The 115,343-nt window shown below is 43.5% G+C and carries 100 protein-coding genes and 3 tRNA genes (2 of these 103 running past the window's edge); 57 read left to right on the top strand and 46 right to left on the bottom strand.

Annotated elements, in window-relative coordinates; genetic code table 11:
• The 6 genes from Q0890_RS05480 to Q0890_RS05455 form a co-directional block, all read right to left on the bottom strand.
• Positions 1-423: the 5' end (the start) of an APC family permease gene (locus tag Q0890_RS05480; protein ID WP_299218422.1), read on the bottom strand. It extends 942 nt beyond the left edge of the window; the window shows 423 of its 1,365 coding nt (coding positions 1-423); it begins with the start codon at positions 421-423; its stop codon lies beyond the left edge, outside the window.
• 218 nt (positions 424-641) lie between these two features.
• Positions 642-1,397 carry an MOSC domain-containing protein gene (locus tag Q0890_RS05475; RefSeq protein WP_299218420.1) on the bottom strand — a complete coding sequence of 252 codons (756 nt, stop codon included), beginning with the start codon at positions 1,395-1,397 and terminating at the stop codon, positions 642-644.
• A gap of 214 nt (positions 1,398-1,611) precedes the next feature.
• On the bottom strand, positions 1,612-2,013 hold the full coding sequence (gene rsfS, locus Q0890_RS05470; protein ID WP_299218418.1) for a ribosome silencing factor: 402 nt from the start codon (positions 2,011-2,013) through the stop codon (positions 1,612-1,614).
• 131 nt (positions 2,014-2,144) lie between these two features.
• On the bottom strand, positions 2,145-2,990 hold the full coding sequence (locus Q0890_RS05465; protein WP_299218416.1) for a nicotinate-nicotinamide nucleotide adenylyltransferase: 846 nt from the start codon (positions 2,988-2,990) through the stop codon (positions 2,145-2,147).
• Between the two features lie 132 nt (positions 2,991-3,122).
• The gene (pta, locus tag Q0890_RS05460) at positions 3,123-5,267 is read right to left on the bottom strand and encodes a phosphate acetyltransferase (protein ID WP_299218414.1); all 2,145 of its coding nucleotides are present in this window, start codon (positions 5,265-5,267) and stop codon (positions 3,123-3,125) included.
• Between the two features lie 94 nt (positions 5,268-5,361).
• Positions 5,362-6,594: an acetate/propionate family kinase gene (locus tag Q0890_RS05455; protein WP_299218412.1), complete on the bottom strand. Its 1,233-nt coding sequence runs from the start codon at positions 6,592-6,594 to the stop codon at positions 5,362-5,364.
• 459 nt (positions 6,595-7,053) lie between these two features.
• Between Q0890_RS05455 and Q0890_RS05450 the strand changes: the two genes are divergently transcribed.
• The 4 genes from Q0890_RS05450 (at position 7,054) to Q0890_RS05435 (ending at position 10,936) form a co-directional block, all read left to right on the top strand.
• On the top strand, positions 7,054-7,368 hold the full coding sequence (locus tag Q0890_RS05450; protein WP_299218410.1) for a lipoprotein: 315 nt from the start codon (positions 7,054-7,056) through the stop codon (positions 7,366-7,368).
• 40 nt (positions 7,369-7,408) lie between these two features.
• Entirely contained in the window at positions 7,409-8,764 is a 1,356-nt protein-coding gene (gene lysA / locus Q0890_RS05445) for a diaminopimelate decarboxylase (RefSeq protein ID WP_299218408.1), read from the top strand.
• A gap of 251 nt (positions 8,765-9,015) precedes the next feature.
• Positions 9,016-9,912, top strand: a complete 897-nt coding sequence (gene dapF / locus Q0890_RS05440) for a diaminopimelate epimerase (RefSeq protein ID WP_299186185.1) — start codon at positions 9,016-9,018, stop codon at positions 9,910-9,912.
• Between the two features lie 37 nt (positions 9,913-9,949).
• Complete coding sequence (locus Q0890_RS05435) at positions 9,950-10,936, top strand: tyrosine recombinase XerC (protein WP_299218406.1); 987 nt, start codon at positions 9,950-9,952, stop codon at positions 10,934-10,936.
• Positions 10,937-10,997: 61 nt separating this feature from the next.
• Here Q0890_RS05435 and Q0890_RS05430 read toward each other — a convergent pair whose 3' ends face one another.
• Positions 10,998-11,888, bottom strand: a complete 891-nt coding sequence (locus Q0890_RS05430; RefSeq protein WP_299218405.1) for a carbon-nitrogen hydrolase family protein — start codon at positions 11,886-11,888, stop codon at positions 10,998-11,000.
• A 302-nt stretch (positions 11,889-12,190) separates the two neighbouring features.
• On the opposite strand from Q0890_RS05430, the gene rpoN reads away from it, so the two are divergent.
• Positions 12,191-13,891 carry an RNA polymerase factor sigma-54 gene (gene rpoN, locus Q0890_RS05425; protein ID WP_299218403.1) on the top strand — a complete coding sequence of 567 codons (1,701 nt, stop codon included), beginning with the start codon at positions 12,191-12,193 and terminating at the stop codon, positions 13,889-13,891.
• A 408-nt stretch (positions 13,892-14,299) separates the two neighbouring features.
• Complete coding sequence (gene raiA, locus Q0890_RS05420; RefSeq protein WP_299218401.1) at positions 14,300-14,680, top strand: ribosome-associated translation inhibitor RaiA; 381 nt, start codon at positions 14,300-14,302, stop codon at positions 14,678-14,680.
• A 170-nt stretch (positions 14,681-14,850) separates the two neighbouring features.
• On the opposite strand, the gene thiS is transcribed toward raiA, so the two are convergent.
• The 4 genes from thiS to Q0890_RS05400 all read right to left on the bottom strand — a co-directional run bounded on the left by thiS (position 14,851) and on the right by Q0890_RS05400 (position 17,193).
• Positions 14,851-15,051 carry a sulfur carrier protein ThiS gene (thiS, locus tag Q0890_RS05415; protein ID WP_058367968.1) on the bottom strand — a complete coding sequence of 67 codons (201 nt, stop codon included), beginning with the start codon at positions 15,049-15,051 and terminating at the stop codon, positions 14,851-14,853.
• 77 nt (positions 15,052-15,128) lie between these two features.
• The gene (locus Q0890_RS05410) at positions 15,129-15,494 is read right to left on the bottom strand and encodes a DUF423 domain-containing protein (protein ID WP_299218399.1); all 366 of its coding nucleotides are present in this window, start codon (positions 15,492-15,494) and stop codon (positions 15,129-15,131) included.
• 104 nt (positions 15,495-15,598) lie between these two features.
• Positions 15,599-16,462: an RNA polymerase sigma factor RpoH gene (rpoH, locus tag Q0890_RS05405; protein ID WP_197409062.1), complete on the bottom strand. Its 864-nt coding sequence runs from the start codon at positions 16,460-16,462 to the stop codon at positions 15,599-15,601.
• A 260-nt stretch (positions 16,463-16,722) separates the two neighbouring features.
• On the bottom strand, positions 16,723-17,193 hold the full coding sequence (locus Q0890_RS05400; protein ID WP_299218397.1) for a sulfurtransferase TusA family protein: 471 nt from the start codon (positions 17,191-17,193) through the stop codon (positions 16,723-16,725).
• 283 nt (positions 17,194-17,476) lie between these two features.
• Here Q0890_RS05400 and Q0890_RS05395 point away from each other — a divergent pair, with 283 nt between their 5' ends.
• Positions 17,477-19,168, top strand: a complete 1,692-nt coding sequence (locus Q0890_RS05395; protein ID WP_299218395.1) for a M48 family metalloprotease — start codon at positions 17,477-17,479, stop codon at positions 19,166-19,168.
• Between the two features lie 42 nt (positions 19,169-19,210).
• Here Q0890_RS05395 and Q0890_RS05390 read toward each other — a convergent pair whose 3' ends face one another.
• The gene (locus tag Q0890_RS05390; RefSeq protein ID WP_299218393.1) at positions 19,211-19,660 is read right to left on the bottom strand and encodes a GatB/YqeY domain-containing protein; all 450 of its coding nucleotides are present in this window, start codon (positions 19,658-19,660) and stop codon (positions 19,211-19,213) included.
• Between the two features lie 188 nt (positions 19,661-19,848).
• Entirely contained in the window at positions 19,849-20,064 is a 216-nt protein-coding gene (gene rpsU, locus Q0890_RS05385; protein ID WP_010195908.1) for a 30S ribosomal protein S21, read from the bottom strand.
• Positions 20,065-20,459: 395 nt separating this feature from the next.
• On the opposite strand from rpsU, the gene Q0890_RS05380 reads away from it, so the two are divergent.
• From Q0890_RS05380 to crcB, 4 genes are all read left to right on the top strand, one after another.
• On the top strand, positions 20,460-20,861 hold the full coding sequence (locus Q0890_RS05380) for a hypothetical protein (protein WP_299218391.1): 402 nt from the start codon (positions 20,460-20,462) through the stop codon (positions 20,859-20,861).
• Between the two features lie 27 nt (positions 20,862-20,888).
• On the top strand, positions 20,889-21,413 hold the full coding sequence (locus Q0890_RS05375; protein WP_299218389.1) for a c-type cytochrome: 525 nt from the start codon (positions 20,889-20,891) through the stop codon (positions 21,411-21,413).
• 153 nt (positions 21,414-21,566) lie between these two features.
• Positions 21,567-22,604 (top strand): tRNA (adenosine(37)-N6)-threonylcarbamoyltransferase complex transferase subunit TsaD, encoded by a 1,038-nt coding sequence (gene tsaD, locus Q0890_RS05370; protein WP_299218388.1) that lies wholly within the window; start codon positions 21,567-21,569, stop codon positions 22,602-22,604.
• Between the two features lie 32 nt (positions 22,605-22,636).
• Positions 22,637-23,008 carry a fluoride efflux transporter CrcB gene (gene crcB / locus Q0890_RS05365; RefSeq protein ID WP_299218386.1) on the top strand — a complete coding sequence of 124 codons (372 nt, stop codon included), beginning with the start codon at positions 22,637-22,639 and terminating at the stop codon, positions 23,006-23,008.
• 106 nt (positions 23,009-23,114) lie between these two features.
• Here crcB and Q0890_RS05360 read toward each other — a convergent pair whose 3' ends face one another.
• The 6 genes from Q0890_RS05360 to potA all read right to left on the bottom strand — a co-directional run bounded on the left by Q0890_RS05360 (position 23,115) and on the right by potA (position 28,104).
• Positions 23,115-23,612: a GNAT family N-acetyltransferase gene (locus Q0890_RS05360; protein ID WP_299218384.1), complete on the bottom strand. Its 498-nt coding sequence runs from the start codon at positions 23,610-23,612 to the stop codon at positions 23,115-23,117.
• A gap of 21 nt (positions 23,613-23,633) precedes the next feature.
• Positions 23,634-23,873 (bottom strand): hypothetical protein, encoded by a 240-nt coding sequence (locus Q0890_RS05355; protein WP_299218382.1) that lies wholly within the window; start codon positions 23,871-23,873, stop codon positions 23,634-23,636.
• Positions 23,874-24,123: 250 nt separating this feature from the next.
• Positions 24,124-25,014: a LysR family transcriptional regulator gene (locus tag Q0890_RS05350; RefSeq protein WP_299218380.1), complete on the bottom strand. Its 891-nt coding sequence runs from the start codon at positions 25,012-25,014 to the stop codon at positions 24,124-24,126.
• 107 nt (positions 25,015-25,121) lie between these two features.
• Complete coding sequence (gene potC, locus Q0890_RS05345) at positions 25,122-25,952, bottom strand: spermidine/putrescine ABC transporter permease PotC (protein ID WP_299218378.1); 831 nt, start codon at positions 25,950-25,952, stop codon at positions 25,122-25,124.
• Positions 25,952-26,839 carry a spermidine/putrescine ABC transporter permease PotB gene (potB, locus tag Q0890_RS05340; protein WP_299218376.1) on the bottom strand — a complete coding sequence of 296 codons (888 nt, stop codon included), beginning with the start codon at positions 26,837-26,839 and terminating at the stop codon, positions 25,952-25,954. Before potB ends, potC begins: the two co-directional genes overlap by 1 nt.
• Complete coding sequence (potA, locus tag Q0890_RS05335; protein WP_299218374.1) at positions 26,839-28,104, bottom strand: spermidine/putrescine ABC transporter ATP-binding protein PotA; 1,266 nt, start codon at positions 28,102-28,104, stop codon at positions 26,839-26,841. Before potA ends, potB begins: the two co-directional genes overlap by 1 nt.
• Before the next feature lie 488 nt (positions 28,105-28,592).
• Between potA and Q0890_RS05330 the strand changes: the two genes are divergently transcribed.
• The 4 genes from Q0890_RS05330 (at position 28,593) to Q0890_RS05315 (ending at position 32,243) form a co-directional block, all read left to right on the top strand.
• On the top strand, positions 28,593-29,231 hold the full coding sequence (locus tag Q0890_RS05330; RefSeq protein ID WP_299218373.1) for a carbonic anhydrase: 639 nt from the start codon (positions 28,593-28,595) through the stop codon (positions 29,229-29,231).
• A 159-nt stretch (positions 29,232-29,390) separates the two neighbouring features.
• Entirely contained in the window at positions 29,391-29,969 is a 579-nt protein-coding gene (gloA, locus tag Q0890_RS05325) for a lactoylglutathione lyase (RefSeq protein WP_299218371.1), read from the top strand.
• A gap of 78 nt (positions 29,970-30,047) precedes the next feature.
• Entirely contained in the window at positions 30,048-31,007 is a 960-nt protein-coding gene (locus Q0890_RS05320; RefSeq protein WP_299218369.1) for a mechanosensitive ion channel domain-containing protein, read from the top strand.
• A gap of 63 nt (positions 31,008-31,070) precedes the next feature.
• Positions 31,071-32,243, top strand: a complete 1,173-nt coding sequence (locus Q0890_RS05315; RefSeq protein WP_299218367.1) for a hypothetical protein — start codon at positions 31,071-31,073, stop codon at positions 32,241-32,243.
• Between the two features lie 88 nt (positions 32,244-32,331).
• Here the strand turns inward: Q0890_RS05315 and Q0890_RS05310 are convergent, their stop codons facing one another.
• The 3 genes from Q0890_RS05310 to ribA all read right to left on the bottom strand — a co-directional run bounded on the left by Q0890_RS05310 (position 32,332) and on the right by ribA (position 34,948).
• Complete coding sequence (locus Q0890_RS05310) at positions 32,332-32,805, bottom strand: cytochrome c (RefSeq protein WP_299218365.1); 474 nt, start codon at positions 32,803-32,805, stop codon at positions 32,332-32,334.
• A 406-nt stretch (positions 32,806-33,211) separates the two neighbouring features.
• Positions 33,212-34,216, bottom strand: a complete 1,005-nt coding sequence (gene hemF / locus Q0890_RS05305; protein ID WP_299218363.1) for an oxygen-dependent coproporphyrinogen oxidase — start codon at positions 34,214-34,216, stop codon at positions 33,212-33,214.
• Between the two features lie 48 nt (positions 34,217-34,264).
• Entirely contained in the window at positions 34,265-34,948 is a 684-nt protein-coding gene (gene ribA, locus Q0890_RS05300; RefSeq protein ID WP_299218361.1) for a GTP cyclohydrolase II, read from the bottom strand.
• A gap of 618 nt (positions 34,949-35,566) precedes the next feature.
• Here ribA and dxs point away from each other — a divergent pair.
• Positions 35,567-37,678: a 1-deoxy-D-xylulose-5-phosphate synthase gene (dxs, locus tag Q0890_RS05295; protein WP_299218978.1), complete on the top strand. Its 2,112-nt coding sequence runs from the start codon at positions 35,567-35,569 to the stop codon at positions 37,676-37,678.
• Between the two features lie 251 nt (positions 37,679-37,929).
• The gene (locus Q0890_RS05290; protein WP_299218359.1) at positions 37,930-38,757 is read left to right on the top strand and encodes an inositol monophosphatase family protein; all 828 of its coding nucleotides are present in this window, start codon (positions 37,930-37,932) and stop codon (positions 38,755-38,757) included.
• Positions 38,758-38,883: 126 nt separating this feature from the next.
• Here the strand turns inward: Q0890_RS05290 and Q0890_RS05285 are convergent, their stop codons facing one another.
• Together Q0890_RS05285 and Q0890_RS05280 are read right to left on the bottom strand one after the other, a co-directional pair.
• On the bottom strand, positions 38,884-40,278 hold the full coding sequence (locus Q0890_RS05285; protein WP_299218358.1) for a wax ester/triacylglycerol synthase family O-acyltransferase: 1,395 nt from the start codon (positions 40,276-40,278) through the stop codon (positions 38,884-38,886).
• 121 nt (positions 40,279-40,399) lie between these two features.
• Entirely contained in the window at positions 40,400-41,227 is an 828-nt protein-coding gene (locus tag Q0890_RS05280) for a thiazole synthase (RefSeq protein ID WP_299218356.1), read from the bottom strand.
• A 348-nt stretch (positions 41,228-41,575) separates the two neighbouring features.
• Here Q0890_RS05280 and gspE point away from each other — a divergent pair, with 348 nt between their 5' ends.
• A complete protein-coding gene (gspE, locus tag Q0890_RS05275) occupies positions 41,576-43,117 on the top strand; it encodes a type II secretion system ATPase GspE (RefSeq protein ID WP_299218354.1) in 1,542 nt (513 codons plus the stop codon).
• Between the two features lie 9 nt (positions 43,118-43,126).
• Here the strand turns inward: gspE and Q0890_RS05270 are convergent, their stop codons facing one another.
• Both Q0890_RS05270 and Q0890_RS05265 read right to left on the bottom strand, forming a co-directional pair.
• Positions 43,127-43,621 carry a RidA family protein gene (locus Q0890_RS05270; RefSeq protein WP_299218352.1) on the bottom strand — a complete coding sequence of 165 codons (495 nt, stop codon included), beginning with the start codon at positions 43,619-43,621 and terminating at the stop codon, positions 43,127-43,129.
• Between the two features lie 43 nt (positions 43,622-43,664).
• On the bottom strand, positions 43,665-44,426 hold the full coding sequence (locus Q0890_RS05265) for a DUF4442 domain-containing protein (protein WP_299218350.1): 762 nt from the start codon (positions 44,424-44,426) through the stop codon (positions 43,665-43,667).
• Between the two features lie 195 nt (positions 44,427-44,621).
• On the opposite strand from Q0890_RS05265, the gene Q0890_RS05260 reads away from it, so the two are divergent.
• From Q0890_RS05260 to Q0890_RS05150, 23 genes are all read left to right on the top strand, one after another.
• Positions 44,622-46,091 (top strand): AAA family ATPase, encoded by a 1,470-nt coding sequence (locus Q0890_RS05260; RefSeq protein WP_299218348.1) that lies wholly within the window; start codon positions 44,622-44,624, stop codon positions 46,089-46,091.
• 98 nt (positions 46,092-46,189) lie between these two features.
• On the top strand, positions 46,190-47,605 hold the full coding sequence (locus tag Q0890_RS05255; protein WP_299218346.1) for a hypothetical protein: 1,416 nt from the start codon (positions 46,190-46,192) through the stop codon (positions 47,603-47,605).
• A 234-nt stretch (positions 47,606-47,839) separates the two neighbouring features.
• Positions 47,840-47,916 (top strand) — tRNA-Pro (locus tag Q0890_RS05250).
• 92 nt (positions 47,917-48,008) lie between these two features.
• A tRNA-Arg gene (locus tag Q0890_RS05245) sits at positions 48,009-48,085 on the top strand.
• A gap of 39 nt (positions 48,086-48,124) precedes the next feature.
• Positions 48,125-48,200: transfer RNA gene (locus Q0890_RS05240), tRNA-His, on the top strand.
• Positions 48,201-48,755: 555 nt separating this feature from the next.
• Entirely contained in the window at positions 48,756-49,691 is a 936-nt protein-coding gene (locus Q0890_RS05235) for a helix-turn-helix transcriptional regulator (RefSeq protein WP_299218344.1), read from the top strand.
• Positions 49,692-49,910: 219 nt separating this feature from the next.
• Positions 49,911-50,900, top strand: coding sequence for a hypothetical protein (locus tag Q0890_RS05230; protein WP_299218342.1), 990 nt, complete (start codon positions 49,911-49,913; stop codon positions 50,898-50,900).
• A 53-nt stretch (positions 50,901-50,953) separates the two neighbouring features.
• Positions 50,954-52,156, top strand: a complete 1,203-nt coding sequence (gene gspF, locus Q0890_RS05225) for a type II secretion system inner membrane protein GspF (RefSeq protein ID WP_299218341.1) — start codon at positions 50,954-50,956, stop codon at positions 52,154-52,156.
• A gap of 318 nt (positions 52,157-52,474) precedes the next feature.
• Complete coding sequence (gene gspG, locus Q0890_RS05220; protein WP_299218339.1) at positions 52,475-52,999, top strand: type II secretion system major pseudopilin GspG; 525 nt, start codon at positions 52,475-52,477, stop codon at positions 52,997-52,999.
• Between the two features lie 245 nt (positions 53,000-53,244).
• The gene (locus tag Q0890_RS05215; RefSeq protein WP_299218337.1) at positions 53,245-53,814 is read left to right on the top strand and encodes a protein-disulfide reductase DsbD domain-containing protein; all 570 of its coding nucleotides are present in this window, start codon (positions 53,245-53,247) and stop codon (positions 53,812-53,814) included.
• Positions 53,815-53,862: 48 nt separating this feature from the next.
• Positions 53,863-56,034, top strand: a complete 2,172-nt coding sequence (dsbD, locus tag Q0890_RS05210; protein ID WP_299218335.1) for a protein-disulfide reductase DsbD — start codon at positions 53,863-53,865, stop codon at positions 56,032-56,034.
• Positions 56,035-56,332: 298 nt separating this feature from the next.
• A complete protein-coding gene (locus Q0890_RS05205; RefSeq protein WP_299218333.1) occupies positions 56,333-57,751 on the top strand; it encodes a phospholipase A in 1,419 nt (472 codons plus the stop codon).
• Between the two features lie 36 nt (positions 57,752-57,787).
• Positions 57,788-58,588 (top strand): ComF family protein, encoded by an 801-nt coding sequence (locus tag Q0890_RS05200; protein WP_299218330.1) that lies wholly within the window; start codon positions 57,788-57,790, stop codon positions 58,586-58,588.
• Positions 58,589-58,894: 306 nt separating this feature from the next.
• The gene (locus tag Q0890_RS05195) at positions 58,895-59,401 is read left to right on the top strand and encodes a Tfp pilus assembly protein FimT/FimU (RefSeq protein ID WP_299218328.1); all 507 of its coding nucleotides are present in this window, start codon (positions 58,895-58,897) and stop codon (positions 59,399-59,401) included.
• A complete protein-coding gene (gene pilV / locus Q0890_RS05190) occupies positions 59,401-59,973 on the top strand; it encodes a type IV pilus modification protein PilV (RefSeq protein WP_299218326.1) in 573 nt (190 codons plus the stop codon). The genes Q0890_RS05195 and pilV overlap by 1 nt, the downstream gene beginning before the upstream one ends.
• Positions 59,973-61,025, top strand: a complete 1,053-nt coding sequence (locus Q0890_RS05185; RefSeq protein ID WP_299218324.1) for a prepilin-type N-terminal cleavage/methylation domain-containing protein — start codon at positions 59,973-59,975, stop codon at positions 61,023-61,025. The genes pilV and Q0890_RS05185 overlap by 1 nt, the downstream gene beginning before the upstream one ends.
• A gap of 11 nt (positions 61,026-61,036) precedes the next feature.
• Positions 61,037-62,002: a PilX N-terminal domain-containing pilus assembly protein gene (locus Q0890_RS05180; protein ID WP_299218322.1), complete on the top strand. Its 966-nt coding sequence runs from the start codon at positions 61,037-61,039 to the stop codon at positions 62,000-62,002.
• A gap of 55 nt (positions 62,003-62,057) precedes the next feature.
• Positions 62,058-66,179: a PilC/PilY family type IV pilus protein gene (locus Q0890_RS05175; protein WP_299218320.1), complete on the top strand. Its 4,122-nt coding sequence runs from the start codon at positions 62,058-62,060 to the stop codon at positions 66,177-66,179.
• 9 nt (positions 66,180-66,188) lie between these two features.
• On the top strand, positions 66,189-66,782 hold the full coding sequence (locus Q0890_RS05170; RefSeq protein ID WP_299218318.1) for a type IV pilin protein: 594 nt from the start codon (positions 66,189-66,191) through the stop codon (positions 66,780-66,782).
• On the top strand, positions 66,782-67,207 hold the full coding sequence (locus Q0890_RS05165) for a type IV pilin protein (protein WP_299218316.1): 426 nt from the start codon (positions 66,782-66,784) through the stop codon (positions 67,205-67,207). Before Q0890_RS05170 ends, Q0890_RS05165 begins: the two co-directional genes overlap by 1 nt.
• 531 nt (positions 67,208-67,738) lie before the next feature.
• Positions 67,739-68,173 (top strand): pilin, encoded by a 435-nt coding sequence (locus Q0890_RS05160; RefSeq protein ID WP_299218315.1) that lies wholly within the window; start codon positions 67,739-67,741, stop codon positions 68,171-68,173.
• Positions 68,174-68,350: 177 nt separating this feature from the next.
• Entirely contained in the window at positions 68,351-68,713 is a 363-nt protein-coding gene (locus Q0890_RS05155; protein WP_299218313.1) for a prepilin-type N-terminal cleavage/methylation domain-containing protein, read from the top strand.
• A gap of 199 nt (positions 68,714-68,912) precedes the next feature.
• A complete protein-coding gene (locus Q0890_RS05150) occupies positions 68,913-70,400 on the top strand; it encodes a fused MFS/spermidine synthase (RefSeq protein ID WP_299218311.1) in 1,488 nt (495 codons plus the stop codon).
• A gap of 65 nt (positions 70,401-70,465) precedes the next feature.
• Here Q0890_RS05150 and fdxA read toward each other — a convergent pair whose 3' ends face one another.
• Positions 70,466-70,789, bottom strand: coding sequence for a ferredoxin FdxA (fdxA, locus tag Q0890_RS05145; protein ID WP_058368024.1), 324 nt, complete (start codon positions 70,787-70,789; stop codon positions 70,466-70,468).
• Between the two features lie 96 nt (positions 70,790-70,885).
• Positions 70,886-74,098 (bottom strand): DNA mismatch repair protein MutS, encoded by a 3,213-nt coding sequence (mutS, locus tag Q0890_RS05140; RefSeq protein WP_299218308.1) that lies wholly within the window; start codon positions 74,096-74,098, stop codon positions 70,886-70,888.
• A 466-nt stretch (positions 74,099-74,564) separates the two neighbouring features.
• Here mutS and secA point away from each other — a divergent pair, with 466 nt between their 5' ends.
• Complete coding sequence (gene secA, locus Q0890_RS05135; protein WP_299218306.1) at positions 74,565-77,393, top strand: preprotein translocase subunit SecA; 2,829 nt, start codon at positions 74,565-74,567, stop codon at positions 77,391-77,393.
• Positions 77,394-77,613: 220 nt separating this feature from the next.
• Positions 77,614-78,147 carry a hypothetical protein gene (locus Q0890_RS05130; protein ID WP_299218304.1) on the top strand — a complete coding sequence of 178 codons (534 nt, stop codon included), beginning with the start codon at positions 77,614-77,616 and terminating at the stop codon, positions 78,145-78,147.
• 123 nt (positions 78,148-78,270) lie between these two features.
• Here the strand turns inward: Q0890_RS05130 and Q0890_RS05125 are convergent, their stop codons facing one another.
• The 5 genes from Q0890_RS05125 to Q0890_RS05105 all read right to left on the bottom strand — a co-directional run bounded on the left by Q0890_RS05125 (position 78,271) and on the right by Q0890_RS05105 (position 84,231).
• Positions 78,271-78,915 (bottom strand): YsnF/AvaK domain-containing protein, encoded by a 645-nt coding sequence (locus Q0890_RS05125; RefSeq protein ID WP_299218302.1) that lies wholly within the window; start codon positions 78,913-78,915, stop codon positions 78,271-78,273.
• A gap of 194 nt (positions 78,916-79,109) precedes the next feature.
• Entirely contained in the window at positions 79,110-79,958 is an 849-nt protein-coding gene (locus Q0890_RS05120) for a PRC and DUF2382 domain-containing protein (RefSeq protein ID WP_299218301.1), read from the bottom strand.
• 535 nt (positions 79,959-80,493) lie between these two features.
• Positions 80,494-81,675: a thiolase family protein gene (locus Q0890_RS05115; RefSeq protein WP_299218299.1), complete on the bottom strand. Its 1,182-nt coding sequence runs from the start codon at positions 81,673-81,675 to the stop codon at positions 80,494-80,496.
• 163 nt (positions 81,676-81,838) lie between these two features.
• Positions 81,839-83,185 carry a homoserine dehydrogenase gene (locus tag Q0890_RS05110; protein WP_299218297.1) on the bottom strand — a complete coding sequence of 449 codons (1,347 nt, stop codon included), beginning with the start codon at positions 83,183-83,185 and terminating at the stop codon, positions 81,839-81,841.
• Positions 83,186-83,364: 179 nt separating this feature from the next.
• The gene (locus tag Q0890_RS05105; protein ID WP_299218295.1) at positions 83,365-84,231 is read right to left on the bottom strand and encodes a DsbC family protein; all 867 of its coding nucleotides are present in this window, start codon (positions 84,229-84,231) and stop codon (positions 83,365-83,367) included.
• Between the two features lie 406 nt (positions 84,232-84,637).
• Between Q0890_RS05105 and Q0890_RS05100 the strand changes: the two genes are divergently transcribed.
• Positions 84,638-85,558, top strand: a complete 921-nt coding sequence (locus Q0890_RS05100; protein ID WP_299218293.1) for a DUF808 domain-containing protein — start codon at positions 84,638-84,640, stop codon at positions 85,556-85,558.
• Positions 85,559-85,700: 142 nt separating this feature from the next.
• Here Q0890_RS05100 and Q0890_RS05095 read toward each other — a convergent pair whose 3' ends face one another.
• Positions 85,701-89,681, bottom strand: a complete 3,981-nt coding sequence (locus Q0890_RS05095) for an Rne/Rng family ribonuclease (protein ID WP_299218291.1) — start codon at positions 89,679-89,681, stop codon at positions 85,701-85,703.
• An 836-nt stretch (positions 89,682-90,517) separates the two neighbouring features.
• Here Q0890_RS05095 and Q0890_RS05090 point away from each other — a divergent pair.
• From Q0890_RS05090 to Q0890_RS05080, 3 genes are all read left to right on the top strand, one after another.
• Positions 90,518-90,754 (top strand): hypothetical protein, encoded by a 237-nt coding sequence (locus Q0890_RS05090; RefSeq protein ID WP_299218289.1) that lies wholly within the window; start codon positions 90,518-90,520, stop codon positions 90,752-90,754.
• Positions 90,755-90,824: 70 nt separating this feature from the next.
• Positions 90,825-91,850 carry an RluA family pseudouridine synthase gene (locus tag Q0890_RS05085; RefSeq protein ID WP_299218287.1) on the top strand — a complete coding sequence of 342 codons (1,026 nt, stop codon included), beginning with the start codon at positions 90,825-90,827 and terminating at the stop codon, positions 91,848-91,850.
• Between the two features lie 84 nt (positions 91,851-91,934).
• On the top strand, positions 91,935-92,603 hold the full coding sequence (locus Q0890_RS05080) for an HAD-IA family hydrolase (RefSeq protein WP_299218285.1): 669 nt from the start codon (positions 91,935-91,937) through the stop codon (positions 92,601-92,603).
• Positions 92,604-92,691: 88 nt separating this feature from the next.
• On the opposite strand, the gene yihA is transcribed toward Q0890_RS05080, so the two are convergent.
• Positions 92,692-93,444, bottom strand: a complete 753-nt coding sequence (gene yihA, locus Q0890_RS05075; RefSeq protein WP_299218283.1) for a ribosome biogenesis GTP-binding protein YihA/YsxC — start codon at positions 93,442-93,444, stop codon at positions 92,692-92,694.
• A 388-nt stretch (positions 93,445-93,832) separates the two neighbouring features.
• On the opposite strand from yihA, the gene Q0890_RS05070 reads away from it, so the two are divergent.
• From Q0890_RS05070 to Q0890_RS05055, 4 genes are all read left to right on the top strand, one after another.
• The gene (locus tag Q0890_RS05070) at positions 93,833-94,168 is read left to right on the top strand and encodes a c-type cytochrome (protein ID WP_299218281.1); all 336 of its coding nucleotides are present in this window, start codon (positions 93,833-93,835) and stop codon (positions 94,166-94,168) included.
• 347 nt (positions 94,169-94,515) lie between these two features.
• Positions 94,516-95,184 carry a c-type cytochrome gene (locus Q0890_RS05065; RefSeq protein ID WP_299218279.1) on the top strand — a complete coding sequence of 223 codons (669 nt, stop codon included), beginning with the start codon at positions 94,516-94,518 and terminating at the stop codon, positions 95,182-95,184.
• Positions 95,185-95,328: 144 nt separating this feature from the next.
• On the top strand, positions 95,329-96,486 hold the full coding sequence (locus Q0890_RS05060; RefSeq protein WP_299218277.1) for a hypothetical protein: 1,158 nt from the start codon (positions 95,329-95,331) through the stop codon (positions 96,484-96,486).
• Complete coding sequence (locus tag Q0890_RS05055) at positions 96,474-96,842, top strand: RnfH family protein (RefSeq protein WP_299218275.1); 369 nt, start codon at positions 96,474-96,476, stop codon at positions 96,840-96,842. Before Q0890_RS05060 ends, Q0890_RS05055 begins: the two co-directional genes overlap by 13 nt.
• A gap of 26 nt (positions 96,843-96,868) precedes the next feature.
• Here the strand turns inward: Q0890_RS05055 and Q0890_RS05050 are convergent, their stop codons facing one another.
• A complete protein-coding gene (locus Q0890_RS05050) occupies positions 96,869-97,303 on the bottom strand; it encodes an outer membrane protein assembly factor BamE (RefSeq protein WP_299218273.1) in 435 nt (144 codons plus the stop codon).
• 283 nt (positions 97,304-97,586) lie between these two features.
• Between Q0890_RS05050 and fur the strand changes: the two genes are divergently transcribed.
• On the top strand, positions 97,587-98,021 hold the full coding sequence (fur, locus tag Q0890_RS05045) for a ferric iron uptake transcriptional regulator (RefSeq protein WP_068034202.1): 435 nt from the start codon (positions 97,587-97,589) through the stop codon (positions 98,019-98,021).
• A 92-nt stretch (positions 98,022-98,113) separates the two neighbouring features.
• On the opposite strand, the gene Q0890_RS05040 is transcribed toward fur, so the two are convergent.
• Positions 98,114-99,235 (bottom strand): PilT/PilU family type 4a pilus ATPase, encoded by a 1,122-nt coding sequence (locus tag Q0890_RS05040; RefSeq protein ID WP_299218269.1) that lies wholly within the window; start codon positions 99,233-99,235, stop codon positions 98,114-98,116.
• A gap of 84 nt (positions 99,236-99,319) precedes the next feature.
• Complete coding sequence (locus Q0890_RS05035; protein WP_299218267.1) at positions 99,320-100,375, bottom strand: type IV pilus twitching motility protein PilT; 1,056 nt, start codon at positions 100,373-100,375, stop codon at positions 99,320-99,322.
• Positions 100,376-100,706: 331 nt separating this feature from the next.
• On the opposite strand from Q0890_RS05035, the gene Q0890_RS05030 reads away from it, so the two are divergent.
• Complete coding sequence (locus Q0890_RS05030; RefSeq protein ID WP_299218265.1) at positions 100,707-101,432, top strand: YggS family pyridoxal phosphate-dependent enzyme; 726 nt, start codon at positions 100,707-100,709, stop codon at positions 101,430-101,432.
• 81 nt (positions 101,433-101,513) lie between these two features.
• On the opposite strand, the gene Q0890_RS05025 is transcribed toward Q0890_RS05030, so the two are convergent.
• Together Q0890_RS05025 and Q0890_RS05020 are read right to left on the bottom strand one after the other, a co-directional pair.
• Positions 101,514-102,788: a hemolysin family protein gene (locus Q0890_RS05025; protein WP_299218262.1), complete on the bottom strand. Its 1,275-nt coding sequence runs from the start codon at positions 102,786-102,788 to the stop codon at positions 101,514-101,516.
• Positions 102,789-103,063: 275 nt separating this feature from the next.
• Positions 103,064-104,785 (bottom strand): NAD+ synthase, encoded by a 1,722-nt coding sequence (locus Q0890_RS05020; RefSeq protein ID WP_299218261.1) that lies wholly within the window; start codon positions 104,783-104,785, stop codon positions 103,064-103,066.
• Between the two features lie 759 nt (positions 104,786-105,544).
• Between Q0890_RS05020 and Q0890_RS05015 the strand changes: the two genes are divergently transcribed.
• The 3 genes from Q0890_RS05015 (at position 105,545) to epmA (ending at position 109,013) form a co-directional block, all read left to right on the top strand.
• Positions 105,545-106,690 carry an AI-2E family transporter gene (locus Q0890_RS05015; protein ID WP_299218259.1) on the top strand — a complete coding sequence of 382 codons (1,146 nt, stop codon included), beginning with the start codon at positions 105,545-105,547 and terminating at the stop codon, positions 106,688-106,690.
• 118 nt (positions 106,691-106,808) lie between these two features.
• On the top strand, positions 106,809-107,936 hold the full coding sequence (locus Q0890_RS05010; RefSeq protein WP_299218976.1) for a 4-phosphoerythronate dehydrogenase: 1,128 nt from the start codon (positions 106,809-106,811) through the stop codon (positions 107,934-107,936).
• 54 nt (positions 107,937-107,990) lie between these two features.
• Positions 107,991-109,013 (top strand): EF-P lysine aminoacylase EpmA, encoded by a 1,023-nt coding sequence (gene epmA, locus Q0890_RS05005; protein ID WP_299218257.1) that lies wholly within the window; start codon positions 107,991-107,993, stop codon positions 109,011-109,013.
• Between the two features lie 200 nt (positions 109,014-109,213).
• Here epmA and Q0890_RS05000 read toward each other — a convergent pair whose 3' ends face one another.
• The 6 genes from Q0890_RS05000 to Q0890_RS04975 all read right to left on the bottom strand — a co-directional run bounded on the left by Q0890_RS05000 (position 109,214) and on the right by Q0890_RS04975 (position 114,542).
• Entirely contained in the window at positions 109,214-109,852 is a 639-nt protein-coding gene (locus Q0890_RS05000) for an NAD(P)H-binding protein (RefSeq protein WP_299218255.1), read from the bottom strand.
• Positions 109,853-110,070: 218 nt separating this feature from the next.
• Positions 110,071-110,520, bottom strand: coding sequence for a YaiI/YqxD family protein (locus tag Q0890_RS04995; protein ID WP_299218254.1), 450 nt, complete (start codon positions 110,518-110,520; stop codon positions 110,071-110,073).
• Entirely contained in the window at positions 110,520-111,923 is a 1,404-nt protein-coding gene (locus Q0890_RS04990) for a 5-(carboxyamino)imidazole ribonucleotide synthase (RefSeq protein WP_299218252.1), read from the bottom strand. The genes Q0890_RS04995 and Q0890_RS04990 overlap by 1 nt, the downstream gene beginning before the upstream one ends.
• A 176-nt stretch (positions 111,924-112,099) precedes the next feature.
• Complete coding sequence (gene purE / locus Q0890_RS04985) at positions 112,100-112,648, bottom strand: 5-(carboxyamino)imidazole ribonucleotide mutase (RefSeq protein WP_299218251.1); 549 nt, start codon at positions 112,646-112,648, stop codon at positions 112,100-112,102.
• Between the two features lie 143 nt (positions 112,649-112,791).
• Positions 112,792-113,736, bottom strand: a complete 945-nt coding sequence (locus Q0890_RS04980; protein ID WP_299218249.1) for a metallophosphoesterase — start codon at positions 113,734-113,736, stop codon at positions 112,792-112,794.
• Between the two features lie 197 nt (positions 113,737-113,933).
• Positions 113,934-114,542, bottom strand: a complete 609-nt coding sequence (locus Q0890_RS04975; RefSeq protein WP_299218247.1) for a rhomboid family intramembrane serine protease — start codon at positions 114,540-114,542, stop codon at positions 113,934-113,936.
• Between the two features lie 652 nt (positions 114,543-115,194).
• On the opposite strand from Q0890_RS04975, the gene Q0890_RS04970 reads away from it, so the two are divergent.
• Positions 115,195-115,343: the beginning of a hypothetical protein gene (locus Q0890_RS04970; protein WP_299218245.1), read on the top strand. The gene runs 1,525 nt beyond the window's last position; 149 of the gene's 1,674 nt are visible here — the first part of the coding sequence; the start codon lies at positions 115,195-115,197; its stop codon lies beyond the right edge, outside the window.

The raw sequence follows: 115,343 nt of genomic DNA, 5'->3' as shown, positions 1-115,343 counted from the left end.
GAAGACTTCACTGGCGTAAACTTCCCAACCAGCAATCGTGTACAGATAGCCTAGCTGTAAGCTACTGGGCAGCAGATACCTTAATAATAAGGCAACGGCTGATATGTTGAGCGCCACGATAGAGATATAGCCTATCGCCACGCCCCAGCCATAGACATAGGCGTGTTTTCTATTGATGTATTTTTCGATCCAATAGATACCACCTGACTCGTGTTCTGGCGTTTGAGTCAATAAATTGATATAGGCTTGGGCGACCATATAGATGGCCAACGTACCAATGATAATGGCGACCGATGAGCCTAATAGCTGTGATTGCGGCAAAAATAAGTCGCCTGGCATCACATAAGCACCCCATCCTATAATTGCACCGACGCTAATCGCTATCGCTTGCAGGTAACTGATGCTCTCAGTTTTTTCGCTCATATAATCCTCTTTGAGAGCCAGATGCTGACTGCAACAGCTTACGTGTCGTAGAGACAAGGTTGCAGATAAAACACCTTTAACTTTTGTGGTAAATGGTTTTGAATAATGGTTGTCAGTATAAAAATCTGAATCATATGAAAAACTTAACCAAACATTGTCTTTGATTATTTTGATTAAGATCAAGGATGATAGTAAAGGTTTTTTTTTATTAAATCTTTTTAGTCCTTCCGAATCTTCTTAGCCAAAACGGTTTTCCAACTCTCCTCCAAGCATTCGATGGCTAACCAAGGTTCTATGATGTCTATTGCAAATTTTTCTTTTGAGTTCGACAGCTGCCACAACCTTGAGAGCGTCGCAAATGGATAAGGACGTTCGATTAAATAGACAGGTAAGTTAGCAGCAATCATACCGTCACGCACGACCTCAAAGTACCAACCAGCGATACCTTGTTTGCTCACCCAAGCGGCGATATTAGGCACTTTGGTAAATTGTCCGATTTGGTCATTAATCTTGTAGCACGGGCGGCGCGGCTGAACGATGCGTAGCTGTACGCTATCGTTAGTATCGATATCCCCGTACTGAAAAACGTCACCAATACAGACGGTAGCTTCATTCATCTCAGGCAAATCATCTAGCGCTTCGGTGGTTAGGTTTTCGCCCAGTGTGCCGATGCGTACCTTTAAGCCAAATTCTGCATTAATTTTGTCATAAGTCGCGGTTGGCAGTTGATGTACTGCTTTTAGCGGGCCGCCATGATGCCGACGATCGGCTTGCTCATCAGTAGTGAGACCCATAAAGTTGACAGCGACGGGAGCTTTGACCGGTGCTTTATCGATGGCGCTCATCTGCTCGCGTGCGAATGGCATGGCTTTGCCCGCTCGTACTTCAACCAAGGTTGCAATGCGTAAAGGTAGGGTTTGATTAAAGTCAGTTTTGTTGTGTTGGGTAGAAGATGCTATCGATTGTATGCTCATGAATTTTCCTAATCTATAAGGAGTTATTAGGCGAGTAGTATGTCATTATCGGTATCAGTGATGACGGTTATCTGAGTCTAGTCATGAGTCTGATTATACGGCTTAAGTACTATAAAGCTTGTTAATGCTTAAAAATTTAAACAAAAAAAGACCAGAATAGATGTCTGGTCTTTGTCTGAGCAGTAAACGGTAGTGAGCTGTCTAAATAGCAAGACTAATTGCGGCGACCTGCTTTCTTTTCACGCGGGGTTGCAACTAGCTCAGCTAGGCTCTCTGGTGAAGACCATAGACCTTCTAGGTCATAGAATTCGCGTGCAGCTGGCGTCATCATATGCACGACGACTGCACCCAAATCGATCAACGTCCAATCAGAGTCTGTACCGCCTTCACGGCCAAGAGGCATAAAGTCAGCTTGCTTCGCTTCAGCACCGACGCTATCTGCCATCGCACGTACATGGCGCTTAGAGGTGCCTTCAGCAATGACGATACGCTCCATGACATCCGTCAAATCTTCGACATTGATCACGGTAATGTTCTTGGCTTTCATATCTTCTAACGTGTTTTCAACGACAGTTAAGCACTCTTTTAAGCGTTTGTCGTTCATAGTATTAATCATAAATTTTAATCTCTTGAAACGTAAATATTAAAAATAAAATGGTAAGTCGTCAGTTTGCAGCTGCCAACTGGTCATATGTAGTCAGTTGTAAATAGAGGCAAGGTATGCAAAATGACAAAGATAAGATGATTTTAACGGAATTGCGCCGCAGAATATAGCCGATGGGCGATAATATATTGATAAACAGTAGGATTTATTAGCTGAGTCAAAGTATTTGGTGCAGTATCTGCCTTAGCCGCGCTTACTTTTAACTGCTTGCGAATCTCAGTACTCGATATAGCCCTGACTTGGTGCTGATCAATATAAATGCGTCCTTGGTCAGTGTTTTTCAAGGATGCGCGGTTGTGTACCGAGTCATTGAACGGCTGCACTAAGTCTTGCACGGTTTTGGTGGTTTGGGCTTGTAGCTGCTTAGGAAGTTCGCTATACAGAGCATCGATATTTTGCGAAGATAACGAGCATGGGTCATTGTCTATATGAGCGACTACTCTTGGTGTTGATAAATCGGAGCTATCTGTACGGTTAAAAATCCAAAGATTTACATAATCGGTGAGCCGAAGCCCGTCTTTCCATTTATCCAAACTACGCGCGCTGTCCATACCCATAATAAATATTAGACTGTCGTATGGGTGGCGCTCACGTAGCGCTCGTACGCTATCGATCGTATATACAGGCGGCGTCTGCCACAGCTCAAGCTCGCAAATTTGTAGCGGTGTGTTGGTTGTCACAAGCTTTAACATCGCCAGACGATGCTTAGGATTGGTGCTCTCGTCTTTAAAGGGCGAGCGCGCATTGGGTAGCAATGACACATGCAGTTGGCGCTGTTGTCGCTCAGCGATGGGTAATAAAACCTGATGGACATGCATGGCCATTTGCAAATGACCTTTATGCACAGGGTCAAACGAGCCACCAAGATAAGCGCGGATAGCGGGAGGCGGTGTTAAGTTATCGTCTTTATGAAGGTTGGAATCTGACATACGTAGATAAGATATAATAAAAACAGGTTGGCCTCATTGTAGAGGACGAGGGCGCTACTGTCATTAATAACCACAAAAGAGCCGACTATCATATAGATAGTCGGCTCTAGGTTTCTCGCAGATAATAGGTGCTTAAATCAAATCACTATAAGCCTGAATAGCAGTCAAAGCGATGGTATAAACGATATCATCAACCAGTGCGCCGCGCGATAGATCGTTTACAGGTTTATTCAAGCCTTGTAGCATCGGGCCGACACTGATGACATTGGCGCTACGCTGCACCGCTTTATAAGTGGTGTTACCCGTGTTTAGATCAGGGAAAATAAACACATTGGCTTGGCCAGCAACCTTAGAGTCCGGCGCTTTTTGTTTGCCCACACTCATGACCGAGGCGGCGTCATATTGTAATGGACCGTCAACTGCCAGCTCTGGTGCGCGCTCGCGAACGATCTCTGTGGCGCGTGTGACTTTTTCAACGTCAGCACCAGTACCTGAAGCACCTGTTGAATAGCTGATCATAGCCACTTTTGGCTCAATGCCAAACGCAGCAGCAGATTGCGCTGATTGAATAGCAATTTCAGCCAACTCTTCAGCCGTTGGGTCTGGGTTAATAGCGCAGTCACCATATACGACCACTTGCTCAGGCAGTAGCATAAAAAAGACTGACGATACTAACGAGTACTGCGGTGCGGTCTTAATCAGCTGAAATGCAGGACGTACAGTATTGGCTGTGGTATGAATCGCCCCTGACACCAAACCATCGACCTCATCCATTTGTAGCATGATGGTGCCTAGATAAACCGTATCTTGCAGATATTCAGCGGCCATCTCTTCTGTTGTTTTACCTTTACGGCGCTCAACGACTGCCGCGATATATTTATTCATATCGAGCGTATCAGGGTCGATGATCTCAAGCCCTTCTGGCAAGATTAAATCGCGGTTTTTGGCGACTTGCTCGACATCTTCGCGCTTAGCGAGCAGCACACAGTCAGCGATACCGCGGCTTTGACAGATACAAGCAGCTTCTACCGTGCGTGGTTCAGAGCCTTCTGGCAATACCACACGCTTTTTGGCGTTTTGTGCTTTTACGACGACTTGATGACGAAAAGCTGCTGGCGATAAACGCGGTTTGTGATCGCCACTGAACTGCTCTTTAATCCAGCTTAAGTCTAAATGCGCGGCCACATAACGAGTAACGTCTAGCGCGCGCTCGGTATCATCACTTGGAATCTCAGCACTCATGTGCATAAGGTTTTGTACGGTTTCATAGCTATCAGTCTCGACACTCATGACTGGAATGCCCGTTTTGATAGCAGATTGCCATAGCTCAGCGACAGTCTCATTTGGCATCACGCCGCCTGTTAATACTAGGCCTGCCAATGGAACGCCATTAATACAAGCTAAGGCTGCGGCCAATAATAAATCATCACGGTCGCCTGGTACGACAATCAAAGTACCACGATTAAAGACCTCATCGATACGTGCAATCGAGCGAGCCGTTAAACTGATATGATTGATTCGGCGCGTTTTAGCTTCGCCGACGTTTAACCAAGTGGCATCAAGCTCGGCAGCGATATCCCAAGTACGTGGGACGGATAACGAATCACTAAAAGGTACGACACCGATTAAGCGAAATTGCTCAGTATCAAAGTGCGGTGACAAACGCTGCACTTCTTGAATGAAGCTTTTATCAAGCTCAAAGACAGCTTCACCAGGCGCAACTGGCTGATTCTCAAAGGTATTGGGTACATCGACGCGCATCAAGATGCAGCCTAAGGTACGCTCGCTTGCGATACCGCCAAACTCACGCGCATGCATATCGAGCTTATCAGCAAGATGAGCGGGGTTCTGGGTATCAGCCGTACTGACAAAAATAATTTTGGCATCAAGTGCATGAGCGATAGCGCGGTTGATTTGCGCAGCATAAGAAGCTTCAGTCGTCGAAACCAAGCCCTCGCAGATGATCACATCTTGATCACCTTCAATGGTGTGATAATTGATGACCACTTCTTCCATCAAGTCATCAAGGTTGCCATCCCCAATCATGCGCTCGACGCGCTGACGATTGATGGACTTGGGCGGCGTGAGACCAAACGCGTGCATGGTCAATGCGCTTGAGCTGTCCAAGCTGTTTTGTTTGTCGAGCGTATCATCTTGCAAAAACGGCTTCATAAAGCCTGCTTTGATACCGTTATAATCTAATGCGCGAATCAGGCCTAATGCCGCTGACGTCACACCGATACCGCGACTGATAGGAACAAGTAATATGGTTTGCATAGCATATCCTACTGTTTATTTATTATATCCTTGAGGAATTTTATATCGAGGAAGTCATAAAAAGGTCTTACTTCTCATTAAAGCAAACGTCTTTTTAAGCGATTCCTAGCGCTTGGCGGGTCTCTTGCGCAATACGGCACTCTTCATCGGTTGGCACAACCCATAGCTCAATACTGCTATCGTCGCTGTGGAAGCTGCCTTCGCTACCGCCGACTAGGCTGGCATTTTTGTCCGCATCAAACTTAATACCGAAATGACGCATGACATCTAAGATGCGCGCACGAGTCGTCTTTGAATTCTCTCCAATACCACCAGTGAAGACGATACCGGTAAAGTCAGGGAGCGCACAGCTTAGGCTGGCAAGATATTTGCCAACGCGATAACAGAACATCTCGATGGCGAGCTGTGCATCTTTATGACCTTCATTGGCCGCTTCTTCGATGGTACGCAGATCATTAGATAAACCTGAGATACCGAGCAGACCGCTTTCGTTGTTGAGCATCTTGTCGATCTCTTCTAAGCTCAATCCAAGCTGACGTTTTAGATGCATATGTAAGCTTGGATCGACATCCCCGCTACGCGTACCCATCATCAGACCCTCAAGCGGTGTGAGTCCCATACTGGTATCTAAGCTCTTGCCATCATAGACGGCGGTCGCCGAGCAACCATTGCCTAAGTGCGCGGTTAACCAACCATGAGGGCCTTTGGCATCTGTGATTTGGCTTGCTCGTTCTGAGACGTAGGCGTGCGAAGTACCGTGAAAGCCATAACGGCGAATCTTATGATCTGCATACAGTGATTTTGGCAGCGGATAAAGAAAAGCAACTGGCGGCATGGTCTGATGAAAAGCAGTATCAAAGACGACGACTTGTGGAATTTCAGGATAGATAGCTTGCACAGCTTCGATGCCAAGCGCATTGGCAGGATTATGTAGCGGCGCTAATACTTTTAGGCGTTTTACTTCTGATAGCACATGCTCGTTTACGCGAACGGCCTCTGAGTACTCGCGGCCGCCATGAACCACGCGATGACCGACTGCGACAAAATGGTACTGCTCGAGTAGCTCGAGGATTTTTTGCAAGGCCAGCTCATGTCGTCCACCTGCAATAGCAATTTCTAGTTTTCTACCATCTAAAGTATTGTGTTTAATGCGGGCAGTATCGAGACCTAGATTTTCAGCGAGACCAGTAATACGGGTTGACTCATCTTCGCTGATTAAAGCGTATTTGATAGAGGATGAACCACAATTAAGTACCAAAGTTGGATTGGTCAGGGTTGCTGTCGTCTCTTGATCACTGAGAGTGGGATTAACGGCGCTGTCGCTCATGCTCTATCCTTAGAATGTGTTTTATAAGAGGAGGTTGCTATACCTCGTCAACTATAAGGTTAAAGTTTGGCGCTCGTCAAGGCATCATAACAACTGTTCACCGAACATGGCTCTCCATCCGCAGTGGCTATAGCAAGCGTTATAAAGGCAAGTTTGCTTATTATCAAAATTGTAAGGAAGTTTGTCCGTCCGATTCTAAACATCTTTTTTGATAATTTCACAAACCTTTAAGACAAGGTATACCTACATGACATAAGTTAAAAGTAGGCAAATAGAGAGAATCGCTATAAGACTGATTTTTAGAGTAATGTGGTCAAAAAACCAGTAAAATTATCCGTTAATAAAACTCAAGGCAAGCATAGCTTTAGTGAATAATGCTATGATTGGCTCGTACTAAATTTCAACGCCCTTTTATAATACTTCTTATAGCGTCTCCACTGTTGCAAGGTTATCTGTCATATGTTTACTATACGCCGCTCTTTAGATACTAGAGGCACCCAAAATTTATCTGCCAACTCTGGTCGTTATGCTATCTGGACATTGACGATTGGCAGTGCCGTTATGCTCGGACTGTCGGGTTGCGGACAAAAAGGGGCACTTTACTTAGCAGAGCCTAGCAGTCAGACGGTTGCTGCCTCAGATCAACTAGATAGTACCAGTCATCCCCAAGATGCTGCTTTTGCTACTATTGATGATGACAACTATGACAAGAGCCGCTATTTAGAGCAACAGCAGACACTGCCTAGCGCCAGTGACGATCCTAACGACTATTAACTTTAATAATTGATAACCTGATTAGATTTGAGAACCCGATATGAGTGAGACTAAATTGCAAGCTGACGGTGTAACCATCCATACTGAGCAAGGAATGTATGTCGATCCGGCCGCCTTAACCAACCATTTACCCGAACTGCACTATAACCAAGGTGAGCTATGGATGGAGCAGGTAAGTATTCATGAGTTGGCAGAGTGCTACGATACACCATGCTATGTATATTCGCAGCAGGCAATACTCGATGTGTATCAGGCTTATAGCGACAGCTTTGCGGCGATTGACCATCAGATTTGCTATGCAGTAAAAGCAAACTCAAACCTTGCGGTGTTGGGTGTGCTTGCGACAGCAGGTGCAGGGTTCGATATTGTCTCGCGCGGTGAGCTTATGCGCGTATTGGCAGCAGGCGGGCAAGCCGATAAAGTCGTGTTTTCAGGTGTGGGCAAAACCAAAAGCGATATCGAATACGCGCTAACTCAAGGTATTGGCTGCTTTAACGTCGAGTCTATTAGTGAATTGACATTAATTAATGAGGTAGCAACGCAGCTTGATAAACGGGCACCGATATCGCTACGGGTCAATCCCGATGTCGATGCCAAGACCCATCCATATATTTCAACCGGTCTAAAAGACAATAAGTTTGGTATTGCCCATGAAGAGGCCGTCGCTGTCTATGAAAAGGCAGCTGCTTTATCGCATATCGATATTGTTGGGATTGACTGTCATATTGGCTCACAATTAACGGAAGTCGAACCCTTTATTGCTGCGTTGGATAAAGTCATTGAGTTGGTTCATAGCTTGCGTGAAAAAGGTATTGAGCTGCGTCATATTGATTTAGGCGGCGGGCTCGGCGTGCGTTATATTGATGAGTCGCCCGTTTCTATTCATGACTTTGCGCAAGCACTCTTACCGAAACTGACTGAGCTTGGCTTACCAGTGTTTTTTGAGCCAGGTCGCAGCATGGTCGCCAATGCCGGTATTTTGCTGACCCGTGTCGATGTACTAAAACCAACAGCGCACAAAAACTTTGCCATTGTTGATGCTGCGATGAATGACTTGATACGTCCAGCGCTTTATCAAGCAGAAATGGCAGTGATTCCTATGACATTACCCAGTGAAGGTATCGATACAGATGACACTCAGCCGTGGGACATCGTCGGGGCGATTTGTGAGACTGGGGATTTCTTAGCAAAAGATCGTCTATTATCACTTGCAACAGGCGACGTTTTAGCCATTACTGGTGCAGGGGCGTATGGCTTTACCATGAGCAGCAACTATAATTCACGCCCGCGCGCAAGTGAAGTCATGGTTGCAGGAAGTCATCATCAGCTAATTCGCAAACGTGAAACTACTGAAGCTCTATATGCAGATGAGATACTTTGGCAAAATGCAAAGTAGAGTGCATTACAGATAGAGTAACTGCCACTCTTAGTAGCTGCCAATCTTACCGCTGTAATAATGACCCATTGTTATCATGACAATGGGTTTTTTATGGCGCTGATTATGGTCGCTATGGGTTTCATTGTGATAATTGCAGTTATTTATTGTTTTAATGGATTCCTGCAGTCTCCAACGCGCTGATAGTTATCATTGTGACAGACAGCATGCTAATATAACAGACACATAAAAATAGAATAGGACAAAGGGATATGCTAATAGAATTTACCAAAATGCATGGTCTGGGCAATGATTTTATGGTCATTGATTTGGTAACTCAGCGCTTGGATTTGACCAAAGAATTGGTGCAATTATTAGGAGATCGGCATTTGGGTATTGGCTTTGATCAATTGCTCGTCGTCGAGCCACCGATGCGCCCGGATGTTGATTTTAGTTATCGTATTTTTAATACCGATGGCACAGAGGTTGAGCAGTGCGGTAATGGTGCCCGCTGTTTTGCCCGTTTTGTGCAAGCGCGTAAATTGTCATTTAAACAGCGCTTACGTGTTGAGACCGCAGGCGGTATTATTGCTTTGACCACTGATCGCTATGGCTGGGTTGAGGTGGACATGGGCAAGCCTAAGTTTGAGCCAGATGAAATTCCGTTTACGCCCCGAGCGACAACCAAGATTCAAAACGCCTATCATTTAGACGTCAATGGTACGCCTGTGCAGCTCTATGTTGCCAATATGGGCAACCCGCATGCTGTCATCAAAGTCGACGATGTGCTTGATGCTGAAGTCGAAACGTTGGGCAAAGCCATTGAGTCACATCCAGCATTCCCAGAGCATGTGAATGTAGGTTTTATGCAGATCATGAATCAGCGTCATATCCGTCTGCGTGTCTATGAGCGCGGCGTCGGTGAGACCCAAGCGTGCGGCACAGGTGCTTGTGCGGCAGTAGCCATTGGTGTACGTGAAGGCTGGCTTGATGAAGGCGAAGAAATACGGGCGCAGCTATATGGCGGTAGTATGATTATCCAGTGGCAACCAGGCTATTCAGTGATGATGACAGGCCCAACTGCCTTTGTTTATGAAGGTGTGTTTAGCCCAGATGGTTTAATGGCGCAAGCAGGAATCAAACCCAACCCAGTCAACTCATCAAACTGAGTCAACTACTTGGTATTTGAGGCATCAAGGACAACGTATGTCTATTAAAGATGACTATATCTATATGCCTGCTGAATCTGTAGAAATAGATAAGACGCTACGTGAGCTATTGTCACCAGTGCATCGTTGGCTAAACACTTTGGCTGTGCGCAATCACTCCGTGCATACTTTAAAGTCTTATTTTGCTGGACTAAATCAGCTCGCGTTGTTTTTACGTGGTAAGCAGCTGAGCTGGACGCGCTGTGATAAACGCACACTTGCGCAGCATATCAGTCAACGCTTGGATGAAGATAAACTGGCGCTGGCAAGTGTCCAACAAGAGCTGTCAGCTATTCGGCATTTTTATGGCTGGATGATTGAGGAGGGGTTGGCACGTATCAATCCCACCACTGGCTATCAGCTAAAACGCAGCGCTAGACCATTGCCTTCTATTGCTGATGTGGATTTACTGACCCAATTGCTCGATCAAGAGATACCTGATACACCCGAGCAAGCCCGCTTATGGCTACGTGACAAAGCAATGTTTGAGCTACTATATAGTAGTGGTTTGCGGGTAGGTGAGCTGGTAGCACTTGATATCAGTGATGTAGATTTGTCTGATTTGCGGGTGCGGGTCACAGGTAAGGGTAATAAGACCCGTCTATTACCGTTAGGCGAGAAGGCTGCCGCTGCCATCAATCGCTATTTACCGCATCGTAACTTATGGGTAGAGCAGCAAGACAATGCTTTGTTTATCAGTGAAAAGCTCGGCACCCGATTATCCACGCGGGCCGTGCAGCAGCGTCTAAAAGTAGCAGCAACGCGAGCTGGTATTGCACAAAACCTATATCCCCATCTACTGCGCCATTGCTTTGCCTCCCACATGCTCTCAGGTAGTGGCGACCTGCGTGCTGTCCAAGAGATGCTAGGCCATAGTGATATCAGTACCACGCAGATCTATACTCATGTTGATTTTGCCAAGCTGACCCAAGTCTATGACCGTGCCCATCCGCGCGCTACGCATACGCAAAACGAGAAAGACTAGAGCCACATAAAGCCAAACCATACAATGAGATGACACGCGCTGTGCTTAGAGATGTCTTGGATTATGCTAAGCGATGACACTGAAAAATAGGCATTTTTTGTCGTCCCTGTTCTTGAGCAGGTTTGTCTAAGTCTGCGAATACCAATGCATAGTTTTTGTCTTGGGTTTGATTATCTAGATGGCTGTTATCATAACAGTCTTTGACAGTACCATTAAAATCAGTAATAGCGGTATGTCCCCATGTTTGACGAATGTTACCATTTTTGTACGCGTGATCACCGCCTTGCGCCGCCCCAATCACCATACATTGACTGTCTAAAGCACGAGCCTGCAAGAGCAGCGACCAGTGCGCTTGTCCTGTCAAATAAGTAAAAGCAGAGGGCGCGCTCAACAAATCGGCTCCAGCTTGACGTAGACGCTGAGCTAGGGCTGGGAAGCGCAAATCAAAACATACCATCATTCCAAGTTGATAGACTGAGTCGTTTGCTTCAACTGGCGCCACTACTGTCTGCATGCCAGGCTCAAACGTGGCCGCTTCGTTGTAGCTGCCTTGTTTGTCAGCCACAGTTGCAGTAAATAGATGAATCTTGTCATAGCGTGCGACCTGCGTCCCATCAGGACCAAACAGCTGGCTGACTTGGCGTAGACGTCCATCAGGTACGACGACACCATCCGGGCGATAAGAACACGGTAGCGATCCTACCAATAAATAAACGCGGTTGGTACGTGCATAGTCCGCTAGCGTAGCTGAGAGAGACTCAAAACGCTCAGCAGTCGCAAACTGCCGTCCCATACTACAGCAGTTCTCAGGCAGCACTATGAGCTGCGCTCCTTGAGCACAAGCTTCCTCAATAGCAGATTTGATAGTCGCTAGGTTTGCATCAACGTCTTGTTGGCTATTCATTTGTACCGCAGCGACCGTAAGCTTATGATTAGGCAAATTGTTATCCATGTATTTATTCTCAGTTATCGTTTTAAGATATAAATTATCATAGCAAAATTAGGACAAATAATGCTATCGTCATTGTTCAGTGCAGTTGTACTGCTTATCGCTATCAGCTTGTAAAATGATCTAATATGCCTAATCTTATTTAAGCCACGATACTAAATACTGGTAATTGTTTTACCTGCTATTTTTATTTTTGCAAATGGTATAAGCTAATAAAGATACGTACACTTAAAACGTAAGCCGTTGTCCATAAGCTGCAAATACATATGATCAAAGTAATAATATTGGAGTGTAATACATAATCTATGAGTATGTCGTTTGGATTGGCGACCACGCTATCTACCTCCCAAAAGCTAACCCCACAAATGCAGCAAGCCATCAAATTGTTGCAGCTCTCTAGCCTTGAGCTTGCACAAGAGGTTCAAGCGAAGCTAGATAGCAATCCATTACTTGAGCGCATTGAAGAAGATGAGTACGAGTATGAAGACAGTGGCGATACGGCAGCAGATGCATTAGATGACTCTTTGACGCTTGAGATGTGGAATGATAATAGCGAAATAAGTCTATCGTCTGACGCATCGGATGGTAATGATGATACTTTTGATTATGGCACTACTGATTATGCTACTGATTACGATGACACTTTTAGCGACAGCTTAGACAAACTGCAACAAGCAAACATTGATGGCAGTGCTATGGACAACACTGATGCAGACAATACGTACTCAAGCAGCGAGTATCAGAGCACGGATAGCGATGAAAGTTACGGTAACTATGATATTGGAAGCTTTAGTGGGAGTAGCGCCGCAGCGAGCACAGATTACGACGAGCTTGATGATTATCAAGGCAGTACCAGCGCCAGTATCCAAGACTATGTACGCTGGCAGCTGAATTTTAAACATCTTTCAGACGCAGATACTCTAATAGCAGAGTATCTAGTAGATTCGATGGATGACATGGGCTTTGTACAATTGGATATTGACGAGCTGTTCAAAAGTTTCGATACAATGGCAAGCTTTTATCAATGGGATGAGCAGATTGAGCGTGACGAGATAGAAGTGGTACTGCGTATTATTCAATCTTGTGACCCGCTCGGCGTAGGCGCGCGCAATTTAAGTGAGTGCCTTGCGATTCAATTAAACAAGCTTGATCCTAATACGGAACATTTAGCGCATGCTCAGGCGCTGCTATCTGCTAGTGATTATTTGGTCAGTAACAATATTAAAGCGCTGACTGAGACCACAGGCTTATTACCTGCGCATATTACCCCTGCTATTAACTTATTGCGTACCTTGAACCCTGCACCAGGACTGTCCTTTCAAAACACGCAGCCTGACTACGCTCAGCCTCCTGCCAGCTACGATATCCCTGATGTGTTGGTGACTCCGATACGTCAACCGTCCAATAGCGAAGCAAAAGAGGGCGGCTGGCATGTACGTCTAAATCCAGCGACATTACCGAAACTGAGGGTCAATCAAGAGTACGCAAGTTTGGTGAAACGCGGTGATGACAGTCCTGACAATCAATATTTACGTGAAAACCTCACAGACGCTCGGCTATTCATTCGTAGTATCGAGGAGCGTAATCAAAACTTGTTAAAGGTCGCCACTAGTATCGTACGCCGTCAAGATGAGTTTTTGCAACATGGAGCTACAGCGATGCAGCCGCTGATTCTAAAAGATGTGGCAGAAGAAGTAGAGCTGCATGAATCCACTGTCTCGCGCTTGACCACTAGCAAAACAATTTTAACCCCTCAAGGGCTATTTTCTCTCAAGCACTTTTTTTCATCCCATGTTAGTAGTAATGATGGAGACATCTCATCTACTGCTATCAGTGCCATGATCAAGCAGCTTATTAAAGATGAAAATCCCAAAAAGCCCTTATCCGATAGCCGTATTCAAACTCAGCTACTTACTGATGGTATAGATATCGCACGACGTACAGTAGCCAAGTATCGAGAAGCGATGAATATCAGCTCTTCTACGCAGCGCAAACAAAAGTATTAAGAACTGCTCATCTCGTAAAGTGTTTTAATTATAAAGATTGGGTGATACTAGATAGAAGGTTTAGCGCTTTATTGGCGGCTGATATCTACTAGAAAGATTGTTTTATATAACAGTCTCAATAAAAAAGAAAAATTCCTGATTATATATAATTGTGAAAAGAACAAAAGACTTGATTACATTTAATTACAATATAGCGTATTGCTACTAACCAGCTTTCATGACAAATTAGAAGCATATCAATAATAAATTTACAGCAGTTACTCTATATTATAAATAAGTGGTTGTTAGAGGATTTACCACAGAATGAATATATGATGACTCTACTACTGTTATTGATAAGGCAAGGTGGTACAGGCCGGTGTGCCAAACCATCTGTTGACTATGAGTAATAAATATAAGGATCAGCATATGAACGTTTCTATCAGTGGTCACCATATCAGCGTAACCGATGCAATGAACACAGCTGTACGTGAGAAACTTGAAAAAGTAGAGCGTCACTTTGACCAGATTCAAAGTATTCAAGTGATACTATCGCTAGATAATAGCGGTGCAAACGACGGCGGCAAAAAGAGCCATAAAGCCGAAGCGATCATGCGAGTCTCAGGTCAAGAAATGTTCGTCCAAGCGTGTGAAGATGATATGTATAAAGCCATTAATGAGATGGCAGACAAGCTTGATAGACAAGTACGCAAGTATAAAACTCGTCAAGAACGCAAAAAAGTCCGCGGTGCAGGACGTGATGGTCGCTATGAAGAGGTATCAGGAGTTGAAGTTGCTCCAGCGACTTAATGTATCATGAGATAGTTAATAAGAAAATCAAGAAATAAAGTCACAATAAATACAATAAAAAACCAAGACAAAAGGAACAGATAAAACATATAAAAAGACCTTAACATATGATGTGTTAAGGTCTTTTTATATGTTTTTTTATGGTACGAAAAGCAGAGACACTATCCTATCTATCCACCACCGACTGCTTGTACGACTTCTATATTCATACCTTCAACAATACGTAGCTGTGCAAGCTCGCTTTTGGGGACAAGCTCACCATCGACTTCGACCGCATAGCGACCGCTACTCAGTCCCAGCTCATTGACAACCAATTGCACAGTTTGATGCGTGGTCTGTAAGGTTCTTCCATTAACATGAATAGTACTCATAATATTTGCTCCCTCAAAACAATGATTTAATTCAATAGCTATTCGATGGGTTATATTAGGATCATAACGGTTTATCGTTATTTACTCACTTTAAATACAGTAATGGCGAGCCATAGCCATCCTGCTATCAATAAGATACCACCCACAGGCGTAATAGCGCCAAACCAACGCGGGGCACCTAGAGTCATCGCAAATAAGCTACCAGCGAATATGATAATACCAATCTGTAGCAGCCAAGCGCTGACATAAGTCGCATAGCCTAGACGAATCAAGAGTCCGATAACCAATAATCCAAGTGCATGAATAAACAGATACAGCGTTGCCGTATGCCACCAATCAAGCTGCTGAGCATTCACCATGCTTTTGATAGCATGTGCTCCAAACGCGCCTAGACTAACAGCGATAGCGAGATTTATCGCTGCAACACTTATCCAATTCACCATGCGACCACACTTATTATAAGTAATACGTTTAGACTATTAAAATTATATCTGACTATTGATTGAATATTATTTTATGAGCTCAATCTTTATATCAGACAATATGGTTATTGAATGTCATCAGGCAAAATAACGCTTTCAATAGTCATCGCATCACGAATTTTATCCATGGCATTTTTTTCAATCTGACGTACCCGTTCCGCTGAGATAGAGTAGACGGCAGCCAGCTCATGCAGGGTAGACTTTTGCTCTGTCAGCCAACGCTGCTCGACGATATCGCGCGAGCGGTCATCTAAGGTATCCATCGCTGCAATCAATGCTGATGAGTTACTCTCTTCCCAATCAGACTCCTCTATCATCTCAGCAGGATCAATACCATCTTCTAAAAACAACTGCGGCGCATAGCGTCCATCATCATCGTCACTTGATTGGGTCTCAAACGAGGCGTCGTAAGACGTTAGACGTGACTCCATCTCTAGCACTTGCTTGCGTGTGACATTCAAGTCTTTTGCGATAGCATCCGCTTCTTCTAGCGTCAGCTGATTATTGGTCTTTTTTAGACTACGTAAATTAAAGAATAATTTACGATGGGCCTTTGTGGTGGCAACTTTAACGATACGCCAGTTACGAATTACAAATTCATGGATTTCAGCTTTGATCCAATGCACTGCAAAGGATACCAAACGTACGCCTTTATTAGGATCAAAACGTTTGACCGCTTTCATCAATCCCAAATTGCCTTCTTGAATCAAATCGGCCTGCGGTAGACCGTACCCTGAGTAACTGCGTGCAATATGAATAACAAAACGCAAATGTGACATGACCAATAAGCGTGCAGCTTCGACATCGCCTTCATCATAGTAGCGATGAGCAAGCTCTTGTTCTTGTGTCGGTGTCAAGATAGGGATCTGATGGACAGTATTGATATACGCACCCAAGTTCACCCCTGGTGCAGACAAATGGGTTGGCATGGCAGGTACTAAGTCACGCGTACTGGTGTCTTCTAGTGCACTAGCATCGTAAGGCGGGCGCTGCGCTGCCGCATTCAGCGCCGCTTCACGTGCAGCATTTTTTTCAGTACCAGCACTGTCTTGCGTCTTTTTTGTTGTGGACGATTCAGTAGATGGAGTAGTCATATTCTTGACCTTGGTTAATATAGGTAAGCAAATATTAAATAAGCAAATATTCAGATAAAATTCTGTGTTATCTCAATTGTAAAGGATAGCAACGCTTAGTTGCTATCGGTTTTGGTAATGATGAAGTGAAATATTGTATCGGAAGTCTTCATTGAAGTGTTATCCATCTCTTGCCCAGTAGTCATTTGATTGACAGTCAAAAGCAGCTGGTCAGTATCATTGGGCTTATGCGACTGCTGACAGAATGCTGCAATGTCTGCTTGAGAGTTGGGGTCAGTTGCTACGACATATAACGACTCACCACTCGCTACACTGCGCAGTGCGACTTTGGTTTTTAGTAGTGGCATTGGACAAGCAAGTCCGCGTCCATCCACCATGTTTTTTACTTTAATGACAGGTTGGGTATGGTCTACGGCCGCAGCTGACTGAATATAGTTGATGCAGTAGGTTGGTAATAAACGTAGTAAAGACGCAATCTTATCTTGCTCGGTAGCCGATAATGATTGCTGCAAGCAGACCTGATGAGGTGTGTATATCGTAGTATTTAAATTGCCTTTTGCAGACATAGATAAAATCCTTAGCATCTGAGCCATGATTAATTAAACTTTAACACCCAACGTTTAAAATCGTTGCAAATTACTGCAAAGTAAAATCAGCGTCAATATGAAACATAACTATTTTGAAATAACGGTTATATTATAACAAACTGTAGTAGAGCAAAAGCAGTTGAATATAGTCAACGCTATGATTGAGCTATTAAAATCATCATAAAAATTGACCTTGTATAGCCAACCTCGTATAGTCAAAAAACGCTATGACCATTAGTAGCTAATAGAACAGGACATACCTTTGAATTATTTAAATAGCCTTTTAAGCAACGAGCTTATAGCAGATCAGCGTACAGCCGACAAACCGCAGACTCGATTGTGGCGGTTATCTTGGCTATGCAAAAAGTCTATATTACGATACGCAGGCCTGCTTGTGCTCCCGCTACTTGTTGGTCATCAGAGCTATGCTGCTTCTACTATAGCTCAGCAGTCAATAACACCATCAGCACTGATGACTGGCTCAACGTATGGCACTTGGCAAACCGAAAAATCTGATGAATTACAGCTACCGAGTTTACAAGGTCAAGGCCTAAGCTTCGCTGACCAGTATCAAAACAAGCTGCTGGGTGAGTGGTCACTACAAAATATCAATGGCCGTGCCAAGATGGAGCATGATCCTTGGATTCAAGAGACCATAAAAGACATGACATGGCGTCTCAATGCTCAAGTACGGCAGCAAGCACCACTGGCGGTAGTCATTATTGACAACCCAAGTATCAACGCTTTTGCTGCGCCAGGAGGGGTTATCGGTATCAATACAGGAACGATACTAGCGGCAAATAGTATGGATGAGCTGGCAAGCGTTGTGGCACATGAGGTTGCCCACATTAGCCAGCGTCATTACGAAAATGGTGCAGATGAGCGCAAAAAAGCCATGTTGATGCAAATAGGCGGCATGCTAGCAGCGATTGCTGCCTCAGCAGCTGACGGGGATGCTGGCGCTGCTGTCATGATGGGCAGCCAAACCGCAGCTATGAACAGTAGCATGGCTTTTAGCCGTAATAACGAGCGCGAAGCTGACCGTGTGGGCATGCAAATTATGACACAGGCAGGCTACGACCCACGAGCAATGCCAAGATTCTTTGCCACAATGAATCAGCAACACCAGCTAAATCAAGTTGTCAATCGATTTTTGCCAAGCTTTGTACGCTCGCATCCACTTAGTAATGAACGCCTAAGCGACTCACAAAGTCGAGCTCAGCGTTATCCACCCTTATCATTGACCCAGCAGCAGCGTCATCAAGCATTATTTGATCTGCTTTACTGGCGAGTACAGACCATGGGCCAGCATGTCTCAGAAACCGCTCTAACGACTGCTGCCAAAAATAGCGTCGGGGCAAAGCTGGCGTTAGTACACTGGTATGGAGAGCAGCAGCGCTTTGATGAAGCGAACAAAACAATGCAGCAGTTACAAGGCTTGCCGGCAGCTGAGCGACAAATACTAGAGCCGCTATTATCTATCACTCATAGTCAAGTGTTAAGTGAACAAAACAACTGGACCAAGGCCGCAGACGTATTAGCAGAACAGCAACGTCTCTATCCTGAGCGCCGCGATTTGCGACTGTATCTGGCAGAAGCATTGACCAATGGTAATCAGCCGACCCAAGCACAAGCGCTACTCAAGCCTTTGACCAAGCAGCAGCCAAGCGATCGCTATGCGTGGCAAAGCCTGCAGCTGGCCAATGAAAAACTGGCCAAAACTGCTCCATCGCCGCAAGTAGCCCGTATTGCTACGATTAACGCGCTGCGTTATCGTAGTTATGATCAGCTATGGAATGGTCGTTACGAGTCGGCACTTATCTCACTTACGCAGGCCAAACGACTGGTCGATCAATTGGACGCTGGCGCACAGAGCAGCAGTGCTCGTCCATTATTGGCCAATATCGAACAAGAAATTAAAAACGTAAAAACCGCCAAAGATTTTAAACCTTAAGCGGTTGTTTAGATAGCAGCGGCTGTTTTTAAACAGTAAGGATTAACCTTGTAGCGCGTCTTTTACCAGTTTTGAGATGAGTGCAGGATCAGCGCGACCAGCAGTTTTATTTTTCAGTACGCCCATGACACTACCCATATCACGCATTGAGGTTGCGCCTTGTTCTTTGATTTCTGCATTGACTAAGGCGGCCAGCTCAGCGTCATTCATCTGCTGCGGCATAAACTCGTTAATGATATCAATCTCAAACTGCTCTTTGGTTGCCAAGTCATCACGGCTATTTTCAGTAAAGATAGCTAACGACTCTTGGCGTTGTTTTAGCTGCTTTTGTAGCACTTCTAAGACGCCTGCATCATCAAGCTCTTTTTGACGGTCAATCTCGATTTGTTTGACGACCGCTTGCACGTTGCGTAGTACTTTGACGCGCTCAAGCTCACGCGCTTTCATAGAGGCTGTGATATTGTCCGATAAGTTCTGTTTAAGTTGGCTCACTATTATTATCCTTACTCGTTAAGTTTTATTCGTTAGGCTTTTAAGAAGGTGCTTTATGATTGACCTGTTAATAAAAGTCTGTGTAAACAACAGCAATAACAAAAATTGTAGCATAAAAAACGCCACTGTTATTTATTGATAACAGTGGCGTTAGTGTAGCGCTTGTACTTAAATAATCGTATTAGTGATTAGTACATACGAGTGGTACGAATAGTTTCGCGTTGCAGTTTTTTCTTATAACGCTTTACGGCAGCAGCTTTTTTACGTTTGCGTACTTGCGTTGGCTTTTCATAAAACTCACGCTTACGTACGTCTGATAATACACCAGCTTTTTCACAAGCACGTTTGAAACGACGGATAGCGATATCAACTGGTTCGTTTTCTTTAACCTTAACTGCAGGCATGAAGACTCCTTGATTAGGATGAGATATAAAGGCATTAGTTTGGCTGTGTATTAGTATTTAGCCGTAATATCTCAAGATTATCGGCATCAGCTCAAACTAGGATAATTTGTGCTATAGCACAAGGGCAGGTATTTTAATAAAAAATAGCAACAAAGTCAATGCTTTTAGTGCGTTTAACTATGGGTGTTGTCGTGTAAAATGGACGATAAACAGGCATTATTGTTCATTTTACAAGCCTTTATAGACACGCTCAAAGCTAAGGTAGGTAGATAAGAGAAGAGTGAATAAAAAACCTTACTGCGTATAACGGTTTGGTTTGAGTTTATGCTATGATAATTCCCATATAGTAGTAGGCATATTCAAGATGCTGTCTCCATTTTATTAAAGGTGTTGGAATGAAAAAAACAGTACTAAATACAGCGTTAAGCGCAGCGGTGGTTGTTACTCTTGGGTTGGGTGTTACCGCTTGTAGTGGTGACAAAGACGGCGAGTCACATGAGGTCTTAGCAGTAGACAAAGTGGAAGAAGCCGCTGAATTGGCTCGTCAAAATGCCCCTGAAGCTGAAGACATGGAATTTCCAGAGACAGCGCCAATGCCTGTAGAGGGAGCTGATGACACTGCTGTAGATGGTACAGAGGCAGACGCTACTATGACTACACAAGAAGGCATGACTGAGCCTGCTACAGCAGAAGCCACTACTGACGATACCGACGCAACTACGACTGATAGTGCAACTACACCAGCTACTGATAATGCAGCAACAGAAACTGATGCTGAACCAGCGACGAATGAGTAGCTGCTAACATAAACTAAGAGGGGAGTTATGATGATAAACAAACTAACTTTATCTGCTTTTAGTATTAGCACATTGCTGTTATTGAGTGCTTGTAGTGGTGATAATAACACTGCTGACGAGTCTGCCACGATGGATGAACCTACTGAGACAAGCACAGTGGTAGAAGAAGCGTCTGTAGCAGATCCTGAAACCATGACGCCTGAACCTGTGGTCGAAGCTGAACCTATGGTTGAAGTGGAAGCTGAGCCAGTTAAAGTAGCGATGACTGAAGAAACAGAGCAAGAAACGGCTGCTGAGCCTGAGGTGTTGGCAGCTGATGCAGGAGCAAAGCTGTATGAGTCCAATTGTAAAGTCTGTCACGAAGCAGGTCTGCTCGATGCGCCCAAATACGGTGATAAGGCTGCATGGGCACCGCGTCTTGCTAAAGGTATAGAGACGCTACATATGCATTCAGCTAAAGGCTTCAACAAGATGCCAGCGCAGGCGACTGATAAGATAAGTGAAGCAGAAGTTTATGCTGCGGTTGATTATATGGTCGAGGCAGTTCAGTAATACTCTATATATAGAGTATATTGGCTATTGAAATTTGCTAAACTGACCGTCATTGTGACTGACAATGACGGTTTTTTTGTGCAAGTGTGTCAACTAACAAAAGATAAAGACGCGCAAAAAACATGCAGACCAAGGTATGATAAAGGCAAAACTATGAAGGTATTGGGTTTAGAGACGTCTTGTGATGAAACGGGGCTGGCGATCTTTGACAGTGAGCAAATGGGTAGCGACAATCAAGGTTTGGTCGGGCAGGTGCTGTATTCACAAATAGAGCTGCATGCACTCTATGGCGGCGTGGTGCCCGAGCTTGCCAGCCGTGATCATATACGTAAGCTGGTACCTTTGCTCAATGAGCTGCTTGAGCAGTGTGATGTCAAAAAAAGCGAGATCGATGCCATTGCTTATACCAAAGGCCCAGGCTTGATCGGTGCGTTGATGACAGGTGCCTTGTTTGGTCGCAGCTTGGCATACGGTTTAGGTATTCCTGCGATTGGGGTCCATCATATGGAAGGGCATTTGCTCGCACCGCTGATGGGCGCCAAACCACCAGCCTTTCCATTTGTTTCACTACTGGTATCTGGCGGGCACACGCAGCTGATCGCCGCACACGGTATTGGACAATATGAAATCCTAGGTGAGTCGATCGACGATGCAGCAGGTGAGTGCTTTGATAAAGCGGCCAAAATGCTCGGCCTGCCGTATCCTGGTGGTCCTAATATTGCCAAACTGGCCGAAAATAGCGATCAAAATACCTATGACCTTCCTCGTCCAATGTTGCATCGCGGATTAGACTTCTCTTTTAGCGGTATGAAAACAGCGGTGCATAATCTCATTAAAGATACAGATGGCTCTGACAGCGACCCGCAAGTTCGTGCCGATATTGCCGCCAGCTTTCAACATGCTATGGTTGATACACTAGTCAAAAAATGCGTGAAAGCGCTTAAGCAAGTCAGCATGAGCCGCTTAGTGATTGCGGGCGGCGTCAGTGCCAATACGCATCTGCGCGAGACCTTAGAAGCTGAACTGGCCAAAATTAATGCCACTGTGCATTATGCGCCGCCAGCGTTATGTACTGATAATGGGGCGATGATTGCTTATGCTGGTTTTGAGCGTCTACAAGCGGGTCAGGCTGATGATCTAGCCGTCAGCTGTATTCCGCGTTGGCCGATGACTGAGCTACCTGCGGTATGAAGTTTAAAACCCATACAAACTAAGGATAATCTATGCAGTGGCTTGCCATTGGTTTAGGAGCAGCATTGGGTGCTTGCCTGCGGGCGTGGCTATCGCGTTTTAATGCTTTGCACGGTTGGGTGCCACTCGGTACTCTGAGCGCCAATATCTTAGGTGGACTGCTGATAGGGTTGGCGCTAGTGTGGTTTGAGCGTATGGGGAGCCATTTGCCTGATCATGTACGGGTATTTGTGATAACAGGGTTTTTGGGCGGGCTGACCACCTTTAGTACCTTTAGCGCTGAAGTGTTTGGCTTTATCCATGATGGACGGCTGCTGGCAGGGTTAGGCTTAGTGGGTTTGCACGTCGGATTGACATTGCTGGCGACTGCTATTGGGTTTTACTTTTTTAAGTTGGTTTTGTAAGCTTTGGTATATATCACTCGTTTAGTCGTTTGATTTAAGTGGTTTATTAATTGCTTATAAGGTCTGTTTGGGTGGTTCTTTTAGGGTATACTCAAAATAACAGATGTTAGAGTATTTTTACCATTCTAATATCTGTTATTTTGGTGTGCTCATATAGTTCTTCATCACATTGCCCGTCAGAATTAAAACTAAATTTCTCATAGAAACTAATCGTAGATAGATTGGTTTTTAACACCCACAAAGATATACTGGAACAGCTATTACATTGAGAAGCATCAATTAGGGCTGCGTCCATTAACTTAGTACCTATCCCTAAATTTTGGTATTGCGGTAAGAGATACAAAGTGGTTATTTCACACTTTTGATCTTTCTTAAAGTAAGAAATAAATCCTACAGAAGTATCCTCAGCATCATATGCTATCCATGTATTTACACCAGAGCTAGGTAATACCTTCTCCCACATGTTCATTTTTTGAGATAAGTTATTTTCTTTGTCTCTATACGTTTTGGGTAAAAGGTTCGAGTACGTAGCATTCCAACTTTCAAAGTGTATATGAGCAACATCTGATACATCGTTCTGGTTTGCCTTCCGTATAAGAAACATGTGGCACTCCATAGTTAAATATTAGGGTAATACCACAGCGTAGCAAAATTCATCATCTGAGGTTTCATCTGATTGGTACGTAGATAAGGAAATATCTTGGCTGTCAGGGTAATGTTTTAAAATTAATTCGATTTTATCAATAATACAATCTTCCGAATCTGTCATCTCTCCGTTGTACACAGCTTGTTTAAAGCTCTCACTTTCATGTAGCTTAATTTTATATTTACTTTCTATTTCTCGTAGTTTTGAAAAAATACTCATATTTGATCCATTTTTTAATATTATTTAGATATTCATTGTATAGGCTTTTTCATGCTCCAATAAGCCTACATTTCGATGCCTGTATAGCGCACCGATCGCGAATAGAATATGTATGGTAAGTACACCACAAGGTACGCTAAAACTATCTGGAAAACTTAAATCTTTGCTGCCATTAGCCCACAGTCGTAGATTCAAGTCCTCACTAGGGACCATGCTTATCCCCATAAATGTACATTATGGTAAATAAAACCTACAACGGCTTCACAATCCCTTCTAACAAACTCGCAAACCCTTGCATATACGCCATATCTTGGCTCGCCGTGCGCGTTGCAGCATATAGCTGACAATGCACACCACTGCCCAATGGACGGGATACCACCCAGCCTTTTTTCTCATACTCCGCGACCACCCAATCAGGTAATGCCGCTACGCCGCGCTCACTGGCGACCAATTGAATTAGCATTGCTGTCAATTCAGTCGTACGAATACTCGCAAAAATTACCTCTGCAGGCGTCATAAAGTTGGCAATAATATCGAGACGCTTAGCTTCCACCGGATAAGCAATCAAAGTCTCGTCAGTCAAATCACTGGGCTCAATAAACTCTTGCGCGGCCAAATCATGCGTTGGTGAAAGTACCAAGCGACTCTCATATTCGAATAGGGGCTGATAGCTGATACCCTCTATCGGTAAATCACTGGTAGTAATCAATAAATCAATATCACCTTCCATCAATAAGTGATGTGGTTCAGGCTCAAAGCCCGTTGCAAAGTCCAGTTCCACATCCGACCATTCACGGCGGTAATGATTGAGTATTGGCATCAGCCAATCGAAGCAGCTATGGCACTCAGAGGCTAGGCGCAACCTGCCAGCCTGACCATGAGCCAAACGCTTAAGATTGGATTTGGTGCGAGTAACTTGCGGCATGATGCTGTCTGCCAATGCCAGTACCGTCTTGCCTGCAGGCGTAAAAGTGAGCGGACGTGTGCGGCGATTGACCAAGCTAATATCGTAGTAATTTTCCAGCTCTTTTAGCTGATGGGAGACGGCAGAGGCCGTGACGTGCAGCTCATCAGCAGCTGCGGCCAAAGAGCCATGCGCACGCAGTGCCGTTAAAGTATTAAGATGGCGAAGCTCTAACATAAGACAACCTGATCGCTGAGGTGAGAAAAATTCATTATAACTAATGTAGCAGTGAATTCCACTCAAATACTATTATTAAATTTTTCTTACCTAGAGATAGTTAATAACTAACGCCGACGTAACAACAGCTGCGAGATAATGACTAAGATAAGCGAGGCGGCCAATAGCAATGTACCAATAGCATTGACTTCTGGCTTGAGGCCGACGCGTACCATCGAGTAAATGCGTAGCGGTAAAATCTCATAGCTAGGCCCTGTGACAAAGGTCGACACCACCACATCATCAAGTGATAAGGTAAAGGCGAGTAACCAACCTGCCATCACCGCAGGCAGGATGACAGGAATCAAAACTGTACGTACCATGGTAGACTCACTGGCGCCCAAGTCGCGCGCCGCTTCCATCAAGCGCTCATCTAAGCTGCTTAAGCGTGCAAATACTGTGATAACCACAAACGGCAGACAAAAGGTAATGTGCGCGAGTAACAGCGAGACAAAGCCTAACTGCAGACCAATTAACAAGAATAATGCGAGCAACGAGATAGCCAAGACAATCTCAGGTGACATCATCAGTACAAATAACAGCCCATTTAGTAAGCCTTTACCGCGAAAGTTGTAACGATGTAGGGCAAGGGCGGTGAGCGTGCCGATTAAGGTTGAGACGGTGGCAGCGACCAAACCCAAGACGATAGAATGCCAAAACGCATCGAGCATCGCTTGGTTATTAAATAGCGACTCGTACCATTTGAGGCTAAAGCCGCCCCAGTTGTAGCCGATTTTTGACTTATTAAATGACATTACCACCAAGACGATGATGGGCAGATATAGCAAGGCATAAATCAGGCCAAGATAGCCCTTAGCGGCTATGTTGCCAATCCTCATAGAACTTTTACTCTTAACGGATGAGCGACTTGATGAGTTGCTTAATGAATTATCAGACATTAGGCCACCTCATTAAAGTCAGTCTTGCCGATACGGCGACTACTGGCACGATAGGCGAGTAATAGTACGGCCATCGCCAGGGTCAATAATACGCTGGCTGCGGCACCGAATGGCCAATCGCGCGCGTCTAAAAATTGGTTTTTGATGATATTACCAACCAATAAATTGCGCGAACCACCTAAAATATCTGCCACGTAGAACATCCCCATCGCTGGCAATAACACTAACAGCACCCCTGAGATAATCCCAGGCGTGGTCAATGGTAGTACCACGTGCCAGAAGGTTTGTGTTCTAGATGCGCCCAAATCCTGCGAGGCCAGTAGCATGTCATTGCGCAAATCGGTAAATACTGCATAGAGTGGCAATACCATAAACGGGAATAATAAATACGTCAGTCCAGCTATTACCGCGCCTTGCGTATACAAAATATCGATAGGCGTGTCGATGATACCTACCGCAAGTAGCGTTTTATTAATCAGACCGTTATTAGCAAACAGCAGTTTGAGCGCATAAGTACGTACCAAAGAGTTGGTCCAAAACGGCAGTATTAGTAGCATCATGAGCAATGGCTGCCAACGAGTTTGAGCTTTGGAGACCAACCATGCAAAAGGATAGCCCAGCAACAAGCAAATAACTGTAGTGATACCTGCCATCCATAGTGAATGAACAAACACCTCAAAATACAATGGGTCCACTATGCGTAGATAGCTGTCGATATTGACGGGCAAGCTGATAAACGCGCTGCTATCACGGGTCAAAAAACTGACCGCAATGACCAAAATGTTTGGTAACAACGCAAATATCAGTAGCCAGCCCCAAATCAGCCATAAGGTTGCGGTACGAAAAGGACTTTTATTGCCCAAGTTAAAACGGCTAGTACGCGCCATTAGCTGACATCCTTTTGCATGGCTGCTTTTTGTATAGACGCGCTTTGCTCAGGTGTTTTTTGTTCTGTCAGAGTGTCTTCGGGCAATACCCACTCCCAACCATCTACCCATGAGACTTTCACAGCTTCATTTAATTTGTAATCAAAGCTTGGATCATCTTCATCAAAAAACTCTGAGGCTTTGATGATATGACCGTTTGCCAGCTCAATAATCGAGTCTAAGGTACTGCCTTTATAGTTACTCTCAATGACGCGACCGAGTAAGCCGCCATGTTCTTTATCATTGGGATCATAAATGCGTAAATCTTCAGGACGAAGCAGTAGGTTGACGATATCGCCCACCTGTACATCATTGGCAAAATCAGGGCGGCGCAAATTACGTAATGTCGCTTGACCTTCTTGCGCCTGTGCTTCACAAACCTCGACTTCGATACGACCATTGGTCACGCGACCATCTCGATCTGGTTGATTGGGATAGACGCCTTTGACCTCTGCTTTAAACAGATTGGTCTCACCAATGAATTTGGCAGTAAACAAGTTGGCAGGGGTTTCATAAATCTCAATAGGGGTGCCAACTTGTTGAAACCTACCATCTTTCATCACCGCGATACGATCCGACATAGATAGCGCTTCTTCTTGGTCGTGAGTGACGAAAACGAAAGTAATACCTAATTCTCGTTGCAACCTTTTTAGCTCAGATTGCATCTGCAGACGCAGCTTGTGATCAAGTGCGGATAGTGGCTCATCAAGTAATAATAGTTTAGGACGATTAATCACCGCACGCGCAATGGCGACGCGCTGCTGCTGACCACCAGACAAATCTTGCGGCTTGCGATTGGCTAGGTGCTCAAGCTGAACCATTGCCAACATCTCACGTACCCGCGTTTGAATCTCAGCTTTGGGCACTTTTTTGAGTTTAAGACCATAAGCGACATTTTGTGCGACACTCATATGCGGAAACAACGCATACTGCTGAAACACAGTATTAACTGGACGTTTATCGGCGGGCAAACCTGCCATCTGTACGCTATCTAAATAAATCGCCCCTGCCGTTGGCTGCTCAAACCCAGCAATTAGGCGCAGCAGCGTAGTTTTACCGCAGCCTGATGGCCCAAGTAAGGTTAAAAACTCACCATGCTGGATATCGAGGTTGATGTCTTTTAATACTTCTGTTTGATCGTAAGTTTTTTTTAGACCAGTCAGTTGTAACAGTACAGTGTCAGATGATGCAAGGTTGTGGGGCGTATTCGTAAATGAGTCGGTCATAATATTCGTTCCTAAGTGTCCAGCATGTCAGTACATCTTTTAAGATAAGACACTGTAAACAACGTGGTTTGGCAAAGCGTAAGCGTGGTCTGGTTACTATACATTATAGCAAACCCTTAATATAAATTAAGCCAAGTTCGTTATTTGTTGCGTAGGCTGTGACGGCAAAAGTCTCCCTACTTTTTAAAGCATCTTCCTAGTATTTCTATGTATAATTTGAGAGGTTCACCATTTGTGTAAAGCCGAAACGTACGCGAAAATCTAATACGCTCTAGAGACTACTTCTGGTTTTTAATTGAAAAAATGACTTTAACACAATTTTTTTATCATTTTTTAGCCTCTATTCCTATACAATTACTTCATGGCTGACTAATATAATGAGCCAAAAGGCTTAAGAATTACTAATAGACCACGAGCTAAGTAATCGCTAAAAAATAAATCTAAAGCCATCTAATGCTCTAATAATTATCAATAATTAAGGACGCTTTATGCCGAACGATACACGCCCAAAAACAGGTCAAGAAGCACTCGAGCTTTTAAAAGAAGGCAATACACGTTACGTCGATAGCCTGACTAATACCGACCCCTGTATGCAAAAACGCCCAGAGCTTGTCAATGATCAAGATCCGCTAGCGATAATTTTGGGCTGCTCAGATGCACGCGTGCCCGTTGAGATTGTCTTTGATCAAGGCTTGGGTGATTTATTTGTCATTCGAGTAGCAGGTAATGTGGTAGCACCATCACAAATCGGTTCAATCGAGTTTGCAGCCGAAAAGTTCGGTACCAAGCTGGTAGTGGTGCTCGGACATTCACATTGCGGTGCGGTGACGGCTTGTGTTGAAGCGCTTATCAACCCTGAGCAGAACTATACGCCCAACTTACAATCTATCGTCGATCGTATTCGCCCAAGCGTTTATAACTTGCATGAGCTTGCAACAGCTAATGGTCAAGACGTAGATGCGGACGAATTACTTGAGCGTTCTATCAGTGCTAACGTGCGTATGTCAGTCAGTCAACTAAAACATGGTTCGCGTGCGCTAGAAGATTTAACCAATAGTGGTCAGCTGCTTATCGTTGGTGCAGAGTATGACTTAGAGACAGGGAAAGTACGGTTTTTGGAGAGCTAGTCAGTGTCATAAGCTCAGCATATTAAGGGCACGCTTTTACAAAACTTTATCAATAGTTTTATGAATTTTTATTACGATGAAGTGGCTTAGCAAATCGCTATTATAGTTACAGTGGTTTGCTAGCTTTCCAATCATTTTCTGTCAAATACTAGGATAATTATGTCTAATTTAGCTTCTAACTCGACAACCGACGACAACAAAGCAACGATAACTCAACCTACGAGTAGCGTAAATGCAAATGGTGTCCAATCCATCGCCGCTCAAACCACAGGTTTTACATTTAACCACACCATGCTACGGGTAAAAGACCCTGCCAAGTCACTTGAGTTTTATACTGGCGTGCTTGGCATGACGTTGTTAGCAGTCAAAAAATTCCCTGATATGGAATTTGATTTATACTTTTTAGCCAAGCTGACAGAAAGCGAGCGCGAAAACTTGCCAGCAGGTAGTGACTTGGAAATCTTTGCGTTCCGTCAACGCGGTATTTTAGAGCTAACCCACAACTATGGAACTGAAAACAAGACCGACTTTAGCTACCATGATGGCAATAGCGAGCCGCAAGGCTTTGGTCATATTTGCTTTAGCGTACCCAATTTAGATGAAGCGATAGCTTGGTTTGATACAAACGATGTGGAATTTAAAAAACGTCCTGAAGATGGCAGTATGAAAAACATCGCCTTTATCAAAGATGTCGATGGTTACTGGATTGAGATTGTACAAGCTGACTTGATGCGTTAAATTGCAGCGTCCAAAAGACAATGATTGAAAGACAATGCCTGAATAAAAAAGGTAAATAACTTAAGGAGCTTCCCCTATATGCCTAGCCCTGAGGCAGACACCATTGCTGTTGATCCAGCTACCACGCCCGATGAGCTGACGTATCATAGCATCATAGATTCAGCAAATGAGATATTGGTTGGTTTTGTCGAGCGTATTCCATATTTTGTTGCATCAATTATCGTTATCCTAATTTTTTGGTTTTTATCAATAGTATTTAAAAAAATCGTTCACAAACTGTTAGGTAGTCGGAGTCGACATCAAAATCTGGTCAAAGTGTTTCAGCGGGTAGGCGGGGCACTGATTATTTTTATTGGCTTTATGATAGCCATGGTCATTGCGGTGCCAGGTTTTACACCAGCCAAGTTGATTGGCGCACTTGGTATCGGTTCGGTCGCCATTGGTTTTGCGTTTAAAGATATTTTTCAAAACCTGCTCTCTGGTATTTTGCTGCTGCTCTCGGAACCCTTTCGTATCGGCGATCAGATTGTCTCAGGCGATTATGAAGGGACTGTTGAAGATATTAAGATTCGTGCGACGACTATCAGGACTTATGATGGTCGGCAAGTGGTCATTCCAAACTCAGATCTGTATACGTCAGCATTGACCGTCAATACAGCGTATAAGCAGCGCCGGCTGCAAGTGGCGGTCGGTATCGGCTATGAAGACGATATCGAGACGGCAAAGGCAGAGATTTTACGTGCGTTAGATAAGGCCGATAGCGTATCGACGAAAGCTAAACCAAGTGTTATCGCAACTGGCTTTGGCGGCTCGTCTATCGATCTGATGGTACGCTGGTTTATCGAAGATGGTACGCAAGCAAACAAAGTCGCCTCGATTCATCAAGTCATCGTCGAGATTAAGACAGCGCTGGATGCAGCAGATATCAATATTCCTTTCCCAATAAGGACGATAGATCTAAGCGATCCTTCAGTAAAAGCCATCGTCAACAGATTAAATGAACATCAAGCTGTTGATACCGATAAAGCCGAAAAATAGCTTGATTACAACAAGGCCTCTGCTTTGACCACAATATTTGTCTACGTTGAGTAGTCTTTGCCTATGACTAAAAGAACCATCGCTCTTGGAGTCATGAAACTTAGCATGGCTCAAAAAGAAGACCACAGTGCTTTAGATGCCTTAACTGAAGCAGCTATGGTTGAGTTTAATCAAGTTGTCCAAAAGACGTTAGATATTGAGGTGTCGTCGTTTTCCTTTACAGGGCATAGCCTTACTCCTAGCAAGCAAGGCTACCAAGCCCTCGACTTTGTACAGATCGGTATTAATGAAAAGACTGAACGCAAACTGGCATTTTTGCTTATCGTTACAGATGTGGAGATTGCCGCCGCGTCGATGTCCTACCTTCTTGCGCTGCCATCGCAGCTGACAAACGTGGCTGTAATCTCCACGCGCCGCTTGGTCGATCATGGAGAGGACAAGCTTTTACAAAAAGGGCTTCGTACCGAGCGACTTACCACGATAATGCTGCACTGCTTTGGGCGACTGCTCAACCTAAGCTATACAAAGGAGCCAACCAACTATTTGGCGCGCGTGGAGATGTCAGACGATCTTGACGCCATGCGACATTTCACAGTGATTCAGCAGCAGCAGATGGTCAAAAATTTGCCACAAGAAGCCAATGATCGTTACTCTAGGGGCAGTAAGCTCATCTTTATCATACGTCACATCTTAGGCAACCTTCCTCGAATATTTCGCGGTGCTATCAGAGCCAATCCATTACGTATTACCACCAAGCTACCAACCATGATCGCAACAGCGCTTTCAGTGATTATTGTCCTTATATTTGGCGGGGAGACATGGGATTTTGCTGCTTCAGTTTCCTACGGACAGCTGACAGTCTTTGTGATTACAAGTTTTTTGGCAGCCAGCTTTGTGTTATATCGAGCTTTTTCTTTTCGGCTGATTGCAACACGGCGAGGGCAGACGTCGGAGAGTTCAGTGGTCACAGCGGCAGCCACCTATTTGGCACTGATGCTGACCTTGATTTGTCTGTTTTTTATGTTTGGCGTATTGATGTACGGCGTGGTGGTGTTTGTGTTTCCGGATATACTGATGAGCACGTGGACTTCTGATAAAGATGGCGCTACCTTTGCCGCCCATATGCGACTGGCTGCCTTTTTGGCAGCGGTGGGAGTGCTGTCAGGCTCGCTTGGTGGGTCAGCAGATTCTCGCTCTGTGGTACGCAACGTATTATTTGCCGCTGACGAAACCTAGAAGCTGGTCGCATTGCTGACCCTTTATACTTGATGGATTATGGTCACCAATAACGCATGATTAACCATAATCTTTGATTTGGACTGTTTTAGTTATCTGTTTCTACTTGATAATCATCGTGGCATGACTTACAGCTTTTACCAACCGCGCCAAAAGCAGCTTCGATATCGCTGGCGCTGGTTGCCGTTGATGCCGCCATATTAAGCTCAGCACTGGCTTGTTGGAAATCTTCTGAACGAGCAATAAAATCATCGTTGTTGCTCCAAACTTCTTCTTTTGCATTACCAACAGCTTCAGCATCTACAAAATGATTCCAAGGAGTCTTAGACTCTTCTGCCAAAAACGCGGCTTGCTCTTGAAATACTTCAGCGTCAAAGGTATCTGGTTCTTTGACCATGCCGCCCATGACCTTCATTGAATCGCCATAATTTTTCATAATATCTTGACGCGCTTTAACATCAGGATGAGTAGGGCTGCTACAAGCGGTGATGCCAAGTGCCGCTGCCATAAGCGTAACGCCGAAGATTGATTTTATCGATTTGTTAGCGTGAACTTGTGTCATGTATATAACTCCTTTATACGTGGCTAATAGGAAGCATCTAACCAATGCCAATCCTTAAATGAGATGGTTATGTAAAATATAAAATAGACGCCTATAAACAATGGTTACTCATAAGTGTCTATTCTATATACATTGTCTTTAATGTAACGGTGGATGCTACGATAGATGTAGGTCTCTTGCGTACACTTTTGTAAGCGCATGTAACTTTATAATTAATAGCACTATAAAAATAAAGGTCAGCTATAAAAGCTGACCTTCATTCGTAATTGGATACGATGCTGTCCATAAAGAATAGACAGTTTATAAAATATCGTTAGGTATAAGCGCAATACAATGACCACTATACGGTATAAATTATACTAAAAATACTGATTGACCATTGTAAGCTCCATTATGCCAATAAGGATTATAAAGTCAACCAATCGCGCGGTTTTAGATAAAAATCAGTCAACTCAAACTCAGGTGAGCCAGGCTCTGGATCAAAGCGATAATGCCAACTGGCAAGGGGCGGCATGCTGACCAAGATAGACTCGATACGTCCATTACTTTGTAGCCCAAAGAGGGTGCCGCGATCATAGACAAGGTTGTACTCGACATAGCGACCGCGACGATACAGCTGAAATTCGCGCTGCTCATCAGTATAAGGGGTGTCTTTACGCTGCTCAAAAATAGGCACGATACCTTCAAGGTAACCATTACCTACCGCTTTCATAAAGTCAAAGCAGGTTTCAAAATCCCAGCCACGACTCTCAGTATTGACATCATCATAGAATAGACCACCAATACCGCGCTGCTCATCTCGATGACGCAAATGAAAGTACTCATCACACCACTGTTTAAAGTCAGGATAGACGCTGTCACCAAAGGGCGCGCACAGATCATGACAGACTTGATGCCAATGAACACAGTCAGCCAATACAGGGTAGAACGGCGTCAAATCAAAACCGCCACCAAACCACCAAATAGGGTCTTCGCCTGCAGCTTCTGCGACAAATAAACGCACGTTAGCGTGGCTGGTAGGGACGTTTGGATTCTTGGGATGTACGACTAGAGATACACCCATTGCTTGTGCCTTGCGACCGGCAATGTTAGGGTGACGAGCAGTTGCTGAAGCGGGCAAGTTATGAACATGGATATGGCTAAACATGACACCTGCTTTTTCGATGACCTTGCCATCTGCTAAAACACACGAGCGTCCGCCCCCACCTTCTGGACGCTCCCAGTCGTCAGGAACAAAGGTTGCATCGCCGCTGCCATCACGCTCTTGCGCTTCTAGTGTTTGGCAAATACGCGCTTGTAGGTCAACCAAAAACTCACGTACACGTGTGATGTCATCAGGTGTCGGCGTGGTTTGGTTGCCGTTAGCATCAGTATTGTGGTTGGTTGTACTATTTAGATTGGGAATGCTCATAAAAATTTCTATCACTATAGCCGTTGGTAAAGATTTTTGATGATAAGTTTATTTATTAAGATGAGCTTTGGTATAAAACTCTTTATCAAGCAGATGACCCATACGGTCACGTTTGGTGGCCAAATAATCGGCGTTGCTGTCATTGACCCCGACCACCAATGGTACCCGCTCAACGACATTAATACCATTGTCCGTTAAATAAGACACTTTATCCGGGTTGTTGGTAATAAGACGAACTTCATCAACGCCTACATGAGCAAGCATAGGGCCACACATATCGTAGATGCGCGCGTCAGCAGGCAGCCCTAACATAAGATTGGCATCTAGGGTATCATGGCCTTGATCTTGCAAAGCATAGGCACGAATCTTGTTGGTCAAGCCAATGCCACGACCTTCTTGACGCAGATATAAAATAGCACCGTAACCAGTCGCTTGTATTGCCTCCATAGCCGTATTAAGCTGTGGTCCGCAATCGCATTTTAACGAGCCAAAAGCATCGCCTGTCAAGCATTCAGAATGGATGCGCACTAAAGGTACAGAGCTTTCTATTGACTTGGTATGAGGTTTTATAGGGCGTGTTTGCATAGCGTTTTTTTCTGGCAGAGGGTCTACCACTGGTAGGCCAACACTAAGCATCACGTGTTCTTGACCGTCTTCATTTTCAAATACATGAAGATCAAACTCGCCGTGACGAGTGGGTAGTTTTGCACTGGTAATAAATTGATATGACATTGATGTCCTGCATAGGCCGATCATCGTGGCAGTAGAAATTATAAAGGCCATAGTCGTATCGTAACGGCTATGTGTCGAAGAGCGGGATAAGCAAGCTATATGTTTGCAAAACCCCTGTTCATAATAACTGTCACTAGCTGGTTATCATTGTATAATGTTCATAATGATAACTTTTCAACGTGATTGTGAGAAAAACACACAAAGTTCACAGACGATGCACGATGAGTAAAGCGACAGTTTAAAAAAAATGCTATTATGCCATACTATTTTAACGGATACAGTGACAAGTCTTTGCCCTTATATTACTGTATCGTCATTTGTGCATAGTATGCAATATATGGTTATTGATTTACTATTGTCATGGTTATTTTTATTTTATGTCTATGATAATGGTACATTTAAACAAAGCATGTAAATAGTTTCATGTAAATACTAATAACATGTAAATACTAATAAACAGTGACGATGCGCTAAGCATATCGCAATCTATAAGTAATAGCAGTATATACTACCTAGCTATTGTAGATGGTTTCATAACACCGTATCAATATGATAACGGTGTATGACGATATAGTAAGATGGCGCTTTGTCAGCAGCTTGGTAGGTATCGTACGATTTATGCAGCAGTCACCTTATTTTTTACAGTCTCAGTCAGCATCTGCGTCACCTCATACGTCGCTATCTAGGCCATTGGCTACCGATTCTGCTGCACACCTATCAGGCTTGCAACAGACTTTTAGGCAGATACCGCGCACGCGTCCTTATACGCCGCTACTTGATACAATTGATGCGCCTGTAGACATCAAAGCACTCAACCCTGAGCAATTAATCGTGTTGGTCGATGAGCTGCGCTTGTTTTTATTGTATTCAGCAGGTCAAAGTGGCGGGCATTTTGGGGCGAATCTGGGTGTGGTTGAGCTGACTATCGCTCTGCATTATTTGCTTGATACACCACAAGATCAGATTGTTTGGGATGTGGGTCATCAAGCGTATGCGCATAAGGTCCTCACTGGTCGTCGCGATAAGCTCAGTAGTATACGTGCCAAAAATGGTTTGACAGCATTCCCCGAGCGCGTGGAATCCGTTTACGATACTTTTGGCGTAGGACACTCATCAACGTCTATCTCTGCAGGCTTGGGTATGAGCTTGGCGCTACGCTATCAAGGGCGCCCGCAGACGGTTGCCTGTGTCATTGGTGATGGTGCAATGACTGGTGGTATGGCTTTTGAGGCCATGAATGACGCTGTACAACAAGATGCGGATCTATTGGTCATTTTAAATGACAATGACATGTCGATATCGTGTTCTATTGGTGGGTTTTCGCGACACTTAGCGATGCTTTGGGAGTCAGGTTATCAAGTTGATATCTCAGATACAGGGGCAGCGGTACTGCGCCATCGCCCAAACATGCAGGCATTTGATCGACGCAAACGTCATAGTGAACATCGTGATGTACCGCAGTTAGAAGACAATTTGTTTAAAGCCATTGGTTTTACGTATTTTGGGCCCTTTGATGGTCACAATATCCCTGAGCTGCTACGGGTATTGTCACTTGCCAAACAGGTAAAAGGACCAGTACTAGTACATATTTATACGACTAAAGGCAAAGGTTTTGCGCCTGCGGAAGCCGATCCCGTCGGTTATCATGCCATTAGCAAATTACCCGCTGAAGACATTGTCGCCTGTGACTTTGCCAAAGATAAAGCGGCTATTGAGAGTGGAGCTACTAAAGATAAACCTTCTAAACTAAAGTATTCGCAAGTGTTTGGGCAGTTTTTATGCGATAAAGCGGCACAAGATAATAAGCTATTAGCGATCACTCCAGCGATGGAAGAGGGCTCTGGGATGATTGACTTTGCCCGTCAGTTCCCAGAGCGATTTTTTGATGTGGCCATTGCTGAGCAGCATGCGGTGACACTTGCGGGCGGTATGGCAACGCAAGGCGTCAAGCCTATTGTCGCGATATACTCAACCTTTTTGCAGCGTGGTTATGATCAGCTTATTCACGATATTGCATTGCAAAATCTTGATGTGACATTCGCGATTGATCGAGCCGGTCTTGTTGGAGAAGATGGCGCAACCCATGCTGGCGTATTTGATCTGGCTTTTCTGCGCTGCGTACCCAATATGCTTATTGCAGCGCCAAAAGATGAAAACGAGTGCTATCACCTGCTTAATACTTGCTATGAGTATGAAGGAAGCACAGCGGTTCGTTACCCACGAGGCGTCGGCACTGGCGCGATGATAAGTCGTCCAGCACAGAACTATAAGATAGGACAAGCCGTGGTAGAGACCGTATTGGGAAATGCCCATGCTACTAACAAGCTTGCGCTATTGGCCTTTGGTACGATGGTAGCGACTGCCAAGCAAGCGGCTAAGGTATTGACATCTGATGGTGCAACCAGTGATTGTCAGGTGCAAGTCGTCAACATGCGCTGGGTAAAGCCATTAGATACCAATTTGCTTGAAACGTTGATTGAGCAAGGTGTGACGCATATTGCAACCTTAGAAGAGCATATGATCATGGGCGGTGCAGGTAGCGCTGTCAACGAGTATTTGCTCAATGCGTCTGCTGCATTTGCTGTTAGCCGTCCAGCTATTGCTAATATCGGTATTTCTGATCGTTTTATTGCCCATGGTTCACAAGCAGAACAATTGGCGGATTGTGGTTTAGACACTCATGGCGTGGTCATACAGTTACAGCGTTTATTGACTTCGCTTAAAGCATGATAGTTTGGCGTAACACCTGCTTGCCGTAGGTGCTAATTTTTTTACAGCTTGCATGATTTTTGATGGTGGCCATTAGCCATGGTAAGCCTGTTATTTATCGTTTTTTGTTTTTAGTATGTTGCGATCAGGCTGTTTAAGATCGTATAAGAAAGGCATAGACTGGCAGACAATTGGTGTGCCAGCTATGTAAGCAATAGTAATATCTGTAGTCTTCATTCATTTTATTTATTCAACAAGTAGATAGGTTATTTATGGAACCCATGGTCGTCATCGCAGCGCGTACTGCCGAAAAAGTTGGTGCAGAGATTCTACACGCGCATCAAAATCGCCACAAAATTGAGTTTGATACTGAGTCAAAAGGTATCGACGGTTTAGTGACACGCATTGATCGCTTTAGTGAAGAGCTCACTATCGAGACCCTCAAAAGCAATTATCCAAACCATTCGTTTTTGGGTGAAGAGTTTGGTATGCAAGAAGGCCGCGGTGAGGATGCAGATTGGTGCTGGATTATTGATCCACTTGATGGCACTAAAAACTTCGTCCACGGAGTACCGCAGTTTTGTGTATCGATCGCTGTGCAGCACAAAGGCGTTACTCAGCACGGTGTGGTATATGACCCTGTCCGTGATGAGATGTTCTCTGCCAGCCGAGGCAAGGGCGCACGTCTAAACCAGCGCCGTATCAACGTAAGCGAGCGTAAGACCATCGATGGTGGGTTGTTTACGACTGGTCATCCACTTGAGCGTCATCGTAATGGTGAAGTCATCTCTTTTGCCAAAGAGCATTTTGAAAGCTTACAAAAAGTGTCTGAGGCAGGTGGTCAAATGCGTCGTTTGGGCTCGGCGGCACTTGATTTATGCTATGTGGCAGCAGGGCGTTTTGATGGTTATTTTGAGATGTCTATTAAGCCATGGGATATCGCAGCAGGTGAGCTGATTGTATCAGAGGCACGCGGCGTTGTGGTTGATCATACAGGCGCACATAACTCCATGAAATCAGGCTCTATTTTTGCTTGTAACGTCAAGCTATTAAAACCATTGATGCAAATAGTGGTGCCAACATGGCGTGACGCTGTATAAGGGCGTTGCACCAATAAGACTGTACTTAAAAAGTTGTGTTTAAAAAGCTGACTCTATAATAGGGTCAGCTTTTTTTATGGTAATTTTATAAGATGAGACCTTTAACGTTATTCACAGCCTTCAACGTTATTCACGTAGTCCCAATTCTTTTTCTTTACTCACGTTTTCTAATACAGCAAGCTCTTCTTCAATCAAGCCCAGCATGTCTTGTACATGCGGCAACAGCTTGCTACAAGCGGTAATACAAAACTCTACTTTATCTAAATAGCTGGCAAGCGTGATGTTCATTGCTTGACCATCCAATATAATAGAAGCTGGATACAGTGCTTTGAGCGGTGCGCCGTTCCAGTACAGTGGCTTTTTAGCCCCAGGTACATTAGAGATAATAAGGTTAAAAGCTTGTTTTTTGGGGAATATCCCCGTTAATAGGTTAATGCCTTCCCACGCATAAGCGATGGCACTATAGTTGATTACCTGTGCTTGATTCATACGACGAAACCGACGTTTTCCACTATTCATACTGCCATTGATCAGCTGTAGTCGACGAAGAGGGTCATCTAAATGCGTGCCTAAGTTTGCCAAAACAAATGAGATTTGATTGCCAGTGGTACTATTGTCGCTGCGTAATGACATCGGTACAAAAGCAATCAAGGGTTTGTTCGGTAACGCGTCAAGTTTGAGCAAGTAACGCCGTATGGCTCCAGAGCAAACAGCAAGTATCACATCATTCATACTGACATCGAGTTTGTCTGCGATGTCGTCAAAGCGTTGCATGTTATAAGATTGTGCTGCGATGCGCCGTGAGGCAGAGATGCGCTGGTTTAATATACTCATGGGAGCATCAAAGGTGCCAACATAATCGTCTTTGCCATGATGTTTAAAGTTATCCAGTAGTTCGGTAAATACCGGCTTAATGGTAGATAACTGCTCTTTTATAATACGAGTCACAGAGCGTCCAGTAGGTATCAGAGCATCTACTTGATTACGATGGCGTGCCATGAGTGACCACACTGGCAACGTCATGGGCTCATACGGTGACTGTGAAAGCGACTTTTGGATGAGGCGCATGGCAGCGATACCATCGACCAATGAGTGATGAATCTTAAAATATAGGGCAAAGCGTTCAGGACCATCGTCAGTTTCTGGCTGGATGCCCTCGATGACATGACACTCCCATAATGGCATCGCCCGATCAAGTAAGCGCCCATGCTCTTTTGAGACGTACATCAGTAGCTCACGGACGCGAGCAGGTCTTGGCAAGGCAACATGGCGAAAATGATGCTCAACATCAAAATCTTCATCTTGCTTCCAAAACAACAACCGTTCGAGTACCTGATTGAACGGAAAGCTTGGTGGTACGTCAGAGGTTTGCATTTGTCTTACCAGCTGATAAACAAAATCACCCTCTGCATTTTGCGCATCGACTGGCAGTTCAAACAAAAACAAGCCGCCCACATGCATAGGCTGTTTACGCGATTCAAGAAGTAAAAATAACTGATCAACTGCCGTCAGTAAGCGCATGGGGTGTCCTCTAGGGTCAATGAGTAAGGTCAGTGAGCCGCGTATTATAAGTAGCCTGTCGGCACATCGATATGAACAGCGGTTAAATTAAGTATATAAACGACTGGGTATTAAAACTATTTTATTGAAAAAAGTAACCAGTTTGCGGCGAGCTGGCTTGTGCCATCTTACGCATGGGCATCCGTCCTGCCAAAAACGCTTCGCGACCTGCCCAAATAGCGTGTTTCATCGCATGGGCCATCATCACTGGTCGTTGAGCATTGGCAATCGCTGAGTTCATGAGTACACCATCACAACCAAGCTCCATGGCAATAGCGGCATCAGAGGCAGTACCAACGCCAGCATCAACCAATACTGGCACCTTAGCGTTTTCGATGATAAGGCTGAGCGTATGGCGGTTGAGGAGTCCAAGACCAGAACCAATAAGGCTACCCAAAGGCATAATCGCCACACAGCCCATACTTTCTAGCTCTTGCGCGACAATGGGGTCGTCTGATGTGTATACCATCACCTCAAAGCCATCATCAATCAGTACTTTTGCCGCCTTTAGAGTTTCCATAATATTGGGGTACAAACTGTTTTCGTCACCCAATACTTCAAGCTTAACTAAGTTATGACCTCCCAGCAGTTCACGCGCAAGCTTACAAGTTCGAATCGCTGTCTCAGCATCAAAGCAACCAGCAGTATTGGGTAAAATAGTATATTTGTCAGGCGAGATAACATCTAACAAGTTCGGCTCATCACTGTTTTGACCAATATTGGTACGACGAATAGCGACAGTGACGATCTCGGCCGCTGAGGCTGCAATAGCGGTTCCGGTCTCAGCCATATCTTTATATTTACCAGTGCCGACCAATAGACGTGATGAAAAGGTGCGACTACCAACAGTAAAAGTATCTTGAACAATAGGGGAGTTCTCAGTGGTAGTTTGAATGGTGGCTTGAGACATATCTGAAATCCTAATAACGGGCGGACTATAAAAGATGAAAGGCATAAGCAGCACTAATACGAGCAGTCAAAGCCAGTACTAGAAATCAAAAATAGTACTAGGAGTCAATACTGATATACGCTTATCGAATCGTAAAACGTCGTAAAAGCCTTGCTAATGATCTAAAACAAAATGTTATTATAACAAACTCATAAGCGCTTACCGATAACTTTACTGAGTTTAATCATGTAAGTATAAGGCACTTATATTAGATACTGCCTACTTATTAAAAACCTAACGCCTTTACTAAAGAGGCTAAGCACTTATGAATTTGTTTATCACCCACTTTATTTTTATCAGGTCGTTTTTATGATGCAACTGCCGTACAGTTTTGCAAAACGCCACCAGCTCTTAGTGATTTTAGCGATGGATGCTGAGCTGCCACCGACGTTGGTATTGACCAAAGCCACACCGCTTTCTGCCATCAATGAAGCTGTGCGATTTTTGCAGCAGCAAGGCGTACGCGGTGTGCCTGTTTATGACAGCATCGGCACGGACGAATTTGAAAAACGCCTGAATGCAGCTTATGCAGGCAATACGGGTGAGTCTCAGCATATCGCCGCTGGTCTTGAAGACCATCCAGATTTGGACAGCTTAGCAGATAGTGTGCCTGAGACCGAAGATTTGATGGATCAGCAAGACGATGCGCCTATTATACGTCTTATCAATGCGCTATTATCAGAAGCGATACGTCTTAATGCTTCAGATATCCATATCGAGACTTTTGAGAAGCGTCTGGTTGTCCGTTTTCGAGTGGATGGTGAGCTCAAAGAAATCATTACGCCCAAACGTCAGTTGGCACCGCTTTTGGTCTCACGGATCAAGGTCATGGCCAAACTTGACATCGCAGAAAAACGTGTGCCACAAGATGGGCGTATCAGTCTGCGGCTAGCAGGGCGTGAGGTCGATGTGCGGGTATCAACGTTGCCCTCAAGCTTTGGGGAACGCGTGGTTATGCGCTTGTTAGATAAGCAAGCAGGCCGCCTCAATATGACTTATCTTGGGCTTGCAGACAATGACTATACTGAGCTTAAACGCTTAATCCATCGTCCGCATGGCATTATTTTGGTGACAGGTCCTACGGGTTCAGGTAAAACGACGACCCTATATGCTGCATTGACCGACTTAAACGATCAGACCCGCAATATCTTAACGGCTGAAGATCCTATCGAATTTCAGCTTGATGGTATTGGTCAAACCCAAGTGAATAATAAAGTAGATATGACTTTTGCCACCAGTCTGCGGGCGATGTTACGTCAAGATCCAGATGTGGTCATGGTTGGTGAAATACGCGATATCGAAACTGCTGAGATTGCAGTACAAGCGTCATTGACAGGGCATTTGGTGTTATCAACATTGCATACCAATACCGCTATCGGTGCGGTAACTCGCCTGCAAGATATGGGGGTAGAGCCGTTCTTATTATCGTCTTCGCTTATTGGCGTGGTCGCGCAGCGCTTAGTACGTACCCTTTGTGCCCATTGTCATACGTGGCAAACGGCAGATAGTGAGCAAGCAAAGCTGTTCTCTGAGATTGGTATTGAAACTGATTCTAAAGATTCAGTGACGACAGCGCTCAAGCTACCAAAGCCTGTTGGCTGTGATAAGTGCAATCAGTCTGGGTTTAAAGGGCGTACAGCAATATATGAAGTCGTACCAATTGATGATACGTTAAGACGTATGATTCATAGTAATACTGCGGAGTATGAGCTTGAATCTTATGCTCGTCAAAAGACCCCATCGATTCGTGCTGATGGTTTGCATAAAGTGATAGCAGGACAGACGACATTAGAAGAAGTACTACGCGTCACCAAAGAAAGCGCCCTGACTGAGGACGCTATCATTGTATAATTGAAGCTATTATTTTGCTGCCATACATTCAACTTCAACGCTAGCACCTGCGGCCAAGTCTTTGACACCAAATGCTGAGCGCACAGGGTAGGGTTTGGCAAGTTTGGCTTTATAGACTTCATTAAACGCATTAAAGTCGTTCATATCAGTCAGCATCGCCATACATTTGATGATGTCAGACTTTTGGTAGCCATATTGTAGCAATACGTCGTTGATATTGTCTAACGTTTGCGCGGCTTCGGCTTTAATACCGCCTTCTACCAGTTTGCCGTCTTTAAAACCAATTTGTCCTGACATATATAAGGTGTCACCAACGCGTACGGCGCTAGAAAACGGATAGTCACCGCCGTCACCCAAAAAGACAGGCTTAGATTTGGTCATAGTGGCTGTATTGGTAGTCGTCGCTGGAGCGGCATTTGCACTAATGGCCAGTCCCAGTGAGCAAGCACCCACAAAAAATGCCTTAGATAGGCGACTGATAAATTGATTGGTAAGTTTAGACATTATTGACTCCTTGTTATTGATTATTTACGTTATCGTCTACTGGTTATTTATTATCGGTGGAAGATAGGTTTTCAGTTTCAGTTTCAGTTTCAGTTTCAGTTTCAGTTTCAGTTTCAGTCTTGTTGTCGTTGTCAGCGTCAGTTGCTTTATCAAAAGGTTTGCCTTGACGACGGGCTTCTAATTCAGCCTTAGGTATCCATGCCCATGTCATCTCAACCGTAATGGGATCACGCACGCTGTCAGACTCACGATCGTTGATGATGCATGGAATAACCATCTCGCCTTTGGGGGTATCTAAAATATCTGAGCGCTGTTCATCACTTAAGGTAGCGACCGCTGCTACTTGCCCTTTTTTAAGCGGACGATAAAAATTGACAGAATAAGATTTTATCAACAGCACACGATCAGAAGGTAGGTTTAATCCTAAGATAAAGCCTGTGGCGGTCTCAGCAAGTAGTGTAACAGCGACCGCATGAATAGAGCCAATATGGTTTTGTACAGGTTTATTGTTGTTTAAGCTGACCACCACTTGATTGGGTTCTACGGTTTCGTAATAGACCCCCGTGGTCCCCACATAAGGCACGACTTTACCAAAGGCTTTGGATAAAATAGTCGAGCGTGCAGCAGTAGGTAGATATTTGGTAATGGATAACAGCTTGGTAAATTGATTGTTTACAGGCTTAAGCGAGCTAGGGTTCGATGGTGTATTTGCTTGAGGGGTGAGCGCATCAGATATTTTTTCAGGTAACTTAGCCGGTATCTTCGTCGATAATTTACTGGGTAGCTTATTTAATAATCCTGACATACAACGTTCCTCAAATTAATCTGGTTGGGCATTTTTAGATAACGAATAAAGCAATACATCTGATTACTACTTGCATCTGATTAATATTAGTACCATAAATGACCCTGCACACAAAATAGTAGTAACGTAACTATCGAAGAGTTGCAAACCCTATGTCTATTGTTTTTATCAATCGTTTTAATATTGAGTGAAGTTATGAATGACAGACCCATTAGCGAGCCTACCAATATTATTTATACGGGTGTCGCAGGTACAGGTAAGACTTATCGATTGTTACAAACTGCCAAACAGTATACCCATTATTTGCCCATCACGGATGGCAATGAGCTGTTGTCACAGTTGCTTTTTGAGCTTAGCTGGCGCGATGTGGTGTGCCTGATATTTTTGGACTTTAAGATCCAAAAAAAAGAGCTGGTAAAAGTGCCTGAAATCGTCAATCACGAGTTTTTTATCGCCAAGGCGGCGCAAAATGCACGTGAGAAAAATCTGAGTAATACAGCATGGTCAGTGCTGCAAATGCACAGCTCGGCCAGCTCAAAAACAGTGACCTATAAAAACCGCGCAAGCCAAGCTTACTTTGATAAAGACGAAAGCGGAGCATGGCATCTACTGCCAGAGAGTATGATGTTATTGACTCAGTTGTCGCAGCAGCTTGACGAGTTCCGGCAGGCGCAACAAGACAATCAGCCTGTACAAAAGCAGTACTATAGTATGGTCAGCTTTCATCAAGCCTATGGCTATGAAGAGTTTGTCGAAGGCATTCGCCCGGTGATGGGCGGTGATGAATCAAGGGGGCAGGGTACTCAAATCAACCGCCAAGCAGGCGAGCAAGGGATTAGCAATCAGATGCGCTACGACATCCAAGATGGGGCTTTTTTAAAGCTTTGTAAGCGCGCAGCTAATGATCCAGAACATCGTTATGCCATGCTCATTGATGAGATTAACCGTGCCAATGTCTCCCGAGTATTTGGTGAGCTACTTAGTCTGATTGAGCCTGATAAACGTAGCGGGCAACCAAATGCCATGCAAGTAAATTTGGCTTATTCTGGGCGAGCCTTTAGCGTGCCTACCAATGTCGATATCTATGCAACAATGAATACGCAAGATCACTCATTAGCGCCGCTTGATATGGCACTGCGTCGACGCTTTCGCTTTATCGACTGTCCTCCGCAGCCCAAATTGCTGCCAATTATTCGCGTTTTAGATCATACAGACGCGCATCAAAGCTCAAATAAGCATAAGTCATCACAAGAGGTAGACTTGGCCAAACTGTTAACAGGGCTGAATCAGCGTATCATGCAAACCTTGGGGCAAGAGGCGCAGCTTGGTCATGCCTTTTTATACTCGGTAAAAAATTTGGCACAGCTACAAACAGTATTGGTAGAGCAAATTATTCCACAATTGGCGCAAGCTGTTGGCGGGCAAGTGGCTTTATTACAATATCTATTTAATGATGAGCAGCAGGCAGTGATCTCGCAGTTTATTCATGACAGTCAACGCAGTCTGTCGCAATCGTTAAGTAAAGACCATCAACACCCTATGTTCGCTGATCAAAGTGCGTTTGGAGGTTCGATGATGGCATCTACTAGCTATACTATCAATCCAGAGCTTGTGAGGCAGACTGGCGAGTTTGCTAAACCTTATGTTTATCAACGTTTGTATTAATTTTAATGAAACATATACTAATAAACAGTCATTATTATAGCGCTGGATGCTCAGCGTCAAAGACGTGTCATGACTCAGATAGTTTGAGTCATGCGACTATGAGCGTGTTTGAACATCAGCGCTTAGTCGCAGAGGACTTTATTGACGTCGATGATTTTGCTTGGCTGCTTGCACAAGAATTTGCGGTATTTAGCATTAAGCGCCAACGTGGACAGTGGCAGCTCAAGGTGGGTCACTATATCGGTATTGTTTTGCTGCCAAGTGGCATTACGCTTGAGATACTGCCTAAAGCAGCGGCAATCATGCAAAAAAACAGCCTTAACCAAAGCGATGAAATCATACGGACGCGTCAATGGGTACAGATGATGCTGGCCGATTTGATGGTATTATCTAGTAGACATCATAGGCTGCCGCACACCAAAACCTTAGGCCAGCTTAGTCAATATCTTACGCCATTACCGACACAAACGCCGCCGCTATCACAATGGCTTATCAGCCAGTTTTTGCAGCTATTGTCCAGCTATCAGCCAACCAAGCAGTATCAAACCCAAAGCCACAACCAGTCGATGCTACAAGGTAAGCTACTGATTAAAGAGCAGCTAAAGCATAATAGTCATCAGCCTCATAAGTTTGTCTGTGAAGTAGACCAGTTAAGCGTCGATATGCTGGCCAACCGTCTGATAAAAAGTGCGTTGGTTTTTCTTGAGCAGCTAGCAGGCACGTCTCAAGTCGATCACCCACAGTCTATCTCATTGTCCGCAGCCTTACTGTCTAAGCTGGTGTACTGGCGACAGATTACTGAGCTTAGCCACTACGAGCAACAAAGACTAAGCCCTCTTTATCAAAGGGCAAAGCAGCAGCTAACTACACAGCCACTGTCTCGGTTGCAGCGGCAGTCTGTACATAAGCTATTAGATTTGGCGTATTGGCTACTTCAAATGCAGTACTCAACTATGCCTACAGGGAATGGTGTTGGCCATAAAGGTGGGCAGATGCGCCTATGTTTGCTGATTAATATGAATCAAGCTTTTGAGCAGTGGGCAAGCTTGCGTCTTACGCAGCTGTTTGAGCAGTCAACCAGTATTAACCAGCCTAGCTATCAAACCTTCACTCAGCAAAAAGATATATGGCTTCGAGATACTACAGGGCAGACATGCCTCTCTATACAGCCAGATTTATTGGTTTATGACACAGCTTGCGAAATAAATAGCCAACGACAGCGAACCGATCAGGCGAATGCTGTCAGTCATTGCAGTCATGTTATTGACATTAAATGGAAGCCATTAACCCATGCACGTGATATTAGCGCCACTGATGCGTACCAGCTGACCAGCTATGCTCAAGCTTACCAAGCCAAGCAGGTTTGGCTGGTTTATCCGGTCATGGATGACACCACTCAACCAGTCGCACTTCAGCAGTCTATTGACTCTGTAGAGTCGAACCACGCGTTACTATGGCTCATGCCTTTTAATGTCACAACTGGAATGCTGAATAAAACTGCTTTAAGCGAATAATTTAGAGTGATTGAAAACCCTAGATGATCGAAAGCGGATAGTATGTAAATTACGGTGCAAACAGTATGATAATAAGAGCATTTAGTAAAATTGATAAAAATAATTAAAAATAGGTGTTGACACTATGGTCTATAAGTCTTAATATATGCACCTCGATAGCGAGGAACACTAACAAGTTAGCGATACTGTCAACAACTGGTTAGGTAACAAAACTAGCGAGATAATAGAGAATATCGGAGTGTGGCGCAGTTTGGTAGCGCATCTGGTTTGGGACCAGAGGGTCGTAGGTTCGAATCCTATCACTCCGACCATCTATTTTAAGAGCCTTACAGGCTTTTTTTTATGTATAATAGTTTTGTTCGTAGCATTACGAATTATACTGAATACGTAAAAGCCCTTAAGAGCGCCTGTAGCTCAGTTGGATAGAGCACCTGCCTTCTAAGTAGGTGGTCGCAGGTTCGAGCCCTGCCAGGCGCACCATTTAGCCTGCAAATCTTGCCTTTCTTGGCAATAGTTATGGCGGTTGTAGCTCAGTTGGTAGAGCCCCGGGTTGTGATCTCGGTTGTCGTGGGTTCGAGTCCCATCAGTCGCCCCAATTTTTATTATATATATCTGCTTTTACCCATAAAATTGCCCTCGTTGGCATTTTTTTTCGTCTGCATTTTCTTACCTATTCATGCTTTTGTTTTATAGCTATCTTTTAAGCTTGACGCTATCACTTTGCGCATTATTTAGTCTCTGTTTGTCCTATTGTCGGTGTTGAATAAAAACAATATACGTTGTCAGTTATATTGTCTTCCTTTTATGCTATTTAACGATACTTGGCTATTTTTATGTCAATAATTAGTTGTTCATAAATCAGCTAGTGTGTAACTATTAATGATTTCTATCCAATAGATATAAGTAATGCAGCTGTAACATAAAACTATACTTCTGCAATAGTATTTTTTGATCGATATTATATGTATGGATGATTCATATAAAAAACGTTGTTTTACTTGTGCAAGTATAAGATGTGTTTAGCGTACGTATAACTTTAATAACAGTCCACAATAAGCAATTTTTCTTGTGTATTGTCTCTTGAGTAGTTTATTTTGCAGGGTTCGGCTTAGCTGCCGTAAGTTGCCATACATTATTGAGGAAATTGTTAATGGACGCACTTAGTATGTTGTTACAGAACGTGCACTTGTTTGAGACAAATTACTATCGTTTAAACGGTAGAGGTAATTGGTCATATTCAATTGACAGAAAAGATACGATTTTATTTTATCTAGTGTTATCTGGTAGTTTTTGCATTGACGTAGGCAATGAGATACGAGAGGCAAAGACTGGCGATACCATTATGATATCAAACGCCTATAAGCATATTAGTTATGCACTTAGCCATCATGGTGATGACGCCAGACCTTTAGATGAGATGCTCAACGACTCTGAAAACCATGTGATAGAACTCAATGGAGAAGGTGAGATCAATGCATGTTTGATCTTAATCGAATGTAAGTACGAAAAAGAGATGACGCAACCGTTGTTGTCAGTGCTACCAACGATATTGCCTGAGCTTACTGAGATATCTGATGGTCGATTTGGCGTTATTGATGTGGAGGTCAAGCTGTTGACCTTGGAGTCTGAGCATGAACGTATGGGTAAGACGGCAGTCATCAACCATTGGGCCAGTATCATGATGATTGAATGCCTGCGCACCTATATTGAGAGCTTGCCTGAGGCCACAGACAATTGGCTTAAAGCGCTAAAAGATCCATTTTTATCCAAAGCATTGGTAGCGATGCATTATGCACCAGATCGAAACTGGACGATTCATAAGCTTGCTGAGGTTGCAGGAATGTCGCGCTCAAGCTTCGCTCAGCGGTTTAAAGATGTGGTTGGAATGCCGCCTCTGACATATTTAATTGACTATCGTTTACGCTTGGCAGCACGCTATCTGCGTTTGCAGCAAAACAGCATCAGCCGGATTAGTGAGCTAGTAGGATATGCGTCAGACTCAACCTTTAGTCAGGCTTTTAAGCGCGTTTATGGGGTATCACCAAAAGCGTATCGTCAGCAGTATCAACGTAAACTGACAGCATGAGTATTTTATGAGCGTCCATTTTAAAAAGTCAGACAAAGAGCGAGCGTAACACTGACAACTAAAGTGCGTTCAGGTACTATATAATAGTCAGTAGTCCAAACGCAGTCACTACGATATCTGGCTATTTGTTATCTTTAGTTATGGCATTTAAATAGATAGCTTAGATATACGCTTATGATACTGAAGGCCACATTTATTTTTTGCTGGTGATGGTACATTATGACCCAACCGACTTTTAACAATACCCTACAATCTACTACGATAAATAGCGATAGTAGTGCCTCCATCTTTGATGATAAAAGTAGCCATGAGACATTATCATCGCTACAAGAATCGACAGTGAGAGATAAAGCGGCGCTGCTTGCTCTTTTTACCATGTCATCTTCTTTGTCATCTGCCGTTCACGCAACTGACCCCTCAGAGTCTAGTGTGGCTGAGCTGCGTTTAACACTTTATCGCCTGCAGCATGAGCGTACTCGCTTGCTATATTTGGCTTCTGCAAATGTACGTCCAACCTATCTGGTACAGACGTTAAAGAGTCAGTTTGTAGAGTATCAGCAGTATAAGCTTGCGCAGCAGCTTGATAAGCGTGGCCTGCTCGATGTCAATCCACTTGAGCGCTTGTGGCAGCAGTTGCATGTGGTCGATGATATTATCGCTGACATCGTACGCCATATGCCAGCTCAGCAACCAGCAGGGTGGCAGCTGACGGCGCAAGATGGTCATAATCCGCTAAGGCTTGCAACTGTGGGTCAGCTAAAACACCCCAAACCTATTGAAGATCAAGCCAGTCTAAATAGCTATGTGCTTGGTCACTTTGGGGTGAGTAGTTTTACGTATGATCGTGGATATTACATTGGTCATGTGGTTGGTTATTTATTCAGCTGTTATTTTTGCGCGCACCTGTCTATTAGCTACGGCGTCACAGCACTTGGTGAGCAAGTGGTTGAAGGGTATGACTATGCTAGCCTTGAGACGCCTTATATGGTGCGTTTGTTGCAAGGCTTAGACAGCTATTGTAAAAAGCGTATTTACCAGTTGGCAGTCATTTGCGCGCGTCTTAGCGTCTATGCGTCTGATAAACGTATCGAAAAAATGCTTATCGCCGAAGTTAATGATTTTGATAAAAAGCTACAGCAGCAGCATTTAGATGTATTGTTATTACAAGGAATGATGCCCGAGAGTAATGATTCTACGCCACTTTTTTAAAGACATGACTCACCATTTCTTTTCTCATCTATTGCCTTAGGATACTCGCTGTTATGCCTGCTTATCATTATAAAGCGCTTGATGACCAAGGCGATATCCAAAAAGGGTTACTAGAAGGTGACTCGGCGCGGCAAGTACGCCAGCAGATCCGTGACAAACAGTGGACGCCAGTAGAGGTCAATGCTGTCAATGACAAGCAAGGTCGACAGCGCAGTCGTTATAAAAAACCATCTGCATATGAGCTGGCGCTATTGACCCGCCAGCTCTCTGTCCTGCTAGCAGCTGGTATTCCTCTCGAAGAAACCCTAGCCGCTGTCGCCAAGCAATCTCCCAAAACTCATATCAAGTCTCTGATGCTGGCAGTACGCTCACACGTCCTAGAAGGCTTAAGTTTTGCCCGTGCGTTACAGCAAGCGGCGAGTTTTCCGCCTTTATATATTGCCACTATAGCGGCTGGTGAAAAGTCAGGTCATCTTGATCTGATTCTTAATCAATTGGCCGACTATACTGAAAACCGCTTTGCCTTACAAAAGAAAATCCAAGGTGCAATGGTATATCCTATCGTACTGATGGTCATGGCAGTCGGTGTCATTATGGGGTTGATGAGCTTTGTGGTACCTAAGATTGTCAAAGTGTTTGAGCAGTCTGAGCAGGCACTGCCATTAATTACGCAGGTGGTGCTAGCGATGTCCAACGCCATCACCCAGTGGTGGTGGCTGATGCTATTAATATTAATAAGTAGCGCTTTTTTGTTTTACCGGTTTGCGCAAACGCAAGCAGGCAAGCTTGCTATTGATAGCATCTTCCTTCGGTTACCAATATTGGCACGGCTCTCTAAAAGTCTCAATGCTGCCCGCTTTGCCAGTACACTTGCGATATTGGTACGCTCAGGTGTGCCATTAATTGAAGCTTTACATATTGGCGCCGCCGTCACCACCAATCTACATATTAAACAAACCATCGTTACTGCTGCAGATCGAGTAACAGAAGGTGCCAGCTTATCAAGCCAACTCGAAAAAACGTCCTATTTCCCACCGATGATGGTACAGATGATAAAAAGTGGGGAAAACTCAGGTGAGCTTGACAATATGCTCAGCCGAGCAGCCAGTATGCAAGAGGCAGAAGCGACCAACTTTATTAGCACTTTGCTGTCGTTATTAGAGCCGTTGATGCTAGTACTGATGGGCGTCGTCGTTATGATTATTGTGATGGCAGTCATGCTGCCGATTGTAAACATGAACGATTTAGCAGGTTAGATTAAATGGTTTGCTGTTGAATCGCATCACCTTAATCTTACAGCAGGTTTCTCAAATTTTGCTTACTGTTGTATATTAATCAAAAAAAGACAAATGCACTGTTGTACCTCGATTTAGTGGGCTATAGTGTCATTGATAAAAGCGACATCGATAAAAGTAACATCAATAAAAATGACGTTTATATAAATATTTATAACTATAAGTAGCGATAGTGATTATCTAAAAGCTAATTGCGATAGTAGATAAATATACAATCATAGTCTATAGTGACAATCGTCTTGATATTTGTGTATAACGGTAATGATAAAAGCGATGATTATGAGTGATAAAACCCCAACCAAAGCAGCAAAGCAGCATCTTATGAAAAGCAGACCATCTCATTTAGATATAAAAGACGCAAACGTCGTCAATAGTCGGACAGCAGTGAACGTTGGCCAGTCAGGCTTTACGCTCATTGAAATCATGGTTGTGATTGTTATTTTGGCTATTTTGGCAGGATTGGTCGTGCCAAAAGTCGTGGGCCAAAGCGACAAAGCGCGGGTTAAAACGACAGAAACGGCCTTATCGACCGTATCTAATACGCTTGATATGTATAAGGTAGATAACTCACGCTATCCAACGACAGCGCAGGGTTTAGAGGCGTTGAGCACGCCACCTGCGGACGCGAAGAATTATCCTGAAGGGGGTTATATCAAAGGTGGCTATCCAACTGATGGTTGGGAAAATGAGCTGCAGTATGTCTCTCCAGGTAGCGAAGGTCGCCCTTATGATTTGTTTTCGTTGGGTGCAGATGGGCAACAAGGCGGCGAAGGTCAAGATGCTGACATCTATGCAAAACTATAATTAGAGACATTAGCGTACTCAGTAATAACGGCCAGAAACGGATCACTGGATCGTAACTATTATCAACCAATAAGACCTTATTGGTTGATATTTTTTATTAATACGAAAGTTAGCGCCGTGCTTATATAAGTTGGCATACTAAAGTTTTTAGCATGACAGTCTTTTCGTTTGATACCAATACCATCGCCAGAATAGTTAGGTTTTAGCCCTCGTTTATTGAAAGCAGCAATTAAAGGTAATTATTCATGTCAATCAAAACACCAATAATAAAATCAATCGCAGTATCCAAACGTACTTCTAAAAAGTCTAATGTGCTTGCACTTGCTATCATGAGCACCTCAGTGATGATGGGTTCTTCAATGATTGCTATGACTGCTCAGGCGGCAAGTTTAGGTGAGTTGTTTGGTAATAACAGTGCTACAAAGTCGAAGTTTTTACCAGTGGATAGAGCTTTCCAAGTTGATAGCATTACCAATACAACATCCAAGGGTACGCGTTTATCCATCACCTTTGATATCACGCCAGGTCATTACGTTTACAAAAACCAGCTTACTTTAAACTTCCCAAAAGGCGTGAGCGCAACGCCGTTTGCGTTTAACCAATCACCAGTCTCAATCGATGATCCAACTTTTGGTAAAGTACCCGTATTTACCCAAAAGCGTATGATAGCAACCACGATGCTGACGACAAATAATGGAAAAGGGGCAAAAAACGCACCGCTCGTGATCGGTTGGCAAGGCTGCGCTAAAGCTGGACTTTGCTATCCGCCAGAGAAAATCAAAACCACAGTTGATATCGCAGCAAAACCTAAGTAAATATCGATTGATTCGATGTCAGTATTAGTAATCAATAGGCAGTCCTTTATGTCCATTAAGACACCAAAAAAACCTCCATCCTTCTATACAAAACGTTCTGTCAAAAAGTCTTATCTATTGGCATTCACTTTGGCCAGTAGCACTATACTGACAGGAGTGGGCGCTGCCACAACGACCGTGCAAGCGGCCAGTTTGGGTGACTTATTTACCAGTAATAAAAGCTCAGCGCAACCAAAGTTCTTGCCAGTCGATCAAGCGTTTCAGGTGGGTAGTGTCAGTAAGCCTGTCGCGACAGGGACGCAGTTATCGATCAACTTTGACATCACACCTGAGCACTATGTCTATAAAGATAAAATAAAGCTTACCTTGCCTGCTGGTATAACTGCGACGCCATTTACTTTTAATCAGACGGCTGTTTCTATTGATGATCCAACCTTTGGTCGTGTGCCCGTATTTGATCAAGCCAATATGGTTGCGACCACGACGTTAAAGAGTACAAGTGGCAAAAGCCTGGACGATGCTGCAGTGGTTATTGGCTGGCAAGGGTGCGCCAAAGCGGGACTGTGTTACCCACCTGAAAAGATCAATACGACTGTCAATATCGCTGCGACTACCCCGCAGACTGCAGCGAGTGGCAATAGTACGTCTTCTCAAGATCAGGCGACAGACTCTACCGTCAAAGTTGCTACGAGTACTGCCACGACAGCAGACACAGCGACTGCAACTGATACGGATAATGCTACGCCTACAGCACAGCAAGTAGAAACAGATGATGAGGTGATTGACTATGCCTTGTTAGATGAGGGCGCTTTAGATGACGAGCTTACAACCAATACGATTTCTGGAGCAGATACCAATGTCATCGGTGGTGGTACGGTCGATAGCAATACGACCAATAACAACACGGCCAGCAGCTCTACTGTCAACGAGGATAGTTTAGTCGATACTGATCCGTTTGGTCTTGCCTCGCATCCTTGGTTGGCCTTAGGGTTGTTGTTTTTGGCAGGTTTAGGCTTAGCACTGACACCCTGTGTGCTGCCGATGCTGCCTATCGTTGCCAATATCGTTGCACGTGAGAAAAACCCAACAGTAAAAAAAGGCGTGATATTGACCACCAGTTATGCTATTGGAGTTGCTACTGCCTATGGTATCTTGGGCGCAGTCATCGCGGTGTTTGGTGAGTCATTAGGCATTATTGGCTGGCTACAAAACCCAATTATCTTGATTAGCTTTGCTATTATTTTTGTACTATTAGCGCTATATATGCTGGGTGTGTTTACCATTCGTTTGCCACGAGCCATTAGTAGTAAGATGCAAGGTTTGAGTCAAGCGGGTGATAGTAAGCTTGGTAGTACGGGAGGTAGCCTCATTGCTGGGTTTTTATCCGCATTGGTCGTATCGCCTTGTGTGTCCGCGCCACTATTTGGAGCTTTGCTTGCAGTGTCGACTATTGGTAGTCCGCTGCTTGGTTTTGCCGCCTTATTTATGCTTGGTTTTGGTTTATCAGCGCCGCTTATTTTAATTGGTGCCACTCAAGGCAAGATCATACCGAAGGCTGGCGAGTGGATGAACTGGGTCAAGCAAGGTTTTGCTTTATTACTATTTGCAGTGGCGTTGCTATTGATTGAGCGCGTATTTGTATCGCCTATAATGCTGTTAGTATGGGCGTTGTGGTTTATGGTGGTAGCGACATGGGCATGGAGCTGGCTGGGCCGTGGCCGAATGTTTACCCAAGCACTTGGTCTAGTGACTGGTATTTGGGCCGCTTGCTTGATAATTGGGGCAGCACTTGGCAACGATGATAGTCTCCATCCGTTAGCATCATTAAGCGCTGCGCCAACGATGGTACAGTCAGCGACTGGTCAAGCGGCTGGTAATAGTAATACGAACGACGAGCACATCACGACACTTGCGCAATTAGATACAATCATTGCCGAAAATCCCAAAATCATCGTGGATGTGACGGCTGATTGGTGTGTCGAATGTCGTATTATGGATAAAAACTTGTTTCACAATCGCCCAGCGCAGATGCAAGACTGGCAGCTGGTCAGACTTGATATCACTGAAACTACTCCAGACTCAAAGGCAATTTTGGCGCGCTACCAACTATTTGGTCCGCCAGCATTGTTGTATTACAAAGATGGACAATTGATAAATCAGCAAGTTGGTGAAATTGGACGCTCAGAGTTTGAAGAGACTTTAACGGCACTCAACAAATAACGCAGCATTAATAAAAGTCAACATGATAAAAGAGCCAGTATACTGTTATGACACAGTGACTGGCTCTTTTTATTTACTAAGCGTACGCTTAAAGATTTGTTAGAGACAAATTCTTGTTATTTAACATTGTACTAAAGACAAATAACTCTAGTATAATGCAGTTATATTTATTACACTAAAGCAACAATAGTTAAGTTGTACTAATAAAATACCGTAGTTGCTTTTTACCGATCAAGTTTGATTTTAGTCATTGCAGATAATTTATTGACCATCGTGTCAATTAACACAAGGGACACTTATGTTTGTTCATACAGCTTTGCAGCGTCAGATGATGGGCCTTGCTTTTGTTTCTCAAGCTACTAAGCACACAGTAACCAAAACCCATTTGAGCATAGCAGTTGGCGTGGCACTGAGTTGTTTTACCATGCAAGTGCATGCGGTAGATAACAATCAGATAAATGATGAATTAGCTATAAACGTGCAGGAAGCTACTGTTGAGCAGTTAGAGACACCAAACGTTGATAATCAAAAACTGTCTAACGACGCTTTTGTCGCACAGCAAGCACAATTGTTTTTTGAATGTACGCAAGTACGTACGGCTGCTGCACGACTGGCCTGTTTTGACAAAGTTGCAGAGCAAGGCGAGACGCCAAGCTATACCACGACTAAGCAACCATTAGATTTGGCAAGTACCATTAAAAGTACCATTTCGGGTGAGCCGCAGGTGGTACTTGCAGAAGATATGACTAAGATGCAGGGTGATACTGTAGCAGCTGCGGATACGGTACTCATCGCCAATCAGTTGTCCTCTAATAATGAAACAAATAAAGCCGCGATAGACAAGACACAAGCCGAGATATTAGATGATGTCGGCGTGACTCAAAGCGATATCGAAAAATATACGCCGTTGAGTTTGGCCTATGACTTGGATCAAAACAGTGAACGCGGCACTTGGTCAGCGCGACCACACCGTCCTATGTATTTATTGCCATTATTTTTAAATGCCAAACCCAACCGTAATCCAAGCACGCCGACTCGAGATGAGGAAGTTTTTAGTCCCAATGAGCTAAGAGTACCTGAGTTAAAATTGCAAGTATCCATTAAGACGAAGGTTGCAGAGGATTTATTCGATACCAACGCTGATATGTGGTTTGGCTATACGCAGCAGTCGCATTGGCAGGTCTACAATGAAGACAACTCTCGTCCGTTTCGAGCAACTGACTATGAGCCAGAGGTATTTGTAACTCAGCCTGTCACAGCAAACTTACCCTTTGGTGGACGCTTGCGTATGTTAGGGGCGGGAGCTTCGCATCACTCAAACGGTCAGTCTGACAATTTGTCTCGTTCATGGAACCGTGCCTATCTTATGGCTGGTGCTGAATGGGGTAAGTTTGCGATTGTACCAAGACTGTGGACGCGAGTCAGTACCGAGAGTGGCGATACGGATGATAACCCAGATATCGAAGATTTCTTGGGCTATGGTGATATGAAGTTCTTATATGACTTGCCAAACAAACATAGTGTCAGCGGTACTTTGCGTTATAATCCAAAGACAGAAAAAGGCGCAGCGCAAGTCGATTATATCTATCCATTGTCTAATAACGTCAATGGGTATGTTCAGCTATTCCATGGTTACGGTGAATCCATCATCGACTATAACCATAAAAATACTGCTGTCGGGGTTGGGATCGTACTCAATGACTGGAAAGGACTATAATTCGCTAAGTCTTATCAATAAGTGTCATAACGGCTTATGCAGCGCTTAGCACCATATCAAAGCGGCCTATGGCTGGCAGAGTATATAAATTTACGCTGTCAGCTATGTCATGTCTATCGTAGTACAGCTTCCATACCCAGCAGCGCAGCCCCATCGCCTCATAATTGTATACAGCGTTATTTATATAAAGGCCTTTTATGTGCACGCTGTCATGATTATATCGTGTGGCTCCCCAAGGTATTTACTGTAGATATTGCCGCAGGTGCTTCTCTTACGATCCAAGCTGCTACTTATTACGACTATCCAATTCGCCAAGCCATTCGAGCTTTTAAACATTCAGAGGACATGACCAAACTGCCTTTATTGGTACATGTATTGCGTCAGCTCCCAAGACCTGTTGGCTGCCATAGCCAAAACAGCGTCATCCTACCTATGCCTACCACCGCCAGTCGCCTAGTTGAACGCGGTTTTGATCCGGTAACTATTTTATCTACCTATTTATCCAAGCATTGGAATATACCTATCTGGCAAGGTGTCCAGCGCATTGATCATACTGTTAGTCAACAAGGCCTAACGCGTGCAGAGCGCTTAACGAACCTAAACGATGCTTTTACGTTGACGACATTACCTCCTGTCAAACGTATATTGATATTCGATGATGTGGCAACCACAGGAGCAAGTCTACAAGCGCTGGCTCGGACACTGTATATCCAAACCTTCTCTCACAATCAGACCTATCCTATAAATCCAAGTACATCCCACGATAAAAACACACCTATCTCTAATATTTACCATATATCAGCCTATGCACTTGCGCACGGCAGTCACGACACCTAGACAAACAATGTTAATAAATAATATTTAAAGATATTTTTATGTATTATTAATGATACAGAAATGTATCTGTGCTACATTGTCCATTCTTATGTCGACTCTTATAACTACTTCATTGACAACGCCATTTATCACGTGGGTTGTCTGCTCTAAAGCATTACCTGCTGATACCATCACACTGGAATGAATATTGCAGTAATTGCAATAGTGTTTAAGAATAAACAAAAAACTGGCTAAGTAGTGTCTATTTTTTATATAAATAAATTGGTCGTTGTCATTATGTGTGATTGTTATTAATAGGATATTGATGTGAACACATCTTTGTACGGCTCATCTTACCAACGACCAGCAACCAGCGCAGGGTTTACCCTGATTGAGCTGATGATAACGATAGCTGTACTGGCGATCATTGTAAGCATTGCCGCGCCCAATATCAGCAACCAGTTAGCCAATCAGCGAGTAAAGTCAACTGTCTCAACCATAGAGAGTGCGCTCAAAGAAGCGAAAGCTGAAAGTATCATACGCCGGCAAAACATCACAGTGGTATACAACAGTAGCACGCCTAAAACCATCACCTTACAAGACGACACTAGTACCGTTTTGTCTACCTATAATATCGCCTCTCAAAGCACTATCAATCAAGTAATTACTCCTACTACGGTCACTGAAGTTACCTTTCAGTTTAATAAAGTTATGTCTGGTGGTGCCAGCGTTAGCTATACCGTTTGCGATGATGCTTCTACTAGTGAAACTCCTAGACAAGTCGATCTGAATAGTATCGCTAATATCAATATTACCACCGTTGGGAGCTGCTAATGAAGACACAAACGACTCAGGCAGGTGTGGGATTGATCGAGGTTATGGTGGCGCTGCTGCTGCTAACTGTGGCGGTATTGGGTTTTAGTGCTATGCAAATGAGCGCTATAAAAGCGACTGATGAGAGCCTGATGCGTACTCGCTCTATATCTACTATGAAATCCTTGTCAGAGAGTATGCGTATACTACCAAATACTGGCCCAATTTATAGAGAGCAGGTAAATAGCGTTTATAAAAGCAGTAAAAAAGTGAATAGCGATTACGATATAAGCGCCTACTGTAAAGATGTGAAAACTTATAGTACTGCAGCTCCTGATTGTAATACGGACGACTGTAGTATCGATGAGATGGTCAACCATAATGTTGGCATCATTCTCGTCGCTGCTTGTGAAAAAGAAGTTGCGCTCAATATGGAAGTTTGTACAGATACCAATGATATGAATGAGCGCCAATGTATCATTGCAGCGTGGAGTCAGACTAAACCGACTATGAATGACGAAAAGTATTCTTGTACGGATGCCAACGGCACTTATAAGCCTAACGCCTCATGTTTTATTATGGAGGCTTATTGATGTCTACTATACACCGTCATTTATCCAAACAGCCTACCAATCCGCTACCGCCAACTCAGCAAGGTTTTACCTTGGTGGAGCTGATGATCTCTTTAGTATTGGGTTTATTGATATCAGCAGCAGTCATGCAGGTCTATATTGCTAATGTTAGAGCGGTCACTCTACAAGAAGCAGGCTCAAGCATTATTGATTCAAGCGTCTTTGGCATCCCTGTGCTAGAAGAGCATATACGACTGGCTAACTTGGGGCTTGCAGACACTATCAATGATACCAATGCTGGGGCAGGGGTGGTGTTGACTCAAGTTGGCAACCTAAAAAACATAAAGTTGGATGGTGATAAAGAGATACCTCTGACATTACTAACCAATACTGGTGATGTAACAACGAAAGGCTCAGGCAATCAATGGTCAGCGATGACCGCGACAGACACACCAAGCGGACAGCTAACGATACAGTTCAGAGCACCGCAAGATATGTTTGACTGTGAAGGTAGGGCAGCCTTAGGCCCAAGAGAAGTCAACATTAATAAAGTCAAAAAAGTCATTGACGGACAAATCATTATAGAGCGTTATTATTTAAATGCTCAAGATGCCTCCAAACCCAATCAACTCTCTTTATATTGTGACGCTGGCAAATACATTACCGAAGATATGGACGACTACACAGAGCAAGGTAGAGCAGACAAGCCTGCTACTGTATTGACCGCCAAAAACCGGATAAAAGACCTCGGTGACAAAGGCGTTGTTGTCATTCAAAACATGGATTACTTTGATATCTTGCTCGGAACCAAAGAGGCTGATGACATACGCTATTACACGGTCAAACAATACACCGATCTGACAGACAAACCAGATATTATATCAGTAAAAGTGGGCGGCATCATACGCTCTAACAACGTCGTCCAAACCTCAGAGCTGTCTAATAATTTTACCGTTTTGGGTAATGATGTCGCTCTAAAAACAGATGCAACCGATGTAGAAAAAAAATACTTACGCTTTATTTTTCAAAATGAAATTGCGCTGCGAAACGCAAGACAGAAACCCTCACTATAAGGCGAAATACTATGAAAAAGCATTTGTCTATGCCTACTCATCAGCAAGGTGTCGCCTTGATCGTGGTTTTATTATTTTTAGTTCTTATTACGCTAGCAGGCGTTATAGCAGTAAGAAGTAGTACGACAGACTTAAAGCTTGCAACGAGTGATCAAGCAGATGCACTGCTACTGAACACAGCAGACAACAATAATAAAAGTATCGAGCAGCTTATCAATGTGGATACATCTAATGCAGAAGCAGTTACTCAAAAAAACCTAGCGCTTAGCTCAGCCGGTATGTTTGGTTATTTTATGAACATTGGAGCAGAAGAGAATCGCGGGGATCAAATTGTATTTTGTTATCGTCCGCGCGCCGACTACTTTTTTAGAATGAATGAAGCAACTGTCATTGATCCTAGCGGCGGTAGTAAGCTGACGACAGGCTCTTCAAGCACAGGCGGTTTTTGTCGTGTTAGTAAGGCCGAAGACTTTAGTAGCGCACGCAATAACGTGATGACGCAAGTAGCGGTCACTCGCCCTAGTAGTGATATGGTCGCCGCGGGGCCTTTTGAATTTGTACCGTTAGAGCAGACCATCACTACCACCGATGTGACTAGTAGCTCACCGAATTTTCGCCTGTTTAGTAGCTCGTTCCTACCTGGACTAACGCAAGCAAAAGAAAATGACATCCTAGAATGTCTAAAAAAGCCCAATCAAAACGCGGCTGACTTTGGCTATAGCGCCAAGGACAAAGACGATAATGATATCACTAAGTACTATGACGAGACACTGACCCAGTGCTTAGCACGTCTTGGGGTCCCAGCGACGACCTTAGTAGAAGACGTCAAGCTTGAAAATATATTGACTTCTAAAAAGTGCTTGGACTACGGCAAAGGTACTGCAAACAACGCGTTTAGCGACGCTTGTCAAAAGCTATTAAATGTTACTGCCTCTGGTACACCCAAGGCCGCTGGCGCAACAGGTTCAAAAAACTAAGTCAAATAAGACCTATGCTGTCTTGTAATAATACTTACACTCTAAGGAGTACAACATGAAAAAGCTCAATTCATTATCAGTACAACCCTGTACTCCTCAGACGTTGTTTAAAGTCACAGCGCTTACGTTGGCACTGTCTACTATTGGTATGGCTACCAAGTCTCAAGCGGCAGTTAGTTATGATGCTAGAGGGGTGGCAAGCTACAACTCTTTAGGAGATCTTTCGATCTACCAACCTCCTGTGGGTGAGATTCAGCCCACGGTTATGTTGATGCTTGATAAGTCAGGCAGTATGGGGAACTTTACGCAGGGTCGCCAACGGATCGATAGCTTATGGGAGGATTACGGTAGTGCAGACTATCAGAAAAAACCTTATGTTGTATCAGAGAGAAAAGAGGTCGTTAAAACTAGAAAAAGATGTACTGGTTTCTATATAGGTAGTTACTGTATTGGTAGAGAGTATCTTGAAGAATACATAGAAATAGAAACGGTAGAAGAAAAATACGATTATCATACTCCTAACCTAATCGGTAACGATAGTAGACCTTGTTACTATAGTAATGATAGTAAAACAACGGTACAAAATGATTTAGATTATAGAGATTATCCTGATGGCTTTAAGGAGAATTTCGTCAGTAAAGAGCGTGATGACGATGGCGAAAGCTATGATATTACCTACTGTATAGATACTAGCGTTCAAGATACCCGCACGGCCGCTGAAATTACAGCAGGCGATATTCCAACCAATTGGCGTTTAGATCGGATGAGCGCGCTAAAAGCTGCTGTATTTAAGCTGCTCCGTAATCCAAGAATGGACGATAATATAAGCGCGGGTGCTGGGTCTTATGGTCACGGTGGCAGATATGGCAAAATCGGGGTCGCAGCTAAGCCTTTAGATGATGATCAAAAAGAGGATATAAGAGAGTACGTTGCTGAATTGGATCCTTATGGAGGTACACCTACTGCCAAAGCTTATGCAGAAGCAGGCGCTTATGTTTTAGGTAGCTCTACATCAAACGGTGGCTCTAGCTATAGTGGTTTTCTAAATATCGATAACGATGGTGTGATACGTAATAGTAACAACTATATCAAGCCAGAAAGCTCTCAATGCGCTGGTACAGGTATATATCTGTTGACAGATGGTGAACCTAATAGTGGTGGCTCCTATACTGAGTACGTGATGGGTCAAACGTTAAATGATCGTAGCTTTAGTTGTGATGGTTCGTTGAGTAACACAGGTGCTGCTGGAGGCAACGACGCAAGATGGGACTGTACTGGTGACTATGCTAAAGCTTTAAACAATAAAGGCATCAAGACCGCTATGGTAGGTTTTGGTAATAGCTTTAATGCTTTCAATAATCCTAGTAACTATCAGTCAATACAGACAGCCCTATCCGATGGCACACCTTATGAGAAAAAGTACTACCGCTGTGATTTATTAACCAATAAAGATGCGCAGAACTCATGTAACCTAGGTATGGAGTCTGAGGATATTAAGACAGGCTTTGCTGGTTATGCTGGGGTAGGTGGCTTCGGTGAAGGCGGTTTTTATTATGCTAAGGACTCAAAAGACATCGTCAACAGTGTGTTGTCTTTTGTCACCAAGCTCGATAACGAATTGGCCAGTATTCCCTCTGGCACGATTACTATTCCTCAAGATCCATTAAGTGCCCAAAACATCCAACCTTATGCTTATCTGCCGATGCTTGAGCCCAAAGTAGGCAGCAACCTTATGGTATGGCCAGGCAACCTAAAGAAGTATGAAGTCAATCAAGGTACACTATACGGTAAGTCAGCACGGGGTACTACTGCTGATACGCGCCTATACGTCAACATCGATAAAGACGGTAATATTGACACGACAGGTAAAAAGTTTCCGGCAGATCTAAATCCAAATGCTCGTGATCTATGGAGCACCAAAAACTACCAAAGCATTGATACCAATGGTAATACAATCAATGTCAACGATCGCATCACTGCAGGCGGGTTTTATGCGCGTCTCAAATCACCAACCGCCGCCAATAATACCACTCGCGCCGTCTATGTCGAGAGTGGCACTGGACTTAAAAAAGTAGCAGTGACCGCTGGTAAGTTAGTAGGGTTCGACGCATTAGATAGCAGCTATGGCGCAGCAGAGAAGCTGTACTTACTGAGCTTTTTAGGCTATGACATCAATATTGATACTGCTTTAATCAATAAAATAAACGCAGCTGGTAATCAACAGACTGAGCTTGCAAAGCTGATCACCTCTCCTAGTGGTGATGTCAAGGTACTTGGCGGCGTACTACATTCTCAGCCAAGCGTCGTCAGCTATGGCGGCAATATTAACTCACCTGATAAAGACACCGATGGCAATGGCGTCATTGATGCTGATGCAGGTCAAATCTCCACCGACCCTAGTGACCGTACCGACTATGTGATGTTTGGCTCTATGGAAGGCGCCCTGCATTTAGCAAAGTCTGAAACTGGAGAAGAAGGACTTGCTTTTGTACCAAAGGTGCTCATAAAAAGCCAACTAAAAGCCTTAAAAGATGCGGCTGTAAATATCGATGCAAAAATAAAAACACCAGTATTTGGGGTGGATGCGCCATGGACATCAACGGGCGAGTACAAATACAGCTTCGCTGCTGATGGTAGTGGTTCTGTTTCTGCCAGTAGCATAAAAGTATATGGCGGCTTGAGCAAAGGTGGGGTAGGCCTATACGGGCTCGATATAAGTACGATTACCAAACCAAGCAAGATCTTTACTATTGATAATACCACGTCAGGCTATAGCCGTATGGGTATGATTATGTCAAAGCCTGTCGTCGGTAAAGTCAAGATCGGCGCTGGTAGCAACGCAATCAAAGACGTTATCATCTTCGCTGGTGGCTATGATAACTGTTATGAAGACCCTACTTTTAAGCTAAACTCTATTACCAGTAATATTGAAGGCTGTAGCAGTATTGCGCAAGCAAAAGGCAATGCGATATATATTGCCGATGCAGATACAGGCGCACTGATTGCATCTATATCAGGTGCGACTGCAGGTGGCAAAAACGTCAGCGTATCTTCTATGAAGCATAGTATCGTCAGTGAAATTACGACGCTAGATCGTGACAATGATGGACTCATTGATCATTTATACTTTGGAGATTTGGGCGGTCAGTTATACCGCGTCGATCTGCAGAACGGTCAAAGCTTAGGCTCAAGTACAGGTCTCAATACTTTTGTACGCCGCGTGACTAGAGTGTTGAACGCTAGCGGTGATAGTACCAGTGATTTGACCTCAAAATTATTGGTCAATAAAGGTCTACAATACCGATTTTACGCCCAGCCATCAGTCAGCTTCTTTCAGCCTGATGGTGCCAATACACAGCTCATCGCCGTAGTCAATATTGCATCGGGCGATCGTAGCAATCCACTATCACGTCATCGTAATAGCCTATTAGAGTCCAATCGAGTATTTGGCATCATAGATAGAGATATCGTCGATCAAAACTTATATGGTAATAATATCGCTCTAGACGCAGATGATCTGACATTAAATGACTTGGCATCACTACCTTTCGATAAGATAACGACACCTTTAGACATTATTTCCCCAATACCAAAAACCAAGTCTGGTGTGATAACTGCTTTACAAGGTGGTGTCTTGCAAGGCTGGAGCTATCCGTTGACCTATTTTGATGGTTATTCAAACATCAAACACGTCAAAAGCATGGGAGATGGTTTAGCGATGGGCGGTATTTACTATATGACTGCCTATAGCCCCGAGATGCAGTATGACACGACGGTCAATACTTGCTCAGCTCAAGTAGTTGGTGGCTCCGAGCGTCAATTATATTGCTTGCCTTGGGGAGTCTGTGAAGATGACACTTCCAAAAATGGTACAGGCGGGTTTGTGCGTGCAGGTAAAGGCATACAAGAGCTATCACTAGGGGCTTTTAGTAAAGACTTTACCAATGTGCAAGTACTGATAGGCAACCAAACATTCTCCGAGCAGACTGTCGATAAAAATCGTAGTGGCTACGGTGATAGAAGCTTTTTAGATACCACACCCAACGTCTTACCGCATAATGTCAATGGCAGCAGCAGACCCTCTGATAAAGATGGTATGGGATCAGCAGGTATCTTCGGTAATACGAGCGGCTATGTGCTTGACACTCAGCGCTGGTATCGAAAGTCCTCTGACTAGGATAAAACGATGATGCATCCTAAGTATATCCTACCCAATAGTAGCGCATATCGAGGCGCGCACAATCAAGGCTTTACTCTGATTGAGCTTATGATCGTGGTCATGATTATCGGAGTATTAGCGGCGATTGCTGTGCCTTCTTATCGTCAATACGTCATACGTAATGCCGAGCTTGAAACACAGTCTCAAATGAAGCGCTTAGAAATAGAGCTGAACCGCTGGCGAGCCTCAGCATTAACTTATAAAGGTTTTGTCCCCAAAAAGAGCGTCAACTCAGACGGAGAGATGACTTATGGGTTTGATGAATCTGACAACACAACCATTTATCTGCCAAAGGACAGCAATGCGACCAACTATCGCTACAAGATCAGTCTGGTCGATGGGACTGATACGACCAAAAGCCTAGTCGCTACGCAGACGGGTGGCAACGTAAGTAACGCTATTGGACGCTCTTGGAAAATGATGGCGGTGCCTAATAGCGACTATGCGTCTGCCAAAAAAATCCTCTTAAGTAGCAACGGCATACAATGCAAAACTAAAAATAATGACAGTAGTGTCACTCTCGCCTCTAGTGATTGTGGTAGCTATTCGGAGAGCTGGTAATGCAAACACAAGATAGTAATAAGGGCTTTACCCTGATTGAGCTGATGATCGTCGTCGCTATCATCGGCATACTTGCAGCCATCGCTTTTCCTAGTTATCAGGGGTATACCACTAAGACCAAACGCGGAGACATGATGACCGAGATGCAAAACATCGCCTCCGAGATTCAAAGTCGCAAGTTGGCACAAGGCAGCTATAATGCCATCAGTAGTGGTGTCAATACAGATTTGGCTGGCGACTATCCTAAGCAAGGCAATGCCCTTTATACCATCGCTATCACGCCCAATCCGCTTACCGCCAAATGGCGTATTACCGCCACGCCAAAAGCTGGTACTCAAATGGCTAATGATGGCGCATTAAGCCTCGATTATCAAAATACCAAATGTCGAGCGACGAGCTGCGGCACGGGTGATGAGTGGAATTAAGTCTTGTCGCTGGCCTTGTACATTAGCTCACTTGCCTTCGACCCCTCCTGACACAAAACGTCATCTCTCCAATTTAGACTATCTTACCTTTTTTGGAGAGTGACAATTTACTGCAACAATTTAGTAACATTATTATAGTGTTAAAAATGGTGACAAATATTGTTACCGTTACTTCATCATTATTTAGCTATCAATCCTATTTCAATTTAGCTTACCATTCACTTTTTAACGGTTAGATTTTTTGAAAATTTTTTATTATTTAATAATAATCATTTATATTTTTACCGTTAATCGTTAAACAAAACCGCTTGTCTTAAGCTCAGATAATGACACACCGAGTGTGAGAAAAATAATTAAATCTCGACCCCTCTTCTTTAAAAAGTTGGCACAGTACCTGCAACACTCCTGTTAAGAGTCATATTAAGACAGCATGCGCTATATGGTAGCGTGCATTTTATATCACTGACGGCAGGTATCTACGCCCAACCAATATATGGCGACGCTGTCAACCTATTATCTAAAGGAGTTCTTATGAACGCTACTACACAAAAAGGTTTTACCCTAATCGAGCTAATGATCGTTGTTGCGATCATCGGTATTCTAGCAGCGGTCGCTATTCCTGCCTATCAGGATTATATTGCACGAGCTAAAATTGCTGAGATTGCAACTCTTGCTGCGGGAGATAAAACTCGTCTTGTAGAGCAGTTTAATTTAGAAGGTGCATGGCCTGCCGCAGACGCTACTATTGATGGCATAACCGCTGCAGCTAATAGTGACTACATCAGTGCAGTGGCTTTGAAAGCTAGTGGTGTGATTGAGTATACAATAGCAGGAGTAAAAGCTAGTGATCCTGATGGTAAGGTTATGACTTACACTCCTACCGATAATGGCGGCAATGTCAGCTGGGAATGTACTTCGACTGCAAGCGAGAAGTTTTTACCGAAAGGCTGTAGTCCTACTAGTTAATATCAGACATGTGCTGCGCTCTAACTCAGATTATAACCCGAATATAATACTTAAAAAGCCAAACATCGTGTTTGGCTTTTTTATACCTAAAAATTATATTAACACTAGCTAAACAACGATATTGGCATAGTATATGCTTCATACTTTACTCACTAAATACAACTTTAGTCGAATATAATGTCTCAACAATTACAAAAAGGTTTTACAGTCGTAGAGATGATGATTGTAGTGGTTATCATTGGTTTATTGGCTGCGATTGCGACTCCGCTTTATACGCAATATACTTCTAAAGCCCAACAAAATGCTTGCTTGTCGGAAGTCAAAGGGTATAGCAATAAGGTGTTTTATACGCTTAATGACGAGAAACATACTAGTGTGTCACTAGTTGCTCCTGTTATAAGTGCTTGTCAATCCATTACCGACGCTACTGGCTGGACGCTAGAAACCCAACAGAAAATTATAGCGACTGCTAAGCATCCTTCAAACGCTCGCATTGAGTGTGATATTCCTAACGGTTCACCATGTCGTATACTGCCTTAGTTGGCGTAGGCTGGGTTATTAACCCAGCTTTTTTATTCTGTAAGTTCACGATGTTGGGTTAAAAACCCAGCCTACAAAAAATCCTACTCAATATCTCAAAAAGCCAAACGTTATGTTCGGCTTTTTTCATTCATCCCGCCCCATCAAGAATAGTGTAAAATCCTCGCATATACGCTCACCACCTTAATGAGTCAGATTTATGCAAAAAAAAGTCCTAATGATATGCTTGGTCATTGCACTACTTGAAGGCTTTGCTGGTCTTGGTATCGAGATTTATGCCATTCGCATATCAGCGACTTATATCGGCTCGTCCATCTCTATCACTGGGGTAATCTTGGCGATGGTACTGATCGCCATCGCGGTCGGCTATTGGTATGGTGGGCGCTTATCACAAGCGGCGCGAACCCCAAGGCAAGCACTATTGCAGGCCGGTTACGTATTGTCATTGTCCGCCATCTCCCATGCAATCGCCTGTATTATTCAGTTGCCCCTACTGGCAGCCATGACATCCAGTACCGACAGCCCTATCATCGCTGCCATCGGTGTCGGGTTGCTGTTCGGGGTAGGGCTAGCGTTTGGCTCAACTGCCATTCCTCTTATTACCCAGTTTTTGTCATTGAAATATAAAAATGACGACGGTGTTGATGCTGGCAAAAATGCTGGCACGATGGTAGCGATTACCACGGTAGGTAGCGTGCTTGGTTCAACCGTGACGCCGATTTTTTTGTTGCCTTATATAGGGCTTATGAGTAGCTTGGCGCTATTTATAGCGTCATTGGCATTTAGTGCCTGGCTCTGTACCAAGCTTGCCATCCAAATAGAGAGCGACGAGCCTATCAAGCCATCTGATCATGTCACCAACTATTTGCTCTTTACCTCGGCATTAGTCATGACAGCGGCGTTTATTATGATGAACAGAGTGGATACTGGCTATCAAACCGCGACAGGGGCTTGGTTTATCAAAGATACGCTGGCGGGTCGAGACTTGGCGGTCACTATCACGGACAAGCCAGGACAGTCAACGAGTAGCTGCTGGGTATACGCCACCCAAAAAAACTGCCACTGGTATGGTGAGATTGCTGTAGAAGCCATTGGACAAACCAAGCCTGAAACCCTGGTGTTTTTGGGGGGTGCAGGTATGGGCACACCAAGTGAGGTGGCGCATTACAATCCTAAAATGAAGCTTACCGTTATCGACATTGACAAAGACTTGCCAAAGATTATCGAAAAACACTTTTTAAAAGCACCCATTGCGGCCAATATTGAGTTTATAGGCGATGATGCTCGAGGCTATTTGACCCGAAATAAACAAGCCCGTTATGATTTTATGCTCATTGATGCCTTTCAAGGTCAACATGTTGCGAGTAATCTGTACACGCTTGAAGCGTTGACACAGTTCAAAGCCAACAGTAACGATATCATGGCAAACATCATCGGCATACCGCGAAAGGAGCATGGCTATACCCAAACCATTCTCAAAAATTGGCAAGAAGTATTTGGAGATACCGCCTACGTGCTGACCAAATACGGCAGTGTCAATCTACAAAATATCATGCTATGTAACTTTGCCTGTCCTGGTAGTCAAAAGCTGGCTCAAGCTGAATTTTTTAATGCGCAGCAACCCGTGCATACCGATGATTTGCCTAGATTGGATAAATACTATTATCGCTCTATAAAGAGTCTATAAAAAAAACCATTTAACGTTATCACAGCGTTAAATGGTTCTTAAATTTAAAAAGCAGTATTAAAAATCTACTTCTCTAAATACTGTATCTTACCTTCGACGCCGTCCCACTTTTCAGCGTCTGGCATAGGTGGCTTCATCTCCGTGATGTTTGGCCACTTTTGCGCCAGCTCCTCGTTCAGCTGGATGAATATCTCTTGCCCTTTAGGCACTTCATCTTCTGAGAAGATCGCATTGGCTGGACATTCAGGCTCGCATAGTGCGCAGTCGATGCACTCATCAGGATCGATGACGAGGAAGTTTGGCCCTTCATAAAAGCAGTCCACAGGGCAGACTTCCACACAGTCAGTATGTTTACAAAGAATACAATTATCTGCAACGACGAAGGTCATATTGAGGTCTACCTATTATTGGTTCGGCTAATGCCTGAATAGAATAATGAAAATAATGCATATTTTAGCGCTTTTAGACGATTTTAACAAACCCCTTTAGCGACCAATGCGTTGTCTAAGATCGTACAATAAGTCATGGGCTTGCTTGGGCGTTAGACTATCAGGATCTATATCTATCAGCTCATTATACAAGCTAAGTAGTTGTTTTTGTTGTTTATTATTTGCTGAATAACTTGTCTGCGCCTTGGTTTCTACAGTCGCCTCAGTTATATCATTTTGATCGAATGGCTGACCTTTATCATTTGCCGACTTAGCTAATTCATTTTTGTCATCAGTGCTTCTTGTCTGCTCAGACCTTAAGTTGTCGATAAAATAACGCTTGGCGTCACTTAGCACTTGTGTTGGTATGCCTGCCATCTTGGCGACATGCAACCCAAAGCTGGAGCTTGCCGCGCCCTCACGAATTTGGTGTAACAGTAATAGCTGCCCATCGACGTCGCTTGCCGCGACATGCACGTTGCGAATCTTGTCGTTTTTATTTGTCAGCTCATTGTTTGATAGTTCGTTGTCTGCCTGCTTATTATTTGCCAGCTCGTTATTTGCCAGCGCAGTCAGCTCAAAATAATGAGTGGCAAACAAGGTCAAGCAACCAATCTCTAGCAGGCGATTGACACAAGCGTGCGCGATAGCGAGTCCGTCAGTGGTTGCCGTACCGCGGCCGACTTCATCCATGAGCACCAGTGATTTATCCGTCGCTAAGTTTAAAATATTGGCCGTTTCAATCATCTCAACCATAAAGGTTGACTTGCCACCAGCCAGATCGTCAGCTGAGCCAATACGAGTAAAAATTCGGTCGATATCACCGATAAGGGCATGTTCAGCCGGTACGAAGCTGCCGCAATGAGCGAGTAGCACGATAAGGGCGGTCTGGCGCATATAGGTCGATTTGCCGCCCATATTAGGGCCAGTAATGATTAATAAGCGTTCGGGATGCTCATCGCTGCCAAGCGCGCAGTCGTTGGCAACGAAATGGCTAGGGTGGTCATTTTGCGCGTTTTGTTGGTGCGTATTGGCAGGATTCAACGCCGCTTCGACGACGACATGACGACCTTGACGGATATCGATGCTGGTTTGGCTTTGTGTCTGATTGAGTGAGTGATTAGACAGTGAGTTTTGAGTAACGCTGTCAAAGTTAAGCTGGTTTTGATGCGAGCCAGCGTCTTTTTTTGTATTTGTATTATTTATATCGCTATTTGATGTGCCATTTTGCATGACCGGACGTTGCCATTTATGAGTCACTGCCAGCTGCGCCCAGTTACTCAGCACGTCTATCTGAGCGATAGCGGCGCTTAACTGTTGTAGCTCGGTCAGATGCTCGCCAAGCATGGTCAGCAGTTGCTGATACAGCTGTTTTTCCCGCGCCAGTGCCAAGGTTTGTGCGCTCAGGTACTCGGTTTCGACGGTTTTTAATTCATCAGTGATAAAGCGCTCAGCGTTTTTAAGGGTTTGGCGACGGATAAAGTGACTGGGCGCATTTTGAGCTTGCATTTTGGGCAGCTCAAAATAAAAGCCACTGACTTTATTAAAGCCGACTTTTAGACTTGGCAGCTGACACTCTTGCCGCGTGCGTTCTGCCATCTCATCAAGGGTCACTTGGATATTGTCATGCAGATGGGTTAAGCGATCAAAGTCTTCATCATAACCCGCTGCAAGCATACCGCCATCACGGATATGAGCAGGTGGCTCTATGACAATAGCGCGCTCGATAAGATCGGCGACCGCTTGTACGGCTGGCAGCTGAACGGGCAGTTGCTGCATCAGCACCGGTAGTAATCCTGTATCTTCAGGATGAATGCCCGCTTCGGTCAGTAGCGTCGTTAGCTGATTGCTACTGGCAATCCCATCGGCAAGCTTACGTAGGTCGCGCGGTTTTGCACTCATCAGACCGATACGACTGCTAATACGCTCGATATCACCAATGGCATTGAGGGTGTCGCGTAAGTGTGTGACTAAGTGTGTGGGTAAGGTCGCATTTTCATTGGATAAATGGTTTTTTGCATTGTCTGCTTCTATTAGGCTGGCTATCGCATTCAAACGCTGGTTGATACGGGTATGTAAGCGTAGTGGACGCTTCATTTGCTGTACCAATAACCGTCGTCCCATGGGCGTTTTGCAGTGATTGACTACCGATATCAGAGACGTTCCATTCGCACTAACAGGCGTAAACAATTCAAGATTTTGCTGGCTGTTGGCATCGATAATCAGATAGTCATCACTGTGTTCAACGATAAGCTGGTTAACCTGCGGTACATGACGTTGCTGCGTTTGGCGAGCATAATGTATCAGCGCCGCACAGCTAGATTGACTGAGGGGCGCATCACTAATACCCAAACCCTCTAAGCGCTGTACGTCAAACTGCTGACAAAGGGTAGCAGTCGCATGCTCACGGTGGAAGTCATTGGCCGCCACTTCGATGATAGGGCAGTCAAGATGACTACGTAACCACAGTAGCCAGTCCTCACTGGTGGCTTCACTGATGATACACTCACTAGGCGCAAAGCGTGCCAAGACAGTGAGCATTTGCGCTTGTAGCGTTGCCACGTCGCTATCGGTATTCTCTCCAGTTGCAGCGCTTGTACTACTATCTCCATTTAACGTCTGAGTGGTAAGCGTCCCTGCCGTTAAGTCCAGCTGACTGATCGCAGCTTGGATAGGCAGTTTACGATCTTTTGTCTTTGGATTTGGCGCGGCGATATCGATAGCGACGACCGTCGGCGTCTGATTGGGCGCGATAAGTGCATCATCGGTTATCGTTCCAGCAGTCAGCGTCTTGACCACTTCGCGGCGCATGATAGTGGGCGGCTTAGCCTTAGCGGCTTTAGTGCTACCTTTGGTGTGTAGCGTAGAGTCTTTTTTACTTTTTTCGCCGATGCTTGGATAAGAGTTGCTATCGGCTGCCTCATCGATTTGCTCACAGACCACCACTGTTTGCCCAGCGGCGATGAGCCGTGCCATGTAGCTATCGGCAGCATGAAACGGCACGCCTGCCATCGCGATAGTATTGCCGGCTTTGTCAGTGCCGCGGCGGGTTAAGGTAATATCCAATATCTGCGCGGCACGCTTGGCATCATCAAAAAACAGCTCATAAAAGTCGCCCATTCGATAGAGCAACAAGGCGTTTGGGTAGCGCGCTTTCATGGTCAGATACTGCACCATCATTGGCGTATGGTGGGCCAAATCGTAGATAGCATCGCCTATGGTTAAGGTTTCGGTATTGGTATGGTTTGCATCAAGTGGTTTAGCAGACATTCATGTTCTCTTATATTGCTTGGCTTAAATATTGCTGATAAAAGGTATAGAGTTGGGTACAGGGTGTTTAGCTATAGGGCGCTTGTCGGTAGCCAAATATTTACCATTTTAACATGACCTGCCGCGTTTCAGCGCTGGCAAATATCCGCCGGTTGCCCTTGTATTCATCCGCGCCATAACCATATATAATGACGGCACATTTTATTGGCGATGCTTCATCAGATAGTACTGGGTCGGATGATGATAGGACGGCGATTAAAGCTTTGGCTACTATAGTCGATGTATTTTATAAGCGCATAGTGCTATTAAAACATGGGTTTTTGGTACGAAGACACGCTTGCAAGCAATGCACAACGACAACTTATATCTATCATAAGTGACCATGAATTTGGCGTCACTTATCGATTTTGTGTTGTGCTGACTATATTTACGCTAATTATCGAATATTTCCATAGGTTAAAAAATTATGTTATCAAAGATTGTAGGCAGTGTGGTTGGCACCAAAAATGACCGCGAACTAAAACGTATGCGTAAGGTGGTCACCAAGATTAATGCCCAAGAGGCTGGCGTGCAAGCTCTGTCTGATGAACAATTACAACAAAAAACAGAAGCGTTCAAAGCGCGCTTTCAAAAAGGTGAGAGCCTAGATGCGCTATTGCCTGAAGCGTTTGCCGTCTGCCGTGAAGCGTCACTGCGGGTCAATGGTATGCGTCACTATGATGTGCAGCTGATCGGTGGTATCACCTTGCACGAAGGCAAAATCGCTGAGATGAAGACCGGTGAGGGTAAAACCTTGATGGCGACCTTGGCGATTTATCTAAACGCTATTAGTAGTAAAGGTGTCCACGTGGTCACGGTCAACGATTACTTGGCCGCTCGTGATGCGGACTTGAACCGTCCATTATTTAACTTTTTGGGTTTGACGGTTGGGGTGATTTACTCACAGCAGCCAGCACAAGAAAAAGTCGATGCTTATCAAGCGGACATCACTTATGGTACCAATAACGAGTACGGTTTTGATTATCTGCGTGACAATATGGTCTTTAGTCTCAGCGAGAAAAAGCAGCGCCCGCTGAACTTTTGTATCATTGATGAGATCGACTCTATTTTAATCGATGAGGCGCGTACGCCTTTGATCATCTCAGGTCAAGCCGAAGATTCATCACGGATGTATGCACTGATTAATACTATTATTCCGGTGCTTGTGCGCTCAAAAGATGAAGAAGCCAATAAGAATAATGAAGATGAAGACTTTTGGATTGATGAAAAAAACCGTCAAATCGAAATCAGCGAAAAAGGCTACGAAAAGATTGAGAGTTTCTTAATCGAAGTAGGCGAGCTTGGTGAAAACGAAAGTCTGTATAGTCCAAGCCGTCTGCCACTGTTAGCTCACGTACAAGCGGCTATTCGTGCCCATCATATATTTGTCAAAAACGTGCACTATATCGTCGATGAAGGCGAAGTGGTCATCGTTGATGAAAATACGGGTCGTACGATGCCAGGTCGTCGCTGGTCAGAAGGGCTGCATCAAGCGGTTGAAGCCAAAGAAAACGTCGAGATTCAAGCCGAAAACCAGACGCTTGCAACCACAACTTTCCAGAATTTTTTCCGTTTATACGACAAGCTATCAGGTATGACTGGTACTGCCGATACCGAAGCGGCAGAGTTTAAGTCGACGTACGATTTGGAAGTGATCGTCATCCCAACCCATAAGCCCATTGCGCGGGTTGATATGGATGATCAGATATTTTTGACCAAACTCGGCAAATACAAAGGCATTATTCGCGAGATTAAAGAGATACAAGATAAGGGCGCGCCCGTCCTAGTCGGTACAGCGACGATTGAAGCCAGCGAAGAGCTGTCTTACTTGCTAGATCAAGAAGGCGTGAAACATAACGTCCTAAATGCCAAGCAGCATGAGCGTGAAGCTGACATCATCGCGCAGGCAGGTAGCCCAAAATCCGTGACTATTGCAACCAACATGGCAGGCCGTGGTACCGATATCATCTTGGGTGGTAACTGGCAGTCATTTATTGAAGACATAGACTCAGTCAGTGCTGATGAGATGCAACGCCTAAAAGCCCAATGGCAAGTCAAGCACGATCAAGTGGTCGCCGCGGGTGGTTTGCATATCATCGGCTCTGAGCGCCACGAGTCTCGTCGTATTGATAACCAGTTACGTGGCCGTGCCGGTCGTCAGGGTGACCCTGGTATGTCGCGCTTTTTCTTATCGCTTGAAGACGATCTCATGCGTATCTTTGCTGGTGATCGCGTGGTCAATATGATGCGTGCTATGGGTCTCAAAGAAGACGAAGCTATCGAACATAAGATGGTATCGAAGTCGATTGAAAACGCTCAGGGCAAGGTTGAGAGCCGAGATTTTGATGCGCGTAAAAACTTGCTAAAATATGATGATGTGGCCAATGAGCAGCGTAAAGTTATTTATGCTCAGCGTGATGATTTGCTCGATGATATGGATTTACTGGATGCCATCGAAGTGATGCATCATGAAGTCTATAACGCCATGATTAATCAGTTTATCCCGCCAGGTTCTGTCGATGATCAGTGGAATGTTGATGGATTAGAAGATGAGCTTGAAGAAGAGTTCAAAGTCTACATGCCACTCAATGATTGGCTCGATGAAGACCGTCGTCTTGATGAAGAGGGCCTGCGAGCAAAAATTATCGAAACAGCACTAGCGCATTATCATGGTCGCCGTGAACAAATGGGTGAGCAAAGCGCCGCCCAGCTAGAGCGTCACTTTATGCTCCAAAGCCTTGATAAGCATTGGAAAGAGCATTTAACACAGATGGATCAGCTACGTAAAGGCATTCACTTGCGTGGCTATGCACAAAAGAACCCTGAACAAGAATATAAGCGTGAGTCGTTTGAGTTGTTTCAGATGATGTTGGGCGCTATCAAATCAGAGACAGTGCAAGATTTGTCGCGTGTCCATATTCCAACTAAAGAAGAGTTAGAAGCACTAGAAGCGCAGCAACGTGCAGATGCTGAGCGCATGAAAATGCAGTTCGAGCATAACGATGTCGATAACTTATCAGGTGAACCGCAGCCAACGCCGCGCCCTCAAAACCAAGGTGAACGGGCAAACGGTCAGATGCGTGTCAACCTTGCTGGAGGCGTAGCAGCAGGCGCAAGTGCAAGTGCAGGAGTCAGTATTCCTGATGATGCAAGTGATGCTGAACCAAACCCGTATGCCGGTATGAATATCAGCCGTAACGCGCCTTGTCCTTGTGGTTCTAGTCTAAAATATAAACAATGCCATGGGAAAATCTAACGCCAAAAACTATACTTAATTGCGTATTTTAATTACCTATCCCTGTTAGCAGCGATAGGTATTTTTATGCAAAAACATTGGCTACCTAACGTAGGCTATGGATAGGCCCGTATGATTATCAAATAAGAATTTTGATAATTTGTCATGACTGTTTACAAATTCAACATAGGCGAAGATAGGCGGACACGCTATAGTATTTACCATAACAATTTGGGAGACAATGATGAATCTAGGACAATTAAAACAATTACGTATGACGGCCTTGATGACAGGTTTACTCGCTAGTGCGATTAGTATCAGTGCTTGTCAGCAGCAGCAAGAACCAGAGCCGAGCCTAGAGGATAGCATCAACGCTGAAGAGTCAGTACCAATGTCGGCTGATCCAGCAGACCCTAGTGATACCGTCGTCGCGACCGAGGATGCTTCGTTAAATGAAGTACAGGATGATACTATTGCCAATGTTAATACTGATCTGACTCAAATAACTTATTTGTGTACACCTGCTTTAAAAGTTGAAGCGACTTATAAAGATGAAACCAATCAAGTGGTTATCGGTACTGATATGGGTACAGTTACATTGATGCAAACCAACGAAGGCACCAACCCTGAAGTATTTGAAGTTGATACAGCTATGGATGGTGGTCGAGGTTTTACTCAGTGGCGCGTAGCACACGAAGAGCGTGCAACAGGTATCATACGTACGGCAGGTGAAGACGAGACGGATATCAGCACTTACGAGTGTAATAAGACCTAAGTATTAATAGCCGTATACTTTAGTTCTGTCATAAAAAAAGCAACGTTCACGTTGCTTTTTTTATATTCTAACTTTCCACTTTAACACGCTTATTTTTAATAAATAAGTTTGCTTCGGGTAGGACTAGTCTTTACGAACCCGAGAAGTTTCGTGCTCTAAAAACCCTTCCTCGGTTACATCTAGTTCTTCGTGTTGTAGCTCAACTTGGATACTGTCTGTATGCGTGTGCGTGGTCTTATTGACTTCGATTTCTTGAATAGCATAAGTATCTTTTGTAATGGTTGCCACTTGACGTGATAAAACGATCTCGATAGGAGCATCGCCAACCTCTATTTGTTTACCATTGATAGTGACTACCGCCTTACTATCTAATGATGGCTCAACATGGCGCAAAATGTCTTTTTCATCATAGTTACCTGATAGCAGATCTTGGCTTTCAGCATCGTTGTACTCAGTGCGAATTGTGACATACTCTTCTACCAGCTCAATGGGCACTTCAATAGACTTGGTACGGGTATGCTTAGTCACTGTCACTTTACCGACGTCTAAGCGTTCCTTGTTGATCACTGGACGCTCTTCTAGTAGTTCTAAACGGTTACTAATAGCACTGCTATCCGTAGTATGCGGCGCTGCCAGTTTATTCTCTCCTGCATGATCCTCTAGCTTTGCCGTAGACGCTGATAGCGATGTCGTACCCGCTCGTTGGTTTTCGCTTTCGTTTGCACTATATTTATTATTGGTCTCTTTTTTGTGGTTAGTATTCATCATTACGTTCCTTATTGTTGGCAAGTATTTTACTAATATAATTAGATAACAATATATAAGCCTATGATTCATAGGAAAGACATAAAAAAAGGCCAGAGACAAACTCTGACCTTAATTCGCTAAGGATGATCACTTAGCTATATATTCACGCTACCTAATCGCAATTATCATATTAGGATAAACGATAGATCAGAATATTACATACCACGTGCGCTACGTACATCTTCAGCAGTAATACCATCACGGTCTACGATGTTACCTTCACGGTCAACAACATTACCATCACGGTCAATATCTAGCTCTTCACGCTGAATAGTTTCTACGATAGTTTCAGTGTGACGTTCAGTAGTTTTACCGACATTAACTTCTTCTGAAACATAAGTCTCTTTGTTAACACGAGCACGTTCAGCTTCTAGTTCAACTTCGATAGTCTCATTACCAGTCACATCACCAATGCGACGCTCTGATGGACGATCTACAGTAGTACGTTGAATGTTGGCATGCTCTTCTTCAAGATCAACTTCCACATTACGCTCTTCAGTCACCACATGTTTACCGACTTTTACTAAACCTGCAACAATGCGATCTTTATTAACTGTCAAACGCTCTTCTAGTAGCTCTAGTGTGGTTGGTGCATCATAAGCATGATCGGCAACTTCCATACGCTCTTCTGCTGGTACAGTGTCAGCTACAAATGCTTGACGATCTTTTTCGTACTGCTCTTTATAGCTATACTGATAATCATGATCATACTCTTCCATGGCATCAGCTTGTGCTTTGGTTAAGCTATCAAAGAACACATCATCACCAACAATACGTGCTAAACCCGCTGGTACTAAAACTTCTTTTGAGCTAAACCAGCCGCCTGCATCAACGATTAGATAGCGAATACGGCCAGTAGTATCTTCTACTAGTGCGCCATCGATCTTACCGATTTTTTCTTCATTGACACCGTAAGCAGTTTTGCCTGTTGGGTCATAATAGTCATCACCGATAAGGTCACGATGAGTTGCTTGGATGTCTTGTAAGCGAATTAGTTGGCTCATTATTGTCTTCCTTTTATATGAGTAAATGATTTTTAATAAAAAATAGTAGCGTTAAAATATAACGCTAATGATAAATGTATCGTCGAATAAGCCAGCGTATACTGACCCTTCCTCTACTTCATTATTTGCAGCTATAAGTATCGACTACGATAAACATTAGTAGAAAAATAAAATCTACTAGTAACAACTGATACTCAAACAGTAGCTGCTTTAACTTGTAACTATCGTAGCATCACGATTTTGCTTGAGATATATAAGCAAGGTAGCAAAATGTGCAACTGACGTAATGGCGTGTAATAGGCTGTAAGCAACATAACATCGATGGGGTATAAGTTAACGCATTTTTACACTGATAAATATTTGCTATATTTTTACCTACTTTAGACACAAAAAAACCGCACTATTAGTCCATAGTGCGGTTATAAGTACGTTAGCGCTAAATAGTTATATGACTAGACGCAATTAAATAGTATGTTTAGCAATGATACATATATCCCGTAACGTCATCATGAAAAATTTTAGCGAGGTCTTTAAGTTAAGCCAGTTCAATAGCTACTGCGACCGCTTCACCGCCACCGATACATAAGGTTGCAATGCCTTTTTTGCCACCAGTGCGCTGCAATGAATTGATAAGCGTGACCAAAATACGCGCGCCTGAGCAACCTACAGGATGACCTAAAGCGCAAGCACCACCTTCGATATTGACTTTGGCATGGTCAATGTTCACTGCATCCATAGTTGCCATGGTGACCATCGCAAAGGCTTCGTTGATTTCCCAAAGATCGACATCTTCAACTGACCAATCTGCATTGGCCAATACTTTTTCGATCGCACCAATCGGAGCAATGGTAAATTCACTTGGATGACGTGAGTTAGAGGCAGTCGCAATAATACGAGCTTGGTAGTCTAGACCTTCAGACTGCGCTTGTGACTCTTTCATCATCACGACAGCAGCAGCACCGTCTGAGATTGAGCTGGCATTAGCGGCAGTAATAGTGCCTTCTTTAGCGAACGCAGGACGTAGATTAGGGATACGATCTGCATTAGAAAGACCTGGCTCTTCGTCATCCTCAACCGTTTGTTCGCCTTTACGAGTCTCAAAAGTGACAGGCTCAATCTCGTTTTTGAAATGACCATCTTTAATCGCAGTCAACGCACGATTTAGTGATTCGATTGCAAACTCATCCATTTGTTCACGCGTATAGCCTTTTTCATCGGCCATCTCTTGCGCAAACTGACCCATCAAGCGACCAGTCTCTGCATCTTCTAAACCATCTAAGAACATATGGTCTTTGACTTCTTTATGCCCCATACGATAGCCACCACGTGCCCCTGGCATAATATATGGCGCATTAGTCATCGACTCCATACCACCAGCGACAGCCACATTAAAGCTACCTGCTTTGATACCATCATGCGCCTGCATAACCGCTTTTAGACCCGAACCACAAAGTTTGTTGATCGTCACGGCGCCAGTCTTATCAGGTAGACCTGCCTGACGCATGGCTTGACGAGCAGGGCCTTGACCCAATCCAGCGGTCAAGATACATCCCATAATGACTTCATCAATATTGTCACTGCTCACACCTGAACGTTCAACGGCTGCTTTGATAGCTGTCGCACCTAACTCTGTAGCACTGACATCTTTTAAAGCGCCTTGAAAACTGCCCATTGGCGTACGCGCACCATTAATAATTACAATTGCATCGTTCGACATCGTTATTCTGCCTTATTTACCTGTTTCAAATTAAAACTCAGCGCTTTAGATGAACACTGTGCCTTACTAATCGTTAATCAAGAATCATTATTATAATGTGCATTGTTAAGATAAAAATCAAGGTTTACTAAGATAACTCACTGGTCACTACCGTTTTATATCATCAGGCCAATTCGTCTAGGCGGATACGGACGACTTTGTCAGCAACAGCAGTCAACTTTTCGATCTTTTCAATCGCCAGATTCATCTGACTTTCAATGACTGGTAACGTCAAAATAATGACAGGTACTTGTCCAAGTTTGTGAGCAGGTTTTTGTAAAATAGCGTCGATATTGATACCAGCATCACTCAAGATGCGAGTGATATCCGCCAATACGCCTGGGTTGTCATAAGCGTGTACACGCAAATAATAGCCTGTTATCATCTGCTCGGCGCGTAAGACAAGCGTATCACTGAGCTCTTCCGGCATAAACGCCAAATGAGGCACATGATTACTGTGCTCGCTATGACTGCTACGATCGTTGGGGCCTAGTACACGTACAAGATCCATGACATCTGCCATTACTGCAGAGGCGGTAGCGCCTGCACCTGCGCCATCACCACAATACAGCGTTTGTCCTAGAGGATGCGAGTTCACCAGTACCGCGTTTTTTACCCCATTCACATTGGCAAGTAAAGCGTCTTGCGGGATCAATGTTGGATGTACACGTAGTTCAATGCCAGCACTGCCTTGTAGACCATCTTCACTGCTCCGGCGAACAGCAAAGCCCAAATGCTTGATACGATAGCCCAGCTCTTCAGCATAGTTGACGTCTTGTAGCGTAATACCAGTGATACCTTCGCAATATACTTTGTCAAACTGTAATGGAATGCCAAAGGCAATGGAGGCGAGTAGAGCAAGCTTGTGAGCAGCATCAATACCTTCAACATCAAATGTTGGGTCTGCCTCAGCATAGCCAAGCTCCTGAGCTTCTGCTAAAACGTCTTTAAATGGACGACCTTTATCACGCATCTCAGTCATAATGAAGTTACCAGTACCGTTGATGATACCAGCTAACCAATCTATTTTATTGGCGGCAAGTGCTTCGCGCATGACCTTGATAATAGGAATACCACCTGCCACTGCTGCCTCATAAGCCACGTGCATATGATTGGCTTCCGCCAACGCAAATATCTCATTGCCATGCTCAGCAAGTAACGCCTTGTTGGCTGTAACGACGTGTTTGCCATTCTTAATGGCGTGCATAATAATGTCTTTGGCAAGAGTTGTACCACCAATGACTTCGATGACAATATCGACGTTGTCACTGGCAGCAATTGCCATCAAATCATCGTTTTGGACGATACTAGGGTCGATATCATCACGCTGACGACGTGTACCAACTTCGGTAATAATAATGTCGCGTCCACTACGACGTTTAAGCTCAGCTAAGTTATCATTGATCAGATTGACCACGCCAGTACCGACGGTACCTAGGCCAAGTATCGCTAGTTTGATGGATTTACTCACAGTATCCTCAGAAAATTAAATGATAGTAAATTATATAAGATGAAAACATGGCTCTTGTAACGTTAACTATTACCAATAAAGCCATGTTTATATAGCATCTCACCGTATCATACCGACAAGCAATTGTGACGTCTACCTAAGCTGACTGTCGCTAAAGCCGATGATATTATAGTAGGCGATTAGCTGGCATCGATCGCTGTTTGTGCCAATTGTTTAGCTGGCAGATAACCACCGATCTGCTGACCAGATTCAGTAAAGATGGCAGGCGTTCCGCGTACACCAAGGCGAGCGCCCAATTCTATTTGCTCTTTTACTGGACTCTCACAGCTAGGAGCCATGACATTGGCGCCTGATTTTGCCTGATTCATAGCCGCAACGCGATCTTCACTACACCAAATGGCTTCCATTTTGGGAATGCTTCCTTCGCTACGAGGCCAAGCTAGGTAACGAACCTCAATCCCTAGCGCATTAAGCTCATCCATTTCTGAATGCAATTTAGTGCAGTAAGGACAATCAGCATCGGTAAAAGAGTACACTACTGACTTAGTCTCGCCTTTAGCTGGATAAATGATCATGTCTTTTTTGTCTACAGCTTTGAGCGCCTCTTGCGCAGTGCGAGCAACTAACGCACCACTAATATCGACAGGTTCGCCTTGTCCGACAGAGATGATCTGACCTTGAATGATATGTTTGCCTGACTTATCAGTAAAAAATGCTGGCAACCCTTCAGCGGTTACCCAATAAATACCATCCATCTCTGTCGGTACTGCGGAGACAATTTTTTCGTCGATACCAGACGCTCCTAGGTTCGATTGCAACGCTGTAACGACCGATTGATCACTATCGACAGCAGGTTTGGAGGTGCTGGTTGTACTACTTGCCTTTGTGCTACTTACCACATTGGTCTTGCTGGTAGTATCGGCAGTATTGTTCGAGCAGCCTGTCGCCACAGTAACTAGTAGCGCACCAATAATGGCATGAGAGAGTTGACGACGATTAAACATGCTAGCAGACTTTAGGCTAGTAGATACAGAGGGTAAGGACATACGGCATTTCCTATAAACGGACGCGCTTGATCATGATTGTAATAAAAACTCAATATAAAAACAGACGATATAAGTCTCTTTATTCATGAGCAGTCAAACGAATAAACTTTAAGCTACAATACTCTGGCTATGATGACGAATCATCTCAATTATAAAGTAAGCAGTGAGTCATAACATAAATAGTGATAAAGTGCCATATACTAACATATTTTTATAAATCACAGGCAAAACCAAAACTTACTTAACTAATAATTTGGTGATGAGTGAACAAAAAAGTAAAATAAGCTACATTCCTACTATTTTATATATTGCAGTAGCTCAGTAGGCTACAGTGAATAAGACATATCAATATGATCAACTTTAATATCTATTAACCATTTGAGCGATTTTACGCTAAGGAGAGAGCATGGCAGGTGCCAGTTTATTAACCCTACTTGATGATATCAGTGTGATATTAGATGATGTTTCAGTAATGACTAAGGTTGCGGCCAAAAAGACCGCTGGTGTATTGGGTGACGATCTTGCGCTAAACGCTGAGCAAGTTACCGGTGTCAAAGCCAATCGCGAGTTGCCAGTTGTTTGGGCGGTAGCAAAAGGTTCCTTTGTTAATAAACTTATTTTAGTGCCAGCTGCGCTGCTTATCAGTGCCGTTTATCCACCATTGGTAACCTTTTTATTAATGTGCGGTGGCTTATTTTTGGTTTATGAAGGCGCTGAAAAAGTTATTCATAGATTTTGGCCGCATGCTTTACCGCATGATGAAGAACAGAATGCGCGCCGTCTCGCCAATGCCGATGAAACCGTGGATTTGGTGGCGTTCGAAAAAGAAAAAATAAAAGGTGCTATCCGTACAGATTTTATCTTATCAGCAGAGATTATCGTTATTGCTTTAGGGTCGACGGCGAGTGCCACATTGTTAGAGCGTAGTCTGGTACTGTCTATTTTAGCGATTGCTATCACGGTTGGTATCTATGGTTTGGTTGCCGGTATTGTCAAAATAGACGATGCAGGTTTGCATTTAATGGAACAAGAAAGTAGCTTTAAACAAAAACTTGGTAAAGTGATGTTTGCAGCTGCACCAAAACTGATGAAGTTTCTATCTATCGCTGGCACGTTGGCGATGTTCTTAGTGGGCGGCGGTATTTTAGTGCATGGTATCAGTTTTTTACATCATGGAGTAGAGGATCTGGCGGACTTAACCGGCATTTTTGAAAGTGTGACGACAGCGCTGTTAAATGGTTTGATAGGCTTTATTATTGGTGCGGTGGTGGTCGCTATCTTTACGATGGTTAATAAGTTACGCGGTAATGGGGCTTCTGCTCATTGAAGCTTCCTAGCACTAACGCTATTTGGTGACTATATAAACATTAAAAAGCCCCAAAGTTACTGGTAACTTTGGGGCTTTTTAGATTATTGAATATAAGATGACTATAACAGTTGCGTTATAACAATTATATCAGGGCTAATAATCAACTATCGCTACTTGAGTGGTCATTTTCAGACTTTTCAGCTTGCGTAGGCTTTATATGTTCAGACTTTGGTTTACGACTACGCGCTTTTGGCACCTTTGGCGTGGTCAAATTAAACATACCGGTCTGTGGTAGCAGCTGCTCAGCGACACTCTCAATCATGTTTTTATAACTGGCAATAGTCGTCTTTGATTTAGCTGCTTGGCTGTCCTCTTTTGTAGCATCGGTATGCTCAGCAGCTTTGCTATCATCAAGTAACGCCTGATCTGCTTTTAACAGCTGTTCACTCTCAACAGTGATGTCGTCAGCTTGTACTTCACTGGCCAATGCAGCGGCTGCGGTTTCATGAGCATCAACTTGATGGTCATCAGAAATGCTCAATGTGGCCTGCTGTTCTTGAGCACGATAGTCAGGATGCTGCCCACGCGGATCGTTACTAGCACGTTGACCAATAGCCTGCGGTGCGACCGCCGTCTTGCCTTGCGCAGTAGCAAATTGGCTCACTGCTTGAGTCATGGCATCAAACCGAGTTAAGTAATCAGCATCTAAAGGCTGATAACCATAATTACTAAAGTCAAAAGCCTCGTCTTGGCTATCGTCTGTATGACTAGTGTCAATGTTAGTCATGTTAGTCATGTCAGTATGCTGCGTATGTGCTTCGATCGCTTGAATAAAGCAGCTGATAACCCCTTTATCTGCCAAGCGGCTTTGTGCATCTGCTAACGTTGCGTGAATAAACTCACCAACTGTACCGCGAATGGTAGCAGGTGCAGGACTGGCCTGTGTATTAGTCTCAGCGACTGGTGTTGGCCGCTGACGTCGGACGACACGTGGGTCATTGCTTGCTTGACCAAACTTATCAGCAGTCACATAACGAGCGGCAAATAAGGCCTCGTGAGTAAACGCAAGGGCGTTACTACCTTTTGCATCCTCATTTGTACTGCTTCTCACATCAGCTTTATTACCATTTTTAGCCTTATCGTTTTCAGCTGGCTGAGTATCAGCAGCAGATTGTACGCTGCTAGCTTTAGCTGCTTTTGGCTCTAAAGCTACTTTTTGAGCCGATGGCTGAGAGGTTGCCTTAGCATTAGCGACTTCTTTACTTTCTTCAAATGATGATGTGCTATCAGATGAATTATCTTTTGACTCGGCGCTTTGAGCCTTGCTCTCAACTAAGCTTTCAGTAGGTTTAGCGCTACTCGCGGCGGATGATGAGCGATCTTCTGACTTAGATGTTGTCGCAGACTGGTCTTTATGACGCTGTTTGGCAGCCCTGTCTTTGTCATTGACAGTCTGCTGACCAGCTTCTTGCGTATCCATAGCTTTAGACGACGCTTGGCTCGATTTACTGTCGTCCAAAGAAAGATGTACTACTTCTGAAGCCTTGCTCTTAGTCGGCGCTTCGTTGACCTGTAATACTACTTCATTGGGGTCTTGGTCGCGCTGAGCATGCGCCTGTGATTTACCTTTTGCTGTACTAGCAGCAGATTGCTGATTATGCTGCTTGGTATTATCGTCAGCTGTTAAGGTTTGCCCGCGTTCAAGCTTACCGCGTGAGTTGCGCTGGCTATGAGGCTTGCGTTTCGTACGTGACTGCTCGCTCGAAGTACTATCTTCTGTACGCCCATTATCATTTTGATTGTTCTGGCGATTATCTTGACGACTGTCTTGACGATTGCCGTTACGATCATTGGCGCGCTTGTTATCGCGTTCACCTGCATCTTGCGTATCAGACTGTTTATTGTTGCTGGTACTATCTGTACCATTATTTACGCTATCGTTGTCATCGCGCTGATCTTTTCTTTGACGCGATTTAGAAGATTTTGATTTGCGTGACTTGCGCTTTCTTCTATCGTCGCTGTGACTCTCTTTTTTGTCGTTATCAAGCGCACTTTGCTTTGACGATTGAGTGCCACTTTGAGTATTGTTATCGTCTTGCTGACGTGCATTTTGCGGATCATCACTTTGATTTGATGAGCGCTGGCTGTTATCTAACGCTGTACGATCCACTTGCCCAAACGAACCTAAGCTTTGCGCTCCAGTATTGACTAATGCCTCAATAGCTTCAGCGGCATCACGACTACTAACGCTGTTTGCAGTCTGTGCTTGCGGCGCCTGCGCAAACAGATTAGACAGCCAAGCAACGGCTTTTGGCTGCGCAGTAGAGACCTGTTGCTTGCTCTGTGCAATATTGTCTGTGGTAGCACGCGCTGAGGAGACTTGCGTACTTACTTGCGTATTGTCAGTATGCTGATGGTTGTCGGTATTTTTTGGTTCGTTATTTGAGCCATTGTTTCGATGGCTATTTTGGCCTACATTCGATGATGACGCGCGTCCGTTACTTTGATTGCTTGCACGATTGTCTGGGCTACTTTTGTTATCAGCTGATTTACGCGGCTGACGGGTAGGCTGCTGCTCAGGACGTTCTTTTTCTGATGTTTGCCAGTCAACGTCATAACCAAGGTCGCTATGTTCTTGTTGCTGCGTATCGGTGATACGCTCATAGCTCGTCGGTGCAAAACCATCACGATTAAAGTGCAATTTAAAATTGGGTGACTCTAGGTGAGCGTGTGGCAAAATAGTAATACGTGTCCCGCTATCTTGTTCAAGATAAACCAAGCTGTCACGTTTTTCATTTAAGATAAATGCGGCAATATCAGTTGGTACTTCTGCTTGTACTTCACCTTGACGTTCTTTTAGAGCGATTTGCTCGATTTGGCGCATGATAGACAATGATAAAGAGCGCAGATCACGAATCATACCGTTGCCATGACAGCGCGGGCAAATATAGCCGGTAGACTCTTCTAACGATGGGCGTAGACGTTGACGACTCATCTCCATCAAACCAAACTTAGATATCTCTCCGAACTGGACACGAGCGCGGTCATATTTGGTCGCATCAACCAGACGTTTTTCGACTTCTTTTTGGTGCTTATTGTCATTCATGTCAATGAAATCAATGACAATCAAGCCGCCCATATCACGCAGACGCAATTGGCGAGCGATTTCATCAGCTGCTTCTAAGTTGGTATGGTAGGCAGTTTCAGCGACGTCTGAACCTTTAGTAGATTTAGCCGAGTTGATATCGATTGATACCAACGCTTCAGTTTGGTCAATGACGATCGAGCCACCAGATGGCAGGCGTACTTCGCGCTGATAAGCGGTCTCGATCTGTTTTTCGATATTAAAGCGTGCGAACATCGGCTCGTAGTCGGTATATTTACGTAGTTTGTCCGCTTGTGTTGGCATCACTGCATCGATAAATCCTGCCGCTTCAATGTAAGCGTTTTCGTTATCAATCCAAATCTCAGCAATATCATCACGCAGATAATCACGTACTGCACGCGTCACTACACCTGCTTCTTGATGAACCAGACGCGGTGATGGGTATTTTTTATTTTGTTCTTGAATGGCTTGCCAAATATTGAGCAGATGATTTAGGTCATGTTGCAGATCTTCTTGAGTCTTACCAATACCTGCAGTACGAATGATGACACTCATACCTTTAGGTAAATCAAGGTTGGCAAGCATACGCTTCATATCTTCGCGTAATTTGCCCGAGATTTGACGCGAAATACCACCACCACGAGGGTTATTGGGCATCAGTACCAAATAACGACCAGCGAGCGAGACATACGTGGAGAGAGCCGCGCCTTTATTGCCCCGCTCTTCTTTTTCAACTTGGACGATCAGCTCATCGCCTTCTTTGATAAGCTTTTTGATGTTTTCATCACGTGGGTTGCCACTTAAGTATTCGGTAGAGATTTCACGAATAGGCAAAAACCCTTGACGCTGTGAACCGTATTCAACGAATACAGCCTCAAGTGATGGTTCGACACGGGTGACATGACCTTTATAAATGTTGGATTTTTTTTGCTCGCGGGTACGGTTTTCTAAATCAAAATCGTAGAGATGATTGCCTTTACACAAAGCGACACGAATTTCTTCGTTTTGAGTGGCGTTAATCAAAATGCGTTTCATACTATTATCCTATGAGTGCACAGGACAATGACAAGAAGGGCTATTATATTGAGTGGTTCTGAGTAAAAAGTCTAATATCAAGCAGCTTTAATGATAAAAAGCACCAACAGATTATTCAGGCTGCCAAATGGACAGCAAACAACATAAATATAATCAAAGTAAAGTGGCGATGATAAGTCATGCTAATACTAAAAGTTAGTAGATGTAGGGCGAGCGTACTGCTCAGATAAATACAGGTATCGAATTAAAAGGTCATCGTCGCTGATCGTTGGTTCGAATTTTAACGACTGTGTTTAAAGTGACTAAAATAATCGTTCTAAGTAATTTTGATACAGAGTGTAGGGCTGTAACATGATCTAATGCCAATCATCCCATACTGGTTTCAAGGCTAGTACCTAACACATTGCTATGGTAGGTTTTACAAAGATTATTGACATATAAAGCGTACTTGGTTTACTTTGTAAGGGTATCCAAGCACTCACCACAAAGTCACAATTCATTCGCCATTTTGTCTAAACTGTTAACACTAGCGAACGTCTTAATATCAGCTCAAATTAATTCAATGATTTTATCTATCTATTATTTTATAACATCTAACTGTCTTAGAATCTTAAGTTAAAAGTGCCACTGCACCGTTATTCAGCGGGGCGTACTTGGCAAACAGAATAGGTAACCGGCTTACAAGCTCGGTGGGGTATACATTGTTTGTATGACAATCATTTTATCTGTTTGACCGCCAATATTCAGGCAGCTGTAAACTCTCAACATCGGATTAACATTACTTACCCAGCTACACCAACCCAATGATTAAAAAATCAAGTCATGGCCGTGTGTTAATGAGTAGTTGTGTTCTATTACCGCTTGATAATTTAGCATGTTTGCCATTATCACCGAAGCGATTAATTTGGTATAAATACCTTTTATTGGACACCACGCCAGACGTTACTGAGCAGGATGTCCTGAAAGTAGATGATGCGTGCAAAAATCGCCAGATCAACTCATTACTAGCCAGTAATAATGATAACAATAAGTTGTTTAAGACAATAACGATTATTGTCTTAGTCTCTGCTTAATTGGCGCTCAACATGGTAAACTATAACAAATCTTTGTGTAAATACCTAACTAAAAATGACAAATTCCAAAATGACTGACGATGCACCTACTCATGAAGCTCCAGCAATATTCAATAGCAGGACGCGCCCACAAAGCGCTGATGATGAAATTAGCAACTTTGGAAAGGTTAACTACCTTGAAGTTACTCGCCATCAGCATGACCAGCGTTTAGATAACTTTTTACTAAACCGCTTAAAAGGGCTGCCAAAGTCTCATATTTATAAAATGATACGGTCAGATGAAGTTCGTGTGAACAATAAGCGCTGCAAAGCACATGATAGAGTAGAGCGCGACGATGTCGTACGTATCGCACCTATTCAGTTGGCAACCCGCGAAAAACCCATCATTAGTACTGAGTTTGCTAAGAGCCTATTAGCGCGCATAGTGTATGAAGATGATGGGCTGCTGGTGCTCAATAAGCCGTCTGGTATCGCAGTACATGGCGGTAGTGGTCTTGACTTTGGTGTTATCGAGGCCATGCGTGAGGTGACTGGTAAAAAGTACCTAGAGCTGATTCATCGCATTGATAAAGACACCTCAGGCCTGCTTATGATTTCTAAGAAGCGCTCAACACTTAAAGTGCTGCAGCAGCATCTGGTCGACAAAACCATTCAAAAGCACTATCTATGTCTGGCAAAAGGGCAGCCTGCTCTTAATGAGCAACGTATTGATGCCCCACTGTTACGTTACACGCTCGCGAATGGTGAGCGCCGTGTCAAAGTGGATGGCAGTACCTCACAAAATCAGGACTCGCAATCTAAAGATAGCCAAACGGATATCATCGTACATAGCCGTTTTATACTGGCAGGTCAGCCAGTCAGCTTGATTGAAGCCAAGCCATTAACAGGGCGCACGCACCAAATCCGTGTACATTTGGCCCATATCGGTCATGCGATCTTAGGGGATGACAAGTATAATGTGCATGATAAATCAGGCGTTCATCGCTTGTGCTTGCACGCATGGCGACTAGATATTCCAGGCTATAAAATCATTACCGCCCCGTTACCAGATGATATGGCAGACTGGATGCCGGAGCAAACCACAATGCCAGAATAAACTTAACCCCTGTATATTAATGTATTGACTACTAATGTATTGACATCGAATTTTTGGTTTATTGCCGTGCGCTAAGGTAAATTTATGAGTAAACAGTCTAATCATCGCTTAGCAGATAAGACGTTGGTTATCTTTGATTGGGATGGTACTTTGATGGATTCGATCGGTTTGATCGTTGAGTCCATGCATGTCGCCGGAGAGGCGCATGGTTTTTGCACCACTGATCAAGCAGTCAAAGACATTATCGGACTGAGTTTAATGAATGGTATTGAGATTTTATATCCGCAAGCGAGTGAGTCACAAAAGCTTGCCATTCAACAAAGCTATGCTGACTATTATATTCCTAACAGTCACCGTACACCGTTTTTTACTCCCATAGAAAGTATGCTACAAGCGTTGCAGCAGCAAGGCCGCAAATTGGCTGTAGCGACGGGTAAAAAAAGACGAGGTCTTGATAGGGTGCTTACCGCCTCTGCTAGCCAGCATTACTTTGAAATAACTCGCTGTGCGGACGAGTCAGGCTCCAAACCCAACCCGCAAATGCTGACCGATATCTTAGAGCATACGCAGCAAAGTATATCTAAAGCTGTATTTATCGGTGATAGTATTTATGATATTCAAATGGCGAACAAGCTTGGTATGACCAGTATTGCTGTAGATTATGGTACGGCAACCAATAAAGAGCTCGCCGCTCAGCAGCCGACTTATCAAGTTGATACGCCCCAAGCTTTAACAGAGCTACTATGTGGTTAAAATAAAAGACATGATGAACAAAAAAGGGTTTATCAATAATTGTGATAAACCCTTTTTTAACTTATGCAGATGATGGTTATTCAGCATCTTACTGACTATCTTGTGACTTAACATCCTGTGGTTCAGCGTCTAGCTGAGTAGCAGGGAGCGACTGAAGATCTGACTCAACCAGCTTGTCATCATCAAGTTTGTAATCGTACCATTTGCCCATCACGCCTGCCAGCTCATCAAGGCCTTCTTTTCTTAGTGCAGAAAACAGCTGAATAGTACAGTTTAACCCCAGTTTTTTGAGAGCTTGACGAGTATTAAGTAAGGCATTTTTTGATGCCCCATATTTGAGTTTGTCTGCCTTAGTCAATAAGATATGGACAGGCAACTCGCCATCTTTAGCCCAATGTAGCATCTGCTCATCAAAGAACTTAAGAGGATGGCGAATATCTGTCATCAGCACTAAACCTGCAAGACTTGAGCGTGATACCAGATACTCTTCTAACTCTACCTGCCATTCTTTTTTCATCTCAAGCGGGACAGCTGCATAACCATAGCCTGGTAAGTCAACCAAGCGTCTGTTGGTATCACCAATGCTAAAAAAGTTTATCATTTGTGTACGCCCTGGCGTTTTAGACGAGCGGGCAAGCTGACGCTGGTTGGTTAACGCATTGATAGCCGAGGACTTACCCGCATTTGAGCGTCCTGCAAACGCGACTTCTAGTCCGATATCTGGCGGACAAAGACGAAAAGTAGGCGCCGACGTCATAAATTCAGTCTGTTGAATACGCTGGCGGGCTTTGGTATTAAACACCGCATGTTCAGCGGCAACATCTTTAAACGGGGTACTCATAAATGACTCATTAACAATCAAAAAATTAAAACGAAGTTTGAAATAACACCACAGAACAAGTCAAAAAAAGATAAGCGGCTAGCTGTCACATCGATAATATGAAACTTAAAATGACTTTTAATACCAATAAGCAGTCAGATAAAGGATGAGTGTTACGATGATCTATTTGGTATATTGCTTATCTCTGCCGTTCTATGTATGACAGCATAACACTAAAGTGAATAGCAGCTTAGCAAAATTATCATACAACGCTTAAGCGTTACTAACATTAAACGAGATAATACTACTTTGACTCGACATATATCGTTACAATATAAGATATTATCAGTTAACAAGTTTATGTATCGAATAATTGTAGACATGATTATTCTGTTAAAGAGGATATCATATGCGTTTATTAAATATTAGTAGCATTAAAATAGGCCAAGCCTTGAGTAGTAGTATGGTGGCACTTGTCATCAGCATTGCTATGACGAGTAGTCATGCAGCAACTGATATCTCCAAAATTTATAATGACTCATGCGCGGCTTGTCATGATAGTGGGGCATTAAATGCCATCAAGAAAGGTGATAGCGCTCAGTGGCAACGCCTTATAGAACGAAAAGGTATGCCTGCACTGATTGATTCCGTAAAGGGCGGCATGATTCAAATGCCAGCGGGTGGACTATGTGACAGCTGTAGTGATGATGATTATCGCAAATTGATTGAGTATATGAGTAAGTAGCGAGAAACTTAGCTGTCAATTCTACTTTATAGACCCTTGAGTATCCTAATGATACCTATAAGATTTTATAAAACGGGCAGATGATTTACAAAATATGTTGTATGCTTAGTTTTAGATAAAAAAACGTTAGTTACCATGATTAAGTAGGCAAATTCTTTAAAGTCTTGCTATAATAATTGCAAATAAACCCTGATGTTAGTAAGTGCTTTCGGGCTGCTTGTTATGAACACCGCAAATTTCATGATTAATTTAGTCAAGCTGTAGACGTGCTTGTGTGATTTGGTGAGTGCTCTGTTAATACAATCAATCGAGATAATGCTTACGGCGAGTTAGTAGGATCTGTATCAATGAAAAAGTTAATCGCTGCCGCCAGCTTATGTGTTGCAAGTTTCAGCGTACAAGCTGCTATTATTGTTCCTGAATATGACGCTAATGCAGGTAAACAAATCGCAGAAACGGTCTGTGCCGCTTGTCATGGTGTTGATGGAGTGAGTGTCGTGCCAGCTCAGCCAAATCTTGGCGGTCAAAATGTAAAGTACTTATATAAGCAATTGGTCAATTTTAAATCTGGATACCGCAAAAACGGCATTATGCAGTCGCAAGTTGCTAATTTGTCGCAGCAAGATATGGCTAACGTATCAGGTTACTATGCTGAGCAGTCACCTTGGGGCGTGGGCTTTGGTAATCCTGCAACCAATCAAGAAGCAACCAAGCTTTATTTAGGTGGCGATAAGTCACGCGGTGTGATTGGTTGTGCAGGCTGTCATGGACCAGATGCTGCTGGTAACGAGTTTGCAGCTTTTCCACGTTTGGGGGGACAGCATGCTGAATACATCGCTACTCAGCTAAAACTGTTCCGTGCAGCGGGCCGCGTGGACGATATTGCAAGCGACGATCAAAAACGTGTCAACGATGCAGCCAAAGAAGGCGAGATGGGTATGATGCAGACGGTAGCATCGAGACTGTCAGATCGCGATATTCGTATCTTGTCGGATTATGTAAGTGCTATCCATTAATTGATGCCTATTTGATTATTAAACCCCGTTTTCGGGGTTTTTTTATAGGTGCCTGTCCCTATATTGTATAAAGAAATACAGCTTCCTTAATGGGTCTGTATAATTGCCTATTGTTATTCACTTTAGATCGTTTGGATTGAGATTATGATGGTCCGCTATGCTTCTTATTTTATGGCAGCACTGTTGCCACTACTGCTTTTTCGCTGGTTTGCACCTACTTCAATTGGTGAAATAGACTTTTGGTTGTTGTGGCTATTTGCGATGGTATTGGTTTCATTGCCAGTGATTTATGCAGAGATTGCTTTGGCGTATCGTAGTATTGAAGCACCCTTAGCAGGTATGCAAAAACTCACCCGCGAAGCTGATGCTAGTCCGTTATGGCGTAGTTTTGGTTGGTTGACAGCGGTAGTCGCGATTGCGATTGCTGCACTTATAATATCTGGAGCAAGTAGCGGTCTTTTGTCTGCGCTGACAGAGCTAAATAGTGCTCCTAACTTGCCAGTTTTTGCGGTTGCTAGTGGTTTAATGGTGATTGCAGTATTGTTAAGTTTGCTTGGGGTCGCGCCTCTACCTATAGGTCTAGGTCTGATGGTTGTAGGCTTAGTGATGGGCCTGACCAATGGGCTCCCGCAAGTTGAATTTGCCATGACCAACATTAACTTAACCGAATGGGCACGAGCGGTTGCACTTGCGTTGGTCAGTGTAGGAGCAGGTACTGGACTATACTGGTTTGGTCAGCATCTAGTGACGAAGCAGACAGTAACTGCAGTAGAGCCAGACGGTCTCAATGTAACCAAGTCACATTCGACTAAGCTACATTCGACTAAGACTCCTCATACCTATCGTGCTGCCAAACTGGTGCTACCCATCTGGATACTGCAGCTAGTCATTGGTATCGTTGCATTGTTCAGTAGTGGCTTAGCACTACCGCCCATTGGGCAACTGCTATACCATGCAGGCGTATTATTTGTAGCAAGCTATTTGTTATATTATAGCGCCCAGCAGCTAGCGCATAAATTTGGCCTAGTGGTCGGCTTGGTTATAACATTGATTGTAGGTGTATTACTAGTCACAATAGTACCGACAGCTTGGCTAGTGGGTCTATTGGTTATAGTGAGTAGTATTGCAGTGCTAGTGCTGTCTATATTTGCCGGCTGGCATATGAAAATCAGTCACTTGCGTAAGTCTTTAAACTTTGGCAGTGAAGCATCGTATAACCTATGGCGCGTGGCCATTCGTCTCATTGTACCGTTAGCACTGATTTTAGCATTAGTAGGTTGGATACTGCTATGGCTGAGTTGATAGAGAAGACGTCTAAACGCTCTCATAAGCCCGCCATGATGACAGTGCAACTGGCCTATGCTGAGGATGTAAAGCGCCAACATTATCTGACATTACAAGTCGTTGAAGGTACGACTCTATATGAAGCACTAGAACAAGCTGGCTGGTTAAATAAGTTTCCCAACTTGGCTGTATGGTGCGAACAAGTAGCAAGTATGACAACGCCTACTGCCAAGCGCTGGCATGTAGGCATCTATGCACAAAAACAGCCTATAAGCTACATATTACAACCGCTAGATCGCATCGAGGTATACCGTAGTTTAAGCGCTGATCCCATGTCTCAGCGCAAAAACCGTGATAAGAAAAAGCAAATATAAATGGTTAGGATTGAGGCAGTTAAGACTTAAGACTGAGGTAGGGTCTCTATACCTTCGATACGAGTGACAATACCATTGCCATCAAAATAGACAATCAAATGCTGGCTGGCATTTTTGACATCTGTGATACCTTTGCGCTCACCTTCTGTGCCTGCCTGGTAGTCGTAGATATAATCCCAACGATTGGGTGCTAATGTGTCTTTGATAGCAGGGCTCCCTAGTATGTACAATACTTGGTTTTGATTCATGCCTACTTGTAATTTTTGAGCTTGAGTTTGAGTGATTGGTGTACCTTGTGGTAAATCAATTCTATAAACATTAAATAATGAGCAACCAGATAGGGCAACAGTAATGCCAAGGGTTGCAGTAATCATAATTTTGCGCAGATTGGCTGAGTAATGAGATGACTGACGGCCAAGGGGAGAACGATTTAATAGCTTTATCATGGTAAGATGGCTCATAAAAATGGGTTAGGCGCGGCTAAATGCATATTGAGCAAGTCTTGCCGGCAATCTTGAACAAATGATACGTCATTTACTTGCAATTGCCTACCACTTACGACATTATTTACCAAATGCTACCTGATATACTCAGTAATTTATAGTGTCAATTCATAAGCTTATAACTACAATATATTTTATTTTTAGCATTATTTTTAAAGTGAGGGCATAGCCTAGCTATTAATTCACTATGGCTATTTTTCAATTTTTATTTGTTAAGACTTTAACAGTCAGAAGGGATATTATGGCTTCTTTTACCAATCAGGACTTACGTAAAGCAGGATTAAAAGTAACTTTACCGCGTATCAAAATTTTAGAGCTACTTGAGAGAGCAGAGCTGCATCATATGAGTGCAGAAGAGGTATACAAGGCGCTTATCGAGCAAGGCGAAGATGTGGGATTGGCGACAGTTTACCGAGTATTGACGCAGTTCGAGCAAGCAGGTATTGTCGAACGGCATAACTTTGAAAACAATTTGTCAGTGTTCGAAATCACTCAAGAAGAGCATCACGATCATCTGGTTTGTGATGTTTGTGGCAAGATTATTGAGTTTCACAATGAAGTCATTGAAGAAGAGCAGCTAAAGGTAGCAGCGGAGCATGGCTTTAAACTGTCTGGGCACTCACTGGTGTTATATGGTATTTGCAACAATCAAGAATGTAAAGACAGTGCAAAATAATCAACAGACTTAACCAAAACAAAAAACCGCCCTCAATTTGAGAGCGGTTTTTTATTTGTGTGCTGGGTTTTCTTGATTTTAATAAATTGCAATTAGCCAATATTTAAAGACAGGCTGCTGGCATTTTCTTCAATGTCTTTACTGCCATTTTTACTGTTTAGTTTGATTTTTAAGCGCAAATCATTTGGAGAGTCCGCATGTTTAATCGCATCTTGGTAAGTAATGTCACCATTTTCGTATAAGTCGAACAATGCTTGATCAAAGGTTTGCATGCCACTATCACGTGAGCGCGTCATTACTTCTTTGATTTCGTGTAGTTCACCCTTACGGATATAGTCACTAATCAGCTGTGAGTTGAGTAGCACCTCAATTGCTGCACGGTAGCCTTTGCCATCTGGCGTTTGGATAAGCTGCTGCGCAACAATAGCTTGTAAGTTGAGCGAGAGATCCATGAACAACTGATTGTGACGATCAGCTTCAAAGAAATGGATAATACGATCGATCGCTTGGTTGGCATTATTTGCGTGCAATGTTGCAAAAACCAAATGTCCTGTTTCAGCATATTGGATCGCATAGTCCATCACTTCACGGTTACGAATTTCACCAATAAGGATAACATCAGGCGCTTGGCGCAAGGTGTTTTTTAGCCCAGCTTCAAATGATAAAGTATCGACACCAACTTCACGCTGCGTAACGATACAGCCTTTATGCTGATGTACAAACTCAATGGGATCTTCGATAGTAATAATATGACCATGAGAGTTTTGGTTACGATGACCGATCATAGAAGCAAGCGTGGTTGATTTGCCTGTCCCTGTAGCACCGACTAATAAGATGATACCACGCTTTTTCATTGCCAACTCTTTTAGCGAGGGAGGCAGGCGCAGCTCTTCAACCGTTGGAATTTTGTTTTCGATTTTTCGTAAAACCATGCCTGCCATATCACGCTGCATAAAAGCACTGACCCGAAAGCGCGCCAGCTGCGATTTATCTGAGATGGCAAACTGACATTCATTGGTGTCTTCAAACTCTTTTTGCTGATTGTAGGTCATAAGACTTTTGACCAAAAGCAAAGTTTGCTCACCAGTTAATGGCGCTTGTCCTACAGGACAAATAGTACCGTTTATTTTCATAGAAGGAGCGACGCCAGCTGTAATAAACAAGTCAGAGCCGTTCTTTTTAACCATGAGTTGCAGTAATTTATCGAAGTCCATATCATATCCAAATTAAAAGTGAGTTATTAAAAAATAAGTTAAAGGTACTAAATATAATGTAAGAATAAGAGGGTCAAATCAGTATTATATAAATGCTTCAGGCTGTTTTGCATAAGGACGAGCGACGTCTTTGCTAATAGTGCCTTTGCTGACTAAGTTCTTAAGAGTTTGGTCGAGCGTAATCATGCCGTCACCAGCACCAGTCTGAATAGCAGAATACATCTGGGCAATTTTGTTTTCGCGTATGAGATTGCGAATGGCCGGTGTACCGAGCATAATTTCGTGAGCAGCTACACGTCCGCCTGTTTGCTTTGGTAGTAGTGTCTGGGAAATAACGGCTTGCAGTGATTCAGACAACATCGCACGAATCATATCTTTTTCGGCAGCTGGAAAAACATCGATCACACGGTCAATTGTCTTCGCAGCAGAGCTGGTATGCAAAGTGCCAAATACCAAGTGACCAGTTTCAGCAGCGGTCAAAGCCAAACGAATCGTTTCAAGGTCACGTAGCTCACCGACCAAAATAACGTCTGGATCCTCCCGTAATGCGGAGCGTAGTGCAGGCTCAAAACCTAACGTATCACGGTGGACTTCACGCTGGTTGATAAGACTCTTTTTAGATGCATGAACAAATTCGATAGGGTCTTCGATAGTCAAAATATGCTCTTTGCGTGTATCATTGATATAGTCGATCATTGCCGCTAAGGTAGTAGATTTACCAGAACCAGTCGGCCCTGTTACCAGTACCACACCACGTTTAAAGTTCGAAACTTGTTTAAATACATCACCCATTCCTAAGTCCTCTAAAGTGAGAACTTCTGAAGGAATGGTACGAAAGACAGCACCAGCACCGCGGTTTTGATTAAAAGCATTTACCCGAAAGCGCGCTAGGTTTGGAATCTCAAACGAGAAGTCAGTCTCAAAAAACTCCTCAAAGTCAGCACGCTGTTTATCATTCATGATGTCATAAATCAGCTGATGCACAGTTTGATGACTCATAACCGGCATATTAATACGGGTGATTTCGCCATCGGCTCGAATAACGGCGGGCATGCCAGCTGATAGATGCAAGTCTGATGCTTTATGTTTAACAGTGAATCGCAGCAGATCTTCGATGCTTAAGTTGCTTTTTTCAGCCATGGTCGAGCGTTCCTATCTAGCAGTACAGTAAAAATGAGCAATAAAGAGTTTCTGGGTTAAAATTACTTCAAAGCTTTATAGAGCTATTAGGAGACTAATAACACTATCTTTACTTTATTTACAGCTCATATCTACTTTAGTAGTGCAAGTGAGCTAAAGTAACAAATTAATAACAATAATAGTCAATTTCTATCATAAAAGAAACAGATTAAATGTAAATAATGACGATTAACGGTATAATTTTCTTAGAAAATTTTTGCCAAGTACTATATGTTCAAGGTTTTATAAACCAATTTTTGGATGACAGAAAAGATAATAAGAAGGATACAATATGAATGAGCATCGTTTAATCGCCAACTGGCAACAGGTTAACGAACAAGTAACTCAAGCCTATGTGCAGGCCAATGATTTAATAACGGATCAGAAAAGAGTTACTAGATCAGCATCAGACGTCATATTGCTTGCAGTTTCAAAAACCAAGCCTGCTGATATGATCGCTATATTGGCTCGGCAAGGACAACGGGATTTTGGTGAGAACTATCTGCAAGAAGCCATTGAAAAAATCAAGACACTACAAGGTCAGCCTGAAGCTGCCTCTATCGTATGGCATTATATTGGACATGTTCAGCGTAACAAGACTCGTGACATTGCCGAAAACTTTGATTGGGTACAAACGCTTGAGCGTGACATCATTGCAAAACGTCTAAACGATCAGCGTCCAACAGATATGCCGCCACTGAATGTGCTTATACAACTTAATATAGATGATGAGGAAAGTAAGTCGGGTTGTCGCCCTGAGGATTTGCCCGATTTAATAGCAACTATTAAGGACTATGAGCGCCTGCAATTACGCGGTTTAATGATTATTCCTGCCAAGTCTAATACAGATGCGTTTAAACGCACGAAGATGTTATTTGAAAAGACAAAGCAAGAACATCCGGATTTAGAAGCTTGGGATACGCTTAGTATGGGTATGAGTAATGATATGGCAGCCGCTATTGCTAACGGCTCTACGATGGTAAGGGTTGGCACAGCGATATTTGGTGCACGAGATTGAGTAGGTTACTTACTGCTCTCACTATTTGTTTTTGAGATCATCGACAGACCTCTCCAAGAAAAAGCTGTTTTTGCAGAATGTCTAGGCAGTTTCTTCAAGTTTGGTCACTAGCATCTGATTGATTTTTAATTTTTCAGTATCTAGTATTTCAAACCGATAGTTGGCATATTCGATGGTATCCGTTTTTTTGGGTATTTTTCGCAGCATATACATCATAAAACCACTGATGGTTTCATAGTTTTGATTGCGCGGTAAGTTTACGATATCTAAAGCACGAACCACATCTTCGATAGGCGTCATACCGTCGATCAGCCAAGAATTATCAGTACGCTGGACAATAGGCTGATCTTCTAACGTAACAAGCTCACCCATGACGATACTCATCACGTCTTTAAGCGTAATGACGCCCACGACCATTGCATACTCATTGACGATGACGGCAAAGTCTGCACCAGTGGATTTGAACATCTCTAGCACTTCAAACAAAGATAAGGTGTCGGGCACGAAGAGGGCGGGCTTTAGTAGCGCTTTATCGGTTAAACTAACCTTTTGCTGATTAAGGACTAACGCTAAAAAGCTACGAGACTCTACATAACCAATGATATGCTCTAAGTCATCATCATTGCACACCAAAAACTTATTGTGGGGTTGCTCGATCATGGTCTCGACCACTTTGTCGGTACTTGTTTTGGTATCAAAGTAAACGATATGTTCGCGTGGATTCATCACTGAGGTGACGGTCCGCTCTTGCATCTCGAAGATATTTTCTATCAAATGATGTTCTTGCTTTTTTAATACCCCAGCTTCAGCCCCAGCATCCATAACGGCATAAATATCTTCTGACGTCATATCATCTTGACGCGCAGTTGATATACCCAACACCTCAAAAATAACATTTGCTGCACCATCAAATACCCAGATGATGGGTTTGAACACAAAAATTAAAAGCATCATTGGTCGTACGAGTCGCACGGCTATAATCTCAGTACTGGACATTGCCAAACGTCTAGGCATTAGGTCAGCCAGCAAAGAAAACAAGCTGGTAATCAAGACAAAAGAGACAATTGACGCGATGGCTTCATTGTTAAATAAAAGCTGTAAGTAAGGACTGATAGCCGATTCGCCCACTGCACCAGCTGAAATAGCGACGGCGTTTAGAACCACTTGTACCACAGTGATAAAACTACCAGGATTGTCCTGCATGTGTAGGACATCAAGTGCTCGGACTTCTCCTTCTTTTGCCATAATTTGTAGTTTAATTTTGCGACCAGCGGCGATGGCAATCTCGGCAGCAGACACAAAAGCGCTTAGGGCAAGCAACAAAAGGAGGCAGATACTAGCGGTTAGCAAACTCATGAAGTACTCAAAGAAAGGTAGAAAAATAGAAAGGTTTGAAAGTAAATAAAAAGGCAGCACCGCAAGTCGTAATAACTGTGATTTATACATTGAATAAAATAGATACCAAATACGTATTTGTACTTGTATAAAGTATTTAATAACCACGCTAAAACTATCATACCAAGGAATTAAGGTACTGCTAATAAAAAAAGCTGGACAAGAAGTGCCCAGCTAATAATAAATATAATAATATAAAGGTATGATCAAAACCAAATAGTAAAACCAATAGGCTTTTAGCTATTAATTGACCATTTGTTGACTAACGGATAGCGACGCTCGCGCCCAAAGGCTCTTTGACTAATCTTCGTACCAATCGGTGACTGACGACGTTTATATTCGCTATTGTCCACCATTTTGATGGTTTTGGCCACCATATCGGCATCAAAACCTTTATCGACGATCGCTTGATAACCCATATCTTCATCGATATACAAGGTTAAGATGCCATCTAACACCTCATAATCAGGTAGGCTGTCTTGATCTTTTTGATCAGGACGTAGCTCAGCTGATGGCGGACGAGTAATGACCCGTTCAGGAATCACAGGCGTATCCTCTAAGCGATTACGATAGCTTGCCAAGTTATAAACCTGTGATTTATAAACGTCTTTTAACACATCAAAGCCGCCAGCCATATCACCATACAAAGTAGAGTAGCCGACTGCTAGCTCAGACTTGTTGCCAGTCGTAATGACCAAATGTCCAAATTTATTAGACAATGCCATCAAGATAACGCCGCGCGCACGTGCTTGGATATTTTCCTCAGTGGTGTCAGCAGGTGACTTGTTAAATAATGGCGCTAACGTATGGCGAATACCTTCGACGGCATCAAAGATAGGGCAAACAGTATAAGAGACATTTAAACGACGCGCTTGTGCTTGAGCGTCTTCTAAGCTTATCTTTGAAGTGAACTCATAAGGCATCATGACAGCATAGACTTTATCTGCTCCCAAAGCATCTACAGCGATACACAAGGTCAAGGCCGAATCGATACCACCTGATAAACCAACCAATACGCCACCAAATCCTGAATGATTGACATAATCACGTAGCCCAACGACTAACGCTTGGTACATCTCTGACTCACGGCTCAGCGTTAGTGGCGCTTTTTCTTGAGTGTTGAATGTATTGCTATCGACATTTAAAGTCGCTAGCATTAATTGATCTAAAAAGCGTGGAGCTTCATGAGCGATAGAGCCATCGGCTTGCGCGACAATAGAACCACCGTCGAATACTAAGTCGTCTTGACCACCTACTGCATTCACATAGACAATGGGTACTTTGTGCTCACGGCTACGCTGAGTCAGCATGGTCTTACGCATATCTTGCTTACCCGTCTCAAACGGAGAAGCATTAAGACTGACAATGATGTCGACGCCTTGCTGTTTAAGATCTGCAATGGGTGATTTTTCCCATAAATCTTCGCAGATAAGTAGTCCGATGGTGATGCCTTTATAATCAAATAACACTTGATTGCGGCCTTTATCAAAGTAACGGCGTTCATCAAATACCCCATAATTGGGCAAAAACTGTTTATGATAAAAACCTTTTTGATGGCCATTATGCAAGATAGCGGCTGAGTTAAAGGTGCCATGATGGTCAACATGTGGATAGCCGACGATCATCACGATATCTTGAATATCACTTAAAGCCGATAGTGCGCTTTTGATGCGTCCAGATAAGCTTGGACGAAGCAGTAAATCCTGCGGTGGGTAGCCTAGCAAAGCCAATTCTGGGAAAACAATGACATCAGCGCCCTGATCGCGCGCTTGGATGGCAAGTTGACGCATTTTGTCAGCATTGGCAGAGATATCCCCTACCAAAAAATGTGATTGGGCTAAAGCGAAGGTAACCTCATTTGGCGCTACATTGTTTGCAGACCTATCGTTTGAAGGTGAACTCGTTGTATTAGCAGAGTTGTCTGCCGTAAGATTAGAGTTATCAGTGTCTTTTGACATTGTTGTTATTCCTATAAGTATATCAACGAAAATTGGTGGGCTATTGTGAACCCAAAATAAAAGTATCTATAGAACGGTGCTAGCAGTTATAGCCTGCTTAGGCATCACGTTTTAATTATTAGACTGTATGCTAATATTTTTAGGTAAACAGTATTAATCAATACTAATAATCGCCTGCATACGATCGGCGATATTGACATTTGCACAGAATATTGTCCGAAAAATCTACATAGTATTGTTAAAATCAAATTAATAGCTTTAGTATAACATCAATTGTATAACCTACGAGAACGCAGCAGTGATTTACCCCTATAGATGACTACTCAGTTATCTAAGTATTATTGTAATAAGTATTAATTTTTCTGTATCACATAAACGTCAATTTTTTGCTAAATAAAAGTGAAATTGTAAGTAAAAATTACAACACGTCATTGTTTATTTATAGAACGTTATTGCATAATGATTGCCGATATTTAAGTTTTTTTACCAAGTTGACAATACTGAGTCAGTTAGGTCAATCAATAAATTATTTGTTGTTGTATATAAGTTATTGAGCTGTGAATAGGATATAGTTGACAGCATAAAGAACAAAAATAAAAGTTCAAAGACTCTCAAATTTATCAAACAGATTTATTATATAGCTCTGTTATACATGGATATAGTTTGTAGACATCATCTATAAGCGGATGTCTATTCATTTACAAATTTTGCAGTAAAAAGCTCGCTAATTTCTTACTGTCAATGCTTGGTTCAAAAGTTATGATTGAAAACTGGACAAAAGAAGTCGTCATTCAACGCCTGCTCGCTATTACCTTACTGATAATGTTATTTATTCTGTGCTTTCAGGTAGTGCAGTTTTTTATTGTACCAGCTTTATGGGCAGCGATATTAGCCTACGTGACTTTTCCAATCTATACCTTTTTTCATGAAAAAGTCAGACTCAGTCCGGATTTTAGTGCTGGTATTATGACGGTCAGTATCTCGTTGATTATCGGAGTACCACTGGTGATAGGGGTGTTTATTTTGCAACAAGAGGCGCTTAGTCTCTATAGCAACTTAATCTACCGTGTGAAGGTAGGCTACCTTGATGTACCTGATTATTTTAAAGAATTGCCCGTTATCGGTCAGCAGATAAAAGATATTTTGTGGCAAATTAACAAAAACCCTGAAGGGACACTTGAGGCGTTTCGCGCTTGGATTCAATCGCATTTATACTATGGCAAAGTAGCCCTAGATGTGGTGCTCAGTACTTTAGCCAAGCTTGGTATGGCACTCATGACATTATTTTTCTTTTATCGAGATGGGACCAGTTTGATACGTCAGATTCGCCAAGCACTACGCAACGTCATTGGCAATCGAATCGACGGTTATATTGATTCGGTTGGTACAACCACACGTGCGGTGGTATACGGTATCGGTCTGACTGCATTGGCACAAGCGCTGCTTGCCGGTATTGGCTATTATTTCTCAGGATCACCCAGCCCTATTTTACTGACCATCGTAACCTTTATGGTTGCGTTAATACCGTTTGGTACGCCGTTTGCGTGGGGCGCGGTGGCGTTTTGGCTATTGAGTCAAGGACATACAACAGAAGGCATTGGTCTGGCATTGTGGGGTATTTTAGTCATTAGTTGGGTAGACAATTTGATACGTCCGATTGTAATTAGTGGTGCGACCAAAATTCCTTTTATTATTATTTTTATCGGTGTGTTAGGTGGTCTTACCGCGTTTGGTTTTGTCGGTCTATTTATCGGACCAGTAGTGCTGGCCATTGGACTTGCTGTATGGCGTGAATGGATCTCTCAGCATAGAGATGAGATTTTTGCGCCAAAAGAGGTGACGTTAGTAGACAATCAGATGTTATTAGATTTTGATGATCTGATAAAAAAGAAAACAAAAAGCTGAGTTATTCGTTAGGCAGTATTACTGTCTAAGTATTGTTGTCTAATAGCGTATGTCAATATTATCTATCTACCATTAATCGAGGCGCTCATTTATGTCCAATGTTATAAGCTCTGATTCTATGACATCTAAAATCAATCATAAGCTTACCATCATCGCTGATAGCAATATCGCTGGTCTTGAAGATTTTTTTAATGAAAATACGTTGGGCCAAAATACTTATCAAACGGTCAATATTATCAAAGTCGCTGGACGAGATATCAACGCGCAATTGGTGGCTAAGCTGCAACCAGATGTATTGTTAATCCGTTCTGTGACCAAGGTTGATGCAACTTTATTAGCAGACAACCACAGTGTTAAGTTTATCGGCTCAGCGACGATTGGTACTGATCATGTAGACCAAGGCTATTTAGTAGAGCGCAATATTACTTTTGCCAATGCGGCTGGTTGTAGCAAGCATTCGGTGGCGCAATATGTGTTGACGGCTATTTTAACCTTGCGCCCAGAGTACTGGCAGCAGCTATCGACGTCACCGACATTGGGTATTATTGGGCTTGGTAATATTGGTAGCATACTTGCGCAATACGCTACTGATCTTGGCTGGCAAGTATTGGGTTATGATCCGCTATTACCTGCATCGAATATCAATAATGCCAGCTTTGATGAGGTCATTAGCCAAAGTGATGTTATTAGCTTACATGTGCCGCTGACGGACAAAAAAGATAGTAATAATCCCAGTGGTAGTGATTATCCTACGCGGCACTTAATTAATAAAACTGCGTTAGATGCTATGCCGTCAGAAACTTTGCTCATTAATAGTGCACGTGGACCAGTTATTGATGCAGCAGCATTACAAGCCGACATCGAGAGTAATGAGCGTCAAGTAGTGCTCGACGTTTTTGAGCACGAGCCGTACATATCTGAACAGTTACTATCAAAGCTGGCTATCGCCACCCCGCATATCGCCGGTTATACCTTAGAAGGTAAGCTGCGCGGTACGCAAATGGTCTATGATGCATTATGTGAAGAATTTGCGGTCACGCCTACACAAGCTATGCAGCAGCTATTACCAGTCAATATGTATCTATGGTCTGAGCTTAAAGCCTATCCAGATAGACTGATAAAGTTTTATGATATCATGCAAGATGATAGAGAGCTGCGCGAAAAAGTAACTAATGGACAGGTGAGTGGCGTGGACTTTGACCAGCTGCGTCGTGATTATCATTTGCGCCGTGAGTGGCAGCTTTAAAGACGGTAGATATCAATCTCAAGAAGATATTATTAATAATCATATTGGATAATAATGAACCCATCAAACCGTACTTCTACCCATACTTCTAAGCCTACCTATGCCCCAACTATGACACTTGCCATGGCGCAAAAGCGCGCAAAACTGCTTAGTGATATTCGTCAGTTTTTTGCAACGCGTCAAGTGCTTGAAGTACAGACACCACTGCTATCGCAAGCAGGTAATACGGATACTTTTTTGCAATCAGTGGCGGCGCAAGTCACTTATCAAGATAAGCCGTATACTTATTATCTACATACCTCTCCTGAGTTTGCGATGAAGCGTCTTCTTGCCAGCTGGCAGGTGTCTATGTATCAGATTTGCTCTGTATTTCGCGATAATGAGATAGGGACGCGGCATAATATTGAATTTACCATGCTTGAATGGTATCAGCCGTATTACAACCTAACAGATTTGGCTGACGAGCTCGGTCAATTGTTAGAAGCATTATATGGCTATCCGGTAGTCATGAATCACTATCGTTATGTTGACGCATTTATGGACTTTGTGGGAATCCATCCGCTGACAGCCAGTATAGAAGCATTGGAAGCGGTCGCAGAAGATAAAGGGTTGACAGGTTTTGATTTTGATACTGATATAGATAATAAAGAAGATAGTCGGCAAGGGTGGTTAGATTTATTATTCAGCCATGCGGTCGAGCCAAATCTGGGACACGAATTACCGACGATAATTATCGACTATCCACCTGCCACGGCGGCACTCGCAAAAACCGAGTTAGACAAAGACGGCAATCTAGTTGCGAAACGCTTTGAGCTATATATCAATGGGATTGAGATTGCCAATGCTTATGATGAACTGGCAGACGGTGCAGCATTAAAGCAGCGTTTTGAACAAGACAATCTATTGCGCAAGCGTCATGGCTTACCGAACATGCCTATCGATGAGCATCTGCTTGCCGCTTGTGATGATTTGCCAGCTTGTAGCGGTATTGCATTGGGTTTAGATAGGCTACTCATGGTGCTAACAGGAGCAACCAGCTTAGAAGAAGTCATTACTTTTCCAAGCGACTTGGCCTAGCATTAATTAGCTTAGCACTAATTAGCCTAGATACTAATTTGGTTTGCTACTAAGTTGATATGTCACAATCCTCTTCGCTACTCTAGCTATTTGATAACATAATTACTTTACAAGGCGTTAGGCGTTCCAAAATTAAAGCGAGCAAACCTTTAGGCTTACTCGCTTTTTTATCGCTTTAACTCTTGTAGCACTACGCTCTATTATAATTTTGCGATAGCGTCACTGATAGCGGTGTCACCATTTTGCATATTAAAGACTTGCTTGTTTGTATTATCGGCATTTAATACTGCAACTAACGTAGCGGCAACGTCCTCAATGGCATTTTCACCAGCCTCAGTACTGTTTATAGCGATTTTACCAGTGCCGGCACGCTCTTTTAAAGCACCAGCTTGCACGATAGTATAGTCGAGTGTACTGTTATTCACTAACCACTGATCCGCATAATGCTTGGCAATGTAATAGTCTTTTAAGTCAGCGATAGCAGGGTTGTCCCATTTGCTGGTATCCAGTGAAAATACCGTACTTAACATGATATAACGTTTGATACCTTTGTCTTCTACAGCTTGCATGGTCTTGACCGCACCATGTAAATCAACCTCTAACACACCCTTACCGCCAGAACCTGCGACAAAATATACTGCTTCGATATCATCAGCGATTTGGCTCTGGATAGCATTTTTCTCGGCGGTAATATCCAAATCTAACTGCGTGTAATTATCATCATTAAATAATATTTCATCTTGACGGGTAGTACCGACCACTTGATGGTTATCAGCTAATAATTGCTCAACCAGATCACTACCAACGCGACCACTGGCACCTATGACTAAAATTTTCATAATCTTTCCTATTTTGTTCGTATTGTCGTTATGCTATAAATCTTTGTAATAAAAGTACTTTGTATTCAAAAATTACTTGTTAAAAGTAAGTATTAAAAACTGTATATACGGTAACAAGAATAGGTAGCACACTTCGTTATGAAGCGTGCCGATTGCATAGTGTTTGGTTATAGAGTGTATACGGTTTGCAAGGAAGGTGAGATGAATGAGAAAAAAAGTTAACGTACCAGTTTGTTTAGGCCATCGGCAAAGGCTTTTTTGTCGCGATCGCCATAAGGTTTTTGCCCACTCATCTCTTGTAGCTCTAACACGCCAGTGCCACGCATGGTATCCATAAAGTCGCGCATATTGAGCTTTTGTTTGATGTTGTTTTTATCATAGACCATACCGCGGGTTGTCAAAACCATGCCACCTTTGTCCAAGATATCATTAGCTAAAGGGATGTCGCTAGTAATAGCCAAATCGCCTGATTGTATTTGTTCTACGATATAATCATCGGCTTTATCAAACCCCGACGGCACCACGGTCATGACGAGCAGCGGTGACTTACGCAGTTTAATAGGCTGATTGGCGACGAATATTGCTACCGTTTGCGTACGCTCAGCAGTTTTGATAATCAAGTCTTTAGCAATCAACGGTACCGAATCAGCATCCACCCAAATTTGCATTATTTCTTAGCCTTTTCTGTCTTTGCCTTAACGTCAGACGCACTAGCCATTTGACTGTCTTTATTTGCTAAATCAGTATTTTCGATGTCAAGGTTGTTAATATCAGTGTTTTTGATGGACGTTTCGTTTTTGTCATCAAGCTCTATAAAATCTTGATGATCTGGCTCATCTTGCTGTTTTTGACTTTCTTGGATAGGCATATATTCTTTATCTAAGCCAACTTTGTTAGGTAACACGGCTACCAATTTAGCCATTGAAGGCTCTAAGTCAGTTACATCGTTAGGCATCAAGGTTATGTGGGCGATTTTCCGATCTTCACGCTCTGCCTTGTGATAACTATGATAATGCGCGCCATCGATAGCCAGCACCGCACTGATATCAGGATACTGTCCTAATACGTTGACCATAATCGCAGGATGGACATTGTCTGTATCGCCTAGTGGTAAGTTAACGACCGCGCGGATATGGTTCTCAAATTGACTGGTGATAGCGCCTTCAATGCTCCAGTGTCCCGAGTTATGTACGCGTGGTGCAATCTCATTGGCAAGCAAATAATCATGACCGCGCGCATCTTTGGCAACGAACAATTCTAGTGCCATAACACCGACATAACCCAAATGGTTCATGACCGTAGTAATAGCTTCTTTGGCTTGATCAAATATGTGACTGGTACCAACGGCAGGTGCTTGGGTCTTGGCTAAAATGCCATGATGATGATGGTTTTCGACCAAGTCATAACAGCGCACACTGCCGTCTTGGGCGCGGGCTGCGATGATAGAGACCTCACGGCTAAAGTTAACAAAGCCTTCTGCAATGAGTGGCGCTGGGGTTGGCGTTAAACTGCCTTTACCGCTGACTGCCTCTTTAAGATCTTGCCATGCGGCTTTGATATCACTGTCTTGCTCGATGACGTATTGACCTTTACCGTCATAACCACCGCGACTGGTTTTGAGGACAATAGGCAAGCCTAATTGCTCACAAGCCTGTTTTAATTCAGCTTGCGTACTCACCGCCATAAAAGGTACCGTCGCGATATCAAGATCATTAAACATCTGCTTTTCTTTCAAGCGATCTTGAGCGATATCGAGGGCGATGGGCGGTGGAAACATACCTTGTTTTTTGCCCGCCGCTGCAAGGTTTGCTAACTTCTCGACAGTCGCTGTTGGGGTGTTTTCAAACTCCAATGTAAATACATCGGCTACAGCGATAAACTCGTCTAATTGCTCACTGCTATATACCTGCCCATAGAGACTGGCAGGGCAGTCAGGGTTATCTTCTAGGAACACACATTGATAGCCAAGTGGCAGAGCAGCTTGTGCGAGCATCATACCAAGCTGACCACCGCCTAAAATACCGATGGTATGGATAGTTTGCGTAACAGGATAAGCGTTTGCTGTGGTCATGAGAAACTCTTTGGATTAAAAATGAATTAAAACGTGCGGTTTAAAATAGGAAAAGGTGCAATGTATGCACCTTATAGTCAGTAAAACCTATCTGAAATTAAATATCAAGTGGAGAACCATTAAATTTAACTCATCTCAATGAAGAAAATGAGGAATCATGGTTATACAAATATTGTTTAACGGTTAATAATACCAGGCGTAGGACTGGCTAAGATGGTCTCAGTTTGAGTGTGACGCAAATCATCAAGTTTGGCAGCGATGGTACTATCATGCAAGGCCAGTACTTGAATCGCAAGTAAGGCTGCATTATAAGCGCCAGCAGTACCGATGGCTAAGGTTCCAACCGCCACGCCTTTGGGCATCTGTACGATAGAGAGTAAGCTATCCCAACCGCTTAGCATCGATGACTTGACTGGTACACCGAATACAGGGAGCGGCGTCTGACTGGCGCACATACCTGGTAGATGCGCAGCCCCGCCTGCACCAGCAATGATAACTTGTAAGCCTTTGTCTTTGGCGCCTTTTGCATAATCAAATAGTCTATCAGGCGTACGATGGGCAGAGACAACTTCGCAATCAAAAGCAATATCGAAGTCAGCCAGTAGCTGTGCAGCACAATTCATGGTTGCCCAATCAGACTGTGATCCCATGATAATACCAACTTTTGGCTGGCCTGCAGGAGAGGAGATAGAATTAGGGTTTTCGGTAGCCGATCCAGTACTCATGATGAGATATCCTCAAAACGACCATCATACAAAAATTATAGCGTAGCCGTAAAGCCAAGTTTTAGCATTAGTTTAAAAGCTAGCTTAATCTTTGTATTAATACAGGATTAATTTGGTCTTAATATCCAATTGATACGCAGCAATTAATCGTTGAGATATTGTACAAAGTTGGCAGACTGTAGAGGTAGTGGCTGTGTGATATCGAGCTGATAACAAGTCAGATAACCACTATCAATCGCTGCTGAATAGTCCGTACAGACAACTTGTGAGCTCAGGGGCTCAGGCTCGCCTGCTAGCCAATAATGCCCGACAAACACAGGCTTATGAGTTTTTAGTGCAAAGTCAATATTCTCAGCTAAAGCGTCAACTGGAATCTGCGCTAGTGCTGATGCAGGCGCGCGAGCAATCTCATGAAGCGTACGTGATTGTAAGTTGTCGAGCCACCACCGTACCCGCACACGCGAGCGTTTAGTGCCTTCTTTATCGATCATAACGATGCCATCTGGTAATGGGGTCTCCACACCTTTTAACACACGCTCTAACGCATCGAATGGCGGGGTGTGTTCTTTTGAAGTCACTGCAAGCGCATGAGGGGTTAAGCAGTTGTCGGCTGTAAGTAAGGGTTTGAGCATATTCATACTGTCCACATCCCAGCAAGCATGCACAAAGCAGGCATCATCAGTCTCAATCCATAAAGGAATCTCATAAAAGCGCTGTAGCCAATAATGATGTAGATCTGATCCAAACGGTACTTCAGCTAAAAACGCTTCGTGCTGACGCGTATGAACATCATTATGTGAGCGCAAATAGCGTTCAGGGTTGTTGGGATCACGCGTTGCAAACGCGATTGCATTATATTCGTGATTGCCCATGACGATATCAGCGACGCCAGCATCTAGCATGGCAAAAGCAATCTCAAGGGTCGCTACTTGCTGAGGACCGCGATCAATTAAATCACCAATAAAGAGTGCATGATGACCATCTGGCGGCACAAAATATTGCCCATTATGGACATAACCTAATTGCTCAAGCAGCCCGATTAGTTTGTCAGCATAACCGTGAATATCACCAATAACATCTATAAGCATAAGTCGTTATTAAAACCTAAAAGTAAATGAAATTAAACCATATACTATAGTCAATTCGCTATAAAAACGATACAGCGAGACTGGTGTAAGTTTTTCGCATCCTCTATCAGCGTAGACACAGCAAGCGAGAAAAATTTATACCAGTTACGCTTTACGTTACAACGTATCGATTTTATTTGGTATCGATTATAGATAAGCTAAAAGCTAGGAGAAAGTAAAGCGTTAATAAAGTGTGGCAGTACCTGTGGTTCAAGAATGATGGTCGCAATCACACCGAACGCACCGCCCCACATATGAGCCATATGATTGATATTAGAGCCGCCACGTTTGTCAGCATAGATACTATAAGCAACATAAGCAACAGCGAACAGTATTGCAGGTATAGGCACGATAGCGAATAGATAAATGGTTTCCCAAGGCGCTAGTAGAATAAAAGCAAACAATACCGCTGATACACCGCCTGATGCACCTAAACTTAAATAACTGGCATTTTTCTTATTTTGAAGATAGCTTGGAATCATTGCAACGATAATAGCCAACAAATAAAAAGCTATAAATCCGTAACCGCCCAAAAATGGCTGGTAAAGCCCTTCTATAGCGCGACCAAAAAAATACAGAGTAAACATGTTAAATAGCAAATGCATGCTATCGGCATGAATAAAGCCATGACTGACAAAGCGGTACCATTGGCCATCACTTACCGCTGGCGGGTAAAATATCAACCGATTAAACAGTGCCTTATTCTGCCATGCTAATAAGCTTACGATGACTGTGACTATGATGATAAGAGTAGTGTGGTTAAACAAAGAGTAATCCTTAGGCCAAGCCTGATAAACAAAGACGTTGCAAGCTTAGTTGCTACAGCTCAAGGTGTTCTTAGAGATTAGCATACGTCAAAAATTACGTTTCGGTATAATAAATTAGATGCTTACTATATGAGCATCTATCATAGATACAGTGACCAATGAGACAGATTATAGAGTTAAAACACGGCCATAGGTTGATTGGATTTACATACGTATACAAATTATACTGAATAGGTAATTAAATTAACGTACATAAGTCACATCTTTTAAATTTTCCACAGGAGCGGTATTAAGATTTATTGATAGGTTTTTACGACCAACCTTTAAAATTAGTTTTGATTAAAAATATAATATTGGCATCACAATGCAATGAAACAAGCTATTTTAATTTTTGCAAAAATACATAACTAAAATGATGAGTACTTAGACCATGAATAGTACAGTTTATAGCTGTGTTTATGAAAACTGCTTCTATAGCCTTTACTATACTCAGCTTAGAATAAAGTCATGACCTTACTCATGGACACCTGCAACCAAGATAAATATTTTTTGTGCGCCATCGTTACAAAGAGCACGACATGTTCAAGCCAATCGTGCTATATCGGTTTAATGTGGTTCATCTATATATAATTTCGTTCCAAAGGCAGTACTTATGACTATCATTGATCAGCTTGAACAAACGGTAACGACAGCGGTTTTAGGCAATAATAGTAGCGTGGCGCATGTCAGTTTACTTGAGCAGTTTTATGCCATTTTTATTACGCGCTTGGCACAGCCAGATGTATATAAGCAGTTGTCACG

The organism is uncultured Psychrobacter sp., from assembly GCF_947488565.1.
Classification (GTDB): domain Bacteria; phylum Pseudomonadota; class Gammaproteobacteria; order Pseudomonadales; family Moraxellaceae; genus Psychrobacter; species Psychrobacter saeujeotis.
Note: the sequence above shows the minus strand (reverse complement) of the source record. Positions and strands in the feature narration are given on the sequence as shown.

Excerpts from the sequence above, each read along its gene's own strand:
- Q0890_RS05475 (WP_299218420.1), bottom strand. The coding sequence starts at position 1,397 with ATGAGCATACAATCGATAGCATCTTCTACCCAACACAACAAAACTGAC.
- rsfS (WP_299218418.1), bottom strand. The coding sequence starts at position 2,013 with ATGATTAATACTATGAACGACAAACGCTTAAAAGAGTGCTTAACTGTC.
- Q0890_RS05465 (WP_299218416.1), bottom strand. The coding sequence starts at position 2,990 with ATGTCAGATTCCAACCTTCATAAAGACGATAACTTAACACCGCCTCCC.
- pta (WP_299218414.1), bottom strand. The coding sequence starts at position 5,267 with ATGCAAACCATATTACTTGTTCCTATCAGTCGCGGTATCGGTGTGACG.
- Q0890_RS05455 (WP_299218412.1), bottom strand. The coding sequence starts at position 6,594 with ATGAGCGACAGCGCCGTTAATCCCACTCTCAGTGATCAAGAGACGACA.
- Q0890_RS05450 (WP_299218410.1), top strand. The coding sequence starts at position 7,054 with ATGTTTACTATACGCCGCTCTTTAGATACTAGAGGCACCCAAAATTTA.
- lysA (WP_299218408.1), top strand. The coding sequence starts at position 7,409 with ATGAGTGAGACTAAATTGCAAGCTGACGGTGTAACCATCCATACTGAG.
- dapF (WP_299186185.1), top strand. The coding sequence starts at position 9,016 with ATGCTAATAGAATTTACCAAAATGCATGGTCTGGGCAATGATTTTATG.
- Q0890_RS05435 (WP_299218406.1), top strand. The coding sequence starts at position 9,950 with ATGTCTATTAAAGATGACTATATCTATATGCCTGCTGAATCTGTAGAA.
- Q0890_RS05430 (WP_299218405.1), bottom strand. The coding sequence starts at position 11,888 with ATGGATAACAATTTGCCTAATCATAAGCTTACGGTCGCTGCGGTACAA.
- rpoN (WP_299218403.1), top strand. The coding sequence starts at position 12,191 with ATGAGTATGTCGTTTGGATTGGCGACCACGCTATCTACCTCCCAAAAG.
- raiA (WP_299218401.1), top strand. The coding sequence starts at position 14,300 with ATGAACGTTTCTATCAGTGGTCACCATATCAGCGTAACCGATGCAATG.
- thiS (WP_058367968.1), bottom strand. The coding sequence starts at position 15,051 with ATGAGTACTATTCATGTTAATGGAAGAACCTTACAGACCACGCATCAA.
- Q0890_RS05410 (WP_299218399.1), bottom strand. The coding sequence starts at position 15,494 with ATGGTGAATTGGATAAGTGTTGCAGCGATAAATCTCGCTATCGCTGTT.
- rpoH (WP_197409062.1), bottom strand. The coding sequence starts at position 16,462 with ATGCCAACCCATTTGTCTGCACCAGGGGTGAACTTGGGTGCGTATATC.
- Q0890_RS05400 (WP_299218397.1), bottom strand. The coding sequence starts at position 17,193 with ATGTCTGCAAAAGGCAATTTAAATACTACGATATACACACCTCATCAG.
- rpsU (WP_010195908.1), bottom strand. The coding sequence starts at position 20,064 with ATGCCTGCAGTTAAGGTTAAAGAAAACGAACCAGTTGATATCGCTATC.
- Q0890_RS05380 (WP_299218391.1), top strand. The coding sequence starts at position 20,460 with ATGAAAAAAACAGTACTAAATACAGCGTTAAGCGCAGCGGTGGTTGTT.
- Q0890_RS05375 (WP_299218389.1), top strand. The coding sequence starts at position 20,889 with ATGATGATAAACAAACTAACTTTATCTGCTTTTAGTATTAGCACATTG.
- tsaD (WP_299218388.1), top strand. The coding sequence starts at position 21,567 with ATGAAGGTATTGGGTTTAGAGACGTCTTGTGATGAAACGGGGCTGGCG.
- crcB (WP_299218386.1), top strand. The coding sequence starts at position 22,637 with ATGCAGTGGCTTGCCATTGGTTTAGGAGCAGCATTGGGTGCTTGCCTG.
- Q0890_RS05360 (WP_299218384.1), bottom strand. The coding sequence starts at position 23,612 with ATGTTTCTTATACGGAAGGCAAACCAGAACGATGTATCAGATGTTGCT.
- Q0890_RS05355 (WP_299218382.1), bottom strand. The coding sequence starts at position 23,873 with ATGAGTATTTTTTCAAAACTACGAGAAATAGAAAGTAAATATAAAATT.
- Q0890_RS05350 (WP_299218380.1), bottom strand. The coding sequence starts at position 25,014 with ATGTTAGAGCTTCGCCATCTTAATACTTTAACGGCACTGCGTGCGCAT.
- potC (WP_299218378.1), bottom strand. The coding sequence starts at position 25,952 with ATGTCTGATAATTCATTAAGCAACTCATCAAGTCGCTCATCCGTTAAG.
- potB (WP_299218376.1), bottom strand. The coding sequence starts at position 26,839 with ATGGCGCGTACTAGCCGTTTTAACTTGGGCAATAAAAGTCCTTTTCGT.
- potA (WP_299218374.1), bottom strand. The coding sequence starts at position 28,104 with ATGACCGACTCATTTACGAATACGCCCCACAACCTTGCATCATCTGAC.
- Q0890_RS05330 (WP_299218373.1), top strand. The coding sequence starts at position 28,593 with ATGCCGAACGATACACGCCCAAAAACAGGTCAAGAAGCACTCGAGCTT.
- gloA (WP_299218371.1), top strand. The coding sequence starts at position 29,391 with ATGTCTAATTTAGCTTCTAACTCGACAACCGACGACAACAAAGCAACG.
- Q0890_RS05320 (WP_299218369.1), top strand. The coding sequence starts at position 30,048 with ATGCCTAGCCCTGAGGCAGACACCATTGCTGTTGATCCAGCTACCACG.
- Q0890_RS05315 (WP_299218367.1), top strand. The coding sequence starts at position 31,071 with ATGACTAAAAGAACCATCGCTCTTGGAGTCATGAAACTTAGCATGGCT.
- Q0890_RS05310 (WP_299218365.1), bottom strand. The coding sequence starts at position 32,805 with ATGACACAAGTTCACGCTAACAAATCGATAAAATCAATCTTCGGCGTT.
- hemF (WP_299218363.1), bottom strand. The coding sequence starts at position 34,216 with ATGAGCATTCCCAATCTAAATAGTACAACCAACCACAATACTGATGCT.
- ribA (WP_299218361.1), bottom strand. The coding sequence starts at position 34,948 with ATGTCATATCAATTTATTACCAGTGCAAAACTACCCACTCGTCACGGC.
- dxs (WP_299218978.1), top strand. The coding sequence starts at position 35,567 with ATGCAGCAGTCACCTTATTTTTTACAGTCTCAGTCAGCATCTGCGTCA.
- Q0890_RS05290 (WP_299218359.1), top strand. The coding sequence starts at position 37,930 with ATGGAACCCATGGTCGTCATCGCAGCGCGTACTGCCGAAAAAGTTGGT.
- Q0890_RS05285 (WP_299218358.1), bottom strand. The coding sequence starts at position 40,278 with ATGCGCTTACTGACGGCAGTTGATCAGTTATTTTTACTTCTTGAATCG.
- Q0890_RS05280 (WP_299218356.1), bottom strand. The coding sequence starts at position 41,227 with ATGTCTCAAGCCACCATTCAAACTACCACTGAGAACTCCCCTATTGTT.
- gspE (WP_299218354.1), top strand. The coding sequence starts at position 41,576 with ATGATGCAACTGCCGTACAGTTTTGCAAAACGCCACCAGCTCTTAGTG.
- Q0890_RS05270 (WP_299218352.1), bottom strand. The coding sequence starts at position 43,621 with ATGTCTAAACTTACCAATCAATTTATCAGTCGCCTATCTAAGGCATTT.
- Q0890_RS05265 (WP_299218350.1), bottom strand. The coding sequence starts at position 44,426 with ATGTCAGGATTATTAAATAAGCTACCCAGTAAATTATCGACGAAGATA.
- Q0890_RS05260 (WP_299218348.1), top strand. The coding sequence starts at position 44,622 with ATGAATGACAGACCCATTAGCGAGCCTACCAATATTATTTATACGGGT.
- Q0890_RS05255 (WP_299218346.1), top strand. The coding sequence starts at position 46,190 with ATGAGCGTGTTTGAACATCAGCGCTTAGTCGCAGAGGACTTTATTGAC.
- Q0890_RS05235 (WP_299218344.1), top strand. The coding sequence starts at position 48,756 with ATGGACGCACTTAGTATGTTGTTACAGAACGTGCACTTGTTTGAGACA.
- Q0890_RS05230 (WP_299218342.1), top strand. The coding sequence starts at position 49,911 with ATGACCCAACCGACTTTTAACAATACCCTACAATCTACTACGATAAAT.
- gspF (WP_299218341.1), top strand. The coding sequence starts at position 50,954 with ATGCCTGCTTATCATTATAAAGCGCTTGATGACCAAGGCGATATCCAA.
- gspG (WP_299218339.1), top strand. The coding sequence starts at position 52,475 with ATGAGTGATAAAACCCCAACCAAAGCAGCAAAGCAGCATCTTATGAAA.
- Q0890_RS05215 (WP_299218337.1), top strand. The coding sequence starts at position 53,245 with ATGTCAATCAAAACACCAATAATAAAATCAATCGCAGTATCCAAACGT.
- dsbD (WP_299218335.1), top strand. The coding sequence starts at position 53,863 with ATGTCCATTAAGACACCAAAAAAACCTCCATCCTTCTATACAAAACGT.
- Q0890_RS05205 (WP_299218333.1), top strand. The coding sequence starts at position 56,333 with ATGTTTGTTCATACAGCTTTGCAGCGTCAGATGATGGGCCTTGCTTTT.
- Q0890_RS05200 (WP_299218330.1), top strand. The coding sequence starts at position 57,788 with ATGCAGCGCTTAGCACCATATCAAAGCGGCCTATGGCTGGCAGAGTAT.
- pilV (WP_299218326.1), top strand. The coding sequence starts at position 59,401 with ATGAAGACACAAACGACTCAGGCAGGTGTGGGATTGATCGAGGTTATG.
- Q0890_RS05185 (WP_299218324.1), top strand. The coding sequence starts at position 59,973 with ATGTCTACTATACACCGTCATTTATCCAAACAGCCTACCAATCCGCTA.
- Q0890_RS05180 (WP_299218322.1), top strand. The coding sequence starts at position 61,037 with ATGAAAAAGCATTTGTCTATGCCTACTCATCAGCAAGGTGTCGCCTTG.
- Q0890_RS05175 (WP_299218320.1), top strand. The coding sequence starts at position 62,058 with ATGAAAAAGCTCAATTCATTATCAGTACAACCCTGTACTCCTCAGACG.
- Q0890_RS05170 (WP_299218318.1), top strand. The coding sequence starts at position 66,189 with ATGATGCATCCTAAGTATATCCTACCCAATAGTAGCGCATATCGAGGC.
- Q0890_RS05165 (WP_299218316.1), top strand. The coding sequence starts at position 66,782 with ATGCAAACACAAGATAGTAATAAGGGCTTTACCCTGATTGAGCTGATG.
- Q0890_RS05160 (WP_299218315.1), top strand. The coding sequence starts at position 67,739 with ATGAACGCTACTACACAAAAAGGTTTTACCCTAATCGAGCTAATGATC.
- Q0890_RS05155 (WP_299218313.1), top strand. The coding sequence starts at position 68,351 with ATGTCTCAACAATTACAAAAAGGTTTTACAGTCGTAGAGATGATGATT.
- Q0890_RS05150 (WP_299218311.1), top strand. The coding sequence starts at position 68,913 with ATGCAAAAAAAAGTCCTAATGATATGCTTGGTCATTGCACTACTTGAA.
- fdxA (WP_058368024.1), bottom strand. The coding sequence starts at position 70,789 with ATGACCTTCGTCGTTGCAGATAATTGTATTCTTTGTAAACATACTGAC.
- mutS (WP_299218308.1), bottom strand. The coding sequence starts at position 74,098 with ATGTCTGCTAAACCACTTGATGCAAACCATACCAATACCGAAACCTTA.
- secA (WP_299218306.1), top strand. The coding sequence starts at position 74,565 with ATGTTATCAAAGATTGTAGGCAGTGTGGTTGGCACCAAAAATGACCGC.
- Q0890_RS05130 (WP_299218304.1), top strand. The coding sequence starts at position 77,614 with ATGATGAATCTAGGACAATTAAAACAATTACGTATGACGGCCTTGATG.
- Q0890_RS05125 (WP_299218302.1), bottom strand. The coding sequence starts at position 78,915 with ATGATGAATACTAACCACAAAAAAGAGACCAATAATAAATATAGTGCA.
- Q0890_RS05120 (WP_299218301.1), bottom strand. The coding sequence starts at position 79,958 with ATGAGCCAACTAATTCGCTTACAAGACATCCAAGCAACTCATCGTGAC.
- Q0890_RS05115 (WP_299218299.1), bottom strand. The coding sequence starts at position 81,675 with ATGTCGAACGATGCAATTGTAATTATTAATGGTGCGCGTACGCCAATG.
- Q0890_RS05105 (WP_299218295.1), bottom strand. The coding sequence starts at position 84,231 with ATGTCCTTACCCTCTGTATCTACTAGCCTAAAGTCTGCTAGCATGTTT.
- Q0890_RS05100 (WP_299218293.1), top strand. The coding sequence starts at position 84,638 with ATGGCAGGTGCCAGTTTATTAACCCTACTTGATGATATCAGTGTGATA.
- Q0890_RS05095 (WP_299218291.1), bottom strand. The coding sequence starts at position 89,681 with ATGAAACGCATTTTGATTAACGCCACTCAAAACGAAGAAATTCGTGTC.
- Q0890_RS05090 (WP_299218289.1), top strand. The coding sequence starts at position 90,518 with ATGAGTAGTTGTGTTCTATTACCGCTTGATAATTTAGCATGTTTGCCA.
- Q0890_RS05085 (WP_299218287.1), top strand. The coding sequence starts at position 90,825 with ATGACTGACGATGCACCTACTCATGAAGCTCCAGCAATATTCAATAGC.
- Q0890_RS05080 (WP_299218285.1), top strand. The coding sequence starts at position 91,935 with ATGAGTAAACAGTCTAATCATCGCTTAGCAGATAAGACGTTGGTTATC.
- yihA (WP_299218283.1), bottom strand. The coding sequence starts at position 93,444 with ATGAGTACCCCGTTTAAAGATGTTGCCGCTGAACATGCGGTGTTTAAT.
- Q0890_RS05070 (WP_299218281.1), top strand. The coding sequence starts at position 93,833 with ATGCGTTTATTAAATATTAGTAGCATTAAAATAGGCCAAGCCTTGAGT.
- Q0890_RS05065 (WP_299218279.1), top strand. The coding sequence starts at position 94,516 with ATGAAAAAGTTAATCGCTGCCGCCAGCTTATGTGTTGCAAGTTTCAGC.
- Q0890_RS05060 (WP_299218277.1), top strand. The coding sequence starts at position 95,329 with ATGATGGTCCGCTATGCTTCTTATTTTATGGCAGCACTGTTGCCACTA.
- Q0890_RS05055 (WP_299218275.1), top strand. The coding sequence starts at position 96,474 with ATGGCTGAGTTGATAGAGAAGACGTCTAAACGCTCTCATAAGCCCGCC.
- Q0890_RS05050 (WP_299218273.1), bottom strand. The coding sequence starts at position 97,303 with ATGAGCCATCTTACCATGATAAAGCTATTAAATCGTTCTCCCCTTGGC.
- fur (WP_068034202.1), top strand. The coding sequence starts at position 97,587 with ATGGCTTCTTTTACCAATCAGGACTTACGTAAAGCAGGATTAAAAGTA.
- Q0890_RS05040 (WP_299218269.1), bottom strand. The coding sequence starts at position 99,235 with ATGGACTTCGATAAATTACTGCAACTCATGGTTAAAAAGAACGGCTCT.
- Q0890_RS05035 (WP_299218267.1), bottom strand. The coding sequence starts at position 100,375 with ATGGCTGAAAAAAGCAACTTAAGCATCGAAGATCTGCTGCGATTCACT.
- Q0890_RS05030 (WP_299218265.1), top strand. The coding sequence starts at position 100,707 with ATGAATGAGCATCGTTTAATCGCCAACTGGCAACAGGTTAACGAACAA.
- Q0890_RS05025 (WP_299218262.1), bottom strand. The coding sequence starts at position 102,788 with ATGAGTTTGCTAACCGCTAGTATCTGCCTCCTTTTGTTGCTTGCCCTA.
- Q0890_RS05020 (WP_299218261.1), bottom strand. The coding sequence starts at position 104,785 with ATGTCAAAAGACACTGATAACTCTAATCTTACGGCAGACAACTCTGCT.
- Q0890_RS05015 (WP_299218259.1), top strand. The coding sequence starts at position 105,545 with ATGATTGAAAACTGGACAAAAGAAGTCGTCATTCAACGCCTGCTCGCT.
- Q0890_RS05010 (WP_299218976.1), top strand. The coding sequence starts at position 106,809 with ATGACATCTAAAATCAATCATAAGCTTACCATCATCGCTGATAGCAAT.
- epmA (WP_299218257.1), top strand. The coding sequence starts at position 107,991 with ATGAACCCATCAAACCGTACTTCTACCCATACTTCTAAGCCTACCTAT.
- Q0890_RS05000 (WP_299218255.1), bottom strand. The coding sequence starts at position 109,852 with ATGAAAATTTTAGTCATAGGTGCCAGTGGTCGCGTTGGTAGTGATCTG.
- Q0890_RS04995 (WP_299218254.1), bottom strand. The coding sequence starts at position 110,520 with ATGCAAATTTGGGTGGATGCTGATTCGGTACCGTTGATTGCTAAAGAC.
- Q0890_RS04990 (WP_299218252.1), bottom strand. The coding sequence starts at position 111,923 with ATGACCACAGCAAACGCTTATCCTGTTACGCAAACTATCCATACCATC.
- purE (WP_299218251.1), bottom strand. The coding sequence starts at position 112,648 with ATGAGTACTGGATCGGCTACCGAAAACCCTAATTCTATCTCCTCTCCT.
- Q0890_RS04980 (WP_299218249.1), bottom strand. The coding sequence starts at position 113,736 with ATGCTTATAGATGTTATTGGTGATATTCACGGTTATGCTGACAAACTA.